This is a genomic window from Pseudomonas sp. Z1-14, assembly GCF_051132005.1.
GTDB lineage: Bacteria > Pseudomonadota > Gammaproteobacteria > Pseudomonadales > Pseudomonadaceae > Aquipseudomonas.
This window is the reverse complement of the sequence record NZ_CP071646.1, coordinates 1,983,027-2,095,865: the sequence shown is the minus strand read 5'-3', so window position 1 is coordinate 2,095,865 and position 112,839 is coordinate 1,983,027. Positions and strand designations below refer to the sequence as shown.

Genomic DNA, 112,839 nt, shown 5'->3' with positions numbered 1-112,839 from the left:
GATGAGCCCGGAAAAAGCATAGGGCTGCTACGCAGCCCAGCGGGAGCAAGCTCCCTCGCCACAGGGGTATCGTTGCTTTCGGGAATCAGTCATCCAACGGTTTCGGCGCAGCCGCAGGCTTGGTCGCCTTGCCCGGCTTGGTGCCTTTGGCGTCCTTGGCCGGCTCGGGTTCCGGCGCTGGCGGTGGGGTGGGCGCCGTGGCTTGTTTTTCCGCCTCGGGCAGCTTGTCGACGGTATCGAACAGTTGCTTCAGTTCGATCGCGCCGGAATGCTCAAGCTTCTTTTCCCCGTCCTTGCCCACCAGGATGATCTTGGTCTGCGCTCCCGCTCCCAGCTTGAGGGAACGGATCAACGCCATGGTGCTTTGCGGGTCGAGGTCCTTGCCATCACGCTGGCCGATGGTATTGAGCACGGTATAGAGCACCATGTTGCGCTCCGAAAAACCCTGCTTGCCCGCCGGTTCGTCCAAGGCTTTCTTCAGGCTGACCCACGCAGGATCGACAGAACTGGGCGCAATGACAATCACAGGCCGGGACTTGCCCACCTCCGCTACCAGGGGTGAGTCGCCATCGGCGGCGAACAACGGGCCGGCGATGGCCAGCAAGGTAGCGAAGGTCAACGACCGAATAAGCATGCGCCTCTCCTTTTGATAATTACGCTGTACTGATTGCACATGGCGGCGATTGTTCCGCGAGAGTCGCCCGATACCGCTATTGCCTGCCTGAAGCTTAGGCCAACGGACCCATAGCGCAACCACGGCAGACCTGCTTCAGAGGCCAAACGGGAAGGTGTCTTCCTCGCGCTCCAGCGTGTGCGGCGTGGGCAACGGCGTGACGGCTTCGGTCTGCTCGAACCAGAGCCAGGCGTCGAACTGCTCGGCCAGTACCGCTTCGAAATAATGACTCTGGCGTTCGGTTTCAGGGCGGTAGATCACTCCGATCGCGCGTTCGAGCAGCGGCTCGGACAGCACCTCCAACAGCGCTTCGTCCGGGTCGGTCCGCCAGTCCGTAAGCGATGCGCGCACACCCGCGAGCAAAAACTCCCGCTCCCAACTGCCGGCCAGCGCCGGCACCACCTGCTTGATTTTCATCGGCGCGTCCCAATCGTCGGCCGCCGCCACGCTGCCACGGTCGGTCCCCATGCCCAGCAGCACCGCGCCACGGCCATAGGCCATTCGACACAACTGGCCGATGTTGAACTCACCCTCCCAGCCCATTCGTGTCGCGGCAGCGTTGCCGATGTGGGAGTTATGCGCCCAGACGATCGCTTTCGCATCGGGCCCGCGATGCTCCAGCAGGCTTTGCAAGGTGTCGAACATGTGCCGGTCGCGCAGGTTCCAGGATGACTTGCCGCCGCGATACATGGCGCGGTAGTACTGTTCGGCGGCGCGTACGACCCGGGCGTTCTGCACCGCGCTGAAGAAGCCCTCGTCATCCTCGATCAACGGATCAAGGCGCTCGGCGAGCAGCGTGTTGAGCTGTTCGACCACGGCGTCTTCGCATGTCGCCAGGTTGCCGCGCTCGGTGAAATGGCCATACAGCGCCGGGTCGTCGTGCCAGGGCGTCAGACAGCCATAACGATGGCGGGCGTCACGGGCCAGGTGGGGATGGCTCTTGTCGAGGTAATCGAGCACCTCGTCAATGGAGTGGCGCAGACTATAGACGTCCAAGCCGCGAAACTCCACGCGGCGAGCGTCAGGCTGGCCGAGGTTGTAGCGGCGCAACCAACGTACAAAGTCCTGGACGTCGGTGTTGCGCCACATCCAGCTGGGAAATCGGGCGAATGCCTGCTGCTTCCAGGCCGAGGGCCCCAGGTCGCGCACGCAGCGGTCGATTTGTCCAGCGTCGGGCCAGTCCGCTTCGACGGCAACAATGCCGAAGCCGTGATTCTCGATCAGGTGCCGGCTGATCGCAGCGCGGGTGCGGTAGAAATCATGGGTGCCGTGGCTGGCTTCGCCGATCAGCACGACCTTGGCGTCGGCGAAGCGATCAAACATTTCGCCAAAGCTCGGGCTGTCCTCGGCAGGCAGCGGTTCGGCGTGACGGCGCAGGATGTCGGCGATATCGGTGCGCGGTTCGGCGCGACGACGGCGCAGGCGTTGCAGCAGATCTCTGGCTGGGCTGTTCATGGATCGAGGCCTCATCAGTACCTGGTTTACAGGTATGACTATGCCGAGGCAGCCATGACTCCGACCAAATCAGAACGCGAGTTTGAAACCGATCATGGCCAACATCACCGCCAGGCAAGGGCGCAGGAGCTCGTCGGAAATGCGTCCCGACAAGTGGCTGCCCAGATAGATGCCCGGCAACGAACCAATCAGCAGAAAGCCGAGGATGTGCCAGTCCATGTTGCCCATGCTTGCGTGGCCAAGGCCCGCGACCAGGGTCAACGGCACGGCATGGGCGATTTCGGTGCCGACCAGGCGCTTGGTGACCAGGAACGGATAAAGGATGAACAGCGCGACGGTGCCCAGGGCGCCGGCGCCGATGGAAGTCAATGCGACCATCGTGCCCAGCACCAGGCCGGTGATGACAGTCAGCAGGTTGAGCCGCGAGCCACTGGGGTTGTAATGGCCGCCGGCGCGGTCATGGGCAAACTGCAGCAGGCGCTTCTTGAACAGGATTGCCAGGGCGGTGGCGAACAGCAAAAAGCCCAGGGCTTGCTTGATGACCGCGTTCATCGCGTCGGGAGAACTGTTCAGGCTGCTGAGAAACCACAGGGTCAGCCCAACCGCCGGCACACTGCCCAAAGTCAGCCAACCGGTGATGGCCCAGTCGATATTGCGGTTTTTCGCATGGACCAGAACGCCGCCGGATTTGGTAATGGCCGCGTACAGCAGGTCAGTCCCCACCGCCGTCGCGGGGTTGATGCCGAACCACAACAAAATGGGCGTCATCAGCGATCCGCCGCCGACGCCGGTCATCCCGACGATGAAACCGACCACCAGTCCCGCTACGACTAAACCGACATTACCGAAATCCATCAAACCCGTCTCAGCGCGACCGCATGAAAAATCTGGCCGCGAGCATAGCGATTTTTCTTATAACTCCCTATATCGATGTGATCTATGTTTATTCCATTTGCACGACGCAGCTACTGAACAGGCAGGAAATTGAGAAACAACAGACTCTGCGCATAATTCAAGCCGATTCGCCGATAGCGCTCGTCCAGCATCTGGGTCAGCAGGTCGAGGCGCGCGACGATCTTCCCGAACTCCACGGCAAAGCTCAGGTTGCTGCCCTCCTCCGAGATTTCATTGGAGAACAGCATCGGCGTGCCGTCCTTGTTCTGCCGCTGGCCCAATAGCCACGTGGCTTTCTCGATGTTGCGCGCCGCGTTGCTGACGAAGCGCGGATCAATGGTGTCGGTCATGTAGAACTCGAGACGGTTGCCGTGAGCCGTCACCAGCATGCTGCCAATGGCATAGATGAACGCTCCGACCCGGTCGCCGAGAAACTCGGGACTCATCGCGTAGCTCAGCGCTGCCAGGTCCTTCCTGTTGCCCAGGGCCGGCAAGGGTTGCTGCTGTTCAATCGCCTCGCGCACCTGTTTCACGGCGATACGGGCATCGAGAAAGCCGGATTTACGCAGTTCTTCCGGGTTGCGCAGGTAGAGCTTGTGCATCAGCAGGTAAAGGCTCTGCAGGTTGTCATGCATCGACAGCGTGGCCATGCGGTCGACGCTGGTCTGCAAGAACTCCTGGGGCCTGGCATTGCTGAACTGGGTAACCATGTCCTGGCCTTGCTGATGGCTGCATCCGCCGCTGAGCATCAGCAACAGGCTCGCCAGCAGCAAGCCGCAGCGACGTGGCAAGACCCTCACGGAATGTAAGACAGCGGCCATCGAATCTCGGTCTGGGCATGGGGAAGCGGTGGGGAATCGCCGTTTCCTGGCCATGGATAGAGCGGCAAAAACCGTAAAAGTGCGGTAGCGGCCGTGAAAGTGCACGTTTGGCCAAGGCTCGTCTCGCTCAATTAGTCTTACTTTTTAATTGATAAATCTCGATTTATAGCTATAAATCCCTTCTCCACCCTCAAATAGAAAGACTACTGAACAGAAAAACCTTCATCGCTGTCCGACAGATAACGGACTCGACCACGTTAAAAACAACAACAAAACAACAGGAAAGGAAGGTCACACCATGCTTGAATCCAGACATCTGCTCACGGCCCTCGGAGTCTCTCTGATGATTGCCACCTCTGCCCAGGCCGCCGGCCTGACCAATGAACGCGTTGCCTTCGGCAAGACCAACGACGGCACGCCGGTTGAAAAATACGTACTGCGCAACAGCCACGGCGTCGAGGCGACCGTCATCACTTACGGCGGGATCCTCCAGTCACTGATCGTGCCGGACAAAAACGGCATGACTGCCGACATCGTGCTCGGCTTCGACGATGTGCAGGGCTACCAGAAGAACGGCAACGTGTATTTCGGCGCGACCATCGGTCGCTTCGGCAACCGTCTGGCCGGCGGTGCGTTCGAGCTGGATGGCAAACGCTACCAGGTGCCGCAGAACGACAAGGACAATTCCCTGCACGGCGGGCCGCAAGGCTTCGACAAGCGTGTCTGGAAGGCCGAGCCGAGCAATGGCAAAGACTCGGTAGGCGTAACCCTGACGTATGTGTCGGCGGACGATGAAATGGGCTTTCCCGGCAACCTGAAGACCGACGTCACCTACAGCCTCAACGACCAGAACGAATTGCGCATCGACTACAAGGCCACCACCGACAAACCGACCGTGCTGAACCTGACCAACCACAGCTATTTCAACCTGGCCGGCGCCGGTAATGGCGACATCCTCAAGCAAGTCGCGACGCTGCATGCGTCCCGCTACACACCGGTGACCGCCAAGCTGATCCCCACCGGCGAGCTGGCGCCAGTAGCCGGCACCCCGATGGATTTCACCAAGCCCACGCCCATTGGCACGCATATCAAGGCTGATCATCCGCAGCTGAAATTTGCCGAACCGAAACAAGGCGGCTTCGATTTCAACTGGGTCCTCGACGCCAAGGGCGACGTGAGCAAACTCGCCGCCGACGTCCTGGATCCGCAGTCGGGCCGGCGCCTGCAGCTCTACACCAGCGAGCCGGGCGTGCAGTTCTACACCAGCAACTTCCTCGACGGCACGATCAAGGGCAAGCAAGGCAAGGTCTACCCGCACTGGAGCGCGTTTACCCTGGAAACCCAGCATTATCCCGATTCGCCAAACCAGCCGTCCTTCCCTACCACGCGACTTGATCCGGGCCAGACCTACACCCAGACCATGGTGCTGAAGTTCTCGGCCGAGTAATCCTGCCACCCACCGATCGTTCCCGCCTTATGCGCGGGAACGATCAAGGTTGGAACGCCTGGTCTATCCTGCTGCCACACGCTGTATCGACCAGCACGACAGGAGATGTGCATGAGAACTGTGGAATTGGCCGGCGTATCCGTACCGGTAATCGGCCAGGGCACCTGGCGGATGGGTGAGGAACCGTCCCATCACAAGAAAGAAGTAGCTGCCCTGCGCCTGGGCATCGAACTGGGCATGAGCCTGATCGACACGGCCGAAATGTATGCCGAGGGCGGCGCCGAGCAGGTCGTTGGCGAAGCGATCACCGGGCTACGCGACCAGGTGTTCCTGGTGAGCAAGGTCTACCCGCACAATGCCAGCCGCAAAGGCATTCCGTTGGCCTGCGAGCGCAGCTTGCGGCGCCTCGACACCGATTATATCGACCTCTATTTGCTGCACTGGCGCGGCCAGTACCCACTGGAGGAAACCGTCGAAGCGTTTGAGCGCCTGCGCGAAGAAGGCAAGATCGGCCGCTGGGGCGTGTCGAACTTTGACGTCGACGATCTGGAGGAGCTGGCCTCGCCGGTCTGCGCTACCAATCAAGTGTTGTACAACCTGCAAGAACGCGGCATCGAATTCGACCTGCTGCCCTGGAGCCAGCATCAGCGCATGCCGGTCATGGCCTATTGTCCGGTCGGCCAGGGCGGGCATTTGCTCAAGGACCACACCCTGCAACAAATCGCCGAACGCCACCGCGCGACGCCGGCACAGATCGCCCTCGCCTGGCTGCTGCGCCGGGACAATGTCATTGCCATCCCCAAGGCCGTGCAAGCTGAACACGTGCGCCTGAACGCCGAAGCGGCGAATCTGCAGCTTGAGCCTCAGGATCTGGCGGCATTGGACCTGGTGTTCCCGCAGCCACAGGGCAAGCAGCGGTTGGCGATGGTTTAGTTTCCATCAAGGGATGCGCATTACCTGTGGCGAGGGGATTTATCCCCGCTGGGCTGCGTAGCGGCCCCAAAAACTTGCGAGCGCTGCGCACTCGAGCGGGGCGGTGCGACGTTTCGCTAAATCCCCTCGCCACAATGGTTAGGTGTGAATCTAGAACAACCCCATCTGTCCACCGATCAACGTTGAAAAATCATCATCCACAAACGGCAGGATCGCATCCGCCACCGGCTGCAGCTGCTTCGTCACGTAGTGGTCATAGTCAATCGGCGCGCTACGGATTTCCAGCGGCTCGGGGCCGGCGACGGTGATGACGTAGCTGATCCAGCCCCCATTCTGGTATTGCCGTGGCCGGCCCTGGCGCTCGTTGAACTCGTCGGCCAGCCGCGCGGCCCGCACATGTGGCGGCACGTTGCGCTCGTAGTCGTCCAGCGGACGACGCAAGCGCTTGCGGTAGACCAGGCGTTCGTCGAACGCGCCGGCCAGGGTCTGCTGGACATAATCGCGAACGTAATCCTGATAGGGCTGGCGATGGAAGATCCGTCCATACAGTTCCTGCTGGAACTGCCGGGCCAGGGGCGACCAGTCGGTGCGCACGGTCTCCAGGCCCTTGTAGATGATTTCATCGCTGCCGTCGGCACGGGTCACCAAACCGGCGTAGCGCTTCTTGCTGCCCTCCTCCGCGCCGCGGATGGTCGGCATCAGGAAACGCTTGAAGTGGGTTTCGAATTGCAGCTCCAGCGCGCTTTCCAGTTCGAACTCTTCTCGTACGTGATCACGCCACCATTGGTTGACGTGAGCGACCAGCTCCCGGCCGATCGTCGCGGCTTCTTCCAGGCCGTGGGGGCGGCGTAACCAGACGAAGGTCGAATCGGTATCGCCATAGATCACCACATGGCCCCGCGCTTCGATCAGTTGCCGGGTACGCTGCATGATCTGGTGGCCGCGCAAGGTGATGGACGACGCCAGGCGCGAATCGAAGAAACGACAGCCACTGGAGCCAAGCACGCCGTAGAACGCGTTCATGATGATTTTCAGTGCCTGGGACAGCGGCGCGTTGTGTTCGCGCTTGGCGGTTTCCCGGCCGTCGGCAACCCGCGCCACGATGGCCGGCAGGCAGTGCCGGGTGCGCGAGAACCGCGCCCCGCGAAAACCTGGCACCGACTCGGTGTCGTCCGGGTGGCGCAGGCCTTCGATCAAGCCCACCGGGTCGATGAGAAAGGTGCGGATGATCGACGGATACAGGCTCTTGTAGTCCAGCACCAACACCGATTCGTAGAGCCCCGGCTGGGAATCCATCACAAACCCGCCAGGGCTGGCCTCCGGCGGGCGCTGGCCGAGGTTCGGCGCGACGAAACCCTGGCGATGCATCAGCGGCATGTACAGATGCGTGAACGCCGCCACCGAGCCGCCGCTGCGATCCGCCGGCAGGCCGGTGACGCTGGCCCGTTCCAGCAGGAACTTGAGCAGCTCGGTCTTGGCGAAGATGCGCGTGACCAACTCGCAATCCTTGAGGTTGTAGCGAGCCAGGGCCGGTTTATCCTCGGCGAACATGCGGTTGATTTCGTCCATGCGCTGGTACGGGTTGTCGATGGACTTGCCCTCGCCCAACAGGGTCTGGGCGACGTTTTCCAGGCTGAACGAAGGAAAACTCCAGGTCGCCGAGCGCAAGGACTCGATCCCATCGATGATCAACCGGCCAGCCGCCGAGGCAAAAAAATGGTTGTTGCGCGCGCCGTGCTCGCGCCATTGCATTTCTTCCCCGCCACGGCCAAGACGCAGCGGCACGGCCAGGCGGCGGGCGTGTTCATGCAGCACGCGCAGATCGAACTGCACCAGGTTCCAGCCGATGATTGCGTCGGGATCGAAGCGGGCGAACCACTCGTTGAGTTTCTTCAACAGCGCCGCGCGGGACTCGCAGTATTCCAGCTGGAAATCCACCTCGCGATCATCGCCATTGGGCGGCCCGAGCATATAGACCTGGCGCTCGCCGCAGCCCTCCAGGGCAATCGAATACAAATCTCCCTGGGCGGTGGTTTCGATGTCCAGGGACACCAGCCGCAGCGGTGGCCGATAGTCGGGCGCGGGTTTCATCTGGGCATCCAGGAACAAGCCCTCGGTTGAGGGCGTGCCGCCGAACCAGACCGGTGCGGTGATAAAGCGCTCCATCAGGTAGCGTTCCGGCGGCCGGACGTCGGCCTCGAATACATCCACGCCCGCCCGCCGCAATGTCGTGTCCAGCCGCATCAGTTGCGCATGTTGCCGGCAATACAGGCCGAGCACCGGGCGGTGCTCGAAATCCAGCAGGTCCAGGGGCCGCAAATCGACATCCTTCTCGCCCTGCAACAGCGCCTCGACCTGGCCACGCTGGATCTGCGGTACGAACGCCACCGACGTCTGCACCGGCAGGCGCAGGCGCCGGGGACCGGCATCCGTCGCCAGCCAGAACTCGACTTCAGTGCCCGCCGGGGTATCGCGCCAATGCCGGGTCAGGACGAAGCCCTGCTGTAGATCCACCGCTGAAACCTCGAATTTTGCGTGTTACGCATTCTACCTGTGACCAGAGGACTTCACCTGCTTGGATCTGCTGTCGTGGCGAGGGAGCTTGCTCCCGCTGGGTCGCGCAGCGGCCCCCTGTATCTGCCTGACACCCCGGGTTGTCATGGCTTTTTTAGGGCCGCTACGCAGCCCAGCGGGAGCAAGCTCCCCCGCCACGACAGCGCGCCACAATAAAATCAGTGGATTTTCACCATCCATGACGGTTTTGGACGGCTGACTGCCGCTTTACCGCTTGCTCTGCGCCGTTGGGTCTACGATTCTTGAACCACCCGCAAAAACAACACCCGAGGCTTCCCCATGAAAACCGTCGCGCAGTTGCTCCGGATAAAAGACGAGAAAAACCAGCAAGTGCACACCATTTCCCCGGATGACATGGTCTTGCAGGCCTTGATGCGCATGGCCGAGAAAAATGTCGGTGCCTTGCTGGTGGTCAAGAACGATGAAGTGCTGGGCATCATCAGCGAGCGTGACTATGCGCGCAAAATGGTCCTGCACGGACGCTCTTCGGTGGGCACGAAAGTCAGCGACATCATGGTTTCGCCCGTGATCACGATCGATCCACACCAGAACGTCGAGACCTGCCTGAGCATCATGACCGAGAAACACCTGCGGCATTTGCCCGTGGTGGAAAACGGCAAGCTGGTCGGCCTGTTGTCCATCGGTGACCTGGTCAAGGAAGCCATTGCCGAGCAGGCGGACCTGATCAGACAACTGGAGCAATACATTCGCGGCGAATGATTGGCTCGGGCGGGTTGCTCATTCTCGACTCACTTCTATATTGAAGGAGTTGCCTCCGCCGAGCATCCTCATGGCCGTTACCGACCGACTGATCATTTGTGAACATTGCGATGCAGTGTACGAGCCGGTTGCGCTCGCCCCGCATCAAAAAGCCTCGTGCGTGCAATGCCATGCAGTGATCCAGCGCTACAACGGCCTGACCATCGAACAGCGCCTGGCCCTGACCATCACGGCAGCGGTGCTGTGGGCCTTCGCCAATGTCTATCCGGTGATGAGCATCCGCCTCCAGGGCCTGAGCAACAGCGCGACCCTGTGGGATTCGGTCGTGGCCCTGAGCCAGGGACCCATCACCTTCATCGCCCTGGTGGCCGCGGTCGCGATCATCATCGCTCCGGCGTTCCAGTTGGCGCTGCTGCTCTGGGTGCTGGGCTACGCCCATTCCAACCGGCGCGCCCCGGCGTTCAACCTGTGCATGCGCAGCCTGGAAACCCTGCGCCCGTGGAGCATGCTGGAGGTGTGCTTGCTGGGAGCCCTGGTGGCTGTCATCAAGCTTGCCGGGTTGCTGGATGTGCTTCCCGGTATCGGTCTGTTCGCCCTGGCGGCCTTGAGTCTGTTGATGATCCGCATTGCCGGTCGCGATGTGCGCGACCTGTGGAACACCCTGTGAACGCCGCAACGCCGGGCAATCCGCCCCGCGCCAGCGATCTGAACCTGTGCCTGTGCCACAGCTGCGGCCTGGCTTGCGACATGACCGACGAACCCGACACCTGCCCACGCTGCGATGCCGCCCTGCACCGGCGCAAACCCGATACCCTGACCCGCACCTGGGCCTACATGCTGGCGGCACTGGTGTTCTACATCCCGGCCAACCTGCTCCCTGTCATGAACACGCAGATGCTCGGCGACGGTGCGGACAGCACCATCATCAGCGGTGTTCTCGAGTTCTGGCAGAGTGGTGCCTGGGACATCGCGCTGATCATCTTCATCGCCAGCATCGCGGTGCCGGGCATCAAGTTCGTCGTGTTGACGTTGCTGCTGGTGACCGTGCAACGGCGCAGTACCTGGGCCCAGGTGCAGCGCGCCAAGCTGTATCGGCTGGTCGAAGTCATCGGCTACTGGTCGATGCTTGACGTGCTGGTCGTGGCCCTTGTGGCGGCACTGGTCAAGTTCCAGGCCCTGAGCGACATCGAACCGCGACCGGGGATCCTGTTCTTCGGCCTCGTGGTGCTCTTTACCATGCTGTCGGCCATGAGTTTCGACCCGCGGCTGATCTGGGACACCCAACCATCCGAGGAGGTCATGGATGAAGTCACAAGCCACTGACGGACAACCCGCACCGGGCCGTGCCCATGTCTCCACCCGCCGCTGGACCGTGTCGCTGGTGTGGATCGTGCCGATCATCGCGGTGCTGGTGGGCGTGTCCCTGGTGGTCAACAACTGGCTGCAGGAAGGCCCGACCATCACCATCACCTTCAAGACAGGCGAAGGCCTTACCGCCAACAAGACCCCGGTCAAATACCGCAATGTGGTCATTGGCCAGGTCACCGACGTGCAACTGAGCGACGATCAGAAGAACGTGACCGCCACGGTCAAGCTCGCCAAGACCGCCGACACCTTCACTCATGAAGACTCGGTGTTCTGGGTGGTCCGGCCGCGGATTGGCGCGGGCGGGATCTCCGGGATCGACACCTTGCTATCGGGGGACTTCATCGGCGCCGACGCCGGTCATTCGAAAGTGCGCGCCAAGTCGTTCACCGGCCTGGAGGCTCCGCCACCGATCACCTACGGCGAACCGGGCAAACGCTTCACCCTGCATTCCCAAGACCTCGGTTCGCTGGACATCGGCTCGCCGGTGTACTTGCGCAAGATTCCGGTGGGCCAGGTGGTGTCCTACGCATTGGACGCCGATGGCAAAGGCGTCAATATCGAGGTGTTCATCAACGCGCCAAATGACGCCTACGTCACCGAGAACACCCGGTTCTGGAACGTCAGTGGCGTCGACGTGAACGTCGGCGCCAACGGTTTTGCGGTCAAGACCGAGTCGCTGTCCGCCCTGCTCGTCGGCGGCATTGCATTCCGGGCCCCGGAATACAGCCCCAACGACACGCCCGCGGCCGAGGACAAGGATTTCGAACTGTTCGCCGACCAGCAAAGCGCCCTGGCCCCGCCCAGTGGCAAGGCGCAGTACCTGGCCTTGCGCTTCGACCAGGCCTTGCGCGGATTGCGCGTCGGCGCCCCGGTGGAATTCCTCGGGATCGAGATCGGCCGGGTGGTCTCCATGAACCTGGACTTCGACGAAAAGCAGCGCACGTTCCCGGTCAACGTAGGAATCGTGATCTACCCGCAACTGCTCGGCAAGGCCCACGAGAAACTGCTCAAGTCATTGAACTACGACCCGGAAGACGAAGCCGCCGCCGCGCGCCTGGTCGGCAGCTTCGTCGAACGCGGCCTGCGCGCCCAGGCCCGCAGCGGCAACCTGCTGACCGGGCAGTTGTACATTTCGCTGGATTTCTACCCCAAGGCCGAGAAAGTCGCGTTCGACCTCGCCGCGCGCCCCCTGCGGATCCCTACTATCCCGGGCAGCCTCCAGCAGTTGCAGGAACAATTGCAGACGGTGGTCGAGCGCATCAACAAGCTGCCGCTGGAAAGCATCGCCAGCAACCTGGACGGTAACCTCGTGGAGCTGCGCAAGGGCCTGTCGCAATTCAACAGCAAGACCCTCCCGGGCGTGCAAAGCACCTTGCAGGACGTGAGCAAGACCTTGCAGTCGGCGAACTCGACCCTGGCGGAAGATTCGCCGCAGCGCGAACAATTGACCCAGACGCTGGATGACCTGGGCCGAATGTCGCGTTCGCTGCGCGAGCTGTCCGATTACCTGAGCCGACACCCCGAGTCGCTGCTTCGTGGCCGTCCGAAAGATGCTCCGGCGCAGAACCTTACCTTTCCGGTGAAAGAATGATCACAGGAGCACGCCCGATGCCGCTGATGCTGAAATGTTCGTTGATCGCCCTGGCGCTGCTGCTCGGTGCCTGTCGCAGCGATCCCATCCACTACCACACCCTGAGCCCGGTCCAGCCGGCTGGTCAGGCGCGTGCAGGGGTGGATATCCAGATCGAACAACTCAGCGTCCCGCCGCAAGTGGATCGCACCCAGATGGTGATTCGTCAGGGCGACAGCGGTCTGGCGATCCTGGAAACCGAATGGTGGGGCTCAAGCCTGGCGGATGAACTACGCAGCAGCCTGGACGAGCAATTGAGCAACCCCGGGGCCCCCAGGCGGCTGTTGCGGGTGGAGGTGCAACGCTTCGACTCGATCCCCGGCCGCTATGCGCGCATGGACGTGCAATGGCGCTTGCGTAGCCATGGCAACGAAGCTCAGGCCGTTACCTGCCGCAGCAGCCTGCAGACACCGGCTGGCGGCAGTATCGACGACCTGGTGAAAGGCCATCAGCAGAACGTTCGACAGCTTGCAGAACTCGTCCGCCAGGCCGCCTCGCGCAGTGCGTGTCCCTGATTCATTTGGGCCAGTGCAATGAAAGCACCGGCGCGACTCGCGGATGGTGGTCGATGCGTTCCAGCAGGGCGTAGAACTCGGGACGGGCACTGAGCATCGCTTCCCGGGTTTCGACCCACTTGGTAATCACCGCCGCCAGGATATCCAATGCACCGGGCTCGGCACCGCCGAGGAAAGGGCTCGCAGGAAACTGGTCGGCAAACAACGCCCAGTTGCGATACAGACGTTGCTTGGTGCCCGCCACCAATCGCTCCCGAGCAGCGTCGTCGGCGTCGGGCAGCCAGCGCTGCGGAAAATCGATGATGCCGATCGGTGTATAGCAATTGGCGGCGATATACACCAGGCCGCGTATGACCTGCGCACGCTGGGCCGGATCATCCGGCAGCAGTTTCGATTCCGGAAAAGACAGCCCCAAGTGAATCAGGATCGCCGCCGCCTCGGTGAGCACCGAGCCGTCCGGCAATTGCAGGGTCGGGACCTGCTTCTGTGGATTCAGGGCTTCGAGTTCCTTCGCCGCATCGTTGTCCTCGGTCGAATAGGTATCTACCCGGCGGTAAGGCACGCCGCAAAGATCCAAGGCGACCTCCACGGCAGAGGAACCGGATTGGCTGTGGCCGAATAACTGATACATGGACTGGCCTCCTTCAAAAAGGGATTCAGGTCGGTAGAGCGCACCGGTGCCCCAGTGTTCCATCAACCTGGCTGACACCAACCCGGCGAGCTATCACCGCCATCGATGTTCACCATCACGTCAATGAAGTTCTCACGATCGGTGCCCGGCGCAACAATGGCCCCACACAAACCAACGCACCCCGGAGCACACCATCATGAAACGCCAAATCATCCTCAGCCTCGCTTTCTCCGTTCTGGCAGCCAACGTATTCGCCGCCACTTCCCAGCCCGTCGTTGCCGAAGGCGGCTCTGACCGACTGATCGAAAACCGTGTTGCCGAAGGCGGTGCCGACCGTCTGCTGGAACGCCGCGTCGCCGAAGGTGGCTCCGACAAGCTGATCGAAAACCGTGTTGCCGAAGGCGGAGCCGATCGTCTGCTGGAACGCCGCGTTGCCGAAGGTGGCTCCGACAAGCTGATCGAAAACCGTGTTGCCGAAGGCGGTGCCGACCGTCTGCTGGAACGCCGCGTCGCCGAAGGTGGCTCCGACAAGCTGATCGAAAACCGTGTTGCCGAAGGCGGTGCTGACCGTCTGCTGGAACGCCGCGTTGTCGAAGGTGGCTCCGATAATTTGGCCAAGAACCGCGCATGAATTGTTACCACCGTGCTGCAAGATCCTTCAAGCCATCACAGTAGAAGCCCGGCCTCATCCGCCGGGCTTTTTCATGGCCGAAGATTCAGCGCCCCGAAGCCCGCGTCATGCACCGCTGATACCGCTCGTCCACGCGCTTGGCAAACCATGCAGTGGTCAGCTTGCGAGTGATTTTCGGACTCTTGAGCACGATGCCCGGCAACACCGCCCGAGGCAGCGGCTTGCCCTCGGCCTTCTCGGCCAATTCGAACACCCGCTTGTAGAGCTTGCTGTCCTCGAACGCCAGGCTGTCGCCCAGTTCCAGCTGATCGCGGATGGTCGGGTTGCGCATGCCCAATGACTTGCCCAACGTGCGCACCGCCAGCTCCGTGCTGCCGGGCATGATCGAATCAGGCAGGATCAAATCACCGTCCAGGGCCAGCGTAATGCCCGAAGCGCGACTCACCGCATGCTGGAAGGCCGCGTTGCGACTGGCATACCAGCCAGCATTAAAATCGGCGAAACGGTACAGCGGCTCGGTATAACTGACGGGATATCCCAACAAATGCGCGATGCCGAAATACATCCCTCCGCGACGACTGAACACTTCCCGACGAATCGAGCCATCCACCGTGTAGGGATAATCGCGCGCATTGGCTTGGGCAAAGGCGATGCTGACCTGCATCGGCCCGCCCGTATGCACCGGATTGAAGCCATCGAACAGGGTTTTGCCGAGCGGCACCATGCCGATGAAATCATCAAAAATTGCGCTGAGTTCCTTCTCGCTGCGCGCCGCGTTGAGGCGGTCGCTGTAGCTTTTGCCATCGGACGAGCGCACCTGGAGGGCGCCGCTCACCAGAAACCCGGGGATGCGTAGCTTCGCCGCCCGGCGATCGATTTCCTGCCGGGCGATCTTGCCCAGCCCCGGCACCGCGGGATCGGCCTGGAAGGTCGACTCCTGCTCGGTCACCGCCAGCACCGAACAGATGTTCTGGGTCGTTGGCGGGATCTGCTGCGCCGCAAAGGCCACGTAGATGTCCGTGGCCCAGCCCTCCCGATCGGCGGTCTTGGCCGGCAATAAGCGCACGATCTGCGCCTTGACTTCGGCAGGCTGGCGCTCAGGCTCCTGGGCCTGACGGCTGCCGCAGCCGGCCAGGGCCAGCAATGCGGCAAGAGTGATCATCAATCGAGTGAAATGCATGGTGCTCCATCAGTTCCCTTGTTCGGGAGCAACCATACGATCAAAAGCCTGTGGAGGCTACTGAAGGGAACAGATGCACAGCCAGCGCAGATCCTGTGGGAGCGGGCTTGCTCGCGAATAGGGAGATACATTCAACATGGATTTAAGCTGGCCCGCCGCTTTCGCGAGCAAGCCCGCTCCCACAAAAGCTGATCTCTATACACAATACTGGCTCAGATCCCGCCCAACGCCAGATCCATCGCGAAGTACGTGAAGATCAGGTCCGCCCCTGCCCGCTTGATCGCGCCGAGGCTTTCTCGCACGATTCTAGCTTCGTCGATGGCGCCGGCCTGTGCGGCGAACTTGATCATCGCGTACTCGCCGCTGACCTGGTAGGCCGACAATGGCAGGTTCGAGGCCTCGCGGATGTCGCGGATAATGTCGAGATAGGCCCCGGCCGGCTTGACCATCAGCCCATCGGCGCCCTCCTGCTCGTCGAGCAGCGACTCGCGCAGGGCTTCGCGGCGATTCATCGGGTTCATCTGGTAGCTCTTGCGGTCGCCTTTCAACGCGCTGCCGCCGGCCTCGCGGAACGGCCCGTAGAGCGCGGAGGCGAACTTGGTGGAATAGGCAATGATCGCCGTCTGGCTGAAGCCCGCGTCATCGAGCGCCTTGCGAATGGCCTGGACTTGCCCGTCCATGGCCGCCGACGGCGCGATGACATCGGCACCGGCGCGTGCCGCCGCTACCGCTTGTTTGCCCAGGTTGATCAGGGTTCGATCGTTATCGACTTCGTGACCGTGCAGCACGCCGCAGTGGCCATGATCGGTGTACTCACAAAAACAGGTATCGGACATCACGATCATTTCCGGCACGGCGTCCTTGCAGATTCCGGCCATGCGCGAAACCAGGCCACGCTCGCTCCACGTGTCGCTGCCGTCGCTGTCCAGATGATGGGACACACCAAAGGTCATCACCGCCTTGATACCGGCACGAGCATACCGCTCGATCTCCCCGGCCAGCTTCGATTCCGGGATACGCGCCACGCCGGGCATGCTCTTGATCGGCACGAAATCGTCGATTTCCTCTTCGACGAAAATCGGCAGTACCAGATCATTCAAGGTCAACTCGGTTTCCTGGAACAGGTTGCGCAGGCTTGCATTGCGACGCAGACGGCGTGGGCGGGCTGCGGGGAACTGACTGGACATGGGACTCCGGAGGCGAAATGGAACACGAGACAAAGCTTATGCCCTGACCAGGCAGGGCACAAACGCCGACGCAGGAACAGAGTGTTACCGGTCAGGCAATAATCCACTCACGACGTCAGCGCGCCGCCGATGCAAGTCACCCAAGCGAATCGTCCGGTCATTCCGGAATCTTCAAGCCACGAGCCACCGCCGGCCGCGCCAGGAACCGTTCCAGCACCCGCGTCACGTTCGGGAAGTTCTGGATACCCACCAGATCACCGGCCTCATAAAAACCGAGAAGGTTGCGCACCCATGGGAACGTGGCGATATCGGCGATGGTGTAGCGCTCGCCCATGATCCAGTCGCGTCCTTCCAGACGCCCGTCCAGCACCTTGAGCAGGCGCTTGCTTTCCTCGACGTATCGGTCGCGCGGCCGTTTGTCCTCGTAATCCTTGCCGGCGAATTTGTTGAAGAACCCCAGCTGACCGAACATCGGCCCGATGCCGCCCATCTGGAACATCAGCCACTGGATCGTCTCGTAGCGCGCCGCCGACTCCTGGGCAAGCAGCTGGCCGCTCTTGTCGGCCAGATAAATCAGGATCGCTCCCGATTCGAACAACGCCAACGGTCGATCTCCCGGCCCATGGGGGTCAAGAATCGCCGGGATCTTGTTGTTGGGATTGAGCGAGAGGAACTCGGGGGACAGTTGGTCATTGTTGCCAAAGTCCACCTTGTGCGGCTCGTAGGGCAGACCGATCTCCTCCAGCATGATCGACACCTTCACGCCGTTGGGGGTCGGCAGGGAATAGAGCTGGAGCCATTCAGGGAACTGGGCGGGCCATTTCTGGGTGATGGGGAAAGGGGTCAGGTCGGGCATGGCATGGGTTCCATGGATCAGTCGGAAAGCCCAAGCATAAATCAGCTGAGCAGGCTTTGGGGCCTTTGAACACAAGCCTTGGCTCTTGAGGGACAGCGCCTCTTTCTTAATTCCGCAACATCCTGTCGCTAACATTCGCTGCGTCCCTTGGCGGGACGCCGCTACAGTGCCCGGCATCAACCAGGATCGCCCCCAGGATCGAACCAAAGAAGCAGCGGGGACTCTGAGAGATGCCCCGAGCAATCGAAGCGGCCATAACGACAGGGAAAACACCCGGAGCCAGAGGCTTTGCGGTGCCGGGGTTTGTCAGCCTGAATCGAGAAGACAAAGACGTATATCGATGATCAACCCACTGAAGTTCGCCCAGTTGAAACGCCGTCCGTGGCTACTGCTACCGACGCTGCTCGTGACCTGTGGGCTGGTGCTGTCGCTGGAATCCAGCGTCAGCAGTGCCCAGCCCGTCGACGGCGTGCAGACGCTGGTGTTCCTGCGCCACGCGGAAAAACCGGTCGGCGGCCTCGGCCAACTCAATTGCCAGGGGCTGAACCGCGCCATCGACCTGGCCACCCTGCTGCCAGAAAAATTCGGCGAAGCCGACTACGTGTTCGCGGCCAATCCGACCCGTAACGTTGAAGAGGGTGAGCTGGACAACTCCTACAGCTACATTCGCCCCTTGATGACGATCAGCCCCAGCGCCATCAAGCTCGGTCTGCCGGTGAACATCGAGTATTCAGCCAACGACACCAGTGACCTGGCTGATGAACTGATGCAGGACAAATACCACAACTCCACGATCTACACGGCCTGGTCCCACGGCTACCTGCCTGAACTGATCAACAAGGTCGCGGGTGAAGCGGTGGGCAAGCGGCAGACCATCACCGACGACTGGGCATCGAGCGATTTCGACTCCCTGTATGTACTGACCCTGACCTGGCACAACGGCAAGGCCAGCCTCACCAGCCAAAGCTACAAGCAAGGCCTGGATAACGGGCAGAAGACCTGCCCGACGTAATCTGCCAAGGATTACCGTGGGAGCGAGCTTGCTCGCGAAAGCGGTGCATCAGTCAATGATGATGTGACTGAATGTTTTCGCGGGCAAACCCGCTCCCACAGGTTCGGTGCTCAAGACTTGAGTTTTATCCTTCCCGAGCGGCGCGTTCACGCAGATATTCCAATACCGCCGCCTGCTCCCCGACAAACTCTATGCGCCCGCCCTTCTTTTCCCGCTGGAATACATACATCGGGTCGTAGTACTCGCGCAGCAAGCCTTCGATCCAAGCGCGATGCAGGTCGACGGCGCCGCTGGCGGCCTGTTCGGCCAGGGCGGCGTCCATGATGTCCAGCAATCGCCGATGGCGATCGCCACCCAGGCGTTTGTGGATGTTGTCCAGGCTCGCCAGCAACCGTTCGCCAAACAGCGAAAACCCTTCGTCGCCATGGACCTCGACAAACTCGGCGCAGAGGTTGATCACGTAGTCGCGCAGGATCCGCTCGACCCGCCGCTCCAGGCGATCCTCCAGCCAGACCATCGGCACCTGTTGCATGCGCTGGTACAACGGCAACGGCAAGGCGCAGCTGCCGACCATGCGGCTTTCATCCTCCAGCACGAATTGCTCGATGCCGGCGGCACGCTTTTTCAGCACATCCACCGCCAGCTGGTTTTCGAAATCGATATTGGAAGGCTGCCCGGTCGCCCGCTTGCCGAAGCTCGAACCGCGATGATTGGCATAGCCTTCCAGGTCCAGGCCGTTATTGAGCTGCGTCAACACCTCGGTCTTGCCGGTGCCGGTCATGCCGCCCAGCAGGACCAGGTCGCACTGAGCGACCGCCTGGTCGATAGTGCCCAACAGGAACGTACGCATCGCCTTGTAGCCCCCGCCGACTCGGGGATATTCGATGCCCGCCTCGTCCTTGAGCCATTGCTGGACGATCTGTGAGCGCAAGCCACCGCGAAAGCAGTACAGCAGGCCATCAGGATGGGCCTGGGCAAATTCGGCCCAGGCCTGGATGCGTTGGGCCTTGGTCTCGCCGCTGACCAGTTGATGCCCCAGGACAATGGCGGCCTGTTGTCCCTGCTGCTTGTAGCAGGTCCCGACGCGTTGCCGCTCGATGTCGGTCATCAACGGCAGGTTGACCACGCCGGGAAACGCGCCCTTGAGAAATTCCACCGGCGCGCGAGTGTCCATCATCGGGCGATCATTGAGGAAAATATCGCGGTAATCGGTGATGTCGTTGGGCATCAAGACACCTCGACCGCGTGGCTCTGTCGCTCGACCAATTCACCAATCGGTTCCAGCGCCAGACCCAGTTCAACGGCGACCCGCAGGAACTCGCTCTCTCCTTCGGGTGTGACGGCAATCAGCAGGCCGCCACTGGTCTGCGGGTCGCACAGCACTCGCTTGTGCAGCTCCTGGACGCGACCGACCTTGCTGGCGTAGCTGTCATAGTTGCGCAATGTGCCGCCCGGTACGCAGCCTTGATCGAGGTAGTACTCGACGCCTGGCAGGCGCGGCACCGCGTCGTAGCGGATACGCGCGGTCAGTTGGCTGCCATCGGCCATTTCCACCAGGTGCCCGAGCAAGCCGAAACCGGTGACATCGGTCATCGCCGTCACGCCATCGAGCTTGCCGAAACGGCTGCCGGGCTTGTTCAGCGTGCACATCCAGTCTCGGGCCAGGCCCACGTCGGCGGCGCGCAGCTTGCCTTTCTTTTCCGCCGTCGTGAGGATGCCGATGCCCAGGGGTTTGGTCAGGTACAGCCGGCAGCCCGCGGTGGCGGTGTCGTTGCGTTTCATGTGGCGCTTTTGCACAAGGCCCGTCACCGCCAGACCGAAAATCGGCTCGGGCGCATCGATCGAGTGCCCCCCCGCCAGCGGGATGCCTGCCTCGTCGCACACCGAGCGGCCACCGCGAATCACCTCGCGCGCGATTTCCGGGGCCAGCACGTTGACTGGCCAGCCGAGGATCGCAATCGCCATCAGCGGATCACCGCCCATGGCATAGATATCACTGATGGCATTGGTCGCGGCGATGCGACCGAAGTCGAACGGATCGTCAACGATCGGCATGAAGAAATCGGTGGTCGAGACCACGCCGCGCTCCTCGTCGATGGCATAGACCGCCGCATCGTCCCGGGAAGCGTTCCCGACCCACAGGTTGGGATCAAGGTTTTGCGCACCGCTGCCGGCCAGGATCACTTCCAGCACCTGGGGCGAAATCTTGCAGCCGCAACCGGCACCGTGGCTGTACTGGGTCAGGCGAATCGGCTCGCTCATGGGCATACCTCTCGTAAGTCAAGGTGGCCGATTCTAGCAGCAACGCCAGCCGTTCACTGCCGGTCACGACCAGTCGGCACTCATCCGACGGAATTTTTCTGTTGCCAACAGACTCACTTGTTCAATAGCCGAGCCTTCATCCGGGGAGATTGCCGATGGACTTGAACCCACGCGTGGACACCCACCTTGATTACGGCCTCGACACGCTGTTCGGACGCGAAACCAAAAGCGTCGACTGCCAGTTCGATGTCAAGCGCCTCGACGACGGCGAGCCGCCATGGTTCGCCCTGCATGTACGCCCACCGCTGCCCGAAGACCTGGCAAAAGCCCAGATCGTGGTGTTCAGCGTCGAAGGCCGGCGCATCAGCGGCATTGTCCGACGTACCGAGCGCCTAGCTGATGACAGCCTGCAACTGGACGTCGAACCGGACTGAGCCGTTCAGGTCTGCCGCGTACTGCTGCGATACATGAACACCAGCGCCAGTGCCAGGCAGGCCATGGCCAACAAGCGGCTGGCGGACAGTTCGACAGGTGGATTGCCCAGCCAGCCAAAGTTGTCGATCAGCATGCCCATGGCAAGTTGCCCGACGATGACCGCGACAGTTGCCACGGCTGTGCCGACTCTCGGCACCGCGCCGACCATCACGATCATGTACACCACACCAAACAATGCGCCGCTGAGCTGCCATTTCGGCACGTCCAACAGGCTTACCGCATGGGTCGGCTCGAAAAACACGATCAACAACCCGGTCACCACCGTGCCTACCGCAAAGGTCAGCAGACTGCTGCGCAGTACGCCGACCGTCTCGCCCAGACGCCCGTTGATGGCAGCCTGGACGCTCAATACCGCGCCGGCGGCGACGACCACCAGCAATAACAGGATTACGCTCATATCAACCTCGGGCAATCAGGACAAGGGCCACGACAATCAACGCCAACGCCAGCCAGCGCTCGCGGTTGACACGCTTGCGGCTCGCGCCGAACCAGCCGAAATGGTCGATCAGCACGCTTTTGCCGACCTGTCCGGAGAGAATCGCGATCATGGTCATGGCAATGCCGATGTGCGGGGTGGCGAGCGTCAGTACCACCACGTAGATCGGCCCCAGGAAGCCACCGATCAATTGCCAGCGCGGCAACTCATTCAGGGCCGGGCCTCGTTGCGGACCGCTGAGCAACAACAGCAGGAACAATAGCGCCGCGCCAACGCCAAAGATGCTTAACGTTGCCCACAGATGCCCGACCTGGAGACCGAGCGGCCCGAGCAGACCGGCCTCCACCGATAGCCCCATGCCCGCCACGATCACCAGCGGTAGCAGGAGCCAGCGCAGGAAAGTCCGGGGTGGCGCGGCATCCGCTACCGCTGCGGCGGAGGGGGTGGATGTTGATTGCATGAGATAAACCTGCCTGAAAAGAAACGACGGGCATTATCGGCTGGCGCTGTTGTGCGATAAATGGGAGCATTCCGACAACTCTTTTGCGCAACACGCACAGCGGATTCCCATGCACGGTCTTGATGAACTGGGTTTCAAGGCACTCCGATTGTTCGTCGCGGTGCTCGATCTCGGCAGCTTCTCGGAAGTCGCGCGGCGCGAGGGGCTGGCGCCTTCCTCGATTTCCCGGCAGATCCAACTGATGGAGCAGGCGCTGAACCAGCAGTTGCTGTATCGCCATACCCGCGCCGTTTCGCCCACCGAAGCCGGCCGCCTGCTCGGGCACCATGCACGCTTGCTGCTGGTGCAATTGGAGGAAGCCGAACAAGCCTTGCAGGAACAGCGCAGCGAACCGGCCGGACTCGTGCGGATCAACGCCCCGGTAGTCTTCGGACAGCGCCACCTGACGCCCTGGCTGGGACAACTGTGCGAGCGCTACCCGAAGCTGCAGCTGGATATCCAGCAGACCGACAGTTACGTCGACCCGCTGCAGGAAGGTGCCGATCTGCTCTTTCGCATCGGCTCGTTGCATGACTCCAGTATGCAAGCGCGGATCATCGCGCCGCACCGTTTCCAGATCGCGGCGAGCCCCGCCTACCTGGCCCGCCACGGCGTTCCACAAGAACCCGAAGACCTGGCGGCCCATCAGTGCCTGGCCTACAAAGGCGTAGCCGGGCAACAGCGCTGGTTTTTCCGCAAGCCGGGTCAAGCCTGGATACGCTACAGCGTGAGCGGGCCGATCACCGGCAACCACGCCGACACCCTGACCCAGGCCGCCGAACAAGGCCTGGGCCTGGTGATGTTTCCGTCATGGCTGATCGGCGAAGCCGTGCGCAACGGCACGCTGGTACCGGTCCTGGGCGACTACGAAGCGTCCAACAGCCTCGAACCCCAGCAAATCGCCATCCTCTGGCCCGGCAGCCGACGCCTGTCAGTGAAAGTGCGCACGGTGATCGATTTTTTCCTCGAGTGTTTCGGCGAAGTGCCCTACTGGGATCGTCCTTGATCGCCCGGGGTGGCTCAGTCGAACTTGACCAGATTCAACACGGGCAACGGGCCGCCGGGGAATTGCGTCAGGTGCGCTCCGGCGCTCAGCGGGCCGAGGTCCACGGCGAAGAATCCCAGCCGCTCGATCAACCCGGCCACTTCCACACGCGCCTGTTGATCATCGCCGGTCAGGAACAGCACACGCTTGCCACCCTCGGCAGCCGGATCAGCCTCGAGCAATTTCGCCAGCATGTGGTTGAATGCCTTGACCACCCGCGCGCCGGGCACCCACTCGCTGAACACCTCGGTGGAGGCCCGTCCTTGCAGATCGATCGCCTGGAATTCCGGCACCTTGATGGCATTGTTGGCGTCGATCACGATCCGCCCGGCGAAATCCGGCAAACCTGCCAGGGCTTTCGGCAACTTCTGCCAGTTGACGGCCACCAGCACCATGGGTTGCGCGGCAGCTTCCTGCACGGTGCCGGCACGTACGGTCGGGCCCAGTTCGGCGACCAGCTCGGTCAGGCTTTCCGGCCCGCGACTGTTGGAAATGACCACATTGATGTCTTGGCGAGCCAGGGCCCGGGCGAATGCGCTGCCGATGGCGCCAGCGCCGATAATGCCGATGGTGTTCATGTGATGTCCTCAATGGTTGGAAAAACCGTGCGGTGATGTCCGCCGTTGAGGTGCATATTGCGCTTGCCATTGCGCCCTGATTAGTCGGTAATGACTTGAATTATCTTCAAGCATTACTATCAGGTCCCATCAAATGGAAACCCTCGCCAACCTCGAATGTTTCGTGCGCAGTGCCGAGACCGGCAGTTTTTCCGCTGCCGCCAGGCTGCTGGCGCTGACGCCCGCCGCCGTCAGCCGCAACGTGGCGATGCTGGAGCGAAACCTGGGTGTGCGCCTGTTCCAGCGTTCGACCCGCAAGCTTTCCCTGACCGAAACCGGCGAACATTTCCTCGCCAGCATCGGCGGCAACCTTCAAGCCCTGCAGGTTGCGATTGGCGCGGTGAGCGCCGAACGTGGCGAGCCGGCGGGCCTGTTGCGGGTCAGCCTCTCCCCCAGCTTCGGCATGGCTCACGTCTTGCCGTTAATGCCTGCTTTCCTCGGTCGATATCCCCTGATCCGGCCGGAATGGCATTTCGAAAATCGTCGGGTCGACTTGATTGCCGAGGGTTTCGACGCGGCGATTGGAGGCGGTTTCGAATTGACCCCCGGCGTGGTGTCCCGGACCTTGGCGCCAGCCCACCTGATTGCCGTCGCCAGCCCGCAGTACCTGGCCGTTCATGCCCAGCCCCAGCATCCGGAGCAATTGGCCAATCACGCTAACATCGTCCTGCGCTCCAGCCTGACCGGCCGTGTGCGCCAACCGATGATGCGCAACAGCGCCGGGCTCGAGTGCGCGGTGTCGTTGCCGGAGTCGATCACCTTCAACGATCCGGTCGCGATGCGTGAATCTGCCTTGCTCGGCCTGGGCGTTGCGCTGTTGACGGTGCCGGATGTCTTGCCCTGGCTGGAGCGCGGCGAGCTGGTGCGGCTGCTGCCGCAATGGTATGTCGACCTTGGCGCGATCTCGCTCTATTACCCGAGTCGTACGCTGATGCCCGCCAAGACCCGGGTCTTTGTCGACTTCATTACCGAGCACTTCGAACGTCAGGCGCTGGCGCGGCGCTTCAGTGCCGTCGGTGTTAACGTATCGAACCCATGACCGACAAGGACGACTCGTGTTCCAGTTTCAAGCCAACCAGCCCATGGAGCGTTTTAATGTCATTGCTGAGTAAACCAGCCGCCGCCCTGCTACTGGCAGCGATCGCCAGCCTGGTCGCATCCCCGGCCCTTGCCGCCCAGCCCAAGAAACCCGTGGCGCAAGCACCGGCCCAGAAGGTTTCGCTGCTGGGCGGCAAGTTCAGCTTCACCCTCCCCCCGGGCTTCACGGCGACGCCCTTGTCCGCAGGGGACGTGGCGCAGGGAACCGCCGGGGCGAGCGGTACGATGTACAGCAATGCCTCCCGCAAAACGGTGGTGATCACGGCGGAGAACACCCTGGTTGACGGGGCGAATGTAAACGATAACGACGCAGCCTTCCTGGATACGGCCTTCGCCGATTTCGCCGTCCAGAAGACCAAGGCCCTGCCGGATGCCAAAATCCTCGGGGAAAAAAGCCTGACCCTGAAAGCCACCGGCCTCGGCCTGCGCCAGCTCGACACCCGGGCCACCCAAGGTGGCGGGCCCACGCTGGACACTACCCTGATAGGGGCTTCCGGCACGCGCATGGCCGTGGTGCAGATCATCTCCAGGGCGAGCGACCAGGCCGGTCATGAGGCATTGGTCAAGCAGATCGCCAGCGGGAAGTGATGGGCCTGTGCGGTGTGCCTGGTGGACCTCATTGCTGCATTCGCGAGCAGGCTCGCTCCCACAGAGAAATTTGGCATGCTCGAAAACAGAGACTCACCGCCGTCGAACTGTAGGAGCAAACCCGCTTCCACAGGGATCCGGCTGGATCAAGGGTTGAGCCGCTCCAGCCAGGCCCGCAGGTCCTTCACCTCCTGCGCGCTGATATTGTGACCAAGCCCCGGATACGCGTGGAACTCCGGTTCCAGGGCCAGGGTCTTGAGGAACGTGTCAGCGTCGGTGCCGTCGTGGTAGGGAATGATCGGGTCCACCGTGCCGTGGCCTATGAACACCGCCAGATCCCGGCGCGATTCATCGGGCGTCAGTTCGGCGCGCAACACCGAAAGAACTCGCCCGCCCATCGCGGCAATGCCGCCGACGGTTTCGGGGTGTCTCAAGGCTACCTCGTAGCTCATCATCGCGCCTTGACTGAAACCCACCAGATAGACGTTGCTCGCATCGGTCGGGTATTTGGCCCGAGCCTTCTCGATGAATTCCAGGAGCATCTGGCCGCTGGCCTTCAGGTCTGACGTGTCACCTTCATAGGCGCCCTCGCCTTTCCTGGCAAACCATTGGTAGCGCCCCGGCTCCATCGACTTGGGTGCCCGCACCGAAAGGTAGTTGTAGTGCTTGGGCAGTTCGTCGGCGAGCGTCAGCAGGTCTTCTTCATTGCTGCCCGAACCGTGCAGGAAAATCACCAGCGGCCGGTTCCTGGCCTGCTCATCGGCGCGGGCCAGGTAGTTGAGTGGCAAGTCGGTATGCAGCGACGGTTGGGCCTGCGCTCCGGCAGACACCAGCAGCAGAAACAGGGCGAACGCTTTGAACATCGGTCTTCCTCCAGCATTGGATAACCGCACGGTGACGACCGTGCGGTGAGGTAGACAGCACTTATCAGTCGTTGATCAATTTCCCCGCCCGAATCGGCTCACGCCCGGCGACTTTCGCCTGCCAGATGCCCGGCTGGGTATAGCGCCCGCGATCCAGGGCGAACAATACGCCGCTGGTGCCGGCGCGGACCGTGGTCACTCGGTCGTTCAACGGATCGACCACCTCGAACAAAGCATCGCCCCGCTCCACCCACTCGCCAGCTTCGCGCAGGAAGCTGACCACGCCATGGTGCGGGGCAAACAGGTATTCAGTGCCTTCGAACGGAAAACCCTCGCAGCATTGCGCCGGCGCGGCCGGCCAATCACCGCCGATGAGTCCCTGTTCGGCGAGAAATCCGAGGAGGGCCTCGCAATTGGCCCGGGCCTGCTCCACCCGGGTGTCGCCCATGCTGCCCAGTTCCAGCGTCGTCGCCAGGTTGGCCGCCGGAATGGCCGCTTGCGGAAAGATCCTCGCCAGGCGCAACCAGGGCGTGGAACAGGACTCATCGAACGAGCTGCCGCCCGAATCTTCGCACAACAACGCCACACCGGCCCTCAGCCGCGCGGCCAGCGAGCGCCACTGCGGCCATTGTTGCGGCAACGCGTACAAGTGGATCGCGGCCTCGAAATCGCAGTGCAGGTCGAGCGTGATGTCGGCGTCGCAGGCATGGCGAAGCAACAGCCGATGCATGGCTTCGAGTTGCGAAGGTGGCGCGGGTAGTTCGTCGAGCACCTCGGCCATGGTTTGCCGGATCAAGGTGACGTTGGCAGCCGGATCGTCGCCCAGACGAGCCCCGATGCGCTGCGCCACCGGGGCACTGAGTTCGACGAAGGAACGGTTGAAATTTTTCCCGCTGCCCAGCTCGAAACGCCCCATGTGAGCACTCTGCAGATGCTGGTCCAGGCCGATGGGATTGGCCACCGGCACCAGTTCGATCACGCCTTTGAGCAGGCCGCGGGACTCCAGGTCGCTGAGCCGCTGTTTCAGTTCCCACGCCGTGCGCATGCCCGGCAGTTCATCGGCGTGCAGGCTGGCCTGGATGTAGGCCTTGCGCGGGCCATGGCCGAAACGAAACACGCTGAGCCGGCGCTCCGTGCCCAGGTGGCTCCACGGCAGGGTATGGTCGATGCGTTGCATTGGCACTCCAGATATCGGTTCTCGACAGGCTCAGGGTAAAACAATCGCCCATGAAAAAGGTGGCCGGCCGGGTCAGCGGCGGGCCACCTGTTTCCTTCAGCGATTAATGCCCATAGACGTCAAAAGCGAAGTATTTGTCCTGCACTTTCTTGTAGGTGCCATTGGCGCGGATTTCGCTGATGGCGGCGTTGAATTGGTCCGCCAGGGCCTTGTCACCCTTGCGCACCGCGATGCCGGCGCCGCCGCCGAAATACTTGGCGTCTTCATAGGTCGGCCCGACGAAGGCAAAGCCTTTGCCGGCGGCGGTTTTCAGGAAACCTTCGTCGAGGTTGACCGAGTCGGCCAGCATGGCGTCGAGGCGACCGGCGACCATGTCCAGGTTGGCTTCCTGCTGGGAGCTGTAGCGCACCAGGTTGATCCCCGCCGGGACCAGCACTTCGGTCGCGAAGCGGTCATGGGTACTGGCGCGCAACACGCCGACTTTCTTGCCCTTGAGTTCGGTCAGCGGGTCCTTGACGTCCGTACCTTCCTTCATCACGAAACGCGCCGGGGTGTGGTAGTACTTGATGGTGAAGTCGACGTTTTTCTTGCGGTCATCAGTGATGGTCATCGACGACAGGACCGCGTCGATCTTCCTCACCTTTAGTGCGGGAATCAGCCCGTCGAACTCTTGCTCGACCCAGGTGCATTTGACCTTCATCTGCGCGCACAGGGCGTCGCCGATATCCACATCGAAGCCGGTCAGCTTGCCATCAGGGGTTTTCATCGAAAAAGGTGGATAACCGGCCTCGATCCCGAGGCGGATCGGCTTGGCGTCTTCGGCCACGGCCGACAGGGAGAGTACGGACAGTGCCAGGGCACCGAACATGACAAGCTTCTTCATTTTTGCTCCTGAGTGCGCAGGTTTTTTTGATCGTTATGGGCAGATTTGGAAACAGCGTTCGGTCAGCGAGAACCGAAGTGAGCGGGAGTCTAGAGGGGCACTCGGGAGCGGAATTGCGTATAGGCGACAAATAGTTATAGAGATAGAGAGCATTTGCAAAACCGAAAGCAGTCAGCCCTTGTGGCGAGGGAGCTTGTTCTCACCCCAAGGAGGACGCACCGTTCAACAATCGCAGCTGACCGCCTGCTCCGTCACGCGCTCCACGGAACCGGTCAGGCGGAAACCTTCGTCGAGCCAGCCCATGACACCACCGATCATTTCCTTGACCGGGTACCCCAGGGTCGCCAGGCGCACCGCAGCCTTGTTGGCGCCGTTGCAATGCGGCCCCGCGCAATAGACCACGAACAGGGTGGCCTTAGGATAGGCCGCAAGCGCCTCGGCAGTCAGCGTGCGGGTCGGCAGGTTGATCGCCCCGGGCACGTGCCCGCGTGCATAGGCCTGCGGCCCGCGCACATCAACGAGGACAAAATCGATCTCACCGGCGTCTTGGCTGGCACGTACGTCGGAACAATCGGTTTCGAACATCAGGCGCCGGCTGAAATGCTGCAGGGCAATGTCGGACGGCGCAGCAGGCACTTCGCGAACAAGGCTGGTCATTGTGTTACTCCAGGGACGGATAAGGGCTTGGAGAGACTTTATCCACCCGCCGCCAACCGCTACAGTGGCGTACAAGACACTCTGTGGGAATTTTCCGCCAAATGCAGCCTACCCCTGGCCTCGTCGCGATTCTCGCCTACGACGGGCTGTGCACGTTCGAATTCGGCGTCGCCGTCGAGATATTCGGGCTGGCACGGCCCGAGTTTGATTTTCCCTGGTATGAACACCGCATCGTCGCTGTCGACGACGGCCCGATGCGCGCCATGGGCGGCTTCCGGGTATTGGCTGATGGCGGCATGGAGCTGCTCGACAGCGCGCGAACCATTATCGTGCCGGGCTGGCGCAGTCGCAGCGAACCGCCCTCCGATGCCCTGCTCCAGGCCTTGCGACGAGCCCATGCCCGTGGCGCTCGCCTGTTGTCGATCTGCTCGGGGGCTTTTGTCCTGGCGGCCACCGGGCTGCTCGACGGCTTGGGCGCCACCACGCATTGGCGCTACACCGACGAACTCGCCGACAGCTACCCGACCATCGAAGTCGATCCCGACGTCCTTTACGTCGACTCCGGCCAGATCATCACCTCGGCTGGCAGCGCGGCCGGCATCGATGCCTGCCTGCATCTGGTGGCGCGGGATTTCGGCGCCCAGGTCGCCAATGCCGTGGCGCGCCGGCTGGTCATGCCGACCCAGCGCACCGGTGGCCAGGCGCAGTTCATCCCCTCGCCGGTCAGCCGCACGCCGCGCAGCGATTTGTCCGGCGTCATGCAATGGGCCCGGGAACGTCTCCACGAGCCGCTGGGAGTGCGCGACCTGGCCAGTCACGCCGCCATGAGCGAACGGACCTTCCTGCGTCGCTTCACCCAGGCTTGCGGCCTGTCGCCCAAGGCCTGGCTGCAACACGAGCGCCTGGCACGGGCGCGGGAATTGCTGGAAAGCACGCAAGACAACACCGACAACATTGCCCAGCTGTGTGGCTATCGTTCGGTGGAAAGTTTCCGGGTAGCGTTTCGCAACGTGGTGGGGCTGGCGCCGTCGGTGTACCGGGAGCGGTTTGGGCGTGGGTGACGACGTCTTCGAGGTCCTCCGTGGCGAGGGAGCTTGCTCCCGCTGGGTTGCGCAGCAACCCCGATGCACAAGATGGCTGATGTCTTGCGCCTGCTTCGCAGTCGAGCGGGAGCAAGCTCCCTCGCCACGGGTTGATCCGCACCATCAGGGTTTGCGCAACAAATACGTATCCATGATCCACCCATTCGCCTGTCGCGCCGCCTTGCGGGTGCGTTCGATGTCGTCGGCCACGTCCCCCAGCCGTCCGGCAATGAGCAATTCATCCGCCATTCCCACGTAGGCGCCCCAATAGATCTGCGTATCAGGATCGCTGACCTGGCGATACGCATCCTCGGCATCAAGCATCACCACCGTGCTCGCGGCATCGCCAACCTGCCCCGCCGCCAGCCTGCGCCCCGTGGTGATCTCCAGCGAGCCGCCGATACTGTTCAACGGCACCTTGTGTCGCGCCGCGAGGGCCTGGACGCTGGTGATCCCCGGAACGACATCGAACTCGAAGACGCAGCGCCCCGAATCAAGGATCGCCTGCAGGATGCGCAGGGTGCTGTCGAACAGCGATGGGTCGCCCCACACCAGGAAACCGCCACGCTGCCCGTCAGACAATTGCTCATTGATCAATCTTTCGAACATTGCCTGCTTCGCCCGGTTAAGTGCCTCGACACTGGCCGTGTAGTCCAGATCCTCGCGCTGGCGCTCGGGACTGCCGGCTTCGACAAAACGGTAGGTGCGATCAGTGATGTAGCGGCGACAGATGTCGCGACGCAGGTCCAACAGCGCGTCCTTGCCGGGCCCTTTGTCCATCAGGAAAAACACATCGACCTGATTCAGGGCCTTCACCGCTTGCATCGTCAGGTGATCGGGATCACCGGCACCGATGCCTATCACCGACAATCTCTTCATGCTTGCGGCTCCCGGCCAGGCCCCTGGGTGCGAAATCGCCACACCCCGTTGAAACGCAACTCAGTGACGGAAAGCGATTCGATGTCGATCCGGTGGAACATGCCCAGCGGGCAACCCAGTACGTTCACCAGGGCAGCGCGAATCACGAACGGATGGGTAACGGCCAGCCAGTGGCCCGGAGTGTGTTGCAGCGTCGTCAGCCAGTCGCCGACCCGGCGACATACCCCGCTGACGGACTCGCCGCCGTGGGGCGCGGCGTCCGGATCGTCACGCCAGGCTTGAAGGCATTCCGGCTCCGTCTTGAGCAATTCATCGACAGACATCCCGCGCCAACGCCCGAAATCACAATCGGCCAACGCCTGGACCACCTGCGGATCGTCGCCCAACAGCGCCGCGGTCTGGCGGGTGCGCAGCTCTGGCCCGCAAAGCGGGCGGCGGACGTTCCGGTATTCATGGCCGATCTCGGCACGCGTCGCCAGCCAGCCGGCGTCCAGCGGTTCGTCCAAGCCGAAACGTGCATCTTTCTGGGCGGCGGTGCGGGCATGGCAGATCAGGGTCAGGCGAGTGGCTTGCACGTTGGATACTCAGGCTGTCGGACGGCTCAACACAGCAACCCTCCCGTATTTTCTTGTACAACACCTTATATGAAATCAAATAACCCGGACAAAAAGGCGGTATGTCTGACACAGACGGGAGCGATAGCTGACATACATTGGCGTTCCAACCAAACCCTTGCCCTACAAGGCCTCTGCATGACTTGAGGCTTTTTAAACGGGAAGTAAAAACCTCTGGACACGCGGCACCTGCTGCCCAAATACTATTTTCGGCGCTAGAAAAGAAACCAGCACTCATCCCGGCAAGGAGCACGGATGCCTCTCTTCAGAGACCCGATCACTGATCCATGCCTGGCTATGATGCTTTCGGTACACAAGATCATATGTGCCCTGTATGGCCGGGCGCCGCCCGACGCCTTGCCCCAGGCGCTGTCACCAGCCGAACTTTGTGAGCACTATGCGTGAATCCATTGAATGTGCCGAATCGGGCCTCTATACCAAGCCTGCTTTCCGGTTGCTGCGTGAAGACTCCGAGCATCCATTATTGCTGGTTTGCGAGCATGCCAGCCGCTACATTCCTGATGCACTGAACGACCTGGGCCTGGATGAAACCGCCGCCCAGGAACATATTGCCTGGGACATCGGTGCGCTGGCCCTGGCCGAGCGGCTGTCCGAAACCCTCGGCGCCACCTTGCTGTCGGCCAACTATTCAAGGCTGTTGATCGACCTGAACCGTCCGCTTCACGTCGCCGACAGCATTCCGGCGCAAAGCGAGATCTACCAGATTCCTGGCAACCAGTCCTTGGATGAAGCTACGCGCGCGTATCGCCAACGGTGCCTCTTCCATCCATTCCATGATCAATTGCGCGCCTTGATCGACCAACGCCTGGCCGACAAGCGGACCGTGCGAGTGGTCGGCATCCACAGTTTCACCCCGGTGTTCTACGGCCAGCCGCGGGCCCTTGAGGCCGGGGTATTGTTTGGCGAAGCCCGGGAATATGCCCAGCGCATCGTCGGCGGGTTGGCGCGCCATTCGCTGCGGGCCGCCGGCAATCAGCCCTATAAGGTCAGCCCGTTGAGTGACATGACGGTTCCAGTCCACGGCGACGGCCGCGGCCTGGATTCGGTGCTGATCGAAGTACGCAACGACCTGTTGCGCAGTCCCGAATCGGTGCGGACCTGGAGTGCCTATCTCGCGCCGCTGCTGTAACGCGACCGTGTCAAATCTTTGCTACAAGCTTCAACGCGTGGACATCGACAGTGATCGTCAGGCCCGGCACCTCTCGGCGGGCTCTTTGAAACAGGAGTGTTATCCATGCTGGCTTTACGTCCAGTTCAGTTAACCGATTTGCCGCAGTTGCAGCAGCTGGCCCGCGACAGCCTGGTGGGCGTCACCTCGCTTCCCGACGACACTGATCGCCTGCGGGACAGAATCCTCAGCTCCTGCGCCTCGTTCGAAACCGACGTGCAACGCCCCGGTGCGCAGAATTACTTTTTTGTCCTGCAGGACCTGATGTCGAGCCGCCTGCTGGGCTGCTCGGAAATCGTTGCGGCCACCGGTTGCGACGAGCCGTTCTACAGCCTGCGCAACCGCCCGTTTTCCAGCGAGTCCCGGGAGTTGAACATCCAGCATGGCGTACCGGCACTGTCGCTGTGCCAGGACCTGAATGGCCAGACGCTGCTGCGCGGCTTTCATATCGACGCCGCACACGTGCACACGCCGCAATCGCAATTGTTGTCCCGCGCCCGGCTGATGTTTGTCGGCGCCCATCCCCAACGCTTTGCCGACTCGGTGATCACAGAGATCGTCGGGTACAGCAGCGAGGAAGGCCATTCGCCCTTCTGGGATGCCATCGGCCAGCACTTTTTCGACCTGTCCTACACCGAAGCCGAACGATTGTGCGGCCTGCAGAGTCGGACCTTTCTCGCCGACCTGATGCCGCAATACCCGATCTATGTCCCTATGTTGCCGCCTCAGGCCCAGGCTTGTATCGGCCGGATCCACCCCGACGGCCAGGAAGCCTTCGACATTCTCGAACACGAGGGTTTCGAAACCAATAGCTACGTGGACATCTTTGACGGCGGGCCGACGATGCATGCCCGGGTCGCGAACATCCGCTCGATCATTCACAGTCGCTCGGCCGTCGTGCGTCCGAGCCAGCAGGTTGACGCCACGGGGCGCTACCTGGTGAGTAATGATGGCCTGGGTAATTACCGGGCCATCATCGCCGACCTGGACCTTGACGCCGAAGGCTTCGTGCGCCTGTCCCCTGACATGCTGGCAGCGCTTGACGTTGCCGACGGTGACCGGGTCCGGGTGGTCAGCCTATGAACTGCATACGACCGCGCATCGTGCAGCAGCGTCGCGCCCGGCCTGTTGAAGGAGGCGCTTCGTGGTAGTCCGCCCGGTTGCCCTGACCGACTTGCCCGCATTGATGGACCTCGCCCGTTGCGCCGGCCCTGGGTTCACCAGCCTGCCGGCCAACGAGGAGCGCCTGGCGCACCGGGTACGCTGGGCCCAGCGCACCTTTGCCGGACAGGTCGAACGGGCGGACGCCGACTATCTGTTCGTGCTCGAAGACGATGACCGTCAGGTACTGGGTATCAGCGCTCTCACTGGCGCAATCGGACTGCGCGAGCCCTGGTACAACTATCGGCTCGGGGTCACGGTCAGCTCGGCGCCCGAGCTGGGCATCCAGCGGCATATTCCGACGCTGTTCCTCAGTAACGAGATGACCGGGCAGTCGGAAATCTGCTCATTGTTTCTTCATCCCCAGCACCGTCGCGGCCATAACGGGCGGCTGCTGTCCCTGGCGCGCCTGCTGTTCGTGGCGGAGTTTTCCGGGCTGTTTGGCGATAAGCTGATCGCGGAATTACGCGGCCACGCCGATGAACAAGGTTGCTCGCCGTTCTGGGACAGCCTGGGACGACACTTTTTCCAGAAGGACTTCAGCCACGCCGACCAGTTGTCCAGCATGGGCAACAAATCCTTCATCGCCGAGCTGATGCCCCGCCAACCGCTGTACACCTGCCTGCTCACCGAACAGGCCCAGGCCGTGATCGGCAAGGCTCACCCCAACACCGAGCCGGCCTTGAAGATCCTTGGCGATGAGGGTTTTGCCCATAAAGGGTACGTGGATATCTTCGACGCCGGCCCGGTGATCGAAGCGCCGGTATCGAACATCCGCAGCGTCCGCGACAGCCAGTCGCTGACGCTGACCATAGGCACCCCGGACGAACGGGCGCCGGTCTGGCTGATTCATAACAGGCGCCTGGAAAACTGCCGCGTCACCAGCGCCCGGGGGCACCTGCACGGCCAGGGCCTGGTGGTCGATCGCCTGACCGCCAAGCGCCTGCAAGTACAACCGGGTGACACGGTGCGCGCCGTGCTGCTGTTCAAACAGGATCGCCAGGCGGTGGCGGCATAGCGGCGCGGCGCCTGCCATATCTCACGGGATCGACTTCGGCCAGCCTGTCCCTGTAAATTCGTCATCATCCTTGGCCGTCCCGCGTGATAGCTTTCCATCCTTAGGCGTTGACACTTTTGCTCAAGCCCTTCCATTCCATTGGTGGAACTCATATGTCCAGGCTTTCCCATCAAGATTTGCGTCGAAATTTCCGCCAATTGCTGGCTTCCACAAATTGCTACCACACAGCGTCAGTGTTCGATCCGATGTCGGCGCGCATTGCCGCCGACCTGGGTTTCGAGGTAGGCATCCTTGGAGGCTCGGTGGCGTCACTGCAGGTATTGGGCGCGCCGGATTTTGCCCTGATCACCCTCAGCGAATTTGCCGAGCAGGCCACCCGCATCGGACGCGTCGCGCAACTACCGGTGATCGCCGACGCCGACCACGGCTACGGCAACGCACTGAACGTGATGCGTACCATCATCGAGCTCGAACGCGCCGGCGTGGCGGCGCTGACGATTGAAGACACCTTGCTGCCGGCACAATTTGGCCGCAAATCCACCGACCTGATCAGCGTGGCCGAAGGCGTCGGCAAGATTCGCGCGGCTCTGGAGGCGCGGGTCGACTCGGAAATGGCCATCGTCGCCCGCACGAACGCGGGGATTCTGCCGGTCCAGGAGATCATCAGTCGCACCCGGCAATACGAGCGCGCCGGCGCGGACGGCATTTGCATGGTAGGCGTGCAGGATTTCGAGCATCTGGAGCAGATCAGCGAGAACCTGAACGTACCGCTGATGCTCGTGACTTATGGCAACCCGCTGCTGCGCGACGATAAACGCCTGGCTGAACTGGGCGTGAGAATCACGATTGACGGCCACGGCGCGTATTTCGCCGCGATCAAGGCTACCTACGACAGTCTGCGGGAACAGCGTCAGATCTTCACCCAGGCGTCAGACCTCAGCGCCACGGAACTGACCCACACCTACACCCAGCCCGAGGAATATATCCGTTGGGCAGAGGAGTATATGAGCGTCAAGGAATAAAAGGACTCCCACAGGGCTCGGCAGCGGACAATATCTGCTAGACCTCAGCAATTGCCTGTGGGAGCGGGCTTGCTCGCGAAGGCGGTGTGTCAGGCACCCTCATCTCTGTAGATATATTGCATTCGCGAGCAAGCCCGCTCCCACAGAGAGGCACCTGAGGGTGCCAGAATGCTTAGCGCCCGCTACGCAACATCTCCTTGGGCACATACTTGCCGATCTCGAACTTGCCGATAGCCGCCCGATGGACCTCATCCGGACCATCGGCCAGGCGCAGCGTGCGCTGCATGGCATACATGTAGGCCAGCGGGAAATCGTTGGAGACCCCGGCCCCGCCGTGGATCTGGATCGCCCGATCAATGACTTTCAAGGCCACGTTCGGCGCGACGACCTTGATCTGGGCGATTTCGCTCTTGGCCACTTTATTGCCGACCGTGTCCATCATGTACGCCGCCTTCAAGGTCAGCAGGCGCGCCATGTCGATTTCCATTCGCGAGTCGGCGATCTTGTCGATGTTGCCACCCAGGCGCGCCAGCGCCTGGCCAAACGCGGTTCGACTGATGGCGCGCTGGCACATCAATTCCAAGGCACGCTCGGCCATGCCGATGGAGCGCATGCAGTGGTGAATCCGGCCCGGCCCGAGGCGACCCTGGGCAATTTCAAAGCCGCGTCCTTCGCCCAGCAAGACGTTTTCGTACGGCACCCGCACGTTATCGAACAGCACTTCGGCGTGGCCGTGAGGTGCATCGTCATAGCCGAACACCGGTAGCGGCCGGACGATTTTTACCCCGGGGGTGTCCACCGGCACCAGGATCATCGAGTGCTGGGCGTGACGAGGTGCGTCGGGATTGCTCAGGCCCATGAAGATCAGGATCTTGCAGCGTGGGTCGCAGGCGCCCGAGGTCCACCATTTCTTGCCGTTGATGACCCATTGATCGCCGTCACGCTCCGCACGGGCAGCCATGTTGGTGGCGTCCGACGAAGCAACGTCCGGTTCGGTCATGGCAAAGGCCGAACGAATGTCGCCCCGCAGTAGCGGTTCGAGCCAGCGCTGCTTTTGTTCCTCGTTGGCGTAACGCACCAGCACTTCCATGTTGCCGGTATCCGGCGCCGAACAGTTGAACGGCTCCGGGCCCAGCAGCGAACGCCCCATGATCTCCGCCAGCGGTGCATATTCCAGGTTGGTCAGGCCGGCCCCCAACTCGGACTCGGGCAGGAACAGATTCCACAACCCTTCGGCTTTGGCCTTGGCCTTGAGCTCCTCCATGATCGCAGTCGGCTGCCAACGGTCGCCTTCAGCCACTTGCCGTTCGAACACGGCCTCGGCCGGGTAGACATAGGCATCCATGAACGCCGTGACGCGCTCACGCAGTTCCTGAACCTTGGGGGAGTAGGCAAAATCCATGGGCAGCACCTTCTTGGCAGAGGTTGTTTTTAGGTCATGAAATCGATGCTAGTTCAGCTACGAAAATTTACCTAACCTATTCTCAGCGTGTATTAACATTCATCACCGATATATGGTTCACTGATTCGCATCGCCTTCCGGCACCTCACAACAAGCCCAAGAACAAGAGTGCAGCGCCATGAATCTGAGCAAGGTCGACCTCAACCTTTTCATTGTCTTTGATGCGATCTACACCGAAGCCAACCTGACCCGGGCCGGACAGATCGTCGGCATCACTCAACCGGCGGTGTCCAATGCCCTGGCGCGTTTGCGCGAGACGTTCAACGACCCGCTGTTCGTGCGTACTGCCCAAGGCATGGTACCCACGCCGATGGCGCAGAATATTATCGGGCCGGTGCGCAACGCCCTGTCGCTGCTCCGGGTGTCGGTGCAGGAAAGCCGGATCTTCAACCCGCTGCAAGCCGTCAAGACCTATCGCATCAGCATGACCGACCTCACCGAGGGCGTGATCCTGCCGCCGCTGTTCCAGCGCCTGCGCCGCCTGGCGCCGACGGTGGCCATCGAGAGTTTCCTGTCCAAGCGTCGGGAAACCACCAAGGAGCTGGCCGCCGGGCGCTTGGATTTCGCGGTTGACGCTCCACTCAATACCGATCCGCAGGTGCGCCACGTCAAGCTGATGGAAGATCGCTACGTGTGTGCCATGCGCAAGGGCCACCCGTTGGCGGGCAAGGAAAAACTCAGCCTGGATGATTACCTGGCCCAGACCCATGTACATATCTCCAGCCGCCGCAACGGCCTCGGTTATGTCGACCTGGCATTGGGCAAGATGGGCATCCAGCGCAAGATCGCCCTGCGCTCGCAGCATTATCTGATGGCTTCCCAGGTGCTCCAGCAGACCGACATGGTCATGACCGTTCCCGAACGTTTCGCCCGTCGCCACGACCTGCATGCGTTCCTGTTGCCCGTCAACGATGTGCCGCCGGTGGAAACCCATCTCTACTGGCACGAAAGCACCGACCAGGACCCGGCCAACCGCTGGATGCGCGAGCAGATGATCGAGCTGTGCCAGCAGGTGACGGCGCATGAGAAGAAGCTTGATAAGGTTTAGCCCGTCCAATGTGGGAGCGAGCCTGCTCGCGATAGCGTCGGATCAGTCACTATTCATATTGGCTGGACTACCGCTTTCGCGAGCAGGCTCGCTCCCACAGGTTTCGCCGACAGCTCATTGCTTGACGTGAACGTCAACCTGCCATTAGCTTAGCGCCAACCCCTTTCGTTTCGAGCGCTTCCATGAGCAGCCAGACCTACAGCATCTCCGACCTCGCCCGCGAACTGGATATCACCACCCGCGCCATCCGCTTCTATGAAGAACAGGGTCTGTTGCGCCCGGAGCGCCGTGGTCAGGAACGTATCTACTCGCCGCGGGACAAGGTCAGCCTGAAACTGATCCTGCGGGGCAAGCGCATCGGTTTCTCTCTCGCCGAGTGCCGTGAGTTGATCGAACTCTACGACCCCAGCAGCGGCAATCAGAAACAACTGCATAGCATGCTGGCGAAAATCGCCGAACGGCGCGAACAGCTCGAACAGCAGTTGCTGGATATCGAACAGATGAAGCTGGAGCTCGACACCGCCGAAGAACGTTGCATCCAGGCGCTGGAGCAGACGATCAAAGGCGAGGAAGTCGTCCAGTAACACGACACGTCCCCTGTGGGAGCGAGCCTGCTCGCGATGGCGGTGTGTCAGTCAATATCAATGTTGTCGGTTATACCGCGATCGCGAGCAAGCTCGCTCCCACAGGGGGTGCTCATCATCGTTCTCGATGTTCTGGCAACTCACTACAGGTCAATCCCCATGTCCCTCCCCTCCTTTGTACGTTTGATCGAAGTCGGCCCCCGCGACGGCCTGCAGAATGAATCCCAACCCATCAGCGTGGCGGACAAGGTGCGTCTGGTTGACGCCTTGAGCGATGCGGGCCTGGGTTACATCGAAGTCGGCAGTTTTGTCTCGCCCAAGTGGGTGCCGCAGATGGCCGGTTCGGCCGAGGTATTTTCGCAGATCCAGCGCAAGCCTGGCGTGACCTATGGCGCCCTGGCACCGAACCTGCGGGGTTTCGAGGACGCACTGGCGGCGGGGGTCAAGGAGGTCGCTGTATTCGCCGCGGCGTCCGAAGCGTTTTCCCAGCGCAACATCAATTGTTCGATCAAGGAAAGCCTGGAACGCTTCGCACCGATCATGGAGGCGGCGAAGCACAGCGGCGTCAGCGTGCGCGGCTACGTGTCCTGCGTGCTGGGCTGCCCCTATGAGGGCGAGGTCAAGCCCGAGCAGGTCGCGTGGGTCGCCTGGGAGCTGTACGCCATGGGCTGTTACGAGGTGTCCCTCGGTGACACCATCGGCACCGGCACCGCCGGTGCAACGCGCAGGATGTTCGAGGTAGTCGGCGCGGACGTGCCCCGGGACAAACTGGCGGGACATTTCCACGACACCTATGGCCAGGCCATGGCCAACGTCTACGCCAGCTTGCTGGAAGGTATCGCCGTGTTCGACAGCTCAATCGCCGGCCTGGGCGGCTGCCCTTATGCCAAGGGCGCCAGCGGTAACGTCGCCACGGAAGACGTGCTGTACCTGCTCAACGGCCTCGGCATCGAGACCGGCATTAATCTGGATGCGCTCATCGCCGCGGGCCGGCAGATCTGCGACGTGCTGGGTCGCTCGACCGGTTCGCGGGTGGCCAAGGCGCGCCTGGCGCGGTGAGGTGTTACCGCCCCGCTTGTAACGGGGGCGAAACGAGTAACACGGAAACAATTTGTCTGGAATCGTCGTACCGGGTTTTCATCCAAAAAACCTAATCTATTGATTTAAAAGGTTTTTAAAAAGTTGGCACGGCACCTGCTATATCTCCAGTACAACAAGAATAAAAAAAAGCGACAAACCCAATAAAAACAAGACGAAACGACTCTGACATAACAAAAACAACACGGCAGAGACGCAGCTAACAGATTTTTTTGGAGAAGATGTGCTTTTCAGGGTGCTTCCAGGAGCAACCCGCAACCGGGCAGAGAACAATAAAACTACCTCCAGGTAGCTCCCGAATCGGTTGGATCGCAAGGCGAAAAAGCAGATCAGCGCTCAAAAAAATACGTTTGCTCTTGATCCCGGATGGGGATCGCCAAAAACAGCGGTAAAGGGTCACGGCTGCCAAAAACAACAACAGGCCGCCCCTCAATAATAAAAAAAGAGCACGCGACGACAAAATTAAAGGGGAGCTTCGGCTCCCCTTTGTGCTGTCTGGGGTTTGGGGTTTTCCTGTGGGAGCGGGCTTGCTCGCGAAAGCGGTGGGTCAGGTTGTCTTGATGTCGATTATGCTGCCGTCTTCGCGAGCAAGCCCGCTCCCACACAAGCCCGCTCCCACATGCCTGCCTCAGCCCTGGTGATTGCGCAGCTCTTCGATGCTGATTTCGCGCATGCGAAATTTCTGGATCTTGCCGGTAACCGTCATCGGGAACTGCTCGACAAACTTGAAATGACGCGGTGTCTTGAAGTGAGCGATGCGTTCCTTGCACCACGCTTGCAGCTGCTCCTCGGTGACGCTGTGGCCGGGATGAAACTTGATCCAGGCCACGATCTCTTCACCGTAGCGTGGGCATGGAATGCCGATCACCTGCACATCCGCCACGGCGGGATGGGTGAAGAAAAATTCTTCCAGCTCGCGGGGATAAACATTCTCGCCGCCACGGATGATCATGTCCTTGTTCCGTCCGACGATGCAGACGTAGCCCTGCTCATCCATGCTCGCCAGGTCGCCGGTGTGCATCCAGCCCTGCGCATCGATCGCCTCGGCCGTGCCCTTGGGGTTGTTCCAGTAGCCGAGCATCACGCTGTAACCGCGCGTGCACAATTCGCCGATGGTGCCGCGAGGGACAACCTCGCCGTTCCCGTCGATGATCTTGCTCTCCAGCTGCGGCTGGGTACGCCCAACGGTCGTGACACGCAACTCCAGTTCATCCGTGGGACCGGTCTGCAACGACACCGGGCTGGTTTCCGTCATGCCGTAGGCAATCTGCACTTGGGCCATGTGCATCTCGCTGATGACCCGCCGCATCACCTCGATCGGACAGGTGGCTCCGGCCATGATCCCGGTGCGCAGGCTGGACAGGTCGAAATCCCCGCGCTGCGGCTGGTCCAGCATGGCGATGAACATGGTGGGGACGCCGTACATCGCGGAGGCTCTTTCTTCGGCCACGGTCCGTAGCGTCAGCAACGGATCGAAGGCATCGTTGGGGTAGATCATGGTACTGCCGTGGGTCATGCACCCCAGGTTACCCATGACCATGCCGAAGCAGTGATACAACGGCACCGGGATCACCAGACGATCGCCGGCGGTCAGGCCGAGGCTTTCACCGACCATGTAACCATTATTAAGAATGTTCTGGTGACTGAGGGTCGCGCCCTTGGGAAATCCGGTGGTGCCGGAGGTGTACTGGATATTCACCGGCTGCTCGAAATGCAGGCTGTCCTGGCGCTCGGCCAATTGCCCAGGCGAGATGGCTGCACCGAGGTCGGCCAGCTGCGATCAGGGCAGGAAGCCTGAAGGCGGCTGGGAATCGAGGCTGATCACGCCGCGCAGATCCGGCAAGCGTTCGCTTCGCAGCTGGCCGATCGATTGCTCTGCCAGTTCCGGCGCCAATGCCTGCAACATGGCGTGGTAATCCGAAGTCTTGAAAGCCCCCGCACACACCAGCCAGCGGCATCCGGACTGCTTGAGCACGTACTCCAGTTCCGAGGCCCGATAGGCCGGGTTGATGTTGACGAGGATCACGCCGACCTTCGCGCTGGCAAATTGGGTAATGCACCACTGCGCGCAATTGGGTGCCCATATGCCCAGCCGATCGCCGGTTTCCAAACCCAGCGCGAGCATGGCCCGGGCGTGCAGATCGACCGCCGCGGCCAATTCGCGCCAGCTGTAGCGCAATGATTGGTGGCGAACCACCAGCGCTTCGCCGTCAGGACAGTCGGTCACCGTCTGGTCAAACGCCTCGCCGATGGTTTGGGCCAGCAAGGCCTTGGCCTGGGAACCGCGGGTATAGCTGAGTTGCGTATGCGAACCGGGTTGATCCATGACGCCCCCTGTTGTCTTTATTAGTGGGTGTATCGGTGGAATCTCACGACTTCGAAAGCTGTTCAAGCGGCCTTACTCTGGCCCAAGTTGACGTTAACGTAAAGAGCGATTGACAGCCATGGATCGCGCGCTTACGTTAACGTAAAGGTGAGAGCGCTCCCGCCGCTCCCCGCACCCGACAAAAAATCCAAAAGGTGTCCCATGAGCTACCCATCCCTGAATTTTGCCCTCGGCGAAACTATCGATATGTTGCGCGACCAGGTGCAATCCTTCGTCAAGGCAGAGTTGGCGCCTCGGGCGGCGCAGATCGACATCGACAATCTGTTCCCCGCCGATATGTGGCGCAAGTTCGGCGACATGGGCCTGCTGGGCATCACCGTCCCGGAAGAATATGGCGGCGCTGGCCTGGGTTACCTGGCCCATGTGGTAGCGATGGAAGAAATCAGCCGCGGCTCGGCCTCGGTCGCCCTCTCCTACGGCGCCCACTCCAACCTGTGCGTCAACCAGATCAATCGCAACGGCAACCATGAGCAGAAAACCAAATACCTGCCCAAGCTGATCAGCGGCGAACACATCGGCGCCCTGGCCATGAGCGAACCGAACGCCGGCTCCGATGTGGTCTCGATGAAACTGCGCGCCGACAAACGCGGCGACCGCTACGTTCTCAACGGCAGCAAGACCTGGATCACCAACGGGCCTGACGCCAACACCTATGTGATCTACGCCAAGACCGACCTGGAAAAAGGCGCCCACGGCATTACCGCGTTCATAGTCGAACGCGACTGGAAAGGCTTCAGCCGCAGCAACAAGTTCGACAAGCTCGGCATGCGCGGCTCCAATACCTGCGAGCTGTTTTTCGACGACGTCGAGGTGCCGGAAGAAAACATCCTCGGCGCACTCAACGGTGGCGTGAAAGTCCTCATGAGCGGCCTCGACTACGAGCGCGTGGTCTTGTCCGGCGGCCCGACCGGGATCATGCAGGCCTGCATGGACCTGATCGTGCCCTATATCCATGATCGCAAGCAGTTCGGCCAGAGCATCGGCGAATTCCAGCTGATCCAGGGCAAGGTTGCGGATATGTACACCCAGCTCAACGCCAGCCGCGCCTACCTGTATGCGGTGGCCCAGGCCTGCGAGCGCGGCGAAACCACGCGCAAGGACGCCGCCGGGGTGATCCTCTACAGCGCCGAACGCGCGACGCAAATGGCCCTTGATGCCATCCAGATCCTGGGCGGCAATGGCTATATCAATGAGTTCCCGGCCGGGCGCCTGCTGCGTGACGCCAAGCTGTATGAAATCGGCGCCGGCACCAGTGAGATCCGACGGATGCTGATCGGCCGCGAACTGTTCAACGAAACCCGCTAACGGAGCTGACCATGGCCACGCTGCACACTCAGCTCAACCCACGCTCACCGGAATTCAGCGCCAACCGCGACGCGATGCTCGGCCAGGTCGAGGCCCTGCGTACTTTGCTCGCCCACGTCCAGCAAGGCGGCGGAGCCAAGGCCCAGGAACGGCATACCTCACGGGGCAAATTGCTGCCCAGGGAACGCATCAATCGCTTGCTTGACCCGGGTTCGCCGTTCCTGGAGATCAGTCCGCTGGCGGCTTACGAAGTGTACGGCGAAGACGTTCCGGCCGCCGGCGTGATCGCCGGGATCGGTCGAGTAGAAGGCGTCGAATGCATGATTGTCGCCAACGACGCGACCGTCAAAGGTGGTTCGTATTACCCGCTGACGGTGAAAAAACACCTGCGCGCCCAGACCATCGCCCAACAGAACCGCCTGCCCTGCATCTACCTGGTGGATTCCGGCGGTGCCAACCTGCCGCGCCAGGACGAAGTCTTCCCCGATCGTGAGCACTTTGGCCGGATCTTCTTCAACCAGGCCAACATGAGTGCCCAGGGCATCCCGCAAATTGCCGTGGTCATGGGTTCCTGCACCGCTGGCGGCGCGTACGTGCCGGCGATGGCGGACGAGGCGATCATGGTCCGCCAGCAGGCAACGATTTTCCTCGCCGGCCCGCCGTTGGTAAAAGCGGCGACTGGAGAGGTGGTCAGTGCCGAGGACCTGGGCGGCGCCGACGTGCATTGCAAGGTTTCCGGTGTCGCCGACCATTACGCCGACAGCGATGAACACGCCCTGGCGCTGGCCCGTCGCAGCGTGGCCAACCTCAACTGGCGCAAGCTCGGTGATGTGCAGCAACGCGCGCCCATCGCCCCGCTGTATTCGAGTGAGGAGCTGTACGGCGTGGTTTCGGCCGACGCGAAGCAGCCATTCGACGTGCGGGAAGTGATTGCACGTCTGGTGGACGGCTCGGTGTTCGATGAATTCAAAGCCCTGTTCGGAACGACCCTGGTGTGCGGTTTCGCCCACTTGCACGGTTACCCGGTCGCCATCCTGGCCAACAACGGCATCCTGTTCGCCGAGGCCGCACAAAAAGGCGCGCACTTCATCGAACTGGCCTGCCAGCGCGGCATACCGCTGTTGTTCCTGCAGAACATCACCGGTTTCATGGTCGGTCAGAAATACGAAGCCGGCGGCATCGCCAAACACGGCGCAAAACTGGTAACCGCGGTGGCCTGCGCCCGGGTGCCGAAATTCACCGTGATCATCGGCGGCAGTTTCGGCGCCGGTAACTACGGCATGTGCGGCCGCGCCTATGACCCGCGCTTTTTGTGGATGTGGCCGAATGCACGGATCGGCGTGATGGGCGCCGAACAGGCGGCCGGCGTGCTGGTGCAGGTCAAACGCGAACAGGCCGAACGCAGCGGCCAGCCGTTCAGCGCAGTTCAGGAGGCCGAGATCAAGCAACCGATCCTCGACCAGTACGAAGAACAGGGGCATCCCTACTATTCCAGCGCGCGGCTGTGGGATGACGGCGTCATTGACCCGGCGCAGACGCGCGATGTGCTGGGCCTGGCCTTGTCCGCGTCGCTGAACGCGCCCATCGAACCGAGCCGCTTCGGCGTGTTCAGGATGTAACCGGGGAACGCCATGAATCATTACAACACGCTCCAATTGCAGATGGACCCGCGCGGCTTCGCCACCTTGTGGCTCGACCGCGAGTCGAAAAACAACGCGTTCAACGCCGAGATGATCCGCGAGCTAATCCTCGCCCTGGATCAGGTCGGCAGCGATCCGACCCTGCGTTTCCTGCTGATCCGTGGTCGTGGCAAACACTTCAGCGCCGGCGCCGACCTGGCCTGGATGCAGCAATCGGCCGAACTCGATTACCACACCAACCTCGACGACGCTCGGGAACTGGCGGAGCTGATGTACAACCTGGCCAAGCTGAAGATCCCGACACTCGCCGTTGTCCAGGGCGCGGCATTCGGCGGCGCGCTGGGTTTGATCAGCGCCTGTGACATGGCCATCGGTGCCGATGATGCGCAGTTCTGCCTGTCCGAAGTGCGCATCGGCCTGGCGCCGGCCGTGATCAGTCCATTCGTGGTGCAGGCCATCGGCGAACGGGCGGCACGGCGTTACGCCCTGACGGCTGAACGTTTCGGTGGGCAACGGGCGAAGGAAATCGGTTTGCTGGCGGACAGTTACCCGGCCGAGACCCTGGATGATCAGCTCGGCCAGTGGATCGACAACCTGCTGCTCAACAGTCCGGCGGCCATGCGCGCCAGCAAGGAACTGCTGCGCGAAGTCGGCAACGGTGCGTTGACCCCGGCGTTGCGGCGCTACACCGAAAATGCCATCGCGCGGATACGGGTCAGCCCTGAAGGCCAGGAAGGCCTGCGGGCGTTCCTGCAAAAACGGCCGCCGAGCTGGCAAGTCGAGTCCAACAACAAGGAGCCGCGTCGATGAGCGCCCCTGCCCTCACTACCCTGTTGGTCGCCAACCGCGGCGAAATCGCCTGCCGCGTCATGCGCACAGCCAAGGCCATGGGCCTGACCACCGTTGCGGTGCACAGCGCCACCGACCGTGACGCGCGTCATAGCCGAGAAGCCGACGTGCGTGTCGATCTGGGCGGCAGCAAGGTCGCCGACAGCTATTTGCAAATCGACAAACTGATCGCTGCGGCGCAAGCCAGTGGCGCCCAGGCTATCCACCCAGGCTACGGTTTTCTTTCCGAGAATGCCGGGTTCGCCAGGGCCATCGAAAATGCCGGGTTGATCTTTCTCGGCCCACCCGCCTCGGCCATCGAAGCCATGGGCAGCAAGTCCGCCGCCAAGGCCTTGATGGAAACCGCCGGTGTGCCGCTGGTACCCGGCTATCACGGTGAGGCCCAGGATCTGGAGACATTCCGCGCCGCCGCCGAGCGCATCGGTTATCCGGTGCTGCTCAAGGCCACGGCAGGCGGCGGCGGCAAGGGCATGAAGGTTGTCGAGGAAGTCAGCCAACTGGCCGAGGCATTGGCCTCTGCGCAGCGTGAGGCGCAATCGTCGTTCGGCGATGCGCGAATGCTGGTGGAAAAATACCTGCTCAAGCCACGCCACGTGGAAATCCAGGTGTTCGCCGACCGGCACGGCAACTGCCTGTACCTCAACGAACGCGACTGCTCGATCCAGCGTCGCCATCAGAAGGTCGTGGAGGAGGCACCGGCGCCGGGCCTGAGCCAGGAACTGCGCCGGGCGATGGGCGAAGCCGCCGTACGGGCGGCCAAGGCGATCGGCTATGTCGGCGCGGGTACGGTGGAGTTTCTGCTGGACTCGCGAGGCGAATTCTTCTTCATGGAAATGAATACCCGGCTGCAGGTCGAGCATCCGGTGACCGAAGCGATCACCGGGCTCGACCTGGTGGCCTGGCAGATCCGCGTCGCCCAGGGCGAGCCATTGCCGATCACCCAGGAGCAGGTGCCGCTGCTGGGTCACGCCATCGAAGTACGTCTGTACGCCGAAGATCCGGCCAATGATTTTCTTCCCGCCACGGGGCGCTTGTCGCTGTATCGCGAGTCGGCCGAAGGCCCAGGTCGCCGGGTAGACAGTGGTGTTGACGAAGGCGATGAGATCTCGCCCTTCTACGACCCGATGCTCGGCAAGTTGATTGCCTGGGGGGAAAACCGTGAACAGGCACGTTTGCGGTTGTTGGCCATGCTCGACGAGTTCGCCATTGGTGGGCTGAAAACCAACATCGGTTTTCTCCGCCGTATCATCGCTCACCCCGCCTTCGCGGCGGCGGAACTGGACACCGGTTTCATCCCGCGTTACCAGGCGCAATTGCTGCCGGAGCCCGGCGAACTGGATGACGATTTCTGGCGCGCTGCGGCCCAGGGTTTCGCCTTGAGCCTGACGCCACGTGTCCGCGCCGATGACAGCAACTCGCCATGGGCCGCTACCGCCGGGCTGCGCCTGGGGCTGCCAGCGGAAATCACCCTGCACCTGAGTTGCGATGGCCAGGACCGCGCCGTGACGCTGGATGTTGCTGGTCGCGGCGCCGAGCTCAGGGGCGAGCAGTTGATCATCGAGCACAACGGTGTGCGCCGCGAACATCGAGCCATTCGCCACGACGACAGCCTCTACTTGCAATGGAAGGGCGATCTGTATCGAGTCGACTCCTACGACCCGCTGGCGGCGGCCGAGGCCAGCCACAGCCAACAGGGCGGCCTGGTCGCCCCCATGAATGGAAGCATCGTTCGGGTGCTGGTGAGCGCTGGCCAGGCGGTGGAAGCCGGCGCGCAACTGGTGGTGCTGGAGGCGATGAAAATGGAGCACAGCATCCGCGCGCCCAAGGCTGGCGTGATCAAGGCGGTGTATTGCCAGGAGGGAGAGATGGTCAGCGAGGGCAGCGCGCTGGTGGAACTGGAAGAATAGCCATTCGGCCCGGTTTCCGGGCCGATCCAGTCAGAACCTGATGGTTGCCTGTACGACCACGCCGATGATGCGGCATTGGTCGGTAAACAGGGTTTTCGGATAAGTCGGATTGAGCGGAACCAGGTAACGCTGCCCGCTCTCTTCCATCAGCTTGCGGAAAGTCGCTTCGCTGCTGCCTGGCAATCGGGCAATCACCAGTTTGCCGGGCACCGCTTCGATCGCCGGATCCACCAGGATCGACATGCCCTCGGGAATGCTCAAGCCGCTTGGCGCCGTCATCGCATCCCCCATCACCACCAGCCAGAACGCGTCGCCCCGTGCATGGTAATCCGTCAGCTCATAGCGCGGCTGGCCGTAGTCCGCGACATTCTCTTCGCGAACGAGACCGATGTCGCGCCAGTCACTGACCGGGTAGCGAAAGTACGGGTTGTACTTCTGCGCCAGGGCCATCCCCTCGTCGGTGGAAGTGTCCGGCTCGCGGATCACCATTGCCACCTCGAGGAACTCCAGCCCCAGCTCCTGCAGCACCCGGTTCATGTCTCCAAGACTGGGTTGTCGGCGCTTGGTCAGCCAATGGCCGACCCCACCCTGAGACATCCCCAGACGCTCTGCGAGCACCACTTGCGTGATGTGCTGCTCCTTCATCCTGGCCTTGACCAACTCTATCCATTTATCCATGAGCGGCACGATACGTGGCTGACGCCGTCCAGCAAAACACAAGTTGTAGTATTTAAATTATCGTCACAATTACGCCGAGTACTAAGCTGGGATCAGGATTTCCAAACCCGCACGGAGAAACTCGACATCATGGACAAGCCCAACAACGATGAGCCCGCAGCCCCCTCGAACAACCCATTTTTGTCGCTTCAGGATTGTCCGGCAGCCAAACGCGCCCTGGACCATTACCTGAAACCGGATATTGCCGACAACCCGGCGGAACATCGCTTCTTCGACGTCAACCGAAACATCAGTGGGGAGGAAGCCCTGGTTCATGCTTGCGACCTGCTACGTTGTGCAGCCGCTACCGCCCACGAATCCGCCAGCCGATTGAACGGCCCGAGCCGTGACCTGGCATTTTCGGTGGTGCATATGATCGACCTGGTCAAGGTCATGCTCGACCGGACTCTGGACGGCTATCCGGCACGCTAGTCGCAACGCTTGAATGGCGCCGCGAACGCGGGCCACGAGAAATAATTTCCAATTGAGGCAATAAAAACATTTGACTTGCAAATGATAATGATTATTATTGCATCAGCTGGTCGCGAGATCAGTCGATAGCCCAGAGGACCTTAGGTCGGACCTCTGGAATATCTCCTCATCAGGCTAATCACGGTTTTTGACCCGGCTTTTTGCCGGGTCTTTTTTTGCCGATTTTTCGGCTTATGGCTTCAGGCTAATGAAGTCTTTGGATGTTGCTGATTCGTTGACGGCGATGATAGCAAACGCACTTCGCTCGCCAAAGCATCTGCGCTGCAACAGAGTGAATGAACGACAGGCAGCACTTGAGAATCATTCAGGGACTGTCTAATCTGCTTAAGCGTCCAGGGAGGGCGCCCCCTTCTTTTCATGGCGCTAATCGTCCCGGTTCGCCCGTCCTGCGTGTAAAGTAACGGCCACCAGATCCTCTACCGGAACCGTGACCGTGGCTAAATCTTCCTTTGATATCAGCGCCAACTTCGACAGTGGCAATATTGACGTCGTGGACATCAGCAACCCGTTGCAGTCGCTGCTGAAAATCAGGCCAGACACCCGTAGCGCGCATTTCCAATGGTTTCATTTCAAGGCCAGTGGCCTGCACGTCGGCCAGGAATATTCTTTCCGCCTGCTCAACGCCAGCCAATCGTCCTACAACAAGGCGTGGACAGGCTACCAAGCCGTAGCGTCCTACGATCATGTCAACTGGTTCCGTATTCCTACGCAATTCGAGGGCGACGCCCTGCGCTTTCATCTGGAAGCCGAACAGCCCCACGCCTGGTTTGCCTATTTCGAACCCTACAGCCGCGGCCGGCACGACTGGCTGATCGAACAGGCGCAGCACAAGGCCGGTACCGAACTGCTGGCGATCGGCAAAAGCGTCGAGGGCCGTGATATTCAGTTGCTGCGCAAAGGCAGCGGTGCCGAGGGCCGACGCAAGATCTGGATCATTGCGCAGCAGCACCCCGGCGAGCACATGGCCGAGTGGTTCATGGAGGGAGTAATCGAACGTCTCCAGCATCAGGACGACGCCCAGCTGAACCGTTTGCTCGCCAAGGCCGATCTGTACCTGGTGCCGAACATGAATCCGGATGGCGCGTTCCACGGGCACCTGCGCACCAACGCGATGGGCCAGGACCTCAACCGGGCCTGGCAGAGCGCCAGTCCGCAAATCAGCCCCGAGGTCCATTTCGTACAGCAGCAGATGGAAAAGTACGGCGTCGACCTGTTCCTCGATGTCCACGGTGACGAAGAGATACCCCACGTCTTCACTGCCGGTTGCGAAGGCAACCCGGGCTATACGCCGCGCATCGCCGGACTCGAAGAGCGCTTTCGCAGCCACCTCAAGCGCCAGACCAAGGACTTCCAGACCGCCCATGGTTACACCCGCGACGAACCGGGCCAGGCCAACATGACCTTGGCCTGCAACGCGGTTGGCCAGAAATATGATTGCCTGTCCCTGACCCTGGAAATGCCGTTCAAGGACCACGACGACCACCCGAACCCACGCACGGGCTGGTCCGGCAAACGCTCAATGCAACTGGGCAAGGACGTGCTGAGCACGGTCGAGGACATCATCGACGAATTGCGCTGATATTCCCCGGCGCCCCGCTCCCCGTGGCGAGGGAGCTTGCTCCCGCTGGGTGGCGTAGCCACCCCGAATGGATTGATGCAGTTTTTCAGACATATCGCGTCAGCCGGTTTTACGACGGCTGCGCCGCCGAGCGGGAGCAAGCTCCCTCGCCACGGGTTATGCGTCAGTCCTTGCCGCGCAACATGCTGCCCAACACCTCATCCCGGCGCACCCACCCATGGAACAGCGCCGCCGCCAGATGCACCAGCACGGTCAGGAACAACAGATAGGCCAGGTAGCCATGGGCCTTGCGCAGCCACGCAAAAGTCTGGGCATCCGCTGGCAGGATGGAGGGCAACCGCAGCGATTCGCTAAGCATCACCGGGTCGCCTGCTGCCGAAATCATGCTCCAGCCCAACAGCGGCAGGATCAGCATCAAGGCGTACAGCAAGACATGCGAGGCCTTGGCCGCCAATACCTGCCACCCCGGCAGATCGGCTGGCAGCGGCGGCGTACGGCGGGTGAAGCGCACCACCAGGCGCACGATCACCAGCAACAGAATCGCGATGCCCAGAGGTTTGTGCAGTTGGAGCAACCATTCGTGGCGCTCGGACACCGAGGCGACCATGCCTGCGCCGATAAACAGCATGGCGATGATCATCAGGGCCATCAGCCAATGCAGCAGCCGAGCCAGCGGTGCGAAGTGTCGAGGGGCGTTCATTGACGGGACTCCTGGGTAGCGGGCAATTGGCTGACTTCGCTGGTGCGCCGCAGGTAGGAACTGGCATAGGCTGCCGAGCGGGCGGCCAGCAGCGGATCATCCGAGCCTTCGATGCCACTGGGCAGGATCAGCGGGTCATAGTTGATGTCGCGGCAATCCCCGTTGTCCTGCGCCTGGGCGCGCTCCAGTACCAGGGTACCGGCGTTGAGCGCCTTGCGGTCGCCGGGCCAGGCCTTGCTGGCGTCGTTGACCGGGTCGCCCGGATTGGCCAGGGTAATGTTCAGCTGCCAGCGCAGTGGCCCGGCAGCCAGGCGTTTCGTCAGGTCCTGCTCAAGGAAATCAGCGCCTTGGGGCGGCGTGGTCTGAGCCGCGTCCTGGCTCGTTGGTACTACCGCCCAGCGCACCGCCTGGCGCTCCCCCGAGGGGTTGACCAGATAGAACGCGTTAATCCCGTTATAGGTTTCGGTGGCATAGCTGGCCGAGGGTTTTGCGGTCTTGATCCATTGCAGGAACGGCATCGCCTCGGGATGCGCGGCAAAAAACGCCGGCACCGCCGCCGGGTTCGGTTTACCCGTGGCCGGATCCGGCGACTGGGCCTGTTGAAGCTGGAAGAACGCCTCGGGCGTCCCCACCGGGAAAACCGGCATGCTGTTCATGCCCGTGCGCCATTGCTGGCCATCGGACTGGGTAAAACGCAACGCCAGGCTGCGGATCGGCACGCTGCCATCGGGTGCGTAGGGGTTGCCGCTGGGCAGTGCGAAACGACCCACCACCGGCGTCCGCGCATCGTTGAACACCTGCGCGCTGGAGTAGGCTCGCGCCTCGCCGCTGTTCTCAAAATAGCCCGCAACGCAGACACCTTTGGAGTGATTGCGCCGAAAACCCGGATGAACCCCGTTATTGGTTTCCAGCACGTTGACCAAGGCCTTGGGCGTCAGCCGTTGCGGGTCCAGGGTACCGTTCACGTAGGCGAATGCCCCGGCCAGCGCGGCGACGACCGCGGCGATGCCGGTCAGGCGCAACGCCAGGCTGGCAGCGCTCAACGGCGGCCGACTCGATTCAGAAGAAGGGTCAACCATTTGCAGACTCCAGGGCACACGGCCATCTGTGGAAAGGACCTGTCAGACGAAAGCCCGACGGGTTTATTCCCACGTCGCGTATTTATTTTTCCTGCGCTGGAATAATCTCGTTCCCGGGTCGTCTTTCCAGTCCCAACTCAGCGATTGCCAACGAAGCTGCCCGCCCATGAACGAACTCGACGACCAGTTGCGCCTGCTCATCCCACGGCTACGACGTTTTGCCGTGTCGCTGACCCGCAATCCCAGTAATGCCGATGATCTGGTGCAGGCATGCCTGGAACGGGCCTTGTCGAAATGGACCGGCAAGCGCCCGGACGGCGACCTGCGGGCCTGGCTGTTTTCGATTCTCTACCGGCAGTTCCTCGACGCCCATCGCCGCTCCCGACGTTATGCGCGGATGCTCGAACTGTTCACCGGCCGCGACGATGCGCACCCTTCGGCCGAACGCAGTGTCATCGCCCAATCGTCACTCCAGGCCTTCGACAAACTACCCACCGAGCAACGCGCGCTGCTGTTATGGGTCTCGGTGGAAGGCTTGAGCTACCAGCAAGTGGCCGACATTCTGGACGTGCCGACGGGCACCGTGATGTCGCGTCTGTCCCGTGCGCGCCAAGCGTTGCGTCAACTCAGCGAAGGCGAAATCGCCCGCCCTGCCCTGCGGATACTCAAATGATCAGCATGCCCCCCAGCGACAGCGACCTGCACGCCTATGTCGATCGCCAGCTCAGCGAAGACGACCAACGCCAGGTGCAGATCTACCTCGACAGCCATCCCGATGTCGCCGCGCGGGTCCGCGGATGGCAGCAAGACACCCAACAATTGCGCGCGGCCATGAGCGCGGCCCTGCAGCAATCACCCAACCCTGGCCTGGATCCGGCGATCATCCGGCAACGCCTCAGGCATCGGTCCCGACGCCAGCTGGCCAGTGCGGCGGTGCTGGTGCTGGCGGTCGGGGTCGGTGGATTCGGCGGATGGCAGGCCCGGCAGATGACCCTGCTCAGCGCCGCAGCGCCCATGGCTGATGCGCTGCAGGCCTATCGCTTGATTGCCCAGCAGGGCGTCCTGCCCGCCGACTACCAGACGGGCGACGAGCAAAGCATGCAAGGCTGGCTCGACCGCTACTTCACCCAGGCCGACCGCTTGCCGGATCTCTCGGCGGCGGGCTTCAAGCCGGTCAGCGGACGATTGCTCAGTACTGACCAAGGCGCCGCTGCGATGGTGGTCTATCAGGACCCGAGCGGCCTGAAGATCAGTTTCTACGTGCGTCCACCTGGCCCGAAAAACTACCTGCTGCCCCGTGGCAGCCGGCGCGACGGTGAATTGCAGGCCGAATACTGGTCCGGGCCGGGATACAACTATGCGATGGTCATCCCGAGTGATATGCCGGCGGCGCAGAAGCTCAAGCAAACCCTGAACTTCTAACAGCGCCAACCCCTGTGGGAGCGAGCTTGCTCGCGATGGCGGTGGTTCAGTTGGAAATAATCTCGACTGACCCACCGTTATCGCGAGCAAGCTCGCTCCCACAAAGGATATAGGCCGTTCTTGGGTTTGTACTCACCCCTGCCTGAACACCTGCGAAGGCCTGCGCAGCAGCGGGTCGAACGGGTTGATGCGCGGACCGATCGCCGCGGCTTCGCGCTTGAGCATCTCCACTACCGTCGGCAGGCGATCCGGCCCGAGCCGGTCGCTGATGGTCGCCACGCTCAGCGCTGCGACGGCCCGGCCGTCACGATCGAGAATGGGCACCGCGACCCCGGCCATGCCTTGCAACACACCCGTGTTGCGTCCGGCGTAGCCCAGTGTCCGCACGTTCTCGACCTCGGTGCGCAGGAAGACTTCATCGTACAAATGAAAATCCTTGAGCCGCGGCAGGTTGTAATGGATCACCGTGTCGCGCTCCTCCTCCGGCAGGAATGCCAGGATCGCCAGGCTGCCCTGCCCCACGCCCAGTGCCACGCGGCCGCCGATGTCGCCGGTGAACGTGCGGATCGGAAACGGCCCCTCGCTGCGATCCAGGCAGATGGCATCGAAACCGCAACGCGCCAGCAGAAACAGCGAATCCCCCAGCGACGCCGACAGCCGCAACATGGCGGGCCTGGCCAGTTCACGCAGGTTACCGGTATTGCCGGCGCGGGCAGCCAGGGCAAAGAAGTCCAGGCTGAGCCGATAGCGTTTGCTGCGCGCATCCTGCTCGACCATGCCCTCGTCCATCAGGTTGCGCAGCAAGCGGTGCGTGGTCGGCTGGGACAGGCCGATGCGCTGCGCCAGTTGCGTTACGCGCTCACCGCCTTCAACGGTCTCGCCCAGGCTGCGCAGCACCGCAAACAGCCGTGAAACCGAGCCGACCCCAACTTCACCTTTGTCTATATTCCGCTCAGTGGAATCAGGCATGTCATTTCTCTTAAGATAATTTACTCACCGGATGAAACTGAAAATAGTCGTCGTCTCAGTGAAATAGTCCATTGAGCCCATCCTATTCTTCGTCCTACTCTGCGTCCATACAGGGGCGATTCGAACAACAGCGGCAGCCGACTTGATCTCGAGCGCCAACGCACCCCGCGACATCCTTTCGTATCTGCCCATACAAAAAAGCGCGCCTCGCGGCGACGCATAACAATCTCAGGTGGAGCGCAGTCATGGCTTTCGTGCAACTTGAAAACTTGAGCAAACGTTATGGTGACCTCGACGCTGTGGTCGCCACCAACCTCTCGGTGGAAAAAGGCGAGTTCGTCTCCCTGCTGGGGCCATCAGGTTGCGGCAAGACCACGACGCTGCAAATGATTGCCGGCTTCGTCGAAGCCAGCAGCGGGCGCATCCTCCTCGACGGTCGCGACATCACTCACGCCAAGCCGGCCAGCCGGGGCCTGGGCGTGGTGTTCCAGAGCTACGCGCTGTTCCCCCACATGACCGTCAAGGACAACGTTGCCTTCGGCTTGCGTATGCGCAAAGTGCCGAGCACCGAATTGCAGACACGGGTCGATCGGGTACTCAAGCTGGTGCGCCTCGACCAGCACGCCGAGCGCTACCCGCGTGAACTCTCCGGCGGCCAGCGCCAGCGCGTGGCTTTGGCCCGGGCGCTGGTGATCGAACCGCCGGTGCTGCTGCTCGACGAACCATTGTCCAACCTCGACGCCAACCTGCGCGAGGAGATGCAGTTCGAGATCCGCCGCATCCAGCGCGAGGTCGGCATCACTACGTTGATGGTGACGCATGACCAGTCCGAGGCGCTGTCGATCAGCGACCGGGTGGTGGTGATGCAGGCCGGTCGGATCACCCAGATCGACGCGCCCTACACGCTTTATGAACACCCGCGCACCGAGTTCATTTCCGGTTTTGTCGGCAAAGCCAACCTGCTCCCGGGCCAGCGGGACAGCGCCGGCGTCGTGCAAGTCTGTGGCGCCGGTCAAGGCGAGCTGACCCTGAGCCTGCGCCCGGAGAAAATCGATCTGTGCGCCGCCGGCGCGGGGCGGCTGCAAGGCACTGTCACCAGCCGTTTTTTCCTCGGCAGTCAATGGCTGTACGGCGTCGACACCACCCTGGGCGAGCTCAGCGTGGTGCGCCGCAACGACGGCTCGGCGCCCCTGACCGAAGGCACCGCCGTCGGCCTGGACTGGGATCCGGCGCTGCTGCGGGTGCTGAGCGTGGACGAGGTGTCGGCATGAAGCTGATCGATGCCATCAAGCGCGGCCGCCAGGGTTACCTGATGTCGGCCCCGGCCCTGGCCTTGTACCTGAGCCTGCTGGTCATTCCCCTCGGGTTGACGCTGGTGTTGTCGTTCAACGTCTTCGACTACGGCTCGGGCATCAACAGCGAGGCCTACACGTTCGAGCATTACACCAGCCTGCTGGGCGATCCGTACTTTTATGAAATCTTCCTGCGCACGTTGTGGATCAGCGCCCTGACTACCGTGCTCTGCGTGCTGATCGGCGTGCCCGAGGCCTACATCCTCAGCCGCATGGGCGCGCCCTGGCGCTCGATTTTCCTGATTCTGATCCTCACGCCGCTGTTGATCTCGGTGGTGGTGCGGGCCTTCGGCTGGAGCCTGCTGCTCGGCGCCGACGGCCTGGTCAACCAGACGTTGCAGGCCCTTGGCGGCTCGCCGATGAAGCTGCTCTATACGCCGTTTGCCGTGGTCATCGCCCTGGTCCATGTGATGTTGCCGTTCATGATCATTCCGGTGTGGACCTCGTTGCAGAAACTCGACCCGGCCGCCGAACAGGCCGCGCTGTCCCTGGGCGCGAGCCAGTTCACGGTGATCCGCAAGGTCGTGTTGCCGCAGATCATGCCCGGCGTACTGTCCGGCACCCTGATTGTGTTCGGCCTCGCCGCCAGTTCTTTCGCGATACCCGGCCTGCTCGGCGGGCGTCGCTTGAAGATGGTCGCCACGCTGATCTACGACCAGTACCTGTCGGAACTTAACTGGCCCATGGGCGCGGCCATTGCCGTCGCGCTGCTGCTGCTCAACCTGCTGATCATGCTCTCGTGGAACCGCATGATCGAAGGCCGCTACAAGAAATCATTGGGGTAATTCTTCATGTCCAGGAACGGTCCTTTCGCCCTGTTGTTTCACGCCCTGGTCGTGGTGTTCATGCTGGCGCCACTGGTGGTGGTCTGCCTGGTAGCCTTCACCCCGGAAAACACCCTGAGCCTGCCCACCACGGAGTTTTCCCTGCGCTGGTTCCGTGCCGTGTTCGAGCGCGCGGATTTTGTCGATGCGTTCTACAACAGCCTGGTCCTGGCGTTCTGCGCGGCGTCGCTGGCGACATTGATCGCGGTGCCGGCGGCGCTGGCAATCACCCGGCTGGAGTTTCCTGGCCGGGATTTTATCAATGGTCTGTTCCTGTCGCCGATCATCATTCCGCACCTGGTGCTGGGCGTCGCGTTACTGCGCCTGTTTGCGCTGATAGGCGTGAACGGCAGTTTTACCTGGCTGATCTTCGCCCACGTGCTGGTGATCACGCCCTATGTGCTGCGCCTGGTGCTGGCGTCGGCCATCGGCCTGGACCGCAGCGCCGAACAGGCTGCGCAATCGCTGGGCGCGGGGCGCTTCACCCTGTTCCGGCAGATCACCTTGCCGATGATTCTGCCGGGCGTGGCCGGAGGCTGGTTGCTGGCGTTCATCAACAGCTTCGATGAAGTCACGCTGTCGATTTTCGTCACCTCGCCGGCCACGCAAACCCTGCCGGTGCGCATGTATGTGTACGCCACCGAATCCATCGACCCGATGATGGCGGCGGTGTCGGCGCTGGTTATCGGGCTGACTGCATTGACGATGATTCTGCTCGATCGGGTCTATGGCCTGGATCGGGTCCTGGTGGGCAAACAATGAGGGCGCCATGGCTCTGCTGAAAAGACTGGCCGAGCGCGATCGCCCGGCCCTGGACTTCACGCTCGACGGCTTGCCTGCCAGCGGTCTGCTCGGCGATACCGTGCTGACCGCCGTGCTGACCTGCGCTGAGCACTTGCGCGGCAGCGACTTCAGCGCCGAGCCCCGGGCCGGTTTCTGCCTGATGGGCGCTTGCCAGGACTGCTGGGTCCGATTGGGCGACGGTCGCCGCGTGCGCGCCTGCTCGACGCCGCTCGAAGCCGGCCAGCAGATCAGCCGCGAACCGGGGCGCAAGGTATGAATGACTTTGGCAGACGCGGCCTCTTCGCGAGCAGGCTCGCTCCCACAGAAGAGCCGGCATCATTACAACCCCATTGTGGGAGCGAGCCTGCTCGCGAAGGCGGCATCAGCCACTCCACCGATCTCCAAGCATCGCCAACGAGGAGGCCATGAACCCCATAGCCATCATCGGCGCCGGCCCCGCCGGCATCCGCGCTGCGCAAACCCTGGTTGCCCATGGCGTGTACCCGGTCCTGCTGGACGAGGCGGCACGCGGCGGCGGTCAGATCTACCGGCGCCAGCCGGCCAACTTCACGCGCATGCCGGCCCAGCTCTATGGCTTCGAAGCGCACAAGGCCAGCGCCCTCCACCAGACCGTGGATGAATTGCGCGAGCAGATCGACTATCGCCCCGACACGCTGGTGTGGAACGCCGAGGGCGGGATGCTGGATACCTTGCATGAAGGCCGCGCCGCGCGCCTGGCGTATGCCAGCGTGATCGTCGCGACGGGCGCCACCGACCGGATCCTGCCGGTCCCTGGCTGGACGCTGCCCGGGGTGTACAGCCTGGGCGCGGCGCAAATCGCCCTGAAGTTCCAAGGCTGCGCCATCGGCGAGCGAGTGGTGTTCGCCGGCAGCGGGCCGTTGTTGTATCTGGTGGCGTACCAATACGCCAAGGCCGGCGCCAATGTCGTCGCGGTGCTCGACAGCTCCCCCTTGAGCGCCCAGGCCCGCGCCCTGCCCGGCCTGCTCGCACAACCGGCCACCCTCGCCAAAGGCCTCTATTACCGCGGCTGGCTCACAGCCCACGGCATCGCCGTGCAGCAAGGCGCCAGCCTTTCGCGCATCGACGGCGAACGCCGGGTGCAGTCGTTGTCATGGCAAAACGGAAAAGGCCAGCACCGGCTCGATTGCGATGCGGTCGCCTTCGCCCACGGCTTGCGCAGCGAAACCCAGCTGGCCGACCTGCTCGGTTGTGAATTTGCCTGGAACCCGCTCAACCGAGCCTGGCTGCCGCAGCGCGACCGCGCCGGGCGCAGCAGCTCGCCAGGGGTCTACCTGGCCGGCGATGGCGCCGGGATCATGGGCGCCGATGCCGCCGAAATGGCCGGCGAACGGGCAGCCCTGGCATTGCTCGAAGATCTCGGTTACCAGATCGACCCGCAACGCTGCGCCCAGCTGGAACAATCCCTCGAACGCATCGGCCGTTTCCGGCAAGGCCTGGAGCGCGCCTTTGCGTTTCCCGAGGACTGGGCGGACCGCGCCGCTGATGGGCTGATGATTTGCCGCTGCGAAGAAGTCAGCGTCGGTGACATCCGGCAGGTCGTCGATGAAGGTCATTGGGAGATCAACCGGGTCAAGGCCCATTGCCGGGTCGGCATGGGCCGCTGCCAGGGGCGGATGTGCGGTGCCGCGGCGGCGGAAATCATCGCTCGGGAAAGTGGACGCAACGTTCAGGAAATCGGCCGTCTGCGGGCACAGGCGCCGATCAAGCCGGTACCGTTTGGCCTGGAGGTCGAGTCATGATCGAAGTGGATGCGCTGATCATCGGCGGCGGTATCGTCGGCGCCTCGGCGGCGTTGTTCCTGAGCCAGGCCGGGCGGAGCGTGGCGCTGCTGGAGCGGGACTTCTGCGGTTCGCATTCCAGTGGCGTGAATTACGGCGGCGTACGGCGCCAGGGGCGGCCATTGTCGCAACTGCCGTTGTCGCAACGCGCGCATGAGATCTGGGCGCGATTGCCGCAACTGATCGGCATCGACGGTGAGTATCAGCGTAGCGGTCATCTGAAGCTGGCCCGCAGCCTCGATGACCTGCGTGCGTTGCATGATTATGCCGCGAGCAGTCATGGCTTCGGCCTGGATCTGCAATTGCTGGATCGCGATGAACTGCGCAGGCGGTTTCCCTGGGTCGGCGACGTCGCGGTCGGCGCCTCGCTGTGCCCGGACGACGGTCACGCCAATCCGCGCCTGGTCTCGCCGGCATTTGCCCAGGCGGCCCGCAGGCATGGCGCAAAGGTTTACGAACAATGCCCGGTCAACCAGGTGACGCACGACGGCCAGCGCTTTGTCGTGCGTACCGAGACAGGCCTTGAGCTGCGCGCGCCGTGGCTGCTGAACTGCGCCGGGGCCTGGGCGAGTCGGTTCGCCGCGCAATTTGGCGAGGCCGTACCGATGCACGCCGGGCACCCGGCGATGCTGGTCACCGAGCCGCTGCCGGTGGTGATGGACGCCAGCACTGGCGTGGAAGGCGGCGGCATTTATGCGCGCCAGGTCGCCCGGGGCAATTGCGTGTTGGGTGGCGGCCAGGGTTTCGCCCTCGATGACGCCCGCGCCCGCCCCGGCCAGAGCGCTGTCATCGAGATCTTGCGCCAGGCCGTCGAACTCTACCCGTTCCTGGAGGGCGCCCAGGCGATTCGCACCTGGAGCGGCACCGAAGGTTACCTGCCCGATCGCCAACCGGTGATCGGCCCGAGCAGTACCCAATCCGGTCTGTTGCATGCGTTCGGCTTTGCCGGCGCCGGTTTCCAGATCGGCCCGGCGGTGGGCCAGGCGCTCACTGAGATCATCTGCTGCGGCGCCTCAACGACGCCGCTGGATGCGTTTTCCATCACCCGGTTTCACTCCATCTCCGTTGCTTGATAGAGGAAGGTCGCGCCAATGAATAACGTCAAACGCAGTGCACTGTTCGGTTTCTGCTCGCTGGGTTCCGCTTGCCTGGGCGCCCTGCTCCCGGTCACCCAGGCGTTGGCCGAGCCGACGCTTTACCTGGGCATGAACGGCGGCACCATGGAGCGGCTGTATGCCGACAAGGTCCTGCCGGCCTTCGAGAAAGCCAACAACGTCAAGGTGGTGATCGTGCCAGGCACCTCGGCCGACATCCTCGCCAAGGTCCAGGCCAGCAAGGGCAACCCGCAGATGCACGTGATGTTCCTCGACGATGGCATCATGTACCGCGCCATCGCCATGGGGCTGTGCGACAAGCTTGAAGACAGCCCGCCCCTGGCGCAGATTCCGGCCAAGGGCCGGATCAAGGACCAGGCCGTAGCTGTCAGCCTCGGGGTCACCGGGCTTGCTTACAACACGCGGCTGTTCAAGGAAAAAGGCTGGAACACACCCACCTCGTGGATGGACCTGGCCGACCCGCGGTTCAAGGACAAGGTGGTGTTCCAGTCCATGGCGTCGTCGACCTTCGGCCTGCACGGTTTCCTGATGTTCAACCGGATCCAGGGCGGCAGCGAAACCGACGTCGAACCGGGTTTCAAGGCCTGGCCGAACACGATCGGGCGCAACGTGCTGGAGTACATTCCCAGCTCGGCGAAAATCTCCGAAATGCTGCAAACCGACGAAGCCGCGCTGTTCCCGCTGACGCCGACCCAGGTGACCGCCTTGAAACTCAAGGGCATGCCAGTCGAGTATGCACAACCGAAGGAAGGCGCAGTGGTGCTCAACGTCGCGGAATGCGCGGTGGCCCACAACAGCGAACCCGAACTCGCGCAGAAACTTGCCGCGTTCCTGCTCACGCCTGAAGCCCAGGCCATTGCCCTGGAGGAAGGCGACCAGATCCCGTCCAACCCCAACACCCCGACCACTGACAAGACTCGTGGCCAGGTGGAAGCGATGAAGCAATACCTGGAAACCGCGATCGCGGTGGATTGGGACCAGGTCAATGAGCAACGTCCGGCCTGGAACGCGCGGTGGAATCGCAGCATCGAGCGCTAGGCAACAGGCGCCGGTCTTTTTGTTTATCATGCGGGTCAACAACGCCAACGAACTCGACGCTTGATCCCTGTGGCGAGGGAGCTTGCTCCCGCTGGGCTGCGAAGCAGACCCCGAATCTGGCACCTCGGTGTGTCAGGTTGATGGAGTTGCAGCTTTGGGGCTGCGCTGCAGCCCAGCGGGAGCAAGCTCCCTCGCCACAGGTTCGGTGCCGATTTCGATAGTTGCGCTCTTCTCAGCCTATATGCGACCCCGCCCATGCACACCCTCACCCAACTGCGTACCGGCCAGCTATCAGGCATTACCCGACTGAAGCTCTCGTGCGGCCTGACGGAGTTTCCCCGGGAAATTTTCAACCTGGCGGACTCCCTCGAAATTCTCGACCTGAGCGGCAACCAGCTCGATACGCTGCCCGACGACCTGTATCGGCTGCCGCACCTGCGCGTGCTGTTCTGCTCCGACAACCACTTCACTGAATTGCCCGAATGCCTGGGACGCTGCAGCGCGTTGACCATGATCGGCTTCAAGGCCAACCGCATCGAGCACGTGACCGCTCAGGCTTTGCCGCCACTGCTGCGCTGGCTGATCCTGACCGATAACCGCGTCAGCCAGTTGCCGGATGAACTGGGCCATCGCCCGCACCTGCAAAAGCTGATGCTGGCGGGCAATCGTCTTCAGCAACTGCCCGAGAGCCTCGCCCAGTGTCATCGCCTCGAATTGCTGCGCATCGCCGCCAATCAACTGACCGAATTGCCGTCCTGGTTGTTGGAGCTGCCGAGCCTCAGTTGGCTGGCCTACGCCGGGAATCCCTTGGAAGCCCAGGCCGAGGCCGCCGCGCTGCATGCCGCCACGCCTGTCGACTGGCTGCAACTGAGATTGCAACACACTCTCGGCGAAGGTGCTTCGGGGGTGATTCATCAAGCGCTGTGGCAAGCACCGGGCCGCCCCGCGCGAAACGTCGCGGTCAAGCTGTACAAAGGCCAAATGACCAGCGATGGCTCGCCACTGCATGAAATGCATGCCTGCATCACAGCCGGCAAGCATCCTAACCTGATCGAAGTATTGGGCCAGGTCAGCGGTCATCCCGGGCAACAGGCCGGGCTGGTGATGGCCCTGATCGGACCCGATTACCGCAACCTGGCCGGGCTGCCGAGCCTGGCGTCCTGCACCCGCGACGTCTACGACGACGAGCTGCGGCTGAGCGCAGCGGCGGCCTTGCGCATCGCCCAAGGCGTTGCGTCGGTGGCGGCGCACCTGCATCGCCAGGGCATCACCCATGGGGATCTGTACGGCCACAATATCCTCTGCAACGACCAGGGCGATTGCCTGCTTGGCGACTTCGGCGCGGCGTCTTTCCATGCCACGGCTGACACGCCACAAACGCGCGCCCTGCAACGCATCGAGGTGCGGGCGTTCGGGATTCTGCTGGGGGAGTTGCTGACGCGGATCGAGCCGGCGCTCGCGGATGAGACGCTTGAGCGGTTGCGACAGCTGGAGACGCGCTGCTGTCAACCGGACGTACTGGCGCGGCCGGGATTTGACGAGATAGCTGGCTTGTTCGGCGACCGTGGCGAGGGAGCTGCCTCCCTCACCACAAGGTAAGTCGCTTAACCGGCCAGGCCGACAAACATGTCCTGCACATCGTCATGGTTGTCGAGGCCTTCCAGGAACGCCTCGACTTCGGCCATCTGCTCGTCGCTCAGGCCGCTGACCGGGTTTTTCGGCTGATAGCCCAATTTGGCCGACAGCACGGTGAAACCCTGCTCCGGCAACGCTTTCTGAACGGCGTCAAGGTCGGCAGGTTCGGTGATGAAAAGCGTCGCCCCGTCTTCGCCCGGCTCGAAATCCTGGGCACCGGCCTCGATGGCGGCCATTTCCGGATCAGCGTCAGGGCTGTCCGGCGCAGCTTCGATCATGCCGACATGGTTGAAATCCCAGGCGACCGAACCGGAAGCACCCAACTGGCCCTTGCGGAACGCGACACGGATTTCGGCGACGGTACGGTTGATGTTGTCGGTCACACACTCAACGATCAGCGGCACCTGATGGGGCGCGAACCCTTCGTAGGTCACGCGATGATACTGGACGGTTTCACCGAGCTGGCCGGAGCCTTTCTTGATCGCGCGCTCCAGGGTCTCGCGGGGCATCGAGGCCTTTTTCGCCTGCTCAACCACCAGGCGCAGGTGCGCATTGGTAGCGACATCGGCGCCGTTACGCGCCGCGATGGTGATCTCCTTCACCAGCTTGCCGAAAATCTTGCCTTTAGCGTTGGCAGCCGCTTCTTTGTGTTTAACCTTCCACTGTGCGCCCATTACTCACTCTCTTGTCTGACGCGCCGAGACATCTGCCGGCCGGCGCTGTGGCGCCAAGTTTATACGGCCTAAACCGGCTGATCGACCAAAAAATCGCGATCGCCGGATCGACATTTTCGCAAACTGATGTAGGGGGTTTCTGAAAGTGTCATTCGGATACACCGTAGTGCACAGCGGTTTCGTACCCTCAGCGCCCTCTCCCTGCAAATACAGAGCTGCGATGCGCAACGATACGGATTATTCCTTCAGCCTCACACTCACGAAAAGCAACCTACGGCTTCATGTCCAGAGATTCAGCGGACGAGAAGCCCTCAACCAACCGTTTCGGTTCGACCTCGACTTGATCGGCCTGGCGCCTCCGATAAGCCTCGACATCATTCTCGGCCAACAGGCGTTTCTGCACCTGAGTGCCGAGTCGGGTGTGCATGGGATCGTCGACAGCGTCAGCCTGACCTCTCATTCCCAGCACCGCGTTGGCTATCGCCTGAGGCTGGTGCCTTACCTGCAGCGTCTGGAGCAAAGCCCGCGACGCCGAGTCTTTGGCCAACTCAGCCCAATCCAGCTGCTGCAACACTTACTGGAAGAACACGAATTGCCCGCCCACAGTTTCCGGTTTGAATTGCCGCACGGGCACTACCCGTGCCGGCCGTTCTGTGTCCAGTACGACGAAAGCGATCTCGAACTGTTGCAACGGCTGTGTGAGGAAGAAGGCATCCACTATCACTTCGAGCACACCCCTACCGGCCATGTCCTGGTATTTGCAGAAGATGCGACAAGTTTCCCTGATCAGCCGTTCGGGTTGAACCTGCATCAGGAGGAAGGCCAACCGGCCATTGAGCGCCTGTACCAGCGCCATCACCTGACGCCACCTTTGTTGCCGGCCAACGCCAGGGATCGGGCGTTGGCCGGGGTTTCTGAAACCTCGGCAGCCAACCACCCTTTCACCCCCACGCTGGAGGCGGCCTGCACCAACGTTGCGCAAGCCCAACAGGCAGGTCGCCGTACCCTCGAGCGGCTGCGCTGCACGCAAAGGGAAATCCACGGCCAGAGCAGCCAACCGACCTTGCGCAGTGCCTCCATCGTGCAGATCGGTGGCCATCCGATATCTACGTTCAACGATCAATGGTTGATTACCGAGATCAAGCATCGCGGGCGACAGCCTTCGATCCTCGAAGCCCCGTCTTCCTCTCCTGCATCCCGACACTATCGCAATCGGTTCCTGGCCATTCCCTGGTCCACTGTGTTCAGGCCAGCCCTCAAGCACCCGAAGCCGCCCATCGCCGGCAGTCATCTTGCCTATGTGCACGGTCAGCATGGGCATGGTCAGGTTAACGTCAGCCTTTGGACCCGGGAGGGCGAAGTCATCACATTGCCTCTGTCGCGGTTGACCTTGCATGACTGCCAGGCGCCGCCGGCTGGCAGCCAGGTGCTGGTGACTTTTCTCGACGGCGATCCCGACAGGCCAGTGCTATGCCCCGGAGTATTCAGCCCCCCGGGACCCGGCGCCAGCGACATCGGCGGGCCAATCGTCGGCCCCTCAACGCCGCCCTGTCGTGATGCGGGGTTATTGCTGGACTGGCTGCTGAACCGCCCTGACCCCATCGCTTGAACGCGCGGATTATTGAGCGGCCGCCCCCCTTCGATGTGGACCACTCGAAGCGTCGGTACCGCCCGGCAAGGTTGCGAAATGATGTAAAGGCATCAATTGATTTTATGGTGATCTTTATCCAGCAAATCCCCGTCGGGATACAACACGCTGCCATCCGGATATTGAATTTCGCCACTGGCGAAAACAATAGTTCCATCAGGATGCTCCACTGTTCCGTCATCATACTGAATAATCCCATCCGGCCGCGTCACGGAAGTTTTTTCAGCATCGACCACACTGCCATCGGGTAAAGAAGTGGTTCCATTATTGTTCTTAATACTTCCGACCGCATCGACTAGATTTACAATAGCGACAGAAGCGTCAAGGAGATCCAAAACAGGCCAGGGGTTCAACGGAGGCGACGGTGGGAGCGTGGGCTTAGGCTTATTTTGTGGAGGAGTTGACGGCGCGTCGTTTGGTTTGGGCTTGGATACTGGTCGATTGCCCGGCTTATTTGGGGGTGTGACCGGTGGCTTGACCGGCTTTGGCGGTGCGACCGGCGGTTTGACCGGCTTTGGGGGGGTGGCCGGCGGCTTGATTGGCGGTTTGACCGGTGGCTTGACCGGCGGTTTGACCGGTGGCTTTACCGGCGGCTTGACCGGCGGTTTGACCGCTGGCTTTACCGGCGGCTTGACCGGCGGTTTGACCGCTGGCTTGACCGGCCTCGGCCTCGGCGGCCCGATTGCCATCAGTTTGCTCGCGATACCTTTATAACCGTAGCTGCCACAAAACTTATTCATCTTTTAATTCCTTTTAAAAATTAAGTACGATCCGGCCATGCTGAATCGTTAGTTCGCCAATCCAGCAAACTTGCGGACAACAGTAAATAGATCCCCCCCATCTTACAAATGATAAAAAGCGTACAAATATGAATCCAGCCAAAACCAGCAATACTCACCTGCATTGCTGGGTATAATGCCGGAACATAGTTGACGGTCGATTAATCGAACCCGCGGCGACCTTGCAAGCCGCCGGTGTGAACGAAAATCAAGCGAGTGCCGGCGACAAATGTCCCGGCTTCAATCCGGGCCCTGAGCAGCATCAGCGCCTTGCCCGTGTACAGCGGTTCCAGTTCGATAGCGCTGGTGGTTTCGATGAACTCGCTGAGTCCTGTATCCACCCGGGCAAAACCGCCACGACTGCCATCAAGCAACTCATAACGCGCATTGCCAATGCCCGCCTCCACCAGAATACTTTCAACATGTTGCAGCACCCCATGGTCTTCAGGCACCGCCAGGACACCATGAACCGGATGCTCGCCCGCTTCAGCCAGAACCAGCCCCGCCAGCGACGTCCCGGTGCCGCAGGCCAGCCACCAACCGTGATAATCCTCCCAACCCAACGTGGCCAATTGGCTGCGGGCGGCCGTTACCCAGGACATGCAGCCTTGCGCGCCGGGCAACCCCGAGCCCCCTTCAGCTACCGGCCATAAATGCGGGTACTTTGCCTGCCAGGGAGCCCAGAACCCCGGCTCATGCCGCTCTCGATACCCGCCGTAACCCAACCAGTGCAAGGTCATGCCGAACGTCTGTAGATCAAGCGTCGTAGGCGTCTCCCGGGGATGGCCGCGCAATAACCCCACCGTCTGGAAACCGAATCGCTGCCCCGCCGCAGCCAACGCATGCAAATGATTGGAATAGGCGCCGCCGAGGCTCATCACGCCCTCGGCGCCGTTGGCATGGGCAGCACGCAGATGATGAAGCAGCTTGAACCATTTATTGCCGCTGATGAGCGGATCGATCCGGTCCAGGCGCAAGACCGCCACCTCGACACCGGCACGAGCCAGCCAATCCAGATGAAGGGGTTCGAGGCGCGGTTGAGGATGCCAGTCGAGGGCAGACAAAAGCATTGCAGCAGACCGGATGGGAAGGTGCCAGGATCTTATCAGCTTGGTGGCGGCCGGTATGAGGATCCGGATACACCCCCGTCACCCTGTGGGAGCGAGCTTGCTCGCGATAGCGCCAGGTCAGTCGACACTCATGCAAATGACTGACCGCTATCGCGAGCAAGCTCGCTCCCACAAGGGCAAACCTTTCCCGGAAGGTTGAGCGCTACAACTGCGCCGCCAACCGCGAGCCCTGGTTGATCGCGCGCTTGGCATCCAGCTCCGCCGCCACATCCGCGCCGCCGATAAGGTGCACAGTCTGCCCCGCCGCCTCCAGGCCTTCCTGCAACTCGCGCAACGGATCCTGGCCGGCACAAATGACCACGTTGTCGACGGCCAGCACTTGTGGCTCGCCCGTTTCGCCGATGCGAATGTGCAGGCCTTCGTCATCGATCTTCAGGTATTCGACGCTGTTGAGCATCTGCACCTGTTTGTTCTTCAGGCCGGTGCGATGAATCCAGCCGGTGGTCTTGCCCAGCCCGTCACCGACCTTGGATTTCTTGCGCTGCAACAGGAACACCTGCCGCGCCGGTGCATGAGGTTCGGGCTTGATTCCAGCCACGCCGCCGCGAGCCTGCAGCTGGGTGTCGATGCCCCACTCCTTCCAGAACGCCTCACGGTCCTGGCTGGTGGCAACCCCCTGATGAACGAGAAACTCCGACACATCGAAACCGATCCCGCCGGCCCCGATCACGGCGACACTGCGGCCCACCGGCTTGCGTCCAAGGATCACGTCCAGGTAGCTCAGCACCTTGGGATGCTCGACACCCGGGATCGCCGGTACGCGCGGGGCGATGCCGGTGGCCAGGATGATCTCGTCAAAACCGCCGGCCACCAGTTGCGCCACATCGACCCGGGTATCGAGGCACAACTCGACGTGGGTCGTCTGCAGCTTGCGTTTGAAATAACGCAGGGTTTCGAAGAACTCCTCCTTGCCCGGAACGCGCTTGGCGACGTTGAACTGGCCGCCAATTTCGCTGGCCGAATCGAACAGCGTCACTTGATGACCGCGTTCGGCCGCCACGGTGGCCGCGGACAATCCGGCAGGACCGGCGCCCACCACGGCGATTTTCTTCACCTGGGTTACGGGCAGGTAATTGAGTTCGGTTTCATGGCAGGCCCGCGGATTCACCAGGCAACTGGTGAGCTTGCCCCCAAACGTATGGTCGAGGCAGGCCTGGTTGCAGCCGATGCAGGTGTTGATTTCGTCTGCGCGGCCAGCGGCGGCCTTGTTGACGAACTCCGGGTCCGCAAGGAACGGCCGCGCCATGGACACCATGTCGGCGTCGCCTTCGGCGAGGATCTGTTCGGCCACCTCAGGGGTGTTGATGCGGTTGGTGGTAATCAACGGAATACTCACCGAGCCGCGCAGCTTGGCGGTGACTTTACTGAACGCCGCCCGCGGGACCTTGGTGGCGATAGTGGGAATACGCGCCTCATGCCAACCGATACCGGTATTGATGATAGTTGCGCCGGCCTGTTCGATGGCCTTGGCCAACTGGACGATTTCATCCCAGGTGCTGCCACCTTCAACCAGGTCGAGCATGGACAGGCGAAAGATAATGATGAAGTTCGGCCCCACCGCTTCGCGTACACGGCGCACGATTTCCACCGGCAGACGCATGCGGTTTTCGTAGCTACCACCCCAGCGGTCGGTACGGTGGTTGGTATGCGCAGCCAGGAACTGGTTGATGAAATAGCCTTCCGAGCCCATGATTTCGACACCGTCGTACTCGGCCTTTTGAGCCAATACCGAACAGGTGACAAAATCGCGGATCTGTTTCTCGATGCCCTCTTCGTCCAGCTCCTTGGGCTTGAACGGGTTGATCGGCGCCTGGATCGCGCTTGGCGCCACCTGCTTGGGGCTGTAGGCATAACGTCCCGCGTGGAGGATCTGCATGCAGATCTTGCCCCCCGCTTCGTGCACGGCCCGCGTGACGACCTGATGCTTGAGGGCCTCTTCCTCGGTGGTCAGCTTGGCCGCGCCGGAGTACACGCCACCTTCATCGTTCGGCCCGATTCCACCGGTGACCATCAGGCCGACCCCACCCCGGGCCCGCTCGGCGAAGTACGCCGCCATGCGCTCGAAGCCGCCGGGCTTTTCTTCAAGGCCGGTGTGCATCGATCCCATCAGGGTACGGTTGCGCAACGTGGTGAAACCCAGGTCCAACGGGGCCAGCAAATGCGGGTAATGAGGGGCGGTCATCGATAACTCCACGGGCGATCACGGAAAAATGCGGAAGCTCTGCGGCTTCCATTAGTCATGACCGACAGCGTAAGAGTCGGGATGCGAGCGCTCAATGGCCGTAACTGACAACTTGATGATCGAAATGTACAGAGCCCGCGCCGGCAGACGGTTCCCGAAGTGCACGCACGCGCCCTTTCGCTAAACCGTTGTTTTACCGTACCCTGCCGCGTGACTTCTGATGAAAATCACGAACCTGTACGCGGCCATCGACTGTCCCCATGCGCAAATTTCTGTACCTGCTGTTCTCATTGGCCCTGACGGCCGTCCTGATCACTTATGCACTGTGGACAGCAGACCGTCCGGCGGGCCATTACCTGTCAGACCTGCGGATCAACCTGGCGGTCGACCGGGGCACGCCGGCCGACCGAGGCAACCTGCTGGGCATCCAGCCGGAATTGTTCCCCACCGACTACCAGAGCCCCGAACGCCTGCATCGCAAGCTGGCAGCGTACCTGCAGACTGCCCGCGACCAAGGGTTCGTCAACGAAAAAACCGTCGTGGTCCTGCCCGAGCATATCGGCACCTGGCTGATGGTCAGCGGCGAAAAGGACGAGGTGTACCAGGCCACTACCTTCAAACAGGCCATGAACTGGCTCGCCATCAGCAATCCGCTGGCCTTTATCCGCGCATTGGCGGGCGCCCAGGGCGACAGCCGGCTGGACGATGCGTACCTGCGCATGAAGGCGGACAGCATGGCCCATGACTACCAGGCGCTGTTCGGTGGACTGGCCAAGGAGTTCGGCGTAACGCTCGTGGCCGGCTCCATCGTACTGCCCGAGCCCAGCGTCAGCGAAGGCGAGCTGAAAATCGGTGGTGGCGCGTTGTACAACAGCAGCCTGGTGTTCGGCCGCGATGGCCGGCCGATCGGCCAACCACAACGCCAGCGACACCCGGTGTTTGACCAGCAGGACGTGCTTGGGGCCGAACGGCCGGACGTCACCCATGTCATTGACACGCCGGCTGGGCGCCTGGGCGTGCTGATCGGCAGCGACAGTTGGTATCCGCTTCATTATCGACAACTCGACGAACAAGGGGCCCAACTGATCGCCGTGCCCGCCTTTGTCATCGGCCGCGACGCCTGGAACAAGCCTTGGGCTGGCTACAAAGGCCTGTCCACGCCAAGCGAAGTGAGCCTCAAGCCCGGTGAGGTGAGTGAAGGGCAGGCCTGGCGTCGACTGACGTTGACCAGCCGGTTGCCCATCAGCCAGGCCCGCGGCGGCGTCAGCGTATTCTTGCGTGGGCAGTTCTGGGACAACGGCAGCGCTGGCCAGAGCTTCATCAGCCACAACGGCGAGCAATTCACCGATGGTGAAGCCCGTGGCGCACGCCTGCTGAACTTGTGGCTTTAGGTATGCAAAAGCCTATGCGCCTGGGTGACCTGTCCGTAGGTTTCGTCCATAGCCTGGCGGACGCAGTGGCCAGTCACGGCCATGACCCACAGCCATTGCTCGAACAATACGGCCTCGATGCCGCGCGCCTGGCTGAGCCCGGGGCGCGCCTGTCGATCCCGCGCTACATGCGCCTGGGCCATGCCGCTATCCAACTGACACAGGACCCGGCCTTGGGCCTGCGCATGGGCCAGCTCAGTCGCCTGAGCCAGGCCGGGCTGGCCGGCGTCACCGCGGCCCAGGCGCCCACCGTCCGTGAAGCCGCACGCTGCATGATCCGCTTCGAGCCGCTGTACGGCTCCAATTACCGTGGTCAATCGAGTCTTCACGAGGATGCCCGGGGCGCGTGGCTGCGGTTCTACTCCATCAGCCCGTATAACGCCTACAACCGCTTCGTCGTGGACTCGATCATTGCGGGCTGGCTCCAGCAACTGTCCAGCGTCTGTGACGTGGTGTTGCGGGCCGAACGTATCGAAATCGAATTCGAGGAGCCAACTTACCTCGAAGCCTACCGCAGCCTCGGCGAAGGCCCGATCCAGTTCGCAGCCGAGCAGAATCAATTGCGCCTGGGGCTGGACAGCCTCGCCCTGCGCAACCCACAGCATTGCCCCAGCACCTGGCGCCATCTGGTTCAGTTATGTGAACGGGAACTGGAACAGCTGACTCGCACCCGCACTCTGCGCGAGCGCATCATTCAATTGCTGGGGCCGCTGCTCAACGGCGGACGGGAGCCGGATCTGGAAGAAGTGGCGATGCGCCTGAAGCTGCCGACCTGGACGCTGCGCCGCAAGCTGGCGGAAGAAGGTACGCAGTTCCGGGCGATCCTCAACGACACTCGCCGAGACCTCGCCATGACGTACATCCGCGACACGGAGCTGGCCTTTGGCGAAATCGCTTACCTGCTGGGGTTCGCCTCGGCCGAGGCATTCCAACGGGCTTTCAAGCGCTGGAACAACCAGACGCCGGGAGAGTTCCGGCGTAGCCGTAGAGCGACTTGAACACCAGGCTCCCGGCCTGCACTGTAATGTCTGCTACCTACAGTTCCGTGGCGTCTTCGGCAGGTTCCAGGGGGTCCAGTTCATAAGCCTGATATTCGAGCAGCTCTTCCTGATAATCGTCCATTGCCTGTCCTTCCCAATAATCGTTGAAACCGATGCCTGATGGCCTTGGAATCAGCATAAAGCTGCTTGATGAACAAAACATGAAGCCAAGGCTTCATGAATCAAACGTAGCACAGCATTGGGAATTTAATCAGCGCAGGTGTGGCAAGGCGTTACCGCCCCACCACAGGGTCAGGATGCAGGAAGCGGCTGGATCGGCTCGGTTGGCGCCGGCAAGGAACTGGGCGGTGGCGGAGTAATGCTCTCTGTCGACGGGGGTGCGTAGGACTCCGGCTCGCTGGGAGCGATTGGCGCAGGCTCGGCAGGTGGCGCGACCGGCTCGGAAGCGGCCGGCGCGGTTTCGACAGGTGCTGGAGCAGCCTCTTCGACCGGCGCAACGGGAGCAGGAGTCGGCTCGGGTGCCGGGATTGTCGCGGGCGCTGGAGTTGCGGCGGGAGCCAGGGCAGCCGGCTCCACCTTCGGCTCTGGAATGCCCAGTTCGGCTTTCGGTTTGTCGACGTTTCCAGCGGCTTTTTTCGCTTCGGGAGGCAGGAACACCTCCACCAGCGCAAAGAAACGCTCATAGAATTTGGCTGCGGACACCGTTTCGCTGGCGACCTTGACCATCGAATCGTCCGACGAGCCAATCGGCATCGACACCGACCCCAATACACCCACGCCCAGGCTGGCGGAGTTATTGGTCTTCTTCAGGGCATAGCGGTCCTGTAGAGCGTTGGCAAAGATCGTGGCGCGGTGGCCCGGACCGCCATCTTCGGCACAGACCAGGTTGAAACTGATCTCCATGTGCGTGTCGCCAGTCTGCTGGAAACTCTTGTGGCCGCTGACGAGCTTCGGATCGCTGCTGGTGATGATGTACCCCTGGCTCAGCAGCGCACGACGTCCTGCTTCACAAGTCGCCACGTCAGTCACCGGATAGGTACGCGAGAACGTGCCCGAATCATCGAAGTTCTCGTGCTCGTAAATGGCCGCTTTCTTGGAAGAGCAACCGGTCGCGACGACCAGCAGCAATGCCAGCCCAACGGTGCGCATGTGAAATGATCTGAACATTGAACATCCTGAGGAAAACAGTCGGGGCGTATTGTGCAACAGAATGCGGCCGGACAGCTTGGGTAATCTTGTCTCAAAGGGCTTACAAGTCTACGGGGGGATGCCAGCGGGAAAAAGAAGCAATCCTGATGAATCGACGAACATCGCCGTCCTGGCAATACACGGATACAAAAAGACCCCGACCTTTTGGCCGGGGTCTTCAGGGTCACGCATCAAGTCAGAAGCGCTTGATGTCTGCCTCGCTTTCCAATTGCTTGCGATAAGCCGCGAAGTCCTGCTGGCCGACACGGGACGCCAGGTACCGACGGTATTCGGCCTTTTCTTCCTCGGTCGGAGCAGCACCTTCGTTGACGCCGTTCAAGCGCAGGACCGTCACGCCGCCGTCAGGCAGGGTCACGCTGGCGAATGTCGGCTTGTCCTTCGACTCAGGCTTGGACATGCGGAACAGCGCCTGCAGCACCGCAGGGTCGATACCTTCCTGGCTGCGGGTCGCCGCCTCGACGACTTTCCAGCCTTGACCGTTGACAGGCTTGTCCAGCGCCGTCTTGCCATCACGCAGGCTGGCAATCAACTCATCGGCCTGAGTCTTGGCGGCAGCGCTGGCGTGTTCCTTGGCCAACTGGGCGCGGATCGGCCCGGCCACGGTTTCCAGCGGAAGCTGCTGAGGCTTGCGATGCTCCTTGGCACGCAGCACCACGACGGTTTCCGGATCCAGCTCGATGGCGGTACTGTTGGCCCCCTCTTCCAGCACTTCCGGGCTGAACGCAGCGGTGATCACGGCACGGTTGGCCGCGATCCCTTCGCCGCCTTCACGACCGAACGGTGCCGAGGTATGGACGGTCAGCTTAAGGTCCTGGGCTGGCTGGGCCAGGTCGGAAGCCTCGAACGAAGCGTCTTCCAGTTGCTTGGTCGCCTCGACGAACCGCTGCTCCACTTGCTGGGTCTTCAGATCGCGGGTCAGCTTGTCCTTCAGGCTCGCAAAACTCGGAACCTCAGGCGCTTCGACACCCAGCAGCTTGATCAGGTGCAGGCCGAAATCGGTTCGCACCGGTGCCGAGACCTGATCCTTGTTCAACGCATACAGCGCCTTTTCGAACTCCGGATCATAGACACCTGGACCGGCATAACCGAGATCGCCGCCGTTGTTGGCCGAGCCCGGATCCTGGGAGAATTCCTTCGCCAGCGCCTCAAACGACTCGCCTTTGGCCAGTCGAGCCTGGATTTCCTCGATCTTGGCCTTGGCCTGGGCTTCGGTGACCTTGTCGTTCACTTCAATCAGGATGTGCGCAGCACGACGCTGTTCGGAAAGATTGGCGATCTCTTTCTGGTAAGCCGCCTGCAGATCTTCATCCTTGACGCTGACCTGATCGAAGAACGAAGCCTTCTTCAGCTCGAGATAGTCGATGACTACCTGATCAGGCGTCATGAACTCCTTGGCGTGCTGGTCGTAGTAAGCCTTGACCTCATCGTCGGTCAGCTTCACGGCCGCCGGATCCGCCTTGACGGTGAGCGTAGCGAAATCACGGGTCTGCTTTTCCAGGCGGGCGAATGCCAACACCTGGGCATCGGTGACAAAACCGCTGCCAGCGAGACCGGCACGCAATTGGCCAATGAGCATTTCCTGCGCCAGCATCTCGCGGAACTGCAGTCGGCCATAACCCAACTGGCGAATCACCTGGTCGAAACGCTCAGGACTGAATTTACCATCGACCTGGAATTCCGGCGTTTGCAGGATCACCTGGTCCAGCGCGGCTTCGGAGAAAGCGAATTTCGCATCGTGTGCGCCTTGCAGCAACAGCTTGCGATCGATCAGCCCTTTGAGCGCAGAGTCACGCAGCATTTTCTCGTCCAGCAGGGAGGCGTCGAAATCCTTGCCCAGCTGTTGCATGAGCTGACGGCGTTGCATATCGACCGCCTGGCTCAGCTCGTTCTGGCTGATTTTTTCGCCGTTGACCTTGGCCGCGTCATTGCTGTTGGTGGTGGCTTGAAAAATAGCTTCGAAACCGGTCAACGCCATCAATGCGACGATGATTCCGATGATGGTCTTGGCAATCCAGCCTTGTGAATTGTCCCTGATATTCTGCAGCATGCGTCCCCCAGAAACGGTTGAACTTCAAAATTAGGCAACCGTGGAGCGTGGGTAGAATCCGGATAGAAGAAAGGCGCATCCGAGGATGCGCCTTCTCGTAACTGGCGGAGCGGACCGGGCTCGAACCCGCGAGCCCTGGCGTGACAGCCCGTTTGTGCCGGCTGCATTACCGCTCCGCTGCCAAGCCAGGCATGACCCCGACCCGGATAAACTCAATGAAACCTTAGTTGACGGCTTCTTTCAGCGCTTTACCAGCTTTGAAGCCTGGCTTTTTGGCAGCGGCGATTTGCAGCGTCTTGCCAGTCTGCGGGTTGCGACCAACACGAGCTGGACGATCGGTAACGGAGAAAGTACCGAAACCCACCAGAACAACAGAGTCGCCAGCCTTGAGAGCGCCAGTGACGGATTCGATTACAGCGTCCAGCGCACGGCCAGCAGCAGCTTTCGGGATATCAGCGGATGCAGCGATAGCATCAATCAGTTCCGACTTGTTCACTCTAAGTCCCCTTATATCTATTTGAGATGATTCTAAGTTTTTTTGGTGAAAGCAAAAACGAGTGCTGAATGGCCTGCAGACACTTAAGAGCCGCTTTATAACAAGGGCTCTAAAAAACTGTCAAGGAAGCCCCCCAGGCAAATGCGTATTAATGCGTGCTAATTCTTTCCTTAGAGTCAGACTCTCGCTTTTCTTCCTTTGCGACAATCTCCGGAGCCACATCCGGCAAGGGCTCCGGCGCGTATTGCAGCGCAATTTGCAGGACTTCGTCAATCCATTTAACCGGTTTGATCTGAAGATCCTGCTTGATGTTGTCGGGAATTTCCTTGAGATCACGGACATTCTCTTCCGGAATGATCACAATCTTGATCCCGCCACGGTGAGCTGCCAGAAGTTTTTCTTTCAGGCCGCCAATCGCCAAGACCTGGCCACGCAGGGTGATTTCACCGGTCATGGCGACATCCGCACGCACCGGAATGCCGGTCAATGCAGAAACCAGGGCGGTGCACATGCCCACGCCGGCGCTCGGTCCATCCTTGGGTGTAGCCCCCTCCGGCATGTGGATATGCGTGTCCCGCTTCTCATGGAAATCCAGGGGAATGCCCAGGCTGCGCGCACGGCTGCGCACAACTGTCAGCGCCGCGGTGATCGACTCCACCATGACATCGCCAAGGGAACCGGTCTTGATCAATTGGCCCTTGCCCGGAACCACGGCGGCTTCAATGGTCAGCAACTCGCCGCCGACCTGCGTCCACGCGAGGCCGGTCACCTGACCGATCTGGTCCTGTTGCTCGGCGAGCCCGTAGCGGAACTTGCGCACACCGAGGAAGTGCTCCAGCAGGTCGGATGTCACCTTGACCGCGAAGCGTTTTTCCAGCGCGTGCTCCTTGACCGCCTTGCGGCAGACCTTGGCGATCTGCCGCTCGAGACCACGCACACCGGCTTCACGGGTGTAGTAACGAATGATGTCGCGAATCGCCTCCTCGTCAAATTCCAGCTCACCCTTTTTCAAGCCGTTGGCCTGGATCTGCTTGGGCGAAAGGTACTTGACGGCGATGTTGATCTTCTCGTCTTCGGTGTAGCCCGGCAGACGAATCACCTCCATCCGGTCCAGCAACGCTGGCGGGATATTCATTGAGTTGGAGGTGCACAGGAACATCACGTCGGAGAGGTCGTAGTCGACTTCCAGATAGTGATCGTTGAAATTGTGATTCTGCTCGGGATCGAGCACCTCAAGCAACGCAGACGCAGGATCACCACGCATATCGCTGCCCATCTTGTCGATTTCATCCAAAAGGAACAGCGGGTTGCGTACACCCACCTTCGTCATCTTTTGAATCAATCTTCCTGGCATGGAACCGATGTACGTGCGGCGATGCCCACGAATTTCCGCCTCGTCACGCACCCCGCCAAGCGCCATTCGCACAAATTTGCGGTTGGTGGCGTGGGCGATCGATTCCGCCAGGGAAGTCTTACCGACACCCGGAGGACCGACCAGGCACAGGACCGGGCCACGAATCTTCTTCACGCGTTTCTGCACGGCGAGGTATTCAAGGATGCGTTCCTTGACCTCTTCCAGGCCGTAATGGTCCGCATCGAGGATGTCCTCGGCACGCGCCAGGTCCAGGCGGACTTTGCTCTGGGCTTTCCACGGCACCTGGACCAGCCAGTCGATGTAGGAACGCACCACGGTGGCTTCGGCAGACATCGGCGACATCTGCTTGAGCTTGTTCAGCTCGGCCTGGGCCTTGGCGAGCGCATCCTTTGGCAGGCCAGCGGCATCGATGCGCTTCTTCAGCTCTTCGATTTCATTGTGACCTTCGTCGCCATCGCCGAGCTCTTTCTGAATGGCCTTCATCTGCTCATTCAGATAGTACTCACGCTGACTGCGCTCCATCTGTTTCTTGACGCGACCACGAATGCGTTTTTCAACCTGCAGCAGGTCGATTTCGCCGTCGAGCAATGCCAGTACGTGCTCGACACGCGCCGACAACTCGATAATCTCGAGGATTTCCTGCTTCTGCTCGATCTTGAGGGCCATGTGCGCCGCCATCGTATCGACCAGGCGTCCTGGCTCGTCGATGCTGTTGAGCGACGACAGGACCTCGGCAGGCACCTTCTTGCCCAACTGCACATACTGTTCGAACTGCGACAGCAGGCTGCGGACAAAAACTTCCGACTCACGCTCCGGCGCCTCGACTTCGTCGATCAGCGACACCTCGGCACGGCAATGCCCGTCCACTTCGCTGAAACGCTCGACCGCCCCGCGCTGTTCGCCCTCGACCAGGACCTTGACGGTGCCGTCAGGAAGCTTGAGCAGTTGCAGGACCGTTGCAATCGTACCTACGCGATAAAGTGCGTCTTCACCGGGATCATCGTCGGCAGGGTTTCTCTGAGCGATCAGAAGAATCTGCTTATCACCCGTCATCGCGGCCTCGAGGGCTTCGATGGACTTCTCGCGCCCCACGAACAGCGGGATAACCATGTGCGGATATACCACGACATCGCGCAATGGCAGGAGAGGCAATTCGATGGTTGTCTTCATGATTTCGCCTCTACGGCGGCCGTAAGGCCGTGAACAGATGGAAGTAAGCTTGAAACCAAGATGGGGGCAGCTTTCAAAAAAAACAAGCGCTAAGACACGTCTAAAACGCGCTAATAGCAAAGGGGCCCGAAGGCCCCTCCTTTATTCCGACAGCGGGACACTTATGCGTCCGGCGCAGCCTTGGCAGCCGGCTCACTGTTTTCGTAGATATACAGTGGCTTGGACTTGCCTTCTATGACGCTTTCGTCGATGACGACTTTACTCACCTCGGATTGCGAGGGGATTTCGTACATCGTATCGAGCAATACGCCTTCGAGAATCGAACGCAACCCACGGGCACCGGTTTTACGCTCCAGGGCACGCTTGGCGACGGATTTCAGCGCGTCGGAACGGAATTCGAGGTCTACGCCTTCCATTTCGAACAGCTTGGCATATTGCTTGGTCAGGGCGTTTTTCGGCTCGGTCAGAATCTGCATCAACGCAGCTTCATCCAGCTCGTCCAGTGTCGCCAGGACCGGCAGACGACCGACGAATTCCGGAATCAAGCCGAACTTGACCAGATCGTCAGGCTCGACTTCACGCAGGGATTCACCGACCTTCTTGCCCTCTTCCTTGCTGCGAACCTCGGCGTTGAAGCCGATACCGCCACGGGTGGAACGGTTCTGGATGACCTTTTCCAGGCCGGAGAACGCACCACCGCAGATGAACAGGATGTTACGTGTGTCGACCTGCAGGAATTCCTGCTGCGGGTGCTTGCGACCGCCTTGTGGCGGAACGGAAGCGACCGTGCCTTCGATCAACTTGAGCAAGGCCTGCTGCACGCCCTCGCCGGAAACATCCCGGGTGATGGACGGGTTGTCGGACTTGCGGGAAATCTTGTCGATTTCATCGATGTAGACAATGCCCATCTGGGCCTTTTCCACGTCGTAGTCGCACTTCTGCAGCAGTTTCTGAATGATGTTCTCGACGTCCTCACCCACATAACCCGCCTCGGTGAGGGTGGTTGCGTCGGCGATGGTGAACGGAACGTTCAGCAAACGGGCCAGGGTTTCGGCAAGCAGGGTCTTACCCGAGCCTGTCGGGCCGATCAGCAGGATGTTGCTCTTGCCGAGTTCGACTTCGTCATTCTTCTTGTCACGCTGGTTCAGGCGCTTGTAGTGGTTGTACACCGCTACGGCCAGTACCTTTTTCGCGCGCTCCTGACCGATTACATACTGGTCAAGGATGCCGCTGATTTCTTTGGGCGAAGGCAACTTATGCGCGCTGCTTTCGGCCTGGGCTTCCTGCACCTCCTCGCGGATGATGTCATTGCACAGGTCGACGCACTCGTCGCAAATGAAGACCGAGGGGCCGGCAATCAATTTGCGTACTTCATGCTGGCTTTTGCCACAGAAGGAGCAATAGAGCAGTTTGCCGTTGTCCTCGCCGTTGCGGGTGTCAGTCATTCGATCGATCCAAATCCGATAGGCTTGCAACACAAGATGAAGGCAATTGCGGGCTTTTTCAAGCCCGCAGATGATCGGACCTGCCGATCAACCTTATTTTGAGCTGCTTATTTTAAGCGGGGCGCTGGCTGATCACTTCATCGATCAGACCATATTCACGTGCGGCTTCAGCGCTCATGAAATTGTCGCGATTGGTATCGCGCTCGATTTCTTCAAGCGTGCGCCCGCTGTGCTTGGCCATCAACGTGTTGAGGCGCTCGCGGATGAAGAGGATTTCCTTGGCATGGATTTCGATATCAGATGCCTGGCCCTGGAAACCGCCCAAAGGCTGGTGAATCATCACGCGGGAATTCGGCAGGCAGTAACGCTTGCCTTGGGCACCGGCGGTCAGCAAAAACGCACCCATGCTGCACGCCTGACCGATGCAGGTCGTCGAAACGTTAGGCTTGATGAACTGCATGGTGTCGTAGATCGACATTCCCGCCGTCACCGAACCGCCCGGGGAGTTGATATAGAGATGGATGTCCTTGTCCGGGTTTTCGGCTTCAAGGAACAGCAATTGTGCACAGATCAGGTTGGCCATGTAGTCCTCTACCGGACCTACCAAAAAGATCACTCGCTCCTTGAGCAGACGCGAATAGATGTCATAGGCACGTTCGCCACGGGCGGACTGCTCGATAACCATAGGGACCAGGCCGCCTGCGGCCTGGATGTCAGAGCTCTGCTGATAAAAAGAATTGCGGGACATGTCTCGCAGTCACTCCCAAATAGTTATGTCTTGAATACGCATAAGCCAGCGCGAAGGCTGGCTTATGGTGTGTATTTCTTACCGCAGAACCATCAATCGGCTTGTGGAGCTTCCACCGGCTTGACCGCTTCTTCGTAAGAGACCGCTTTGTCGGTCACGCTAGCTTTCTGCAGAACAGTATCCACAACTTGCTCTTCCAGCACAACCGAACGGACTTCGTTCAGCTGCTGCTCGTTCTTGTAGTACCAGGACACTACCTGCTCAGGCTCTTGGTAAGCCGAGGCCATTTCCTGGATCAGCTCGCGAACGCGGGCTTCGTCAGGCTTGAGTTCGAACTGCTTGACCACTTCAGCGACGATCAGGCCCAGCACGACGCGGCGCTTGGCTTGCTCTTCGAAGAGTTCGGCGGGCAGTTGGTCAGGCTTGATGTTGCCACCGAACTGCTGAACGGCCTGCACGCGCAGACGGTTCACTTCGTTGTCCAGCAGAGCCTTCGGCACTTCGATCGGGTTGGAGGCCAGCAGACCGTCCATGACCTGGTTCTTGACCTTGGACTTGATGGCCTGACGCAGCTCGCGCTCCATGTTCTTGCGAACTTCGGCGCGGAAACCTTCCAGACCGGTTTCCTTGATACCGAACTGGGCGAAGAACTCTTCGTTCAGCTCAGGCAGCTTAGGCTCGGAAATGCTGTTGACGGTCACGGTGAATTCGGCGGCTTTGCCGGCCAGATCCAGGTTCTGATAGTCCTCTGGGAAGGTCACGTTCAGAACGCGCTCTTCGCCAGCCTTGGCGCCAACCAGGCCGTCTTCGAAGCCCGGGATCATGCGACCGGAGCCCAGCACCAGCTGGGTAGCCTTGGCGGAACCGCCAGCGAACACTTCACCGTCGACCTTGCCGACGAAATCGATGTTCAGCTGGTCTTCGTTCTGGGCGGCACGATCAGTGGCTTCGAAACGGGTGTTCTGCTTGCGCAGGATGTCGAGCATCTTGTCCAGGTCGGCATCCGAAACGTCAGCGCTCAGGCGCTCGACGGCAATGGACTCGAAACCGGCGACGGTGAACTCGGGGAACACTTCAAACGTGGCAACGAACTCGAGGTCCTTGCCTTTTTCCAGCACTTTAGGCTCGACGGAGGGAGCGCCAGCCGGGTTCAGCTTCTGCTCGACCACCGCTTCGTAGAACGAAGACTGGATCACGTCGCCCACGGCTTCCTGGCGCGCATCAGCTTCGTAACGCTGACGGATCACGCTCATTGGCACTTTGCCTGGGCGGAAACCTGGGATTTTGGCCTTTTGGGCAGTCTGCTGCAGACGCTTGTTGACCTGAGTCTCGATACGCTCAGCTGGCACGGTGATGCTCATGCGGCGCTCAAGAGCAGAAGTATTTTCAACAGAAACTTGCATGGATATTCCTCGTTGCACAGACGTTGGCCGGGCGTTTCCGACCCCAGAATCAAGGGCATGCATTCTAGTAGGTCAAACTCAAGAAGTCACCCTACTGAAAACACGCAGGAAACAGACGCCGAATTTATAAGCAGGGCCATGGTTCATGCCCCGCCCGGTTTGCTAATACAGTCGATCACCGCCAAGGCTCTGCGCAGCACCTCCCTATATAGAAGTACCGCAACCGCGCGCTTGGCATGCGGCCTTTTATAAAAAGACCGACGGGCATGCCGAGTATCATCGCGAAACACAATCGCGAACACTGCCGCCGCGCGCGCCCCAAGGAGCGACGCCGACACGTAACCGGTGAAAACAAAAACGGCGCAGCCCCTTCTCAGGTTCTGCGCCGTTCTCTGCTAATTAAATAGCGACTTGTATGGTGCGGACGGAGAGACTCGAACTCTCACACCTTGCGGCGCTGGAACCTAAATCCAGTGTGTCTACCAATTCCACCACATCCGCGTATCAAGCTTTTAAAGCAAAGGCGCCAGATTGTTAGATCTGGCGCCTTTCTAGAATATGGGGTGGACGATGGGGATCGAACCCACGACAACGGGAGTCACAATCCCGTGCTCTACCAACTGAGCTACGCCCACCATATTGCCTTGTAGCGTTACTTGTGCCAAAGCTGCCTAATTGGCGCACCCGGCAGGACTCGAACCTGCGACCATCCGCTTAGAAGGCGGATGCTCTATCCAGCTGAGCTACGGGCGCCTTTTTAATCTGTATTCTTGGACGATTACAAACTAAGTGCTTTCAGTTTTGCCGAGTTTAAACTACCAACTCCGCTCAACCTTCTTAACCAGTGCTAGGCTGTGCCCGACAAGTGCGACGAATGTTATAGACGGCCCGATAGGTCGTCAACTCTTTTTTAAAAAAAATTCATTTAATTAAAGGGCTTAGGGGAATTTGCAGACCAAGCGCCTTTGCCCTCAAGCCTTGGCATGCGAGAATGCGTTCTCTTTTTTTCCCCTCTCGATGGTTAACCACGCGCAATGACTGCACAACTTATCGACGGCAAATCGATCGCCGCCAGCCTGCGCCAGCAGATCGCCCAACGAGTCACCGAGCGCCGCCAGCAAGGCCTGCGCACGCCCGGCCTTGCGGTGATCCTGGTCGGCAGCGATCCTGCCTCTCAGGTTTATGTCTCGCACAAGCGTAAAGACTGTGAAGAGGTCGGCTTCCTTTCCCAGGCCTACGACCTGCCTTCCGAAACCACTCAGCAAGCGCTGGCCGATCTGATCGACCGCCTCAATGGCGATCCGAACATCGATGGCGTGCTGCTCCAGCTACCGCTGCCCGAACACCTTGACGCCTCTAAACTGCTGGAGCGTATCCGCCCGGACAAGGACGTCGACGGTTTCCATCCTTATAACGTCGGTCGCCTCGCCCAACGCATCCCATTGCTGCGCCCGTGCACGCCCAAGGGCATCATGACCTTGCTGGAAAGCACCGGCGTGGATCTTTACGGGCTCGACGCCGTGGTCGTGGGCGCCTCCAACATCGTTGGCCGGCCGATGGCCATGGAATTGCTGCTCGCTGGCTGTACCGTCACCGTGACCCATCGCTTCACCAAGGACCTGGCGGGCCACGTCGGTCGGGCTGACCTGGTGGTGGTGGCCGCCGGCAAGCCGGGCCTGGTCAAAGGCGAATGGATCAAGGAAGGCGCCATCGTCATCGACGTCGGCATCAACCGCCAGGACGACGGCAAGCTGGTGGGCGACGTGGTCTATGAGACCGCCCTGCCCCGCGCCGGCTGGATCACGCCGGTACCCGGCGGCGTAGGACCGATGACCCGGGCCTGCCTGCTGGAAAACACCCTTTATGCGGCCGAGACGCTGCATAGCTGATTAACCGTTTCAACTCAGCCACAAACCCTGTGGGAGCGAGCCTGCTCGCGATAGCTTGGGATCAGCCGACATCAATGCTGGCAGAGACACCGCTATCGCGAGCAGGCTCGCTCCCACAGTATTTTGTCATCTGATCCCTGATCGGCGAACGTTGGCCCGTGCAGCGCGCCCCCGAATCTGCCAATTTACAAATTTTTCAGATCCGATTCGCCAGAATCGCCTTCATTAAACTTTATTTATTGATGCGCCCCGACGGCACAGGCATATAGCGCTGGCGTCGCCCATACTCCTAAAATGCGGCGCTTTTTCAACAAGCCGCTGCTCGACAGCACCTTCAACTCCATCGAGTCTACTCGCGTGAAAATCCGTCTTTCGATCCTCAGCCTGTTTTTCCTTTTCACGGGCACCTTCATCACGCAGAACATCAGCGCGCAGGAAACCATTGCCCCGCCACGAGACACTTCAAAACTGCAGGTCGCCTCCGGCAGTGCGATCCTGCTGGACCTGCAGACGGACAAGGTGGTCTATTCGAGCAATCCGGACGTCGTGGTGCCGATCGCATCGGTAACCAAGTTAATGACCGGACTGATCGTGCTGGACGCCAAGCAGAACCTGGACGAATACATCTCCATGACCATCGCCAACACGCCGGAAATGAAAGGTGTGTTTTCCCGGGTCAAGCTCAACAGCGAACTGTCACGCCGGGACACGCTGCTGATCGCCCTGATGTCGTCGGAGAACCGCGCCGCCGCCAGCCTCGCCCATCATTATCCGGGCGGCTACGCGGCGTTCATTGCGGCGATGAACGCCAAGGCCAAGGCGCTGGGCATGTCCAGCACCCACTATGTCGAGCCCACTGGCCTGTCCATTCACAACGTCTCGACCGCCCGGGACCTGACCAAGCTGTTGATCGCCGCTCGCAAGTATCCATTGCTGAGCGAATTGAGTACCACCAAGGAAAAGACCGTGACGTTCCGCAAGCCGGCCTACAGCCTGGGCTTTCGCAACACCGATCATCTGGTCCACAAGGCCAACTGGGACATTCAGTTGACCAAGACCGGCTTCACCAACCAAGCCGGTCATTGCCTGGTGCTGGTGACAAAAATGGGTAATCGTCCGATGGCGCTGGTGATTCTCGACGCGTTCGGCAAATACACTCATTTTGCCGATGCCAGCCGTATTCGCAGCTGGGTCGAGACAGGCAAAAGCGCCAGTGTCCCGGCCGTGGCCTTGCAATACAAGGCCGCCAAGAACCTCAAGAGCCGCCAGAGTGGCGTGGTAGAAGCGTCAAAATAATTCGGCCAGGCGCAAACAGATAGCCCCGACTCGTCGGGGCTATTTTCGTCAGGGCTTAAGGTTACCCAGTGGGTCATAGGCTCTCGAAGAAGGTGGCTCCTCATCCTCCTCGTCCCGGGGCGCCTTGGCCGGCCCTACCGGGTCCACTTGCGGATCGTCGAGATCCGGCGAGTCCGGATCGAATCCCAAGTCATCATCACCGGATGAATGTTCGGAAGAATGCGGCCCTGATGGTGTTTTCGACTGTGCCATGGTTGCCTCCTTGAATCATGGCCCGGAAATTCCAGGCCCTGACGTTAAGAACCCGAGACATGCGAGGTCGTGCCCGAGAGCTGACGAACGGGGACGCGACTCAGCGTGCGGAGCCCAGCGCCTTGGTGGCCCGCGCGGCGGCCTGTTCCTGCCCTGCCCCGGCCAACTCGTCAGCGGCCTTCAGCCAGCGCTGGGAGTCAACGTTGGCCGGAAGTTGCGTGGGTTGCTGGATCAACACCGCCCAACCGCCCGCGCCTTTGAACGCCGATTCGAATGCATCGAAACTCATCAACGACCGCCGGTTCATCCCCGACCGCAGCAGCACGGTACGTTTTTGTCGGTTGTAGCCAGCCAGGATCGCGTAGCGTGGCCCGGACCAGAACGCCGAACCCTCGGTGTAGCGCAACAGCACGGGATAACCCGCCGCCACCTGTTCGAGCAACGCCGCGAGCTCATGGTCGAGGGGATAGACGACCAGTCCGTATTCACGTGCCAGGGTTTGCAGACTCTGCTGCAAACGCGCCTCGCCACCGGGCAGGTGTAACGGTTTCTCCAGCAACCCGGGCGTGATGACCGTTCCTTGCAAGGTCAACAAGGCCGCCAATGATTGCGGCGCGCCCTGATACATCTCGCCGCGAAAGAACGGCACGCTGTTGAGTTCGACCCGCTCGGGCAGACGCTTTATCTGCGGCGATACGCCCCCCGCGCACCCCGCCAGGACGGCGGCGCAGGTCAGCGCCACTACCAGTGATCGAAAAGATGAAATTACCGGCACCATTAATGACTCTCTTGTTCAGGCAGACCCGGCATCCGGGCCGGGATTGGGCCGACGATCATAAAGTGCGCGCCCGCCTGGGTATAGCCACAAGCAAGGGTTTCACAACCGCGATAGAACGAACCGATCCGTCGCCACTGCCGGCGATCGACTGCTCGTAACACTCGAGCGGCTAGACTGTCCATTGTAATGAGTGCATTGCCCGAGTCCGGGCTGAAGGAGGCACAGATGAGCCTGACGACGACTATTCTGATGCTGATATTTGGCTGGCTGAGCGTAGCGACCGCCATGTTGTGGGGCGTAATGCGGATCGCCCGGCGCCATCATCACGCACCTCCCCCTCAAGCGAAACGGCCCTCCAAACCCGCCAGGCGCCACGCCACCGCACACTGACATTATCGCCGCGCATGAAAAAGCCGCCCGGGCCTTGGACCCAGGCGGCTTTTGTCTGCCTGGTATCAGGCTTTGTCGACGAGCGCTTTCTCCCTGGCGCGTCGGGACAGCATGTTCAACACCTCGATCGCCGCCGAGAAGGCCATGGCCGCGTAGATATAGCCCTTGGGCACATGGGCACCGAAACCTTCGGCGATCAGGGTCATGCCGATCATGATCAGGAAGCCCAGGGCCAACATGACCACGGTGGGGTTGTCATTGATGAACTTCGCCAACGGCTCGGCGGCCAGCAGCATCACCAGCACCGAAACCACCACGGCGATGATCATGATCGGCAAGTGTTCGGTCATACCCACCGCGGTAATAATGCTGTCGATGGAAAACACCAGGTCGAGCATCAGGATCTGACCGATCGCAGCAGCGAACCCGAGGGTCACGCCCGATGTGGCCGACTTGGGATCGTTCGGCGCCGGGTCCATGCTGTGATGGATCTCGGTGGTCGCCTTCCACAACAGGAACAGGCCACCGGCGATGAGGATCATGTCTTTCCAGGAAAAGGCCTGGCCAAGGATTTCAATGACCGGTTCCGTCAACTGCACAATGAACGCGATGGTGCTCAGCAGGCCCAGGCGCAGGATCAGCGCCATGCCGATACCGATCCGCCGCGCCTTGGCGCGATGCTGCTCGGGCAGCTTGTTGGTCAAGATCGATATGAAGATCAGGTTGTCGATGCCAAGCACGATTTCCATGACGACCAGGGTGGCCAAGGCAATCCAGGCGGTGGGGCTGGCGGCAAGCTGTAACAGATAATCCATGGGTCAGTCCTGACTCGATATGACGGGGTTAGATGGTCTTGGTGGAGGATTCGGATTCTTCAGCGTCTTTCTCCGGCTCTTTTTTGGGGCTTATCAGCCCACCAGTAGCCTCGCTGATGGCCTGCTCGGCAGCTTTGTGAGTATCGTCGATTGCCTGCCTGGCCGTTTCGACTGCTTGTTCCTTAAGTTGCTGGGCCAACTGCTGGGCGCTTTTTTCCGCCTGTTCACAACCCACGAGCGCTATCGATGACAGCGACAGGAAGGCTGCAAGACCCAAGGATTTATACGTCATGGACAGTGCCTCTTCAGAAAATGGATGGAGCACAAAGATGGCTCACCGATGGCCCGGCATTCTAGAGAGGCAGATACTTCAGGAAAATTCGTATTTTCAGCGGTTATACTTCGGTTTTTACGAATCGGCGAAAACCATGCTCAATTACCGACAGCTGCATTATTTCTGGGTGGTGGCAAAAACCGGCAGCATCGTGCGCGCCTGCGAGCAATTGAACCTGACCCCGCAAACCATCAGCGGGCAGATATCCCTGTTCGAACAAACCTACGACATCAAATTGTTCCAGCGCGTCGGGCGCCAGTTGGAGCTGACAGAAGCCGGTCGCCAGACGTTGCCTTACGCCGAACACATGTTCCAACTCGGCGGTGAACTGGAATTGATATTGCGCGCCCAGCCCAACGAGCAGCAGACACTGTTTCGGGTCGGGGTGGCGGATGTCGTGCCCAAGTCCATCGTCTATCGGCTGCTGGCCCCGACCATGGAACTGAGCGAGCCACTGCGTATCACCTGTCGCGAGGACAAGCTCGAACGGCTGCTGGCGGACCTGGCAATCCAACGCCTGGACCTGGTGATTTCCGACAGCCCGATGCCGACTCACCTGGATATCAAGGGCTACAGCCAGAAACTTGGAGAATGCGGGATCAGCTTTTTTGCCACCGCCGCGCTGGCCGATCGTCATGGGCGGGATTTTCCCCATGGCCTGCATGACGCCCCGCTGCTGATCCCGGGACCGGAAACCGTCGTACGCAGCCGCCTGCAACGCTGGTTCGCCGAACAGCAGATCCAGCCGCGGATTGTCGGCGAGTTCGACGACAGCGCGTTGATGCAGGCATTCGGCCAGTCAGGCAGCGGGATTTTTATCGGTCCCAGCGTGATTGCCGAAGAGGTCAAGCGGCAATATGGGGTGCAGGTCATCGGCCAGACCGAGGCAGTGAGCGAGTCGTTCTACGCCATTTCCGTGGAACGCAAGGTCAGCCACCCTGGCATCGTCGCAATTGCCGAAGGGGCACGCCGCGAGCTGTTCAGCGCCTAGCAATCAGCGCAGGCATTGCGCGGCTTGAACGTCATCAGCAACAGCGCCAGCAGGATCGATACCAGGATGAATCCGGCCGCGGCGAAACCGACGCTGCCCAGGCCCAGAGTATCGATGACTCGGCCGCCCACCAACGCCCCCAGGCCAATGCCCAGGTTGGCCCCGGCGATGTTCAGCGAAGCAGCAAACGCCGGCGCTTCAGGGGCCGCTTTCATCAGCCGCACATGGCTGACCAGGAACAGCGCCGCCTGGGTCACGCCCCAGATACCCATCGCGGCGGCCAACCCCAGCGTCGAATGAATGCTCGGCACCAGCGCCACCATGCCGCCGATCATGAACAGGCAGAACACCATTGAGGCGATCAGCGGATGCCGGTCTACCGCGCGCCCCCCCAGGGAGTTGCCGAGCAGGCCCACGGCCCCGAAGCCCATCAGGCACCAACCCACGAGCGTACCGTCGAACCCGGCCAGGCGTTCGAGGATATCCGCCAGATAGGTATAGGCGGTAAACATGCCGCTGAATACCAGGATCGACAGCAGCACATGCCCCTGCATCAGGGGGCTGCGCAGGATCTTGAATTGCGAGCGAAAGCTCACTTGGTGCTGGTGCAGATTGGTTTTCGGCAGGTAGATAAACAGCAGCAGCGCCTTGGCAAACGCGATGACCGCCAGGATTGCAAAAGCGCTGCGCCAGCCGAATGCGTCGGAGATCAGGGTGCCGACCGGAATGCCGAATACCGTGGCGCAGACGATACCGAAGCCGATCCGCGCGATGGCTCGCCCGGCAAACTGCGGCCCGACGATGTCCACTGCGGTTTCACTGGCCAACGCCCAGAATACCGGCAGGCCCAAAGCCGGGACCAACCGGGCAATGGCCATGACCCAGATGTTCGGCGCCAGCGCCGCCAAAGTGTTGGCCAGGCCGAACATCACCAGCACGCTGATAAACAGCCGACGCCGCTCGACACGGGCAAACCACGCGGTCAGGAACGGCCCGAACGCCGCGACAGTAAACGCGAACAAAGTCACCAGCAGTCCAGCCTGAGGGATGGTGACTTGCAGGTCCCGGGCGATGGCTGGCAACAGGCCGACAATGATGAATTCCGTGGTCAACACCGTGAAGCCGGCGGCGGACAACAGGAAGATGGACAACAGCATGCAGAACTCCAACAAAACGACGACACCAGCGTTAGCCCAAGGGCCCGCTGGAAAACAAATGAAGTGAGAGTGGCAAAGCCTAACAGATTGGGGCCGTTAGAAAAAAGCAGATAAACAGGCAGGTGACGGATCGTCACAGGTCCGTCAGATTTTTCGCCGGGCTGTGATAAAGTCCGCGGCCTGCAAATGCTCCACACTCTTTACGGTCCCGATCATGTGGCCTGCCCGCTTGTTGCCCTGATTGACGGACCGTTGCACATAAAAAATCAGAGATACCGTCATGACTGCTGTGTCCTCTTCCCTTCTGCACCGCTTCAAACGCACCAGCCTGGTGACGCAAATTGTCATCGGCCTGATCGCCGGCATTGTCCTGGCGTGGCTGGCCCCTGACGTGGCGAAATCCACGGCGTTCATCGGCAAGGTCTTTGTGTCGGCGCTCAAGGCCGTGGCGCCGATCTTGGTGTTCGTACTGGTCATGGCGTCGATCGCCAACCATAAGCACGGCCAGGAAACCCATATCCGTCCAATCCTCTTCCTTTATCTGTTGGGCACTTTCGCTGCGGCCGTGGTCGCGGTCATTGCCAGCACGCTGTTTCCCTCGAGCCTGGTGCTGAGCGCCCAGGACGTTGCCGTTACCGCGCCCGGCGGGATCAGTGAAGTGCTGCAGAGCCTGTTGCTCAGCGTGGTGGACAACCCCGTTCGAGCGCTGATGGACGGTAACTTCATTGGCATCCTGGCCTGGGCCATCGGCATGGGTATTGCCATTCGCCATGCCGGCGAAACCACGCGCACCGTACTCGAAGACTTGTCCAATGGCGTGACCGTGATTGTGCGGCTGGTCATCCGCTTCGCCCCGCTGGGTATTTTCGGCCTGGTAGCCTCGACCCTGGCCACCTCCGGCTTTGGTGCGCTGCTCGGTTACCTGCACCTGTTGACCGTGCTGATCGGCTGCATGCTGTTCGTGGCACTGGTGGTCAACCCGCTCATCGTGCTCTGGAAACTGCGTCGCAACCCCTTCCCGCTGGTGTTCACCTGCCTGCGTGAAAGCGGCATCACCGCGTTCTTCACGCGCAGCTCGGCGGCCAACATTCCCGTGAACCTGGAGCTGAGCAAGCGCCTCGGCCTGCACGAAGATACCTACTCGGTCTCGATCCCGCTGGGCGCCACCATCAACATGGCCGGGGCCGCCATTACGATCACCGTGTTGACGCTGGCGGCCGTACATACCCTGGGCATCGTGGTGGATGTGCCCACGGCCGTGCTGCTCAGTGTCGTCGCCGCCATCTGCGCCTGCGGCGCGTCCGGGGTCGCCGGCGGTTCGCTGTTGTTGATTCCCCTGGCGTGCAGCCTGTTTGGCATCCCCAGCGAAATCGCCATGCAAGTGGTCGCGGTGGGGTTCATCATCGGCGTGCTGCAGGATTCAGCTGAAACCGCGCTCAACTCGTCCACGGATGTGCTGTTCACGGCGGCGGCTTGCCTGGGTGAAGAAGAGCGGGCGCGGCGTACTGCATAAACCGTGCGTCTTCATCGCGAGCAGGCTCGCTCCCACAGGGTTCTTGCGACAAACATCAATCCAGTGTGGGAGCGAGCTTGCTCGCGATAGCGATGGAACAGACGCTGCGGAACTGACAGCCACAAAAAAGCCCGGAACGGCTCACACCGTCCCGGGCTTTTTCATGCTCGCGGGTTTAGAACGCGCCCATGTAATCGCGCTTGCCTACTTCCACGCCATTGTGACGCAGCAGTGCATAAGTGGTGGTGACATGGAAGAAGAACTGCGGCAGGCCGTAGGTCAGCAGGTAGGTTTGACCGCTGAAGCGTTTTTCCTTCGGGGTGCCCGGACGGGTGACAATTTCAATGCCTTCCTTGCCATCGATCTGCTCGGGGCTGATGCCGTCGATGAAGGCCAGCACCTTGGCGATCAGCGCTTGCAGCTCAGCGAAGGTGGTCTCGCTGTCGTCGTATTTCGGCACTTCGATCTCGGCCAGGCGCGCGGACACGCCCTTGGCGAAGTCGACGGCGATCTGCACCTGACGCACCAGCGGGAACATGTCCGGGAACAGGCGTGCTTGCAGGAAAGCGTTCGGATCGATGTTTTTCGCGGTGGCGTGGGCTTCGGCCTTGTTCAGCACATCACTCAGGGCGTTGAGCATCTGTTTGAAAACCGGGACGGAGGCGGCGTACAGGGAAATAGTCATGGCGATCTCATGCGGGTGGTAGGAGGAAACAAATCAAACGTCGGCGATTATAGCCACGGCTTGTTGCGCTCCTTGTCTTTTATTACGCAAGGATTAGGCTAGGCGGCTTCCACGGCATAGGGAAACGCGCAATGAGCATCGAAGAACAAAGCCAGGCCGAAGAACCACGGCTCAACAGCACGGAAATCCGCATCCTTGGTGCCCTGATCGAAAAACAGGCCACCAACCCCGAGACCTACCCTCTCACCCTCAACGCGCTAGTGCTGGCCTGCAACCAGAAGACCAGTCGCGAACCGGTGACGAATCTCAGTCCGGGCCAGGTCGGCCAGAGCTCGCGGGCCCTGGAAGGCCGCGGTTTTACCCGGCTGGTCATGGGCAGCCGCGCCGACCGCTGGGAGCACCGGGTCGACAAGGCGCTGGAATTGGTGCCGGCCCAGGTGATCCTGATGGGATTGCTGTTCCTGCGCGGCCCACAGACCGTCAATGAACTGCTGACCCGCAGCGGCCGCATGCATGATTTCGAAGACACCGAGCAGGTCGTGCATCAGCTTGAGCGCCTCATCGCCCGAGGCCTGGCGCTGCTGGTGCCGCGCCAGGCTGGCCAGCGTGAAGACCGCTACGTGCACGCCATGGGCGACCCCGCGGACATCGAGGCCATCCTCGCCGCTCGCCAGCACCCGGTAGAACGCAGTGGCGCCGGCAGCGGCGTGTCACTGGAACGCCTTGAAGAGCTCGAAGCGCGGATCGCCGCGCTGGAGGAGCGTCTGGCGCGCCTGGAGTAATCAGGACCGGGCGAAAGCCACGGCCTTGTCGAATTGCTCCAGGTTGGGCCGCACGCCCGTGTACAGCACAAACTGCTCCAAGGCCTGGATCGCGATCACCTCCAGCCCGGTGATGACCCGCTTGCCTTCTGCCCGGCCCCGGACGATCAACGGCGTTTCCGACGGAATCGCCACCACGTCGAATACCGTCTCGGCTGCCTCGAGGGCATCGGGCTCGAACGCCAGGTGGTCCGCTTCAGGACCGCCGGCCATGCCGATCGGCGTCACGTTGATCAGCATTTGTGGCCGGCGATCGCCCAGCTCGGCTTGCCATTCGTATCCCAGGGAGTCGGCCAGGGCTCGGCCGGTGGTTTCGTTGCGGGCGACGATCAGGCCATTTTTATAGCCGCCATCGCGCAAGGCACTGGCGACCGCCTTGGCCATGCCGCCGCTGCCACGCAGGGCGAAAGTCGAATCCTTGGGTACGGCATGGGTCTGCAGCAATTGGGCGACGGCAATATAGTCGGTGTTGTAGGCCTTCAAATGGCCGTCAGTGTTGACGATGGTGTTGATCGACTGGATCGCGGCGGCGGAAGGATCCAACTCATCGACCAGGGCGATGCAGGCCTCCTTGAACGGCATCGACACGCCACATCCACGGATGCCCAGGGCGCGAATGCCACGCACCGCACCCGGCAGGTCGCGACTGCTGAACGCCTTGTAGTAGAAATTCAGGCCCAGTTGTTCATAGAGGTGATTATGAAAGCGCAGGCCGAAGTTGCCCGGGCGCCCCGATAGTGACATGCACAGCTGGGTATCTTTGTTGGGGTTCATCTGCATGCTCGTCTCCTTGAAACACTTTCGGATAAACGCGATCGCCGTACCGACCGGTCCTGTTCGATGCTCAGACCTCGGGCGCAGCGCAGCGACTCGCCATCCGCTGTAAAAAAATCAGCCACAGACCTTACACAATATTTACCCAACGGCGGTGCAAATCCTGGGAAAATCGCTGTCAGAGCAAGTATCCCCGCGCCCCTTAATCGGGTCTGTCGCAGGCCACAGGCGCCGGGGCCGGAACGAGGAATCGCCATGAAACGCAAACTTCCCATTATCGCCCTGCTCGTGGGGGCACTCGCGGTCACCGGCCAGGCATCCGCCCATGGTCGCGGTGGTTGGGAGGGTCCCGCGGTGTTTGGTGCAATCGTCGGCTCGGCCATTGTCGGCTCCGCGCTCATCAGCCGCGACCGACCGGTTTATGTCCAGCAACCGGTGTATGTCCAGCCACAACCGGTCTATGTGCAACAACCTGTCTATGTGCAACAACCGCCACCGGTCTATTACGCGCCGCAACCGGTATACATCGAGCGCCCGGTCTACTATCGCCCGGCGCCGGTGTATTACGGGCCACCACGGGGCTATTACGATGGCCCGCCGCGCGGCCATTACGGTCGCTGGTAGTCCGTTCAGGGTCATAAAAAAGCAGCCGGTGATCGATGATCACCGGCTGCTTTTGTTTCCACTCCTTGGCGATCGCCAGATCAGACGTGCTCGCTGCTCTTCAGCCGCACCGGGCCGTGCTCTTCCGACGAGTGGGCGGGTTCCGCCACCACTGGAATCTCGTTGCCGTCGCAGTCATGCAATTTTCCGTCGCTGAAATAGTCGCCTTCACGCAGTGCAGCCAGGTCCTGGTAGCGCAGCACCCGCTCGGTACCGGCGGCAAAAACTGACTGCTGGTCGGAGTTGCCGGTGGTGAAATGGTTGAACGCCAGGTTCAGGATAATTGCCATGATTGCCGAAGAGCTGATCCCCGAATGGAAGATCGTCGCGAACCAGCTGGGGAAATGGTCGTAGAAGTTCGGTGCGGCGATCGGGATCATGCCGAAGCCAATGGAAGTGGCGACGATGATCAGGTTGACGTTGTTGCGGTAGTCAACCTTCGACAGGGTTCGGATACCACTGGCGGCAACCGTACCGAACAGCACGATACCAGCACCACCTAGCACCGAGGTCGGCACGGCGGCGATCACCCGCCCCATGAACGGCAGCAGCCCGAGCACCACCAGGAATATCCCGCCAGTTGCCACGACAAAACGGCTCTTGATACCGGTCACCGCCACCAGCCCGACGTTCTGGGCAAAGGCACTCTGGGTGAAGGAGCCAAAGATCGGGGCGATCATGCTCGACAGCATATCGGCTCGCAGACCATTGCCCAGACGGCGGGAATCGACCTTGGTGTCGATGATTTCCCCCACCGCCAGGATGTCAGCGGAGGTTTCCACCAGCGTCACCATGATCACGATGCACATCGACAGGATCGCCGCGATATGGAAAGTCGGCATGCCGAAGTGGAACGGCGTTGGAAACCCGAACATCGGGCCTTCGCTGACGGACGAAAAATCCGCCATGCCGAGGAATACCGCGATGACGGTGCCGATGACCATCGCCAGCAGGATCGACAGGCGGGAAATCGTCGCACTGCCCATTTTGCTCAGTACCAGCACCAGTACCAGGGTCAGCGCAGCCAGGCCGATGTTCGCCATGCTGCCGAAATCCGCGGCGTGGCTGTTGCCGCCCATGGCCCAGCGCGCCGCCACCGGCATCAGCGTCAGGCCTATGGTGGTGATGACGATGCCGGTGACCAGCGGCGGGAAGAACCGGGTAATGCGCGAGAATACTGGAGTGATCAACAAGCCGATCAGGGACGCCGCGATTACCGCACCAAGGATGGCCTGGAAGCCCCCTTCCCCGCCGGTTCCAACGATCGCCACCATGGTCGCGACGCCGGAGAACGAAACGCCCTGCACCAGCGGCAACTGGCAGCCAAAGAACGGCAAGCCAAGCGTTTGCAGCAACGTCGCCAGCCCTCCCGCGAACAATGACGCGGCGATCAGCAGACCGATGTCCGCCGGCGACAAGCCGGCCGCCTGGCCGATGATCAAGGGCACCGCGACGATGCCGCCGTACATGGTCAACACATGTTGCAGGCCGTAAGCCATATTCGCGCCGACGCCAAGGTTTTCGTCCTCGGGCCGTGGGAGTGAAACATGGGGCGTTTTCATGGTTCGGGGGTTCCCTGTTTTTTGTTATGCGCACACTGTATTCAAAACTTAGGACAAATGTCCATAGAGTTGTATACAACTTGTTGCACACGGATCACGGACAAGGTTGCAAATCCCGAACCAGATTGCCTTCAACTTCGCGCTATCAGCCCTTCCAGCGCCGGCCGCAGCAGTTCCCGTGGCGGCACCCGCAGCCCGAACTCCGTCTCCAGCAGGTCGATCAACTCGTCGACGTCCATGATTGTGCGTCGCTCACTTTCCTGCCCGATCTGGTGCACGGCATAGCTGTTGCCGTTGAGGGTCTTGCGCAAACCGTCACCCGTGCGGGCGACCATCAACCGGTCCTTGAACGGGGAATCCGGATGACTGCAGACGTACCAATTGCCGACGATGTAATCGATCTCTTCCTGGCGCTGCAGGTCGAACAGGTACATCGGCCGCCATTCGCCCCCTACGTTGGCGCGCAGCATGTAGCCGTCTTCAGTGGTCTCGATGCGGTATGGCTCGTGAGGAGTGGCCTGGACCTCGCGACTGTCCAGCAACAGTGGCGCGGTCGGCACCATGCCACCGAAGCCGACGTCGGTTACATAGCGCACGCCGTCAAGCGTCACCAGGCTCAAGCGATGGGTGCGTGCGGTCCAGGCGCCTTCAGGTGCGTTCATCACTACTCGCCCGGTAATGCCGCGGGCCTCGAAGCCCAGGTCCTGCAAAAGGGCCAGGAATAGCTGATTGAGCTCGTAGCAATAACCGCCGCGCCCTTGCTCGAAGATTTTTCGTTCCACCGACTCAAGGTCGATCGGCACCGGCTGCCCCAGCAGCGTCGCGAGGGTTTCGAAGGGGAACTCGGCCGTATGACGCCACTGCAACTGGCGCAACGAATCGAGCGTCGGGGGTGGCGCCGTGTCGAAACCCAGGCGCCGCAGATAACGACCGCAATCACTCAGTCGAGGTTGGTTCATGGGGTGTCCTTTCCTGTTCAGGTGCAGGGCTTGTGCAGGCACCCCGCCGTTGGCACAGGTATAAGGCATTTCCCCTGGGTGGACAATGATCCGGCGGCTTCAACGGTGCTTGCGCGAAGACAGACGAATCCACGTCGGGGCATGGTCGCTGGGGTGTGGCTGGTTTCTGACCCAGGCATCCACCCCCGCCTCGCTCAGGTAGGCACTGGCGGCAGGGTTGAGCAACAGGTGGTCGATACGTAGCCCGGAGTTTTTTTGCCAGTGCTGGCGGAAATAGTCCCAGAACGTATAGATCCGTTCTTGCGGGTAGAGATGTCGCAGTGCATCCGTCCAGCCCTGGTCCAGCAGGCGCTGGTACCGCTCGCGACTTTCCGGCTGCAACAGGGCATCCTTGAGCCAGGAGCGTGGGTTGTAGATGTCGAAGTCGGTGGGCACGACATTGTAGTCGCCCGCCAGCACCACCGGGTGATCGCTGGCTTGTAGTCCCTGGGCATAATCGATCAGCCGCTCGAACCATGCCAGCTTGTAGTCGAACTTCGGACCAGGCTGCGGATTGCCGTTGGGCAGATAAAGGCAACCTACCAGGACGCCATGCACGGCTGCCTCGATATACCGACTGTGACTGTCTTCCTCTCCGCCCGGCAGGCCGCGCCGACTTTCCAGCGGTTGCGCATCGCGGGCCAGGATCGCGACGCCATTCCAGGAAGCCTGGCCGTGCCAGATCGACCCGTAACCGGCCGACTCAAGCTCCGCCGCCGGGAAATCCTTATCGGCAGCCTTCAACTCCTGCAAGCAGGCGATGTCGGGTTTCTCCCGCTCCAGCCACTCCAGCAGGTTGGGCAGCCGAGCCCGGATACCGTTGATATTGAAGGTCGCGATTCGCAGCTTTTTCATGGGCAGGCAACTCGAAAAACCAAAGTACTAGCTGTGACCGATGACAAGCCGCGGAGGTTGCAACAACCGCTCAGGAACCGGTTTTCGACAGGGGTGGAGCGCTCTCCAGCAGATGCGCGAACGCCTGCTTGTCGATGGGGCGGCTGAGAAAATACCCTTGCACTTCGTGGCATTCATCCGAGCCCAGCGTACCCAGTTGGGCCAGGGTTTCGACACCTTCGGCGGTGACCGTCAGGCCCATGGCCTTGCCCAGGTTGATGATCGCCTGGACCACGGCGCGGTCGTTGCTGCTGTTGCTCATGGAGGCGATGAAGCGCTTGTCGATCTTGATGCCATCAAACGGATAGGTGCGCAAATAACCGAGCGACGAATAGCCGGTACCAAAATCATCCATGTTCAGGCGCACCCCCAGCTCCTTGAGCGCATTCATGACCTGGAGCGCACCGTCCACATCGTTCAGCATGACGTTCTCGGTGATTTCCAGCTCCAGGCGACTCGCCGGGAAGTGGGTTTCGATCAATACCTGGCGCACGTCCTCGACCACATCGCTGCGTTCGAATTGCGCAGGCGAGAGGTTGACCGAGACCATCAGCTCGCCCGGCCAGGTCAACGCGGTTTCGCAGGCCTCGCGTAACACCCAACGCCCAAGCGGGACAATCAGGTCGGTTTGCTCGGCCAGCGGGATAAACGCGTCGGGCCCCAGCAAGCCTTGGGTCGGATGTTGCCAACGGACCAGCGCCTCGACAGCGACGATGGTCTTGCCATCCACGGTATAGCGAGGCTGAAAATGCAGGACGAACTCATTTTTCTTCAATGCCTGGCGAAGGTCGCTTTCCAGCTGGCGACGATGCTGGATCTGATCGTTCATGTGCGAGGCGAAGTAGCACCAGGTCTTCTTGCCCTCGGATTTGGCCTGGTACAGGGCGATGTCGGCGCAACGGATCAACTCGCCCGGCAGATAACCTTGGCGCCGGCTTACGGCAATGCCGATGCTGGCGCCAATGTGCAACGAATGGGTCTCGTAATGGATCGGTTGCTGCAGGCTGTCGATCAGCCGTGCGCAAAACCGGTCGATTTCGGTGGAGTGCTCCACTCCGCTGAGCACCACCACGAACTCATCCCCACCCAGGCGCGCCACCAGATCGTGCTCTCGGGTGCAGTCGCGCAGGCGCTGTGCCACTTCCAGCAGCACCGCATCGCCGGCCGGGTGGCCCAGTGAATCGTTGATCGGCTTGAAGTTATCCAGATCCACCATCAGCAAGGCCAGCGGTACGGAATGCTCCTTGGCAAGCAATGCATCGTCCAGGTGCCGGGCCAACTTGTTTCGATTCGGCAAGCCGGTCAGCGCATCGTGCATCGACAGATGCTGGACCTGGGCGTGGGCGGCCACTTCATCGGTGATGTCGCTGGCGGTGCCGCGATAGCCCGTTACCACGGCCTTGTCGTAGATCGGCCGCGCCGATACCCGACAAAATCGCAACTGTCCGGAATGGTCGCGGTAGGAACACCGCAGGTTGCTGGCATTCTGTTCTTCGACCAGTTTGCCCAGCCACAAGGCAATCGGCGTGGTGTCGCAATACAGCAACTGTTCGATGTCCTGTCCCAGCCATTGCTGATCGGAAAAACCGGTAACGGTGTTGAAGCGCCCCGACAGATAGGTGATGCGCTGCTGGCTGTCGATTTCCCATATCCAGTCCGACGCCGCCTCCGCCACGGCACGGAAGCGTTCTTCGCTCGCCTGGAGCGCCTGCTTTGAGGTTTCCAGGCTGTCGTAGCTGGCGTCCACCTGTCGAGCGGTACGCATGGCATAGCGGAAAAAATAAGCGGTGAGCAACGCCAGGATCAGCAACGCCCCGCCCAATGGCGGAACCAGGGACCACAACAATTGGTGGCCTGGCCGCTCCAGCCGGGATACCAGGCTGTAACCGGTGCTATCCAGCGGTACGGCTGGCTGACCGGGCGCCAGCGCCGTATCTTTCACCAGGTTCAATTCGTTCAGGCCGTAGCTCTTGCCTACCTTGCGAAGCTTGACCGGCGTCAGCTGGTCGATAAAAAGCAGCACCGACGTCCCCTTGGCCTCGACCTGAGGACGTTCGTCGTTGGGCAGGATCACCGAAGCCGTGACGATGGCCGGCCAGCCTTCGAACAAGGTGTAGCGGATCATGGGCCTGGTCAGGTCCGGTTGCGCCTGGAGCTGATCGACAAGGTCCCTCAGCGGTGTATCGATGTAGGCCGTCGCCTCTGCCTGGACATTTTGTCCCCGCACCACCGCATATTTGGTGCGTTCACGGTCGATGACGAACACCCCTTCGTATTCATCGTTGGTGAACAGGGTCTTGCCGATGTTCTGTTCGGCATAGGCCCATTGCACATCGACCTCGCCGTTAAGACGCTCATAGCCGGTAGTCCAGTAGGCGTAACTGGCCATGTAGTTTTTCGACGCGGTGATGCGATTCTCGAGCGCGCGCTCAATGTAGAAGTGGGTCTTGCCCACGTCGTCCGCGTCCAGCTTTTGCGCAATGTTGAACAGCGCGGCGACAGCCATCAGGACACCCATTACGAACAGCACGCCGACCGCCACCACCAGGCGACGGGTAATCGGCGTGTGACGCGTGACGTCAGGGGGGATATCGGCAGCGGTGTCCATTGACCTGCTCCTGTCCTACGGCGTTGGCTTCGCCGTGCAAACTTCACTGCATGAACTGCGTTTGACCCTTGGGTTTTCTTAACCTTAGCAGCCGCTGCCGCGTCAGTTGGCGAGCCTACAGAGTTTGACGAAAAGGGCTACGCGCCGCCTGTGGGTTGAACAATGGACCTCGATCCGCCGCCGATGATTCCGACGAATCTCAGCGATCGGAACGCTCCAGCGCATCGAACGAGTCTTCCCTGGACAACGCCGCGACACAGTTGCGACCGCTGTGTTTGGCCTGATACAGCGCCGCATCGGCTCGCTGGATGAAGACTTCCGTACTGTCCAGGCTGCTGGGCACGAAGGCATGGCAACCCAGGCTCACCGTCAGGTAGCCGGAGGGGGCAGCCGAATGGGTAATCTGCCTGTCGATGACGCGGCGGCGGATCTGTTCGGCCAATGCCATGGCGCCGTGCAGGTTCGTATCGGGCAGCAGGACAGCAAACTCTTCGCCACCATAACGCACCGCCAGGTCGGCCTTGCGATGACAGCAGCCCTTGAGCACCTTCGCGACCTCCGCCAGGCAATGATCACCCGCGACATGCCCGTAGGTATCGTTGTAGCGCTTGAAAAAATCGATGTCGAGCATGATCAGGCTCAGGGGGCTGCGCTGGCGGGCGCCTCGGCCGAACTCGATGCCCAGGGCCCGCTCGAACAGCCGGCGGTTCGCCAGCCCGGTCAGGCTGTCATGAGTGGCGATCAGTTCCAGCGCTTGCTGGGCCTTGCGCAGGTCCGCTTCAATCCGCTCGCTGTTACGCACCTGATGCACGAAAACCCAGCCAAACAGACAGATACCCAGCACCACCAAGGCCACGATCAGGCTCGATTGCACCGCCCGGTCATACCAGCCCGTCAGGATCGCTGACTCGGACATCGCGGCAACGACCACCAGTGGGTAGGCTTGCAGATGCCGATGGCCATAGAGCCTGACGATATTATCGGTGCCGGAGCGAATCATCTCATCGCCGGAAGCCCCCACCACCGGATCGTGCTGGAAAATATGATGCCGCGCCATGGACGCACCAATCAGCGCCTCGTCGAAGGGCCGGCGCGCCAGCAAAGTCCCATCGGACAACGCCAGGGCCATCTCGCCTTGATCATCGAGATTAAAACTCTTCAGGAACTGGTCGAAATACGACATCTTGATCCCAGCCATCAGCACGCCCTGAAAATTGCCTTTGCGGTCATTCAGCCGACGGGAAACGGGGATGATCCATTCGCCGTTCTGCCGGCTGCGGATCGCCGGGCCGATATGGGCGACGAGCGAGGCGTTCTCCTGGTGAAACTGGAAATACTCACGATCCGCGATACCGGATCCCCGGTGCAGCTTTTCAAACGAGGTGATGATCCACTGGCCGCTCTTGTCGAACAGAAACAGGCCATGCAGTTGTTCCAGAGACTGCACGCGCCGGGCAAATGTCTGTTGCAGGCGCGCGCGCACGGCCGGGCCATAGCCATCGATCTGGATCCCGTCTGCCAGGCTGTCGAGCACGAGATCGGCCTGCAGGAAAGTATCCTGGGCCTGCTGGGCCATGGCACGGGTAAGGTTGGCCGAAGCAATCCGCGCCGACTCCAGGTCGTGACGACGAGATTGCTCAAGTTGCAGATAGAGCAAACCGCAGAGGCACAGGCATACCGTCGCGATAAACGCCACCGCAGCCTTGAGCAACGGCAGGCGCTTGAGGGTGCCGCCGGGCGCATGGAGCGGATCGTTGATGGGGATAGGCAAGCGAATTCCTGAAGAGGGCAAAGCATGAGCAAAACGCTCAAAGCCCCTAATATTCGTGAGCTTAGCGTACCGCTTGGAGGCCGGCAATTTGCCAGTGGGGCGAAGTCGATGGATGGCGCAGTGGATCCAAAATCCCCCTCATCATCTGGCAATTCCGCCGCCCCTTGGCGCGTTTTTTTTACACGCGAACCTTACCGGGGCTATCTAAAACGTGTCTCGCCCCATAACGTAGGTGGCCTTTATATCAAGGCCCCGCGGACCATGAGCACTCCGAACCCGAGCACTGTAGAACAGGTACAGACCAGACCGTCGACCGTCAGCCTGCGAGAGGCCTTCTGGTTCTGGCTGAAACTGGGTTTCATCAGCTTCGGCGGACCGGCGGGCCAGATCTCGATCATGCATCAGGAATTGGTGGAGCGTCGGCGCTGGATCTCCGAGCGTCGCTTCCTCCACGCCCTGAACTACTGCATGCTGCTGCCCGGCCCCGAGGCCCAGCAACTGGCGACGTACCTGGGCTGGCTGATGCATCGAACCTGGGGCGGAGTAATCGCCGGGGCGTTGTTTGTCCTGCCCTCGCTGTTCATTCTCATCACATTATCCTGGCTATACGTCGCCTTTGGCGAAGTGCCGGTGGTGGCCGGCATTTTTTATGGCATCAAGCCCGCCGTGACGGCGATCGTCGTGCATGCCGCGCACCGGATAGGCTCGCGCGCGCTCAAGAACAACTGGCTGTGGGCAATCGCCGCCGCGTCGTTTACGGCGATCTTCGCCTTCAACGTACCCTTCCCGCTAATCGTACTGGGGGCGGCGGTCGTCGGTTACTTCGGCGGTCGCTGGGCACCGGCAAAGTTCAGCCTGGGCGGCCACGATGCCAGGCACAAGTCGTTCGGCCCGGCCCTGATCGATGACGATACACCGACCCCGGAACACGCTCGTTTCAGTGCCACCCGCCTGGCCCGACTGCTGATCGTCGGGGCGCTGCTGTGGATTCTGCCGATAGGCCTGTTGACCGCGATGTTTGGTTGGGAAGGAACCTTGACGCAGATGGCCTGGTTCTTTACCAAGGCGGCACTGCTGACTTTCGGCGGCGCCTATGCGGTTCTGCCCTACGTGTATCAAGGCGCCGTCGGACATTTCGGCTGGCTGACACCGACTCAGATGATTGACGGCCTGGCCCTGGGCGAAACCACTCCGGGACCGCTGATCATGGTAGTCGCGTTCGTCGGTTTCGTCGGGGGTTACGTGACGCAGGTGTTCGGCCCCGAACAGGCGTTTCTGGCGGGCGCGGTTGCGGCCACGCTGGTGACCTGGTTCACCTTCCTGCCCTCGTTCCTGTTCATCCTGGCCGGCGGTCCGCTGGTGGAATCGACCCATGACGAGTTGAAATTCACCGCGCCGCTCACAGCGATCACCGCGGCGGTGGTGGGGGTGATTCTCAACCTCGCCTGCTTCTTTGGTTATCACGTGCTCTGGCCCAAGGGCTTACACGCAGCACTGGACTGGCCATCGGCAATTCTTGCAGTCGCGGCGTTCATTGCACTGTTCCGCTATAAACGCGGCGTCATCCAGGTGTTGCTGGCCTGCGGCCTGGCCGGGCTGGCGGTGCATCTGCTGCGCTAAGAGAGGCGCTTGAGTCGGATCAGCGGCCCATGCCCGGGGCCGCTGACGGCAAGAAAATTGAACGGGCCTCTGCCACCTGCGAACTAACCAAGTTCATGGCCCGGCCGGTGCGGCCAGGGCACAACCTGAACAGAAATGGCACAGGTGATCCATCCATGGACTCAAGCTCCCTCGATATTTTTACCGACACCCAGGTACTGGGCATTTCCATCGCCAATTGGCTGCTGGCACTGAGCGTGATGACGGTGAGTTTCATCATCGCCAGGGCTGGCGTCGGTTTTCTGTTGAAAAACGTGCGTGCCCGGGCACAAAAACCCGACGCTTATGTCAGCCACATCGCCGTCGAAGTACTGTCCAGTACCAGCAATACCTTGTTATTGCTGGCCTCGATCCTGATCGGCGTTGGCGTACTGGACTTGCCGGAACGCTGGCTGAGTCGAGTCAGCAGCCTCTGGTTCGTGGTGGCGGCCCTGCAGGTGGGATTATGGGCAAACCGAGCGATCGCCCTGGCGTTGATGCATTATTTCGCCCGCCACAGCCACTCCGACATCCACCAGAAAAGCGCCTTGGCCACCCTGAGCCTGTGGGGCGCGAAAGTATTTCTCTGGGCGGTGGTGCTCCTGGCGATGCTTTCCAACCTGGGCGTGAACATCACGGCGTTCGTTGCGAGCCTCGGCGTGGGCGGCATCGCCGTGGCGCTCGCGGTGCAGAATATCCTGGGGGACCTGTTCGCTTCGCTGTCGATTGCCGTGGACAAACCTTTCGAAGTCGGCGACTTCATCGTCGTAGGCTCCCTGGCCGGGACCGTGGAACATGTCGGCCTGAAGACCACGCGAATCCGAAGCCTGGGTGGCGAGCAAATCGTCATGGCGAACGCCGGCATGATCAGCACCACCATCCAGAACTACAAACGCCTCCAGGAGCGCCGCATCGTCTTCGAATTCGCCCGGCCCCAGGAATGCTCGACAGAACAACTGCGGCAAGTGCCGGTCATCGTCGAAAAGATCATCAAGGCCCAGGAAAAAACCCGCTTCGACCGCGCGCATTTTCGCGGTTTTGGCGAAAGCGCACTGGAGTTCGAAACGGTCTATATCGTGCTGGACCCCAGCTACAACGTTTACATGGACATCCAGCAGGCGATCAATCTGGGCATGATGGAAGAGTTCGCCAGGATCGGCGTGCGCTTCGCCATGCCGTCGCGCGCGGTGCATGTGGCTTCGTTGCCGGATGCGGTGGAGCGGATGGCCAGCAGAGGCAACGAGAGGACCCCCACGCAAAGCGCCCCCTCGTTTCGGGCGCAACACTGAGTCCACTCAGACGTTGGAGATTGCCGTTACAACTCACCAGATGAATAGGGGAGCTGCGTCCTATAGCATTGTCCGCCGGTGATCAACGCAAGGCGTTGAAAATGATCGTCGAGCAATGGAGATAACCATGAGCAGATTTTTCGATGAGCTGATGGAAAGCGTGCAACAGATGGATGAGATTGTCCGAGGAGAGCGTCAGCCGTCCCGGGAATTCATCGTCGATGCGCTGCAGGTGAAGGAGATACGAAAAGCCACCGGCCTGACCCAAGCCAAGTTTGCAGCATTGATCGACGTTCAGTTGGGCACGCTACGCAATTGGGAGCAAGGGCGGCGCGAGCCAACCGGTCCCGCGAAAGCTCTGTTGCGCGCCATTCATAACGACCCTGAACACGTCATCAATGCCCTCGCTATATAGGTCACCAGATTCGAAAGGATACTCGCATATGGCTGCGAAACGCCCGAAATCAGCTCGCTGCGCAAAACGAAACCGCGCCATGACCCAGCGCAACTGAGCCCCCCACTCCATCAGCTACGCTCAACCTATCACCACGACAGGGAATCGACATGAGCAAGGCAGACGAACTCGCGGCGAAGCTGAGGCAGGCCCAACGAACCCCAGCCGGCGTCGACAACTGCGCCGACCTGGCCATCGAACACTGGCCCGGCCAGGTCTACGACTTGTACCGTCAGATCGAAACGTGGCTCGCGCCGGTGTGCGAGGCGGGCCTGGTTATCCGGCGCAATCCGACCCACGTCTTCGAGCGCCACTCCAGCGGTTCGACGTACAACTACGCCATTGACCAATTGGTGATCGAGGGCAACCACCGGCGCATCTCGCTCGATCCGATCGCCCGCTTCTCCACCAGCGCAGAGGGATGCATCGAAATCCATATGCAAGGCGTGAAGCACTGCATCCTGCGCACCGTGGGCACGCATGGCGAATCGCTTTGGCAGCTGCGGCCGGCCGGGCAACACACCGAACCCGTAGCGCTGAATGAAGATGCTCTTCTCTTGATCATCGAGGAAGGGTTGGGGCTTTAAAGCAAATGGGCGACCTATTGAGTCGCCCATTACTGAAGAGAGGAGGATCAGCCGGCAGCCGACTCAAATGCTGCATCGGGCCCGCTTTGCACGGGATTGCCAGGCGTAGCCGTATGCCGGCCGACCAGGACCGCCAAGGCGTTATCGATCTCGTCAGCCGCGCCTTGAGCGTGCTGGGCATCCGCCCAGCTCCAGTAGCGCTCGGACACCAGCCCGCCCACAGCCTGCGCGCAAAGTTCATCACAACTGACGCCCATCTTGCCCGCGGCCGCAATGACCGCCAGGAGCGCCTGCTCCAATTGGGAAATTCTTTCAGTAGACACAACTAACCAACTCGGTAGGTAACGAGCTTGAAGCTTACCAAGATATCAATATGCCACCAAACTGCAGGCGCCCAACGGTCTCGTCCAGCTTCGGTTGCCCGATAACATCAGGGATTTTTTTCCCCTGCTTATGGATCAACGAAGCCTGCATTGGTTTCGATCAGTTTGACTCTCGCACCGCGCCATATGTCGCGTCGCTCGACGCTTGCGAAGACTTGCGAGCCGCGGCACGGGCCGCCAGCATGGTCAGCACCGCCGCAACAACCAACACGCCCGCGCTGGTTTCAAACGTCGCCCGATAACCGCTCAGGTCGAACAGGACGCCACCCACCGTGGCACCAGACGCAATGGCGAGCTGGACGATCGCCACCATCAATCCGCCGCCTGCCTCGGCATTTTCCGGCAACGTCCTGGCCAGCCAGGTCCACCAGCCAACAGGCGCCGCCGTTGCCACCAGCCCCCAGACACCCAGCAGCACCGCCGTCATTACCGCTGACCCGCCGAACGCAACCAGCGCAAGAGCGATTGCAGCCATCAACAACGGGATGACGATGAGGGTCCGATACAGGCCGTTCCTCAAGAACGAACCGATCAGGAAGGTTCCGAACAAACCGGCCAAGCCAATCACCAACAACATGAACGACAACAGCGACACGCTCACCTGCGTCACCGTTTCGAGGAAGGGACGCAGATAGGTGAACAACATGAACTGGCCCATGAAGAACGTGCTGACGGCCAGCATGCCCAACGCAACCGGTGCCTGAGTCATCAGTTTGAAAGGATTGCCGCTGTCCTGCTTCACCCGCGAGGGCAGCGAGGGCAGGCTCAACAGCAACCACGCCAGGGCGAGCGCGGCGACAGGCACGATGCAGAAGAACGCGCCACGCCAACCGATGATTGCGCCCAGGAAGCTGCCCAATGGCGCAGCGACTACCGTCGCCAAGGCATTGCCGCCGTTGACGATGGCCAATGCGCGGGGGACCTTGTCCTCCGGCACCAGGCGCATGGCCGTAGCCGCCGACAGCGACCAGAAGCCGCCAATCGCAACGCCGATCAAGGCGCGGCCGACCATGAACGTCACGTAGTCGGGGGCCAGCGCAGCCACTGTGCCGGAAACGATCATCAGCAGTGTCAATGCCGAGAGCAGCCATTTGCGGTCGACCCGGGCGGCAATCGAGGCGACGAACAGGCTGGTGACCAGGGCAAAGGCGCCGGAGACGGCGATGCCTTGGCCGGCCTGCCCTTCGCTGACATGAAGGTCCGCCGCTACCGGTGTCAGCAGGCTGACCGGCATGAATTCCGAGGCGACCAGCGCGAAGGCAGCCAATGACATGGCCAGCACCGCGCCCCACGCAGGCTTACCCTGCGGGGTGGGCGATAAAGTATGGGTCATGGATAACAACCTGAAATTTATGGAAGGGCTCGAAACCCTTGGGCGAGCAAGCTCGCTCGCGATGACGACGGCACAATCCACGCACAGGCGACTGGAACACCGCGATCGCGAGCAGGCCCGCTCCCGCATCAATCGGGCCTGAACGCTTTGAGGCTTACATTCAACCGGCCAACGTAGCGTTGTCGATCACGAAGCGATACTTGACGTCGCCCTTGAGCATCCGCTCGTAGGACGCGTTGATCTGATCGGCACGAACCAGCTCGATGTCGGCAACGATGCCGTGCTCAGCGCAGAAGTCCAGCATTTCCTGGGTTTCGGCAATCCCACCGATCATCGAGCCGGCAATGGTTCGACGCTTCAGGATCAAGTTGAAGACATTGGGCGACGAATGAGGCGTCGCCGGAGCGCCCACCAGGGTCATCGCGCCGTCGCGCTTGAGCAATACCAGGAAAACGTCGAGGTCGTGGGGCGCCGCCACGGTGTTGAGGATGAAGTCGAAGCTCTTGGCGTGGGCGGCCATTTCATCAGCATTGCGCGACACGATGACTTCATCGGCGCCCAACTGCCGGGCGGCCTCGCGCTTGGATTCCGAAGTGGTAAACGCCACGACGTGTGCGCCCATCGCGTGAGCGAGCTTGATGCCCATGTGCCCCAGGCCACCGATCCCGACCACGCCGACTTTCTTGCCCGGCCCGGCGTTCCAGTGACGCAATGGCGAATAGGTGGTGATGCCTGCACAAAGCAGTGGCGCGACGGCGGCCAATTGCTCTTCGGGGTGACGGATGCGCAGCACATAACGCTCATGCACCACGATGTTCTGCGAGTAGCCACCCAGGGTCCAGCCCGGTTCGTCCGGCGTCGGGAAGTTGTAGGTACCGATCATGCCGTCGCAGTAGTTTTCCAGGCCGCTTTCGCAGTCCTCGCAGTGCTTGCAGCTGTCGACAATGCAGCCGACGCCGACCAGATCACCGGTCTTGAACGCGGAAACATGGGCGCCCACCGCCGACACGCGGCCGACGATTTCGTGGCCAGGGACGCAAGGGAACTGAGTGCCTGCCCACTCGGCGCGCACCTGGTGCAGGTCCGAGTGGCAGATCCCACAAAAGGCGATGTCGATCTGCACGTCGTGCGCGCCGGGTGCGCGGCGATTGATTTGCATCGGTTCAAGGGGTTTGTCGCCCGCGTGGGCGCCGTAGGCTTGTACACGCATGAGATGACTCCTTGTTGAGTTGAATTCGACTGGCAGTTTCAGGGACCGGCGCCATTCGCCGGTAGAACATTTCGCTGAAGTTCTTGCCCGATCCTGTGAGCCTGCTTATTTGCCGTAGGCAGCGCTTCGCTTGGCGAGTTAAGGTTCTGCCTATAACTATCACCCCGACAGACAATCGACATGACCAGCCACGGCAAATCGCCGCAAAAGATGCTCGCGGACCTCATCGCTCCCCGGACCACAGAATCGGGAGACGTCGAAACGTCGATGCCCGGCCTCTGCCTCTTCCGGCGCGACGCCCCTGCCCCGCCCGCGACCTGCATGATCGAACCGAGCATCGTCCTCGTCGCCCAAGGGATGAAGCAGGTCTGGATTGGTGGCCAGGCGTATGGTTACGACACCGGGCGATTCCTGATGACTTCACTGGATATGCCGGCGAACTCCGAAGTGATGGTCGCGAGCCCGGAACAGCCATGCCTGGGCCTGGTCCTGAGGCTGGATTTGCGCATGGTTGCCGATCTGGTCGCCCAAGGCGGGCTGGCGCCGCGTCTTGAGCGCCCGGTCGGGATTGGTGCGGGCATCGGCACCAGCACAGCGGACTTCCTGGCGCCGTTCGTACGCCTGCTGGCATTGCTGGATGAACCCGAGGCGATCCCCATCCTGGCGCCGCTGATCCAGCGCGAGATCCATTACCGATTACTGATGAGCGACCAGGCGGCGCGGCTGCGCCAGATCGCGTCCGTCGACAGCCAGGGCTACCGGATCGCCAAGGCCATCGACTGGCTGAAGTTGAACTACGCCGCGCCAATCCGCGTGGATGACCTGGCGGCGCGGGTGCAGATGAGCGCCCCGACCTTTCACCATCACTTCCGCCAGCTCACGGCGATGAGCCCCCTGCAATATCAGAAGTGGCTGCGGCTAAACGAAGCAAAACGGCTGATGCTCAACGAACAGCTGGACGTGGCCAACGCCGCCTACCGAGTGGGTTACGAAAGCCCCTCGCAGTTCAGCCGCGAATACGCCCGCCTGTTCGGTGCGTCGCCCAAGCGGGACATTGCGGCGTTGCGCAGGCCGATTACATCCGGCAGATAAAGCCACGGATGAGCGCATGGACTGATCTTGAAATGAATGAATCTCAAAACCCTGAAACGAGGACACACACTTCGCCGTATGGTTGAGGCAGTCGCCTTGGCTGACCAGACGAAAGAGCTGACGCAGGGTCTTTTTTATACATATAGAATATGCATAATGAAAACATTCAGAGTTCAGTATGACCCGGCGAAAAACGTTGCGAACAAACGGAAACACAAAGTAAGCCTGGCGGACGCCGAAGCCGTATTTTATGACGATATGGCCCTTGAACGTGAGGACAACGATCATGATGAAAAACGGTGGATTATCATGGGGCAAGACGCAACTGGTCGTGTCCTCGTCATTGCGTACACCTACCGCGAGCCGGATTTCGTTCGCGTCATCAGCGCCCGCGTAGCATCCAAAAATGAACTTCATCAGTACCTGGGGGGTGACCTATGAAAGAAGAATATGATTTCAGCACCGCCAAGCGCGGGCCCGTTGCGAGCAGTAAAGGCAAGACTCGCATCACCATCATGCTTGACGACGACGTGATCGAAGCGGCTCGCGAGTGCGCCGAAAGCGCTGGCACTGGGTATCAAACCCTCATCAACAATCTGCTGCGTCAGGCCCTGGTGTCTGAAACTGCCCACAACCTGGCACCAGCAGCAGCTCGGAAGCGGGAGCGGACAGTCAAGCCCTATGCAAATGGTATCACCCGATCCGACGTGAAGGATCTGGAGAAAAGGCTAGCCGCCATGACTGATGAATTGCATAAGATGATGGATGCACCTAAGCCCCGCAAAACCAAGGCATTAGTATGATCTAAGAAACACTGGTTCACTCGGAACAAGGCGCCGCCTTAAACCGGTGCCTCTACCACGCCCCCTACGACAATCCGCTTACCCATCTTCTCCCCCACCTCCAACGCCTGCCCATCCCTCTGCTTCCCCTGCCGCGCCTGCCCCACCAGTTGAGGAATCAATTCCCCTTCAGGCAAATGCTTCCAGAACCGCCCGGGCATGTGCTGGCGCAACGCGGTCGGGTTGAGCCTCGCCGGGTTGAAGATGTGCCTGTAATAGGTGCGCCACAACTCGGCGCCGGGGTCTTCGGCGTGGCGGGCCCATTGTTGCCATTGCGCGGGGCAGTGGCGCTGGTAATCCAGCGATTGGCCGTCGAAACGAATACCGTCGCGAGGCGTTGCAATCAGCCAGCGTTGCCGACCAAGCCGCTCGGCAAAATGGCCGCTCGCGCTCTCAAGGATGTCGTGCGCCGGCTGGTGGAACGCCACCAGGTCCAACTGCAATTGATCGGTCAGGGCTGGCGACAAGGGAATGAAGCGCACGAAGGCGTGCAAGTGATGAGCCTCGCGACTGACTTGCTTGATGCGCCGTTGCAACTCGCTGCCCAGGCGATCGCCCGCGAGCATGGCGGTGCGGTCGCCATGCGCTACGCGCCAGAGCACTTCGTACAACAGGTTCCAGCGCTGTTCGCCGTGATAACGACTGGCCTGTTGCAACTGGCTCAACAACGCTGCCGGGACGCGAGTGCGGAACGGACCCGGGCCTTGCGGCAAGGGCGTCGGCATTGCCAACAGATCGGCCATGGGGCCCTGGGCCCAAGCCACATCACAGGGGTCTATTCCGTGACCAAGCAACGTCCGGGCTTGGTCGCGCCAGATGGCGAAATCGTCATCGCAATCCAGCGCGATCATCCCCACAGCCCCATTTGCACAGGTCTTTGCGGATCGCGCAAACGTGCCCGCAGCAAGCCGCTGCGCGTTTGCGCGTCAGCGGGCCGGTAATCGCTGGTCACAATAAACGGGCGGGCCTTTTCCAGCACGCAGCGCAACTGCACCAGATCGTCATACCGAATCCGCCGCTCCCTGCGCAGCGTCACCAGGCGCTGCACGCTACGCAGGCCGATCCCGGGAATGCGCGCCAGCAGCGCCGGCTCGGCACGGTTGAGGTCGAGTGGAAACACATCGCGATTAGCCAGCGCCCAGGCCAGCTTCGGGTCGATGTCCAGGT

The 112,839-nt window shown here is 61.2% G+C and carries 108 protein-coding genes, 3 tRNA genes and 1 pseudogene (1 of these 112 cut by a window edge); 54 read left to right on the top strand and 58 right to left on the bottom strand.

Annotated elements, in window-relative coordinates; translation table 11 throughout:
• Positions 1-85: 85 nt before the first annotated feature.
• From J3P89_RS09670 to J3P89_RS09655, 4 genes are all read right to left on the bottom strand, one after another.
• Complete coding sequence (locus J3P89_RS09670) at positions 86-634, bottom strand: DUF4174 domain-containing protein (RefSeq protein ID WP_434697385.1); 549 nt, start codon at positions 632-634, stop codon at positions 86-88.
• A gap of 135 nt (positions 635-769) precedes the next feature.
• Positions 770-2,128 (bottom strand): erythromycin esterase family protein, encoded by a 1,359-nt coding sequence (locus J3P89_RS09665; RefSeq protein ID WP_434697384.1) that lies wholly within the window; start codon positions 2,126-2,128, stop codon positions 770-772.
• A 69-nt stretch (positions 2,129-2,197) separates the two neighbouring features.
• Positions 2,198-2,983: a sulfite exporter TauE/SafE family protein gene (locus tag J3P89_RS09660; protein ID WP_434697383.1), complete on the bottom strand. Its 786-nt coding sequence runs from the start codon at positions 2,981-2,983 to the stop codon at positions 2,198-2,200.
• Positions 2,984-3,093: 110 nt separating this feature from the next.
• Complete coding sequence (locus J3P89_RS09655; RefSeq protein WP_434573300.1) at positions 3,094-3,843, bottom strand: hypothetical protein; 750 nt, start codon at positions 3,841-3,843, stop codon at positions 3,094-3,096.
• Between the two features lie 298 nt (positions 3,844-4,141).
• On the opposite strand from J3P89_RS09655, the gene J3P89_RS09650 reads away from it, so the two are divergent.
• Together J3P89_RS09650 and J3P89_RS09645 are read left to right on the top strand one after the other, a co-directional pair.
• The gene (locus tag J3P89_RS09650; protein WP_434697382.1) at positions 4,142-5,290 is read left to right on the top strand and encodes an aldose epimerase family protein; all 1,149 of its coding nucleotides are present in this window, start codon (positions 4,142-4,144) and stop codon (positions 5,288-5,290) included.
• A 111-nt stretch (positions 5,291-5,401) separates the two neighbouring features.
• Positions 5,402-6,223 carry an aldo/keto reductase gene (locus J3P89_RS09645; protein WP_434630054.1) on the top strand — a complete coding sequence of 274 codons (822 nt, stop codon included), beginning with the start codon at positions 5,402-5,404 and terminating at the stop codon, positions 6,221-6,223.
• A gap of 150 nt (positions 6,224-6,373) precedes the next feature.
• On the opposite strand, the gene J3P89_RS09640 is transcribed toward J3P89_RS09645, so the two are convergent.
• The gene (locus tag J3P89_RS09640; RefSeq protein ID WP_434697381.1) at positions 6,374-8,737 is read right to left on the bottom strand and encodes a DNA polymerase II; all 2,364 of its coding nucleotides are present in this window, start codon (positions 8,735-8,737) and stop codon (positions 6,374-6,376) included.
• Between the two features lie 339 nt (positions 8,738-9,076).
• Here J3P89_RS09640 and J3P89_RS09635 point away from each other — a divergent pair, with 339 nt between their 5' ends.
• The 5 genes from J3P89_RS09635 (at position 9,077) to J3P89_RS09615 (ending at position 13,030) form a co-directional block, all read left to right on the top strand.
• The gene (locus J3P89_RS09635) at positions 9,077-9,517 is read left to right on the top strand and encodes a CBS domain-containing protein (protein ID WP_305500192.1); all 441 of its coding nucleotides are present in this window, start codon (positions 9,077-9,079) and stop codon (positions 9,515-9,517) included.
• 70 nt (positions 9,518-9,587) lie between these two features.
• On the top strand, positions 9,588-10,184 hold the full coding sequence (locus J3P89_RS09630) for a paraquat-inducible protein A (protein WP_434573292.1): 597 nt from the start codon (positions 9,588-9,590) through the stop codon (positions 10,182-10,184).
• The gene (locus J3P89_RS09625; protein WP_305500190.1) at positions 10,181-10,840 is read left to right on the top strand and encodes a paraquat-inducible protein A; all 660 of its coding nucleotides are present in this window, start codon (positions 10,181-10,183) and stop codon (positions 10,838-10,840) included. Before J3P89_RS09630 ends, J3P89_RS09625 begins: the two co-directional genes overlap by 4 nt.
• Positions 10,821-12,476: an intermembrane transport protein PqiB gene (locus J3P89_RS09620; RefSeq protein WP_305500189.1), complete on the top strand. Its 1,656-nt coding sequence runs from the start codon at positions 10,821-10,823 to the stop codon at positions 12,474-12,476. The genes J3P89_RS09625 and J3P89_RS09620 overlap by 20 nt, the downstream gene beginning before the upstream one ends.
• Positions 12,477-12,493: 17 nt before the next feature.
• A complete protein-coding gene (locus J3P89_RS09615) occupies positions 12,494-13,030 on the top strand; it encodes a PqiC family protein (protein ID WP_434630046.1) in 537 nt (178 codons plus the stop codon).
• Between the two features lies 1 nt (position 13,031).
• Here the strand turns inward: J3P89_RS09615 and J3P89_RS09610 are convergent, their stop codons facing one another.
• Positions 13,032-13,661: a glutathione S-transferase family protein gene (locus J3P89_RS09610; protein ID WP_434697380.1), complete on the bottom strand. Its 630-nt coding sequence runs from the start codon at positions 13,659-13,661 to the stop codon at positions 13,032-13,034.
• 196 nt (positions 13,662-13,857) lie between these two features.
• Between J3P89_RS09610 and J3P89_RS09605 the strand changes: the two genes are divergently transcribed.
• A complete protein-coding gene (locus tag J3P89_RS09605; RefSeq protein ID WP_434630042.1) occupies positions 13,858-14,292 on the top strand; it encodes a phage infection protein in 435 nt (144 codons plus the stop codon).
• An 85-nt stretch (positions 14,293-14,377) separates the two neighbouring features.
• Here the strand turns inward: J3P89_RS09605 and J3P89_RS09600 are convergent, their stop codons facing one another.
• The 3 genes from J3P89_RS09600 to J3P89_RS09590 form a co-directional block, all read right to left on the bottom strand.
• Positions 14,378-15,472 (bottom strand): DUF1615 domain-containing protein, encoded by a 1,095-nt coding sequence (locus J3P89_RS09600; RefSeq protein WP_434697379.1) that lies wholly within the window; start codon positions 15,470-15,472, stop codon positions 14,378-14,380.
• Between the two features lie 212 nt (positions 15,473-15,684).
• Positions 15,685-16,659: a porphobilinogen synthase gene (hemB, locus tag J3P89_RS09595; RefSeq protein WP_434697378.1), complete on the bottom strand. Its 975-nt coding sequence runs from the start codon at positions 16,657-16,659 to the stop codon at positions 15,685-15,687.
• Between the two features lie 157 nt (positions 16,660-16,816).
• Positions 16,817-17,515 (bottom strand): glutathione binding-like protein, encoded by a 699-nt coding sequence (locus J3P89_RS09590; RefSeq protein WP_434630036.1) that lies wholly within the window; start codon positions 17,513-17,515, stop codon positions 16,817-16,819.
• A gap of 340 nt (positions 17,516-17,855) precedes the next feature.
• On the opposite strand from J3P89_RS09590, the gene J3P89_RS09585 reads away from it, so the two are divergent.
• A complete protein-coding gene (locus J3P89_RS09585; RefSeq protein WP_434656907.1) occupies positions 17,856-18,527 on the top strand; it encodes a histidine phosphatase family protein in 672 nt (223 codons plus the stop codon).
• Between the two features lie 124 nt (positions 18,528-18,651).
• On the opposite strand, the gene mnmH is transcribed toward J3P89_RS09585, so the two are convergent.
• Both mnmH and selD read right to left on the bottom strand, forming a co-directional pair.
• Entirely contained in the window at positions 18,652-19,755 is a 1,104-nt protein-coding gene (mnmH, locus tag J3P89_RS09580) for a tRNA 2-selenouridine(34) synthase MnmH (RefSeq protein WP_434697377.1), read from the bottom strand.
• Positions 19,755-20,789 (bottom strand): selenide, water dikinase SelD, encoded by a 1,035-nt coding sequence (gene selD, locus J3P89_RS09575; protein WP_305500173.1) that lies wholly within the window; start codon positions 20,787-20,789, stop codon positions 19,755-19,757. Before selD ends, mnmH begins: the two co-directional genes overlap by 1 nt.
• A 155-nt stretch (positions 20,790-20,944) precedes the next feature.
• Between selD and J3P89_RS09570 the strand changes: the two genes are divergently transcribed.
• Positions 20,945-21,223 (top strand): hypothetical protein, encoded by a 279-nt coding sequence (locus J3P89_RS09570; protein WP_305500172.1) that lies wholly within the window; start codon positions 20,945-20,947, stop codon positions 21,221-21,223.
• Between the two features lie 5 nt (positions 21,224-21,228).
• On the opposite strand, the gene J3P89_RS09565 is transcribed toward J3P89_RS09570, so the two are convergent.
• Together J3P89_RS09565 and J3P89_RS09560 are read right to left on the bottom strand one after the other, a co-directional pair.
• Positions 21,229-21,681: a DMT family transporter gene (locus J3P89_RS09565; RefSeq protein WP_434697376.1), complete on the bottom strand. Its 453-nt coding sequence runs from the start codon at positions 21,679-21,681 to the stop codon at positions 21,229-21,231.
• A 1-nt stretch (position 21,682) separates the two neighbouring features.
• Positions 21,683-22,180, bottom strand: a complete 498-nt coding sequence (locus J3P89_RS09560; protein WP_434573269.1) for a DMT family transporter — start codon at positions 22,178-22,180, stop codon at positions 21,683-21,685.
• A 109-nt stretch (positions 22,181-22,289) separates the two neighbouring features.
• Here J3P89_RS09560 and J3P89_RS09555 point away from each other — a divergent pair, with 109 nt between their 5' ends.
• The gene (locus J3P89_RS09555) at positions 22,290-23,225 is read left to right on the top strand and encodes a LysR family transcriptional regulator (protein ID WP_434630027.1); all 936 of its coding nucleotides are present in this window, start codon (positions 22,290-22,292) and stop codon (positions 23,223-23,225) included.
• A gap of 14 nt (positions 23,226-23,239) precedes the next feature.
• Here J3P89_RS09555 and J3P89_RS09550 read toward each other — a convergent pair whose 3' ends face one another.
• Complete coding sequence (locus J3P89_RS09550; RefSeq protein WP_434697375.1) at positions 23,240-23,842, bottom strand: NADPH-dependent F420 reductase; 603 nt, start codon at positions 23,840-23,842, stop codon at positions 23,240-23,242.
• 133 nt (positions 23,843-23,975) lie between these two features.
• Between J3P89_RS09550 and J3P89_RS09545 the strand changes: the two genes are divergently transcribed.
• On the top strand, positions 23,976-24,920 hold the full coding sequence (locus J3P89_RS09545) for a LysR family transcriptional regulator (RefSeq protein ID WP_434697374.1): 945 nt from the start codon (positions 23,976-23,978) through the stop codon (positions 24,918-24,920).
• Positions 24,921-24,976: 56 nt separating this feature from the next.
• On the top strand, positions 24,977-25,567 hold the full coding sequence (locus J3P89_RS09540; RefSeq protein WP_434697373.1) for a hypothetical protein: 591 nt from the start codon (positions 24,977-24,979) through the stop codon (positions 25,565-25,567).
• 146 nt (positions 25,568-25,713) lie between these two features.
• Here J3P89_RS09540 and J3P89_RS09535 read toward each other — a convergent pair whose 3' ends face one another.
• The 4 genes from J3P89_RS09535 to J3P89_RS09520 all read right to left on the bottom strand — a co-directional run bounded on the left by J3P89_RS09535 (position 25,714) and on the right by J3P89_RS09520 (position 29,147).
• On the bottom strand, positions 25,714-26,430 hold the full coding sequence (locus J3P89_RS09535) for an alpha/beta hydrolase (RefSeq protein ID WP_434697372.1): 717 nt from the start codon (positions 26,428-26,430) through the stop codon (positions 25,714-25,716).
• A 64-nt stretch (positions 26,431-26,494) separates the two neighbouring features.
• On the bottom strand, positions 26,495-27,607 hold the full coding sequence (locus J3P89_RS09530) for a succinylglutamate desuccinylase/aspartoacylase family protein (protein ID WP_434697371.1): 1,113 nt from the start codon (positions 27,605-27,607) through the stop codon (positions 26,495-26,497).
• A 103-nt stretch (positions 27,608-27,710) separates the two neighbouring features.
• The gene (locus J3P89_RS09525; RefSeq protein ID WP_434601234.1) at positions 27,711-28,490 is read right to left on the bottom strand and encodes an ABC transporter substrate-binding protein; all 780 of its coding nucleotides are present in this window, start codon (positions 28,488-28,490) and stop codon (positions 27,711-27,713) included.
• A gap of 222 nt (positions 28,491-28,712) precedes the next feature.
• On the bottom strand, positions 28,713-29,147 hold the full coding sequence (locus J3P89_RS09520; protein WP_434697370.1) for a rhodanese-like domain-containing protein: 435 nt from the start codon (positions 29,145-29,147) through the stop codon (positions 28,713-28,715).
• A gap of 101 nt (positions 29,148-29,248) precedes the next feature.
• Between J3P89_RS09520 and ftrA the strand changes: the two genes are divergently transcribed.
• On the top strand, positions 29,249-30,208 hold the full coding sequence (gene ftrA / locus J3P89_RS09515; protein WP_434697369.1) for a transcriptional regulator FtrA: 960 nt from the start codon (positions 29,249-29,251) through the stop codon (positions 30,206-30,208).
• Positions 30,209-30,352: 144 nt separating this feature from the next.
• Here ftrA and cobF read toward each other — a convergent pair whose 3' ends face one another.
• Complete coding sequence (cobF, locus tag J3P89_RS09510; RefSeq protein WP_434697368.1) at positions 30,353-31,108, bottom strand: precorrin-6A synthase (deacetylating); 756 nt, start codon at positions 31,106-31,108, stop codon at positions 30,353-30,355.
• Complete coding sequence (locus J3P89_RS09505; protein ID WP_434697367.1) at positions 31,105-31,683, bottom strand: histidine phosphatase family protein; 579 nt, start codon at positions 31,681-31,683, stop codon at positions 31,105-31,107. Before J3P89_RS09505 ends, cobF begins: the two co-directional genes overlap by 4 nt.
• 436 nt (positions 31,684-32,119) lie before the next feature.
• Here J3P89_RS09505 and J3P89_RS09500 point away from each other — a divergent pair, with 436 nt between their 5' ends.
• The 4 genes from J3P89_RS09500 to J3P89_RS09485 all read left to right on the top strand — a co-directional run bounded on the left by J3P89_RS09500 (position 32,120) and on the right by J3P89_RS09485 (position 36,112).
• Positions 32,120-32,872 (top strand): N-formylglutamate amidohydrolase, encoded by a 753-nt coding sequence (locus J3P89_RS09500; RefSeq protein ID WP_434697366.1) that lies wholly within the window; start codon positions 32,120-32,122, stop codon positions 32,870-32,872.
• Positions 32,873-32,977: 105 nt separating this feature from the next.
• Complete coding sequence (locus tag J3P89_RS09495; protein WP_434697365.1) at positions 32,978-33,994, top strand: arginine N-succinyltransferase; 1,017 nt, start codon at positions 32,978-32,980, stop codon at positions 33,992-33,994.
• Positions 33,995-34,055: 61 nt separating this feature from the next.
• Positions 34,056-35,090 (top strand): arginine N-succinyltransferase, encoded by a 1,035-nt coding sequence (astA, locus tag J3P89_RS09490; protein WP_434697364.1) that lies wholly within the window; start codon positions 34,056-34,058, stop codon positions 35,088-35,090.
• Between the two features lie 152 nt (positions 35,091-35,242).
• Complete coding sequence (locus J3P89_RS09485) at positions 35,243-36,112, top strand: isocitrate lyase/PEP mutase family protein (RefSeq protein WP_434601241.1); 870 nt, start codon at positions 35,243-35,245, stop codon at positions 36,110-36,112.
• 172 nt (positions 36,113-36,284) lie between these two features.
• On the opposite strand, the gene J3P89_RS09480 is transcribed toward J3P89_RS09485, so the two are convergent.
• Positions 36,285-37,514: an acyl-CoA dehydrogenase gene (locus J3P89_RS09480; RefSeq protein WP_434697363.1), complete on the bottom strand. Its 1,230-nt coding sequence runs from the start codon at positions 37,512-37,514 to the stop codon at positions 36,285-36,287.
• A gap of 178 nt (positions 37,515-37,692) precedes the next feature.
• Between J3P89_RS09480 and J3P89_RS09475 the strand changes: the two genes are divergently transcribed.
• The 3 genes from J3P89_RS09475 to J3P89_RS09465 all read left to right on the top strand — a co-directional run bounded on the left by J3P89_RS09475 (position 37,693) and on the right by J3P89_RS09465 (position 40,265).
• A complete protein-coding gene (locus tag J3P89_RS09475) occupies positions 37,693-38,622 on the top strand; it encodes a LysR family transcriptional regulator (protein ID WP_434573242.1) in 930 nt (309 codons plus the stop codon).
• Positions 38,623-38,804: 182 nt separating this feature from the next.
• Positions 38,805-39,206 carry a MerR family transcriptional regulator gene (locus J3P89_RS09470; protein WP_305500139.1) on the top strand — a complete coding sequence of 134 codons (402 nt, stop codon included), beginning with the start codon at positions 38,805-38,807 and terminating at the stop codon, positions 39,204-39,206.
• A gap of 159 nt (positions 39,207-39,365) precedes the next feature.
• Entirely contained in the window at positions 39,366-40,265 is a 900-nt protein-coding gene (locus tag J3P89_RS09465) for a hydroxymethylglutaryl-CoA lyase (RefSeq protein WP_434697362.1), read from the top strand.
• Between the two features lie 667 nt (positions 40,266-40,932).
• Here the strand turns inward: J3P89_RS09465 and J3P89_RS09460 are convergent.
• Positions 40,933-42,630, bottom strand: a pseudogene (locus J3P89_RS09460) (AMP-binding protein).
• 201 nt (positions 42,631-42,831) lie between these two features.
• Between J3P89_RS09460 and J3P89_RS09455 the strand changes: the two are divergent.
• The 4 genes from J3P89_RS09455 to J3P89_RS09440 are packed head-to-tail and all read left to right on the top strand — an operon-like array spanning position 42,832 to position 48,391.
• Positions 42,832-43,995, top strand: coding sequence for an isovaleryl-CoA dehydrogenase (locus tag J3P89_RS09455; protein WP_305500136.1), 1,164 nt, complete (start codon positions 42,832-42,834; stop codon positions 43,993-43,995).
• An 11-nt stretch (positions 43,996-44,006) separates the two neighbouring features.
• Positions 44,007-45,614: a carboxyl transferase domain-containing protein gene (locus J3P89_RS09450; RefSeq protein WP_434697361.1), complete on the top strand. Its 1,608-nt coding sequence runs from the start codon at positions 44,007-44,009 to the stop codon at positions 45,612-45,614.
• A gap of 12 nt (positions 45,615-45,626) precedes the next feature.
• Positions 45,627-46,445, top strand: a complete 819-nt coding sequence (locus J3P89_RS09445) for a gamma-carboxygeranoyl-CoA hydratase (RefSeq protein WP_434697360.1) — start codon at positions 45,627-45,629, stop codon at positions 46,443-46,445.
• Positions 46,442-48,391, top strand: coding sequence for an acetyl/propionyl/methylcrotonyl-CoA carboxylase subunit alpha (locus J3P89_RS09440; RefSeq protein ID WP_434697359.1), 1,950 nt, complete (start codon positions 46,442-46,444; stop codon positions 48,389-48,391). The genes J3P89_RS09445 and J3P89_RS09440 overlap by 4 nt, the downstream gene beginning before the upstream one ends.
• A 30-nt stretch (positions 48,392-48,421) precedes the next feature.
• Here J3P89_RS09440 and J3P89_RS09435 read toward each other — a convergent pair whose 3' ends face one another.
• Positions 48,422-49,069: a LexA family protein gene (locus tag J3P89_RS09435; protein WP_434573230.1), complete on the bottom strand. Its 648-nt coding sequence runs from the start codon at positions 49,067-49,069 to the stop codon at positions 48,422-48,424.
• Positions 49,070-49,198: 129 nt separating this feature from the next.
• Between J3P89_RS09435 and J3P89_RS09430 the strand changes: the two genes are divergently transcribed.
• Entirely contained in the window at positions 49,199-49,540 is a 342-nt protein-coding gene (locus J3P89_RS09430; protein WP_434629988.1) for a DUF6124 family protein, read from the top strand.
• A gap of 487 nt (positions 49,541-50,027) precedes the next feature.
• Positions 50,028-51,179, top strand: coding sequence for a M14 family metallopeptidase (locus J3P89_RS09425; RefSeq protein WP_434697358.1), 1,152 nt, complete (start codon positions 50,028-50,030; stop codon positions 51,177-51,179).
• 163 nt (positions 51,180-51,342) lie between these two features.
• On the opposite strand, the gene J3P89_RS09420 is transcribed toward J3P89_RS09425, so the two are convergent.
• Positions 51,343-51,879, bottom strand: a complete 537-nt coding sequence (locus J3P89_RS09420) for a cytochrome b (RefSeq protein ID WP_434573226.1) — start codon at positions 51,877-51,879, stop codon at positions 51,343-51,345.
• Positions 51,876-52,958, bottom strand: coding sequence for a catalase family peroxidase (locus J3P89_RS09415; RefSeq protein WP_434629983.1), 1,083 nt, complete (start codon positions 52,956-52,958; stop codon positions 51,876-51,878). The genes J3P89_RS09420 and J3P89_RS09415 overlap by 4 nt, the downstream gene beginning before the upstream one ends.
• 166 nt (positions 52,959-53,124) lie before the next feature.
• Between J3P89_RS09415 and J3P89_RS09410 the strand changes: the two genes are divergently transcribed.
• Together J3P89_RS09410 and J3P89_RS09405 are read left to right on the top strand one after the other, a co-directional pair.
• Complete coding sequence (locus tag J3P89_RS09410) at positions 53,125-53,631, top strand: sigma-70 family RNA polymerase sigma factor (RefSeq protein WP_434697357.1); 507 nt, start codon at positions 53,125-53,127, stop codon at positions 53,629-53,631.
• Positions 53,628-54,380 carry an anti-sigma factor family protein gene (locus tag J3P89_RS09405; RefSeq protein ID WP_434697356.1) on the top strand — a complete coding sequence of 251 codons (753 nt, stop codon included), beginning with the start codon at positions 53,628-53,630 and terminating at the stop codon, positions 54,378-54,380. Before J3P89_RS09410 ends, J3P89_RS09405 begins: the two co-directional genes overlap by 4 nt.
• 132 nt (positions 54,381-54,512) lie before the next feature.
• Here the strand turns inward: J3P89_RS09405 and J3P89_RS09400 are convergent, their stop codons facing one another.
• The gene (locus J3P89_RS09400) at positions 54,513-55,349 is read right to left on the bottom strand and encodes an IclR family transcriptional regulator (protein ID WP_434697355.1); all 837 of its coding nucleotides are present in this window, start codon (positions 55,347-55,349) and stop codon (positions 54,513-54,515) included.
• Between the two features lie 245 nt (positions 55,350-55,594).
• Here J3P89_RS09400 and J3P89_RS09395 point away from each other — a divergent pair, with 245 nt between their 5' ends.
• From J3P89_RS09395 to J3P89_RS09360, 8 genes are all read left to right on the top strand, one after another.
• Positions 55,595-56,620, top strand: coding sequence for an ABC transporter ATP-binding protein (locus tag J3P89_RS09395; protein ID WP_434656843.1), 1,026 nt, complete (start codon positions 55,595-55,597; stop codon positions 56,618-56,620).
• Entirely contained in the window at positions 56,617-57,486 is an 870-nt protein-coding gene (locus J3P89_RS09390) for an ABC transporter permease (protein ID WP_434573215.1), read from the top strand. Before J3P89_RS09395 ends, J3P89_RS09390 begins: the two co-directional genes overlap by 4 nt.
• A 6-nt stretch (positions 57,487-57,492) precedes the next feature.
• A complete protein-coding gene (locus tag J3P89_RS09385) occupies positions 57,493-58,287 on the top strand; it encodes an ABC transporter permease (RefSeq protein WP_434697354.1) in 795 nt (264 codons plus the stop codon).
• A gap of 7 nt (positions 58,288-58,294) precedes the next feature.
• Entirely contained in the window at positions 58,295-58,585 is a 291-nt protein-coding gene (locus J3P89_RS09380) for a (2Fe-2S)-binding protein (protein WP_434697353.1), read from the top strand.
• A 148-nt stretch (positions 58,586-58,733) separates the two neighbouring features.
• Entirely contained in the window at positions 58,734-60,089 is a 1,356-nt protein-coding gene (locus J3P89_RS09375) for an FAD-dependent oxidoreductase (protein WP_434697352.1), read from the top strand.
• Positions 60,086-61,201, top strand: a complete 1,116-nt coding sequence (locus tag J3P89_RS09370) for an NAD(P)/FAD-dependent oxidoreductase (protein ID WP_434697351.1) — start codon at positions 60,086-60,088, stop codon at positions 61,199-61,201. The genes J3P89_RS09375 and J3P89_RS09370 overlap by 4 nt, the downstream gene beginning before the upstream one ends.
• An 18-nt stretch (positions 61,202-61,219) precedes the next feature.
• Positions 61,220-62,281: an ABC transporter substrate-binding protein gene (locus J3P89_RS09365; protein WP_434601258.1), complete on the top strand. Its 1,062-nt coding sequence runs from the start codon at positions 61,220-61,222 to the stop codon at positions 62,279-62,281.
• Between the two features lie 255 nt (positions 62,282-62,536).
• Positions 62,537-63,880, top strand: coding sequence for a protein kinase (locus J3P89_RS09360; RefSeq protein ID WP_434697350.1), 1,344 nt, complete (start codon positions 62,537-62,539; stop codon positions 63,878-63,880).
• A gap of 5 nt (positions 63,881-63,885) precedes the next feature.
• Here J3P89_RS09360 and J3P89_RS09355 read toward each other — a convergent pair whose 3' ends face one another.
• Positions 63,886-64,590 carry a YebC/PmpR family DNA-binding transcriptional regulator gene (locus J3P89_RS09355; RefSeq protein ID WP_305500095.1) on the bottom strand — a complete coding sequence of 235 codons (705 nt, stop codon included), beginning with the start codon at positions 64,588-64,590 and terminating at the stop codon, positions 63,886-63,888.
• Positions 64,591-64,810: 220 nt separating this feature from the next.
• Here J3P89_RS09355 and J3P89_RS09350 point away from each other — a divergent pair, with 220 nt between their 5' ends.
• Positions 64,811-66,199: a type VI secretion system Vgr family protein gene (locus J3P89_RS09350; RefSeq protein ID WP_434697349.1), complete on the top strand. Its 1,389-nt coding sequence runs from the start codon at positions 64,811-64,813 to the stop codon at positions 66,197-66,199.
• A gap of 92 nt (positions 66,200-66,291) precedes the next feature.
• On the opposite strand, the gene J3P89_RS09345 is transcribed toward J3P89_RS09350, so the two are convergent.
• The 3 genes from J3P89_RS09345 to J3P89_RS09335 form a co-directional block, all read right to left on the bottom strand.
• On the bottom strand, positions 66,292-66,978 hold the full coding sequence (locus tag J3P89_RS09345; protein ID WP_434697348.1) for a hypothetical protein: 687 nt from the start codon (positions 66,976-66,978) through the stop codon (positions 66,292-66,294).
• A 200-nt stretch (positions 66,979-67,178) separates the two neighbouring features.
• A complete protein-coding gene (locus J3P89_RS09340; RefSeq protein WP_434697347.1) occupies positions 67,179-68,087 on the bottom strand; it encodes a 1-aminocyclopropane-1-carboxylate deaminase/D-cysteine desulfhydrase in 909 nt (302 codons plus the stop codon).
• A gap of 202 nt (positions 68,088-68,289) precedes the next feature.
• Positions 68,290-70,329: an FAD-dependent oxidoreductase gene (locus J3P89_RS09335; RefSeq protein ID WP_434697346.1), complete on the bottom strand. Its 2,040-nt coding sequence runs from the start codon at positions 70,327-70,329 to the stop codon at positions 68,290-68,292.
• A 260-nt stretch (positions 70,330-70,589) separates the two neighbouring features.
• Here J3P89_RS09335 and J3P89_RS09330 point away from each other — a divergent pair, with 260 nt between their 5' ends.
• Positions 70,590-71,720, top strand: coding sequence for a carbon-nitrogen hydrolase family protein (locus J3P89_RS09330; protein ID WP_434697345.1), 1,131 nt, complete (start codon positions 70,590-70,592; stop codon positions 71,718-71,720).
• A 2-nt stretch (positions 71,721-71,722) separates the two neighbouring features.
• Positions 71,723-72,757 carry an AraC family transcriptional regulator gene (locus tag J3P89_RS09325; protein WP_434697344.1) on the top strand — a complete coding sequence of 345 codons (1,035 nt, stop codon included), beginning with the start codon at positions 71,723-71,725 and terminating at the stop codon, positions 72,755-72,757.
• A gap of 37 nt (positions 72,758-72,794) precedes the next feature.
• Here the strand turns inward: J3P89_RS09325 and J3P89_RS09320 are convergent, their stop codons facing one another.
• The 11 genes from J3P89_RS09320 to J3P89_RS09270 form a co-directional block, all read right to left on the bottom strand.
• A complete protein-coding gene (locus J3P89_RS09320; RefSeq protein ID WP_434573193.1) occupies positions 72,795-72,938 on the bottom strand; it encodes a hypothetical protein in 144 nt (47 codons plus the stop codon).
• 113 nt (positions 72,939-73,051) lie between these two features.
• Positions 73,052-73,927 (bottom strand): DUF2242 domain-containing protein, encoded by an 876-nt coding sequence (locus J3P89_RS09315; RefSeq protein ID WP_434573191.1) that lies wholly within the window; start codon positions 73,925-73,927, stop codon positions 73,052-73,054.
• A 217-nt stretch (positions 73,928-74,144) separates the two neighbouring features.
• Positions 74,145-76,016 carry a SurA N-terminal domain-containing protein gene (locus tag J3P89_RS09310; RefSeq protein ID WP_434697343.1) on the bottom strand — a complete coding sequence of 624 codons (1,872 nt, stop codon included), beginning with the start codon at positions 76,014-76,016 and terminating at the stop codon, positions 74,145-74,147.
• Positions 76,017-76,239: 223 nt separating this feature from the next.
• Complete coding sequence (locus J3P89_RS09305) at positions 76,240-76,512, bottom strand: HU family DNA-binding protein (RefSeq protein ID WP_008077714.1); 273 nt, start codon at positions 76,510-76,512, stop codon at positions 76,240-76,242.
• A gap of 148 nt (positions 76,513-76,660) precedes the next feature.
• Positions 76,661-79,057, bottom strand: coding sequence for an endopeptidase La (gene lon / locus J3P89_RS09300; protein ID WP_305500081.1), 2,397 nt, complete (start codon positions 79,055-79,057; stop codon positions 76,661-76,663).
• A gap of 161 nt (positions 79,058-79,218) precedes the next feature.
• A complete protein-coding gene (gene clpX / locus J3P89_RS09295) occupies positions 79,219-80,502 on the bottom strand; it encodes an ATP-dependent Clp protease ATP-binding subunit ClpX (protein ID WP_024778305.1) in 1,284 nt (427 codons plus the stop codon).
• Positions 80,503-80,614: 112 nt separating this feature from the next.
• Positions 80,615-81,250: an ATP-dependent Clp endopeptidase proteolytic subunit ClpP gene (gene clpP, locus J3P89_RS09290; protein WP_030140021.1), complete on the bottom strand. Its 636-nt coding sequence runs from the start codon at positions 81,248-81,250 to the stop codon at positions 80,615-80,617.
• A 92-nt stretch (positions 81,251-81,342) separates the two neighbouring features.
• A complete protein-coding gene (gene tig / locus J3P89_RS09285) occupies positions 81,343-82,653 on the bottom strand; it encodes a trigger factor (protein ID WP_434573186.1) in 1,311 nt (436 codons plus the stop codon).
• Between the two features lie 416 nt (positions 82,654-83,069).
• Positions 83,070-83,154: transfer RNA gene (locus J3P89_RS09280), tRNA-Leu, on the bottom strand.
• 58 nt (positions 83,155-83,212) lie between these two features.
• A tRNA-His gene (locus tag J3P89_RS09275) sits at positions 83,213-83,288 on the bottom strand.
• Between the two features lie 41 nt (positions 83,289-83,329).
• Positions 83,330-83,406: transfer RNA gene (locus tag J3P89_RS09270), tRNA-Arg, on the bottom strand.
• 281 nt (positions 83,407-83,687) lie between these two features.
• Here J3P89_RS09270 and folD point away from each other — a divergent pair.
• A complete protein-coding gene (gene folD, locus J3P89_RS09265) occupies positions 83,688-84,542 on the top strand; it encodes a bifunctional methylenetetrahydrofolate dehydrogenase/methenyltetrahydrofolate cyclohydrolase FolD (protein ID WP_434697342.1) in 855 nt (284 codons plus the stop codon).
• 357 nt (positions 84,543-84,899) lie between these two features.
• Positions 84,900-85,838, top strand: coding sequence for a D-alanyl-D-alanine endopeptidase (gene pbpG / locus J3P89_RS09260; protein ID WP_434656803.1), 939 nt, complete (start codon positions 84,900-84,902; stop codon positions 85,836-85,838).
• 48 nt (positions 85,839-85,886) lie between these two features.
• Here pbpG and J3P89_RS09255 read toward each other — a convergent pair whose 3' ends face one another.
• The 4 genes from J3P89_RS09255 to J3P89_RS09240 form a co-directional block, all read right to left on the bottom strand.
• A complete protein-coding gene (locus tag J3P89_RS09255) occupies positions 85,887-86,090 on the bottom strand; it encodes a DUF6021 family protein (protein WP_305500075.1) in 204 nt (67 codons plus the stop codon).
• A 100-nt stretch (positions 86,091-86,190) separates the two neighbouring features.
• Positions 86,191-86,868 (bottom strand): peptidase C39 family protein, encoded by a 678-nt coding sequence (locus tag J3P89_RS09250; RefSeq protein ID WP_434697341.1) that lies wholly within the window; start codon positions 86,866-86,868, stop codon positions 86,191-86,193.
• Between the two features lie 455 nt (positions 86,869-87,323).
• Positions 87,324-88,073: a TerC family protein gene (locus J3P89_RS09245; RefSeq protein WP_434573180.1), complete on the bottom strand. Its 750-nt coding sequence runs from the start codon at positions 88,071-88,073 to the stop codon at positions 87,324-87,326.
• Positions 88,074-88,101: 28 nt separating this feature from the next.
• On the bottom strand, positions 88,102-88,365 hold the full coding sequence (locus tag J3P89_RS09240; RefSeq protein WP_434697340.1) for a hypothetical protein: 264 nt from the start codon (positions 88,363-88,365) through the stop codon (positions 88,102-88,104).
• A 136-nt stretch (positions 88,366-88,501) separates the two neighbouring features.
• Between J3P89_RS09240 and nhaR the strand changes: the two genes are divergently transcribed.
• Positions 88,502-89,398: a transcriptional activator NhaR gene (gene nhaR / locus J3P89_RS09235; protein WP_434697339.1), complete on the top strand. Its 897-nt coding sequence runs from the start codon at positions 88,502-88,504 to the stop codon at positions 89,396-89,398.
• On the opposite strand, the gene J3P89_RS09230 is transcribed toward nhaR, so the two are convergent.
• Positions 89,395-90,555: an MFS transporter gene (locus tag J3P89_RS09230; RefSeq protein ID WP_434697338.1), complete on the bottom strand. Its 1,161-nt coding sequence runs from the start codon at positions 90,553-90,555 to the stop codon at positions 89,395-89,397. The two genes, nhaR and J3P89_RS09230, sit on opposite strands and share 4 nt — an antisense overlap.
• Positions 90,556-90,835: 280 nt before the next feature.
• On the opposite strand from J3P89_RS09230, the gene sstT reads away from it, so the two are divergent.
• Entirely contained in the window at positions 90,836-92,068 is a 1,233-nt protein-coding gene (gene sstT / locus J3P89_RS09225) for a serine/threonine transporter SstT (protein ID WP_434601272.1), read from the top strand.
• A 175-nt stretch (positions 92,069-92,243) separates the two neighbouring features.
• Here the strand turns inward: sstT and J3P89_RS09220 are convergent, their stop codons facing one another.
• Positions 92,244-92,753, bottom strand: coding sequence for a DUF1993 domain-containing protein (locus J3P89_RS09220; RefSeq protein WP_434573173.1), 510 nt, complete (start codon positions 92,751-92,753; stop codon positions 92,244-92,246).
• Positions 92,754-92,884: 131 nt separating this feature from the next.
• On the opposite strand from J3P89_RS09220, the gene J3P89_RS09215 reads away from it, so the two are divergent.
• The gene (locus J3P89_RS09215) at positions 92,885-93,535 is read left to right on the top strand and encodes a YceH family protein (protein ID WP_434697337.1); all 651 of its coding nucleotides are present in this window, start codon (positions 92,885-92,887) and stop codon (positions 93,533-93,535) included.
• Here the strand turns inward: J3P89_RS09215 and J3P89_RS09210 are convergent, their stop codons facing one another.
• A complete protein-coding gene (locus J3P89_RS09210; protein WP_434697336.1) occupies positions 93,536-94,354 on the bottom strand; it encodes a shikimate 5-dehydrogenase in 819 nt (272 codons plus the stop codon). It abuts the gene before it with no gap.
• A 249-nt stretch (positions 94,355-94,603) separates the two neighbouring features.
• Here J3P89_RS09210 and J3P89_RS09205 point away from each other — a divergent pair, with 249 nt between their 5' ends.
• Positions 94,604-94,972 (top strand): hypothetical protein, encoded by a 369-nt coding sequence (locus J3P89_RS09205; protein ID WP_434629937.1) that lies wholly within the window; start codon positions 94,604-94,606, stop codon positions 94,970-94,972.
• An 80-nt stretch (positions 94,973-95,052) separates the two neighbouring features.
• On the opposite strand, the gene J3P89_RS09200 is transcribed toward J3P89_RS09205, so the two are convergent.
• The 5 genes from J3P89_RS09200 to J3P89_RS09180 all read right to left on the bottom strand — a co-directional run bounded on the left by J3P89_RS09200 (position 95,053) and on the right by J3P89_RS09180 (position 102,844).
• Positions 95,053-96,573, bottom strand: a complete 1,521-nt coding sequence (locus J3P89_RS09200; RefSeq protein WP_434697335.1) for a nucleobase:cation symporter-2 family protein — start codon at positions 96,571-96,573, stop codon at positions 95,053-95,055.
• Positions 96,574-96,704: 131 nt separating this feature from the next.
• Positions 96,705-97,532, bottom strand: a complete 828-nt coding sequence (locus tag J3P89_RS09195; protein WP_434697334.1) for an arylamine N-acetyltransferase family protein — start codon at positions 97,530-97,532, stop codon at positions 96,705-96,707.
• Positions 97,533-97,631: 99 nt separating this feature from the next.
• Positions 97,632-98,426, bottom strand: coding sequence for an exodeoxyribonuclease III (gene xth / locus J3P89_RS09190; RefSeq protein WP_434697333.1), 795 nt, complete (start codon positions 98,424-98,426; stop codon positions 97,632-97,634).
• Between the two features lie 70 nt (positions 98,427-98,496).
• A complete protein-coding gene (locus J3P89_RS09185) occupies positions 98,497-101,073 on the bottom strand; it encodes a bifunctional diguanylate cyclase/phosphodiesterase (RefSeq protein WP_434697332.1) in 2,577 nt (858 codons plus the stop codon).
• A gap of 199 nt (positions 101,074-101,272) precedes the next feature.
• The gene (locus J3P89_RS09180; protein ID WP_434697331.1) at positions 101,273-102,844 is read right to left on the bottom strand and encodes a diguanylate cyclase; all 1,572 of its coding nucleotides are present in this window, start codon (positions 102,842-102,844) and stop codon (positions 101,273-101,275) included.
• 261 nt (positions 102,845-103,105) lie between these two features.
• On the opposite strand from J3P89_RS09180, the gene chrA reads away from it, so the two are divergent.
• The 4 genes from chrA to J3P89_RS09160 all read left to right on the top strand — a co-directional run bounded on the left by chrA (position 103,106) and on the right by J3P89_RS09160 (position 106,812).
• The gene (gene chrA, locus J3P89_RS09175) at positions 103,106-104,464 is read left to right on the top strand and encodes a chromate efflux transporter (protein WP_434697330.1); all 1,359 of its coding nucleotides are present in this window, start codon (positions 103,106-103,108) and stop codon (positions 104,462-104,464) included.
• A 155-nt stretch (positions 104,465-104,619) separates the two neighbouring features.
• Positions 104,620-105,771, top strand: a complete 1,152-nt coding sequence (locus tag J3P89_RS09170; RefSeq protein WP_434697329.1) for a mechanosensitive ion channel family protein — start codon at positions 104,620-104,622, stop codon at positions 105,769-105,771.
• A 127-nt stretch (positions 105,772-105,898) separates the two neighbouring features.
• Positions 105,899-106,186, top strand: a complete 288-nt coding sequence (locus J3P89_RS09165) for a helix-turn-helix domain-containing protein (protein ID WP_434601281.1) — start codon at positions 105,899-105,901, stop codon at positions 106,184-106,186.
• A gap of 149 nt (positions 106,187-106,335) precedes the next feature.
• A complete protein-coding gene (locus J3P89_RS09160; protein ID WP_434697328.1) occupies positions 106,336-106,812 on the top strand; it encodes a hypothetical protein in 477 nt (158 codons plus the stop codon).
• Positions 106,813-106,859: 47 nt separating this feature from the next.
• On the opposite strand, the gene J3P89_RS09155 is transcribed toward J3P89_RS09160, so the two are convergent.
• Together J3P89_RS09155 and J3P89_RS09150 are read right to left on the bottom strand one after the other, a co-directional pair.
• Positions 106,860-107,135, bottom strand: coding sequence for a hypothetical protein (locus tag J3P89_RS09155; protein ID WP_434697327.1), 276 nt, complete (start codon positions 107,133-107,135; stop codon positions 106,860-106,862).
• A gap of 160 nt (positions 107,136-107,295) precedes the next feature.
• Positions 107,296-108,528, bottom strand: coding sequence for an MFS transporter (locus J3P89_RS09150; protein ID WP_434697326.1), 1,233 nt, complete (start codon positions 108,526-108,528; stop codon positions 107,296-107,298).
• On the opposite strand from J3P89_RS09150, the gene J3P89_RS09145 reads away from it, so the two are divergent.
• The gene (locus tag J3P89_RS09145) at positions 108,527-108,670 is read left to right on the top strand and encodes a hypothetical protein (protein ID WP_434672402.1); all 144 of its coding nucleotides are present in this window, start codon (positions 108,527-108,529) and stop codon (positions 108,668-108,670) included. The genes J3P89_RS09150 and J3P89_RS09145 overlap by 2 nt on opposite strands.
• Before the next feature lie 18 nt (positions 108,671-108,688).
• On the opposite strand, the gene J3P89_RS09140 is transcribed toward J3P89_RS09145, so the two are convergent.
• Positions 108,689-109,738 carry an NAD(P)-dependent alcohol dehydrogenase gene (locus tag J3P89_RS09140; protein WP_434573146.1) on the bottom strand — a complete coding sequence of 350 codons (1,050 nt, stop codon included), beginning with the start codon at positions 109,736-109,738 and terminating at the stop codon, positions 108,689-108,691.
• A 180-nt stretch (positions 109,739-109,918) separates the two neighbouring features.
• On the opposite strand from J3P89_RS09140, the gene J3P89_RS09135 reads away from it, so the two are divergent.
• The 3 genes from J3P89_RS09135 (at position 109,919) to J3P89_RS09125 (ending at position 111,633) form a co-directional block, all read left to right on the top strand.
• Positions 109,919-110,830: an AraC family transcriptional regulator N-terminal domain-containing protein gene (locus J3P89_RS09135; RefSeq protein WP_434697325.1), complete on the top strand. Its 912-nt coding sequence runs from the start codon at positions 109,919-109,921 to the stop codon at positions 110,828-110,830.
• 156 nt (positions 110,831-110,986) lie between these two features.
• Positions 110,987-111,271 carry a BrnT family toxin gene (locus J3P89_RS09130; RefSeq protein WP_434697969.1) on the top strand — a complete coding sequence of 95 codons (285 nt, stop codon included), beginning with the start codon at positions 110,987-110,989 and terminating at the stop codon, positions 111,269-111,271.
• Positions 111,268-111,633: a BrnA antitoxin family protein gene (locus J3P89_RS09125; RefSeq protein WP_434697324.1), complete on the top strand. Its 366-nt coding sequence runs from the start codon at positions 111,268-111,270 to the stop codon at positions 111,631-111,633. The genes J3P89_RS09130 and J3P89_RS09125 overlap by 4 nt, the downstream gene beginning before the upstream one ends.
• 38 nt (positions 111,634-111,671) lie before the next feature.
• Here J3P89_RS09125 and J3P89_RS09120 read toward each other — a convergent pair whose 3' ends face one another.
• Both J3P89_RS09120 and J3P89_RS09115 read right to left on the bottom strand, forming a co-directional pair.
• Positions 111,672-112,523, bottom strand: a complete 852-nt coding sequence (locus tag J3P89_RS09120; protein ID WP_434697323.1) for a TIGR03915 family putative DNA repair protein — start codon at positions 112,521-112,523, stop codon at positions 111,672-111,674.
• On the bottom strand, positions 112,520-112,839 hold the end of the coding sequence (locus J3P89_RS09115; RefSeq protein WP_434573140.1) for a putative DNA modification/repair radical SAM protein. Its footprint extends 901 nt past the window's final position; the window shows 320 of its 1,221 coding nt (coding positions 902-1,221); the start codon falls outside the window, past its right edge; the stop codon is at positions 112,520-112,522. The genes J3P89_RS09120 and J3P89_RS09115 overlap by 4 nt, the downstream gene beginning before the upstream one ends.

Excerpts from the sequence above, each read along its gene's own strand:
- J3P89_RS09645 (WP_434630054.1), top strand. The coding sequence starts at position 5,402 with ATGAGAACTGTGGAATTGGCCGGCGTATCCGTACCGGTAATCGGCCAG.
- clpP (WP_030140021.1), bottom strand. The coding sequence starts at position 81,250 with ATGTCCCGCAATTCTTTTTATCAGCAGAGCTCTGACATCCAGGCCGCA.
- J3P89_RS09670 (WP_434697385.1), bottom strand. The coding sequence starts at position 634 with ATGCTTATTCGGTCGTTGACCTTCGCTACCTTGCTGGCCATCGCCGGC.
- J3P89_RS09465 (WP_434697362.1), top strand. The coding sequence starts at position 39,366 with ATGTCCCTCCCCTCCTTTGTACGTTTGATCGAAGTCGGCCCCCGCGAC.
- J3P89_RS09565 (WP_434697376.1), bottom strand. The coding sequence starts at position 21,681 with ATGAGCGTAATCCTGTTATTGCTGGTGGTCGTCGCCGCCGGCGCGGTA.
- J3P89_RS09205 (WP_434629937.1), top strand. The coding sequence starts at position 94,604 with ATGAAACGCAAACTTCCCATTATCGCCCTGCTCGTGGGGGCACTCGCG.
- J3P89_RS09415 (WP_434629983.1), bottom strand. The coding sequence starts at position 52,958 with ATGGTTGACCCTTCTTCTGAATCGAGTCGGCCGCCGTTGAGCGCTGCC.
- J3P89_RS09355 (WP_305500095.1), bottom strand. The coding sequence starts at position 64,590 with ATGGGCGCACAGTGGAAGGTTAAACACAAAGAAGCGGCTGCCAACGCT.
- J3P89_RS09310 (WP_434697343.1), bottom strand. The coding sequence starts at position 76,016 with ATGCTGCAGAATATCAGGGACAATTCACAAGGCTGGATTGCCAAGACC.
- J3P89_RS09480 (WP_434697363.1), bottom strand. The coding sequence starts at position 37,514 with ATGGATTTTGCCTACTCCCCCAAGGTTCAGGAACTGCGTGAGCGCGTC.
- J3P89_RS09320 (WP_434573193.1), bottom strand. The coding sequence starts at position 72,938 with ATGCTGATTCCAAGGCCATCAGGCATCGGTTTCAACGATTATTGGGAA.
- J3P89_RS09585 (WP_434656907.1), top strand. The coding sequence starts at position 17,856 with ATGATCAACCCACTGAAGTTCGCCCAGTTGAAACGCCGTCCGTGGCTA.
- selD (WP_305500173.1), bottom strand. The coding sequence starts at position 20,789 with ATGAGCGAGCCGATTCGCCTGACCCAGTACAGCCACGGTGCCGGTTGC.
- J3P89_RS09535 (WP_434697372.1), bottom strand. The coding sequence starts at position 26,430 with ATGTTCAAAGCGTTCGCCCTGTTTCTGCTGCTGGTGTCTGCCGGAGCG.
- sstT (WP_434601272.1), top strand. The coding sequence starts at position 90,836 with ATGACTGCTGTGTCCTCTTCCCTTCTGCACCGCTTCAAACGCACCAGC.
- folD (WP_434697342.1), top strand. The coding sequence starts at position 83,688 with ATGACTGCACAACTTATCGACGGCAAATCGATCGCCGCCAGCCTGCGC.
- J3P89_RS09240 (WP_434697340.1), bottom strand. The coding sequence starts at position 88,365 with ATGACGTATAAATCCTTGGGTCTTGCAGCCTTCCTGTCGCTGTCATCG.
- J3P89_RS09315 (WP_434573191.1), bottom strand. The coding sequence starts at position 73,927 with ATGTTCAGATCATTTCACATGCGCACCGTTGGGCTGGCATTGCTGCTG.
- ftrA (WP_434697369.1), top strand. The coding sequence starts at position 29,249 with ATGCAGCCTACCCCTGGCCTCGTCGCGATTCTCGCCTACGACGGGCTG.
- J3P89_RS09390 (WP_434573215.1), top strand. The coding sequence starts at position 56,617 with ATGAAGCTGATCGATGCCATCAAGCGCGGCCGCCAGGGTTACCTGATG.
- chrA (WP_434697330.1), top strand. The coding sequence starts at position 103,106 with ATGAGCACTCCGAACCCGAGCACTGTAGAACAGGTACAGACCAGACCG.
- J3P89_RS09365 (WP_434601258.1), top strand. The coding sequence starts at position 61,220 with ATGAATAACGTCAAACGCAGTGCACTGTTCGGTTTCTGCTCGCTGGGT.
- J3P89_RS09435 (WP_434573230.1), bottom strand. The coding sequence starts at position 49,069 with ATGGATAAATGGATAGAGTTGGTCAAGGCCAGGATGAAGGAGCAGCAC.
- J3P89_RS09170 (WP_434697329.1), top strand. The coding sequence starts at position 104,620 with ATGGACTCAAGCTCCCTCGATATTTTTACCGACACCCAGGTACTGGGC.
- J3P89_RS09550 (WP_434697375.1), bottom strand. The coding sequence starts at position 23,842 with ATGAACACCATCGGCATTATCGGCGCTGGCGCCATCGGCAGCGCATTC.
- J3P89_RS09215 (WP_434697337.1), top strand. The coding sequence starts at position 92,885 with ATGAGCATCGAAGAACAAAGCCAGGCCGAAGAACCACGGCTCAACAGC.
- J3P89_RS09560 (WP_434573269.1), bottom strand. The coding sequence starts at position 22,180 with ATGCAATCAACATCCACCCCCTCCGCCGCAGCGGTAGCGGATGCCGCG.
- J3P89_RS09335 (WP_434697346.1), bottom strand. The coding sequence starts at position 70,329 with ATGACCGCCCCTCATTACCCGCATTTGCTGGCCCCGTTGGACCTGGGT.
- J3P89_RS09520 (WP_434697370.1), bottom strand. The coding sequence starts at position 29,147 with ATGACCAGCCTTGTTCGCGAAGTGCCTGCTGCGCCGTCCGACATTGCC.
- J3P89_RS09665 (WP_434697384.1), bottom strand. The coding sequence starts at position 2,128 with ATGAACAGCCCAGCCAGAGATCTGCTGCAACGCCTGCGCCGTCGTCGC.
- hemB (WP_434697378.1), bottom strand. The coding sequence starts at position 16,659 with ATGTCCAGTCAGTTCCCCGCAGCCCGCCCACGCCGTCTGCGTCGCAAT.
- J3P89_RS09250 (WP_434697341.1), bottom strand. The coding sequence starts at position 86,868 with ATGGTGCCGGTAATTTCATCTTTTCGATCACTGGTAGTGGCGCTGACC.
- J3P89_RS09140 (WP_434573146.1), bottom strand. The coding sequence starts at position 109,738 with ATGCGTGTACAAGCCTACGGCGCCCACGCGGGCGACAAACCCCTTGAA.
- cobF (WP_434697368.1), bottom strand. The coding sequence starts at position 31,108 with ATGAAGAGATTGTCGGTGATAGGCATCGGTGCCGGTGATCCCGATCAC.
- J3P89_RS09330 (WP_434697345.1), top strand. The coding sequence starts at position 70,590 with ATGCGCAAATTTCTGTACCTGCTGTTCTCATTGGCCCTGACGGCCGTC.
- J3P89_RS09360 (WP_434697350.1), top strand. The coding sequence starts at position 62,537 with ATGCACACCCTCACCCAACTGCGTACCGGCCAGCTATCAGGCATTACC.
- J3P89_RS09405 (WP_434697356.1), top strand. The coding sequence starts at position 53,628 with ATGATCAGCATGCCCCCCAGCGACAGCGACCTGCACGCCTATGTCGAT.
- J3P89_RS09620 (WP_305500189.1), top strand. The coding sequence starts at position 10,821 with ATGAAGTCACAAGCCACTGACGGACAACCCGCACCGGGCCGTGCCCAT.
- J3P89_RS09385 (WP_434697354.1), top strand. The coding sequence starts at position 57,493 with ATGTCCAGGAACGGTCCTTTCGCCCTGTTGTTTCACGCCCTGGTCGTG.
- tig (WP_434573186.1), bottom strand. The coding sequence starts at position 82,653 with ATGCAAGTTTCTGTTGAAAATACTTCTGCTCTTGAGCGCCGCATGAGC.
- J3P89_RS09610 (WP_434697380.1), bottom strand. The coding sequence starts at position 13,661 with ATGTATCAGTTATTCGGCCACAGCCAATCCGGTTCCTCTGCCGTGGAG.
- J3P89_RS09410 (WP_434697357.1), top strand. The coding sequence starts at position 53,125 with ATGAACGAACTCGACGACCAGTTGCGCCTGCTCATCCCACGGCTACGA.
- J3P89_RS09220 (WP_434573173.1), bottom strand. The coding sequence starts at position 92,753 with ATGACTATTTCCCTGTACGCCGCCTCCGTCCCGGTTTTCAAACAGATG.
- J3P89_RS09635 (WP_305500192.1), top strand. The coding sequence starts at position 9,077 with ATGAAAACCGTCGCGCAGTTGCTCCGGATAAAAGACGAGAAAAACCAG.
- J3P89_RS09530 (WP_434697371.1), bottom strand. The coding sequence starts at position 27,607 with ATGCAACGCATCGACCATACCCTGCCGTGGAGCCACCTGGGCACGGAG.
- J3P89_RS09135 (WP_434697325.1), top strand. The coding sequence starts at position 109,919 with ATGACCAGCCACGGCAAATCGCCGCAAAAGATGCTCGCGGACCTCATC.
- J3P89_RS09160 (WP_434697328.1), top strand. The coding sequence starts at position 106,336 with ATGAGCAAGGCAGACGAACTCGCGGCGAAGCTGAGGCAGGCCCAACGA.
- J3P89_RS09395 (WP_434656843.1), top strand. The coding sequence starts at position 55,595 with ATGGCTTTCGTGCAACTTGAAAACTTGAGCAAACGTTATGGTGACCTC.
- J3P89_RS09340 (WP_434697347.1), bottom strand. The coding sequence starts at position 68,087 with ATGCTTTTGTCTGCCCTCGACTGGCATCCTCAACCGCGCCTCGAACCC.
- J3P89_RS09150 (WP_434697326.1), bottom strand. The coding sequence starts at position 108,528 with ATGACCCATACTTTATCGCCCACCCCGCAGGGTAAGCCTGCGTGGGGC.
- J3P89_RS09600 (WP_434697379.1), bottom strand. The coding sequence starts at position 15,472 with ATGCATTTCACTCGATTGATGATCACTCTTGCCGCATTGCTGGCCCTG.
- J3P89_RS09660 (WP_434697383.1), bottom strand. The coding sequence starts at position 2,983 with ATGGATTTCGGTAATGTCGGTTTAGTCGTAGCGGGACTGGTGGTCGGT.
- J3P89_RS09495 (WP_434697365.1), top strand. The coding sequence starts at position 32,978 with ATGCTGGCTTTACGTCCAGTTCAGTTAACCGATTTGCCGCAGTTGCAG.
- J3P89_RS09455 (WP_305500136.1), top strand. The coding sequence starts at position 42,832 with ATGAGCTACCCATCCCTGAATTTTGCCCTCGGCGAAACTATCGATATG.
- J3P89_RS09590 (WP_434630036.1), bottom strand. The coding sequence starts at position 17,515 with ATGCCCGACCTGACCCCTTTCCCCATCACCCAGAAATGGCCCGCCCAG.
- J3P89_RS09370 (WP_434697351.1), top strand. The coding sequence starts at position 60,086 with ATGATCGAAGTGGATGCGCTGATCATCGGCGGCGGTATCGTCGGCGCC.
- J3P89_RS09500 (WP_434697366.1), top strand. The coding sequence starts at position 32,120 with ATGCGTGAATCCATTGAATGTGCCGAATCGGGCCTCTATACCAAGCCT.
- mnmH (WP_434697377.1), bottom strand. The coding sequence starts at position 19,755 with ATGCCCAACGACATCACCGATTACCGCGATATTTTCCTCAATGATCGC.
- J3P89_RS09420 (WP_434573226.1), bottom strand. The coding sequence starts at position 51,879 with ATGAACGCCCCTCGACACTTCGCACCGCTGGCTCGGCTGCTGCATTGG.
- J3P89_RS09130 (WP_434697969.1), top strand. The coding sequence starts at position 110,987 with ATGAAAACATTCAGAGTTCAGTATGACCCGGCGAAAAACGTTGCGAAC.
- J3P89_RS09475 (WP_434573242.1), top strand. The coding sequence starts at position 37,693 with ATGAATCTGAGCAAGGTCGACCTCAACCTTTTCATTGTCTTTGATGCG.
- J3P89_RS09210 (WP_434697336.1), bottom strand. The coding sequence starts at position 94,354 with ATGCAGATGAACCCCAACAAAGATACCCAGCTGTGCATGTCACTATCG.
- J3P89_RS09545 (WP_434697374.1), top strand. The coding sequence starts at position 23,976 with ATGGAAACCCTCGCCAACCTCGAATGTTTCGTGCGCAGTGCCGAGACC.
- J3P89_RS09450 (WP_434697361.1), top strand. The coding sequence starts at position 44,007 with ATGGCCACGCTGCACACTCAGCTCAACCCACGCTCACCGGAATTCAGC.
- J3P89_RS09440 (WP_434697359.1), top strand. The coding sequence starts at position 46,442 with ATGAGCGCCCCTGCCCTCACTACCCTGTTGGTCGCCAACCGCGGCGAA.
- J3P89_RS09430 (WP_434629988.1), top strand. The coding sequence starts at position 49,199 with ATGGACAAGCCCAACAACGATGAGCCCGCAGCCCCCTCGAACAACCCA.
- J3P89_RS09185 (WP_434697332.1), bottom strand. The coding sequence starts at position 101,073 with ATGGACACCGCTGCCGATATCCCCCCTGACGTCACGCGTCACACGCCG.
- J3P89_RS09165 (WP_434601281.1), top strand. The coding sequence starts at position 105,899 with ATGAGCAGATTTTTCGATGAGCTGATGGAAAGCGTGCAACAGATGGAT.
- J3P89_RS09255 (WP_305500075.1), bottom strand. The coding sequence starts at position 86,090 with ATGGCACAGTCGAAAACACCATCAGGGCCGCATTCTTCCGAACATTCA.
- J3P89_RS09570 (WP_305500172.1), top strand. The coding sequence starts at position 20,945 with ATGGACTTGAACCCACGCGTGGACACCCACCTTGATTACGGCCTCGAC.
- J3P89_RS09540 (WP_434697373.1), top strand. The coding sequence starts at position 24,977 with ATGTCATTGCTGAGTAAACCAGCCGCCGCCCTGCTACTGGCAGCGATC.
- J3P89_RS09375 (WP_434697352.1), top strand. The coding sequence starts at position 58,734 with ATGAACCCCATAGCCATCATCGGCGCCGGCCCCGCCGGCATCCGCGCT.
- J3P89_RS09400 (WP_434697355.1), bottom strand. The coding sequence starts at position 55,349 with ATGCCTGATTCCACTGAGCGGAATATAGACAAAGGTGAAGTTGGGGTC.
- J3P89_RS09445 (WP_434697360.1), top strand. The coding sequence starts at position 45,627 with ATGAATCATTACAACACGCTCCAATTGCAGATGGACCCGCGCGGCTTC.
- J3P89_RS09350 (WP_434697349.1), top strand. The coding sequence starts at position 64,811 with ATGCGCAACGATACGGATTATTCCTTCAGCCTCACACTCACGAAAAGC.
- J3P89_RS09380 (WP_434697353.1), top strand. The coding sequence starts at position 58,295 with ATGGCTCTGCTGAAAAGACTGGCCGAGCGCGATCGCCCGGCCCTGGAC.
- J3P89_RS09470 (WP_305500139.1), top strand. The coding sequence starts at position 38,805 with ATGAGCAGCCAGACCTACAGCATCTCCGACCTCGCCCGCGAACTGGAT.
- J3P89_RS09525 (WP_434601234.1), bottom strand. The coding sequence starts at position 28,490 with ATGAAGAAGCTTGTCATGTTCGGTGCCCTGGCACTGTCCGTACTCTCC.
- J3P89_RS09650 (WP_434697382.1), top strand. The coding sequence starts at position 4,142 with ATGCTTGAATCCAGACATCTGCTCACGGCCCTCGGAGTCTCTCTGATG.
- J3P89_RS09655 (WP_434573300.1), bottom strand. The coding sequence starts at position 3,843 with ATGGCCGCTGTCTTACATTCCGTGAGGGTCTTGCCACGTCGCTGCGGC.
- J3P89_RS09605 (WP_434630042.1), top strand. The coding sequence starts at position 13,858 with ATGAAACGCCAAATCATCCTCAGCCTCGCTTTCTCCGTTCTGGCAGCC.
- J3P89_RS09245 (WP_434573180.1), bottom strand. The coding sequence starts at position 88,073 with ATGGATTATCTGTTACAGCTTGCCGCCAGCCCCACCGCCTGGATTGCC.
- J3P89_RS09485 (WP_434601241.1), top strand. The coding sequence starts at position 35,243 with ATGTCCAGGCTTTCCCATCAAGATTTGCGTCGAAATTTCCGCCAATTG.
- J3P89_RS09630 (WP_434573292.1), top strand. The coding sequence starts at position 9,588 with ATGGCCGTTACCGACCGACTGATCATTTGTGAACATTGCGATGCAGTG.
- clpX (WP_024778305.1), bottom strand. The coding sequence starts at position 80,502 with ATGACTGACACCCGCAACGGCGAGGACAACGGCAAACTGCTCTATTGC.
- J3P89_RS09325 (WP_434697344.1), top strand. The coding sequence starts at position 71,723 with ATGCAAAAGCCTATGCGCCTGGGTGACCTGTCCGTAGGTTTCGTCCAT.
- J3P89_RS09615 (WP_434630046.1), top strand. The coding sequence starts at position 12,494 with ATGCCGCTGATGCTGAAATGTTCGTTGATCGCCCTGGCGCTGCTGCTC.
- xth (WP_434697333.1), bottom strand. The coding sequence starts at position 98,426 with ATGAAAAAGCTGCGAATCGCGACCTTCAATATCAACGGTATCCGGGCT.
- J3P89_RS09120 (WP_434697323.1), bottom strand. The coding sequence starts at position 112,523 with ATGATCGCGCTGGATTGCGATGACGATTTCGCCATCTGGCGCGACCAA.
- J3P89_RS09200 (WP_434697335.1), bottom strand. The coding sequence starts at position 96,573 with ATGAAAACGCCCCATGTTTCACTCCCACGGCCCGAGGACGAAAACCTT.
- nhaR (WP_434697339.1), top strand. The coding sequence starts at position 88,502 with ATGCTCAATTACCGACAGCTGCATTATTTCTGGGTGGTGGCAAAAACC.
- J3P89_RS09345 (WP_434697348.1), bottom strand. The coding sequence starts at position 66,978 with ATGAATAAGTTTTGTGGCAGCTACGGTTATAAAGGTATCGCGAGCAAA.
- J3P89_RS09555 (WP_434630027.1), top strand. The coding sequence starts at position 22,290 with ATGCACGGTCTTGATGAACTGGGTTTCAAGGCACTCCGATTGTTCGTC.
- J3P89_RS09230 (WP_434697338.1), bottom strand. The coding sequence starts at position 90,555 with ATGCTGTTGTCCATCTTCCTGTTGTCCGCCGCCGGCTTCACGGTGTTG.
- J3P89_RS09195 (WP_434697334.1), bottom strand. The coding sequence starts at position 97,532 with ATGAACCAACCTCGACTGAGTGATTGCGGTCGTTATCTGCGGCGCCTG.
- J3P89_RS09145 (WP_434672402.1), top strand. The coding sequence starts at position 108,527 with ATGGATAACAACCTGAAATTTATGGAAGGGCTCGAAACCCTTGGGCGA.
- J3P89_RS09125 (WP_434697324.1), top strand. The coding sequence starts at position 111,268 with ATGAAAGAAGAATATGATTTCAGCACCGCCAAGCGCGGGCCCGTTGCG.
- lon (WP_305500081.1), bottom strand. The coding sequence starts at position 79,057 with ATGAAGACAACCATCGAATTGCCTCTCCTGCCATTGCGCGATGTCGTG.